Source organism: Acinetobacter sp. YH12105 (assembly GCF_013419095.1).
Lineage (GTDB): Bacteria > Pseudomonadota > Gammaproteobacteria > Pseudomonadales > Moraxellaceae > Acinetobacter > Acinetobacter pseudolwoffii.
In genome coordinates this window covers 114,802-230,144 of record NZ_VPAU01000001.1, presented here as the reverse complement: position 1 = coordinate 230,144, position 115,343 = coordinate 114,802, and the positions used below count along the sequence as shown (strand labels likewise).

Genomic DNA, 115,343 nt, shown 5'->3' with positions numbered 1-115,343 from the left:
CATCCTTCTGCATGCAGGTATTAAATTTCTCCACATATTCAGGAGATTTATATTTCATTTTCTCCAATACAAATTCTTGAGCAATTTCTTTAAATGTATTTTTGACCGCAAGCTGTTTTTCAAACTTATCTTTTTTCTTTTCCTCAGATGGGTTTAATCCACTGGCAAGTTTGGCTCTAGCGTCATCTTTTAGTTTTCGAGCCTGGACCAATGAAACAGCAGGGTATTCACCGAAACTTACGGTGCCTTCTTTTCCGTGGAGCGTGAACTTGAATCGCCAAATCTTTTTACTTGTTGGACGCACTTCAATATAAAGGCGTTCAGCATCTAAGATGCGGTATGATTTTTCTTTCGGCTTTAGTGTTCTTACTTTGGCATCGGTGAGCATGACGGGTAACATCAGTAAAAAATAGCGTTACCCGTGAAGATACCCGTTTTTATTCAAGATTAGAATAGATTGAAAAAGATTAAAACAGATTAAAGTTATTGTTATATGTAGGATTGGTGCGGTTCTAGCAGACTAATATAGATTAATACGGACTTTGCTATTCAGAATTGTTTAAAATGACGATTTTCATAGGAAATAACTTCTATAATTACATAAACTTAAAAAATGTAGAGGCTTATTTTAAAGGGAAATTTGGTTATTTCCCGTATAAATCTCAAAAACAACGAATCTGGATTAGAATATTATGCGTTAAGAACAGTTGAAAGTATTGCCTAATTGGCAATTATTTTTAGGTTTGTCAGTAGCATTCGGAAAAATATGAAGAATAGAATATCAAAAGATCGTAGTACCTGCGGATGGTGCCAAATTACCGTTAATGCAGACCTGTCACTCAACCTAGCAAATAATCCAATTGTCCCATGTATCAAAGGGAATGAAATTGGTGCTGATATTACACCAACAATACAGGCTGTGGTAGATGTTACAGTTTAAAAGTATAGAGTAGTAAGCCCTCAAATGCTTGGATCAGATAGATATCGAATCTGTCAGAAGTAAAAAAGGTTATTAAGTTAATCAAAGAGAAAAAATGGACATGACTAGAATCACCTTGAACTAAATTGTGCGTTAAACATGAACTACTAGAAAGAAGTCCTGACCTGATCATAAAGAAGATTTTAGCTATAAAAATAGCCAAAGAGCGAACATTCACGCAGTCTTGCGCTGGAGGTCAAGCGCAAGACTGCGAGCTTTTTTTGAATTTGATCATCCTACTATTGCAGATATACTTAACTCATTAAAGCCTGATTCTCCTAATTAAAACCTATATTAATCGCAGGTTTCTCAGGGGGATTAAATTTTCTTAAATTCTGATTGATAAACGCCCAAAAGTTAAAATGAGTATCAAGCTGCAACTTTGCGTAAAGATTGTAGTGAGCCAGAACAGGATTTGTTCTGAGTTGAATCACTTAGCCAACCTATTATTACATTGACGCATTTGGATACAGCTCGATGATTGGCATATTTTCCAAAAACGTTAGAGTGATCAATGGAACTTCCAGTGATAGAGACGTTTCTCCGAAGGAGTACATAATATGGCTAAATCTAAAGCGAAACATAAGCAGGTCCAACAAAAGGACAAGCAGGACAGCGCTCAGAATGAAGAGCAACAACAGCAACAGCAACAACCAGCCAAACCCTCCCGTGCAAAAAAACGTAAGTAATTCCTAGCTACCTTCCATAACAACGCCCTTAAATAAGGGCGTTGTTATATCATTGATTTTATAAAAATATCATTCAAAAAATTACAAGATTACGACTTTAAATTGTGCTGTTCTGCTTAAGATAAAAACCATCTTTCTAAAATAAATGCGAATAATATTGGTGAAATTTTTTCGGATTTTAAGCTTAATTTTATCTGTATGCTTTGTCTTGACCGCCTGTCAGCCACCACCTTCAGGTGAAGCAGCAGGATGGAAAAGTCCTTATCTTTATTGGCAACTGAAAAAGACTCAATTAGAAGCACCGTTACAGATTCCGGTCGAAGGTATTACAGTCCGTCAAATTAATGATACGTGGGGAGCCGCGCGCAGTGCAGGCCGTAAACATGAAGGGACAGATATTTTTGCTCGACGTGGCACACCTGTCTTAAGTGCCACCCAAGGGATTGTACGTAAAATTGGCACCAATAATCTGGGTGGGAAAGTTATCTGGGTGACAGGGCCTGATATGAGTCAGCATTACTATGCGCATCTGAATGATTATGCTGAGCATATTCAGGAAGGCGACTGGGTGGAAGCGGGCGAAGTGATTGCCTATGTCGGCAATACTGGAAATGCCAAAAATACTCCGCCACATCTACATTACGGGATTTATCTGAGCGGGCAAGGGGCGACCAATCCATATCCTTATTTCGTGCCTTCTCCTTGAGCAGAAACTGGATGGGGTTGTGTTTCAGGAGTGAATCTGGCAGGACGGGTACACCAGAATAATTGCAATGTTCCTAATAAAAGAACAAATGCAGCTAATATGAACTGTTGATGATAGCTCAAACCAAAATATTGCAGCGCACTAAAACTGAGTCCGCCAATCAGCTGAACAGAGGCGAAACACAAGGTGGCAATGCTCCAGAGTTTTTTATACGCCAGCCCATACAGTTGCAAAATGGTATAAGAGGTCAGGAAGACCACAGCAGGGTTTAGCATGCCGGTCAAAAAGGAAGAGCTCAACGTGAGCAATGCTTGGCCCTCTAGAGTCGCAATAAAAATAGCCACAATATAAAGACTATAAAGAATTTTTAGGGCAGCAAAATTACCGAATTTTCTGGCCAGTGCATAAGCACTGAAGGCACCTAAAGCACTACCAAATCCATAAAGAATCCAGTTGAAGTTAATCCAGAACAAGCTCAATTCCAACTGCTGGCTTAAATAATCAATCCAGAAGAGCGAATGCGGTATATAGGCAAAGGCGCTACACGCGTAGACAGCCAGTAAGCTATAAAAGACGCTACTCAAAGATATCTTGGAGGTAGTCGAAGGTGCTTGTACGGACAAATAAGGCTTAAATTTTTGGATAAGTCCACTTAAACATAGACAAATGAGCAGGGCAAAGCCACATAAGATCAGCCAGGCAGTCTGTATGGAAATCTGATCCAGATAAGGCAGAAACAGGGTTGCAATTAATACACCTAATCCGATTCCGCTAAAACCGATAAAGTTGATTTTAAGACGATCCTGAAGCTCACAGCACTGCGCGACTACACTCGGCGATAAGATCATCATCAGCCCGCCGCTGATTCCTGAAATCACGCGCCAGACGATATACCAAACTTCAGAGAAACCAGAAAATGCACAGCACATCAGACTGAACATACCGGCAAAAGCTGAAATTTGAATATACCTGCTCATACTGCGGTCTTGAGGCAGACGCATGGCGGTATAGGCACCGATTAAATAGCCCAGTAAATTGGCACTGCCCAAAAGCCCGGCAAAATCTGTACTCCAGCCAAAGGCTTCTCGTGTACCCGGTAACAGCGCAGTATAAGAGAAACGAAGAATGCCAATCCCCAAGCACATACTAAGGCAGAGAAACAGGCTGAGTTTAATTGTGTGTGAGGACATCCGTGTACTCATAAAGTTTTATATTTGGTTAAAAAATAACATGAATCTTCGTGATTAAGGAGAAATCACTTGATAAGAAACCGTTGAGTGCAGGAATTTGTGCTTCAGGAAGTCTTTGTACTTTTTAAAATGTTATAAGTCGAAACTTTGAATATGGAGAGAAATAAAAAACCGCATTCAGAAATGCGGTTTTTTATGTTGTCTATTTCAGGAATTAACGCATCTTGGCCAGGAAACGGCCAACACGGGTAAGGGCTTCACGCAGTTCATTTTCAGCCGGCAGGAACACCACACGAAAATGATCCGGTGTCGGCCAGTTAAAGCCTGTACCTTGAACCAGAAGTACTTTCTCGGCACGTAACAAGTCCAGCATCAGCTTTTCATCGTCCTGAATTGGATAAACGTTCGGATCCAGTTTCGGGAAGCAATACATCGCACCCTCAGGCTTGACACAGGACACCCCAGGAATCTCGTTTAGCATTTCCCAAGCGATATTACGCTGTTCATACAAACGGCCACCCGGACGAATCAGGTCATTAATGGACTGATAGCCGCCCAGCGCAGTCTGAATTGCATATTGCGCCTGATGGTTGGCACACAGGCGCATAGATGCCAGCATGTCCAGACCTTCGATATAGTCTGCTGCACGTGTTTTATTGCCGGTAATGGCCATCCAGCCAGAACGGAAGCCAGCAATACGATAAGCCTTTGATAAACCGTTAAATGATACACAAATCTGATCACCTGCCAAGGCAGCTACAGCGACATGCTCGATACCGTCATAGATGATTTTGTCATAGATTTCGTCAGCAAATAAAATCAGGTCATACTTCTTGGCCAAGTCCACGATCTGTTGCAAGACATGACGCGGATAAACCGAACCGGTCGGGTTGTTTGGATTAATAATCACAATACCACGGGTATTTGGCGTGATTTTACTTTCCATATCGACAATGTCGGGATACCAGTGATTTTCTTCATCACATTTATAATGAATCGCCGTACCGCCAGACAGATTGACTGCCGCAGTCCAAAGCGGATAATCCGGCATTGGAATCAGCATTTCATCGCCATCATCCAATAGGCCCTGCATGGCCATGACAATCAGTTCAGACACACCATTACCGATATAAACGTCATTGACGTGCATATCCAGAATGCCTTTTTGCTGATAATACTGACAGATCGCCTTACGCGCCGGGAAAATCCCTTTGGAATCCGTGTAGCCAATCGCATTCGGCAGGTTTAAAGCCACATCGTTGATAATTTCTTGTGGTGCTTCAAACCCAAATGGGGCAGGGTTGCCAATATTTAATTTGATAATTTTGTGACCGGCTTCTTCCATCTCGATGGCCGCTCGTAACACAGGTCCGCGAATGTCGTAGCACACATGCTCGAGCTTAGATGATTTCTTGATCTCGCGAGGGGTTTGGAAAGTGTTCGGCATTTTGATGTTCTCGGAAGGAGTGGAGGTCACTTTTGCATAACGATATAAATAACTTTTAAATGTCTCAGTTGTGACTAGATCGAGATCATGTTCATCTCGAAGTAGTGCAACAATTTTTTCATGCGTAAATCCAAGCTGCTGATATTGTTTGATCACAGGCAGCAGATTTTTAAAAATTACGCTCTTTTTTTGCGACATTTTTTAATCCTGAGCAAATTTAGAGCTAAGAATACCATTAAATTTGCTCACTAAAAAACATTTAATGTAAGAATTGCTTACTTTTATTTTTATATTTGCTTTCTTTTTGCTTTTTTAGGCATTATATGTCTTTTGTAAAATGTTGAATAAAGACTAGAATTTTTAAAATGAATCACGTAAATATAGGATTATCCTATTTTAAATAGCAAGATAAAAAGGTATGTGATCATGGGAAAACTCAATAAATCAGACCGGGAATGGCAAAGAGAGTTATCACCTGAGGAGTTTCGCATTACGCGCGAGAAGGGAACCGAGCCGGCATTTACTGGAAAATACTGGAATACCAAGCAAGATGGCACCTATGTATGCCGTTGCTGCGGCACGCCACTGTTCTCGTCTGAGACCAAGTATGACAGCGGCTGTGGCTGGCCAAGTTTCTACCGTCCCGTCAGCAGTTCGGTGGTAGAAGAATTACCTGATACTTCACACGGAATGGTCAGAACTGAGATTGTTTGTCATCATTGTGACGCACATTTAGGGCATGTTTTCCCGGATGGTCCAGAGCCGACGGGCTTACGTTATTGTGTCAACTCGGCTTCTTTGGACTTAGAAACACAAGAAAAAAATGATGAGGAAACCTATCCATGACCAGCATTTATCAGTTTGAAGCTGAATTGTTAGATGGCAAAAGCAAGCCACTTGCAGATTACGAAGGCAAGGTACTTTTGATCGTCAATACAGCGAGTAAGTGTGGTTTTACCCCACAGTTTTCAGGATTAGAAAAACTTTACGAAAAATATAAAGATCAAGGTCTGGAAATTTTGGGATTTCCATGCAATCAGTTTGGTGGTCAAGATCCGGGTTCCAATGAACAGATTGGTGAATTTTGCCAGAAGAATTACGGGGTATCTTTCCCGATGTTTTCCAAGGTGGATGTCAAAGGCCCTGAAGCGCACGCCATTTTTCGCTATTTAACCAATAATTCCAAAGGTATTTTAGGCAATGGAATTAAATGGAATTTTACCAAATTCCTGATCGGCCGTGATGGCAAGGTATTGAACCGTTTTGCTCCGACCACCAAGCCTGAAGAGCTTGAAGATGAAATTGCAAAAGTGTTGTAAGACTCTGTGTTATTTTCTCAGTATGAGATAAAAATAGAACTCATCTGATTTCAAGTAAAAAACCCACTTTAAACCAGTGGGTTTTTTAGTTTTGATTAAAACTTAGAGGATGGCTTTCAGGCGTTGAATGACTTCTTCACATTGCGCCAGATCGGCCACAAGTGCTAGACGTACATGATTTTCACCCGGATTACCCTGTTCAGTATCGCGGGATAAATAACGACCCGGAAGTACTTTAATATGTGCTTCTTCCATCAGGCGTTTAGCAAAGGCTTCATCATTGTCGACTTTGAGCCAGTAGTAGAAACCGGCATCCGGTTTTTTCAGTGGCAGCAGGTGACCGAGTTCTTGCTGGAACAAATCAAATTTGGCGCGGTATTGCACCCGGTTGTCTTCCACATGGGCTTCATCGTTCCAGGCAGCAATAGAAGCCAGTTGGTGCTGTACCGGCATCGCTGCACCGTGATAAGTACGATACTGCAAATACGGTTTTAGTAAAGTTGCGTCACCGGCGACAAAACCTGAACGCATGCCCGGCAGGTTGGAACGTTTAGACAGCGAGTGGAATACCACACAGTTTTTATAGTCATCACGACCGATTTCAGCACAGACTTCCAGTAAACCCGCGGGTGCCTGATCAAACCACAATTCCGAATAGCATTCATCTGAAGCAATGACAAAGTTGTATTGATCTGACAGCGCAATCAGCTTTTTAAACTGTTCTTTAGACAGCACCGCACCCGTTGGATTGCCCGGCGTGCAGACAAATAATAATGCGGTTTTTTCCCAGACTTCTGCCGGAACGGCATCAAAGTCACCGAGGTAATTATTTTCCTCAGTACAGTTGATGAAATAAGGTTTGGCACCTGCGAGCAGCGTCGCACCTTCATAAATCTGGTAGAACGGGTTCGGCATCACCACATAAGGTGCCTCTTCTCGGTTCACCAAGGCTTGTACAAAAGAGAAAATTGCTTCACGTGTACCGGAAACGGGCAGGATATTGCTGTCTGCACTGATGCTATTCAGCTTAAAACGGCGGCTTAACCAGTTGGCAATACTTTCACGTAGTTCGGGCAGACCTTTACTGTTGGGATAAGTCGATAAATGTTTGAAGTTATCAATAATCGCCTGTTTCACAAACTCCGGTGCAGGATGCTTTGGTTCGCCAATCGACAGGGGAATTAATGGCATATTTGCAGGCTGGATATCCGCAAAAAGCCGATTTAACTTTTCAAAGGGATAAGGGTGCAATAAAGACAAGCTAGAGTTCATGAAATATGTTACCGAGCAGAGTGTTAGTGTTGACCGCTGACCTGATGCGAAGCCTCATCCAGGGCAGCTTTAAGTGCAGCTGCAAATTCTTGAGACTCAGTCGGGCTCATCGGGATGCCATTTTTTTTGGTGACAAAGAAAATATCTTCAGCACGTTCGCCAAGTGTGGCAATTTTGGCAGAGTGGATGTCCAGGCCTTGCATCATAAATAAACCACCGATTTTGGCAAGTAAACCAGGGTGATCAAGGGTCGCAATTTCGACCATATTCTGATTCAAGGCAGGATTGACACTAATCTCGACTGTATTTTCAATATCGAAATGACGTAGTTGACGTGGAATCCGGCGCTGCATCAAGCCCGGATATTCATCAGAATGACTCAAGGCATCTTTAAGGGCTTCAATCACTGTGGCTTCGCGTTCAGGATCAGTCAATAAAGTACCAAAACGGTCCAATACCACGTAGGTATCCAGACTGAAAGCTTTAGTGGCAGTAATAATTCTTGCGTCTTGTACATCCAGATTCATGCGATCCAGAATAGCCACCGTAGTGGCAAAAAGGTTGGGTTGATCCTGCGTATAAATAAAGATCTGTACCGCATCCTGCGCATATTTACGGTGCGCCCGCATCAGCACCAGTGGAGCAGGATTGTCGCCGTGCTGTAAGATGGCACGGGTATGCCAGGCAATTTCATCTGCTGTTTCTTTTAGGAAATAGTCATCACCCAGTTCCTGCCAGACTTTTTCTACTTCATCCAGTGAAAAGTCCTGAACCAGAAGTTCGCTGGCCGCAAATTTGGTATCTTCAATCAGCATTTGATAATCAACCGGACGACCCAGACCGGAACGGATTACATCGCGCGCCTGAGTATAGAGCTGGCGCATCAGGGAAGCGCGCCAGGTATTCCACAGCTTCGGATTGGTGGCGTTAATATCGGCTACCGTCAGGGTGTATAAATAATCCAGATGCTCCATGTCGCCCATTTTTTCTGCGAATTCTTTGACCACATCCGGATCGGAAATATCTTTTTTCTGGGCGGTGACAGACATTACCAGATGATTCTGGATCAGCCAGGCCACCAGGTTGCTTTCACGTTCGGTAAAACCGTGACTACGGCAGAATTTAATCGCATCGCTGGCACCAAGTTCACTATGATCACCGCCACGACCTTTGGCAATATCATGAAAAAGAGCTGCCAGATATACAATGTCACGACGGGTCAGGCGCTGGAACACTGAACTGACCACAGGAAATTCCTTGGCAAATTCAGGTGCTTTAAAGCGATTTAAATTGCGTAGCAACAATAAGGTATGTGCATCGACCGTATAGATATGGAACAGGTCATATTGCATTAGGCCCAGAATTTGCCCAAAGGCCGGGATGTAATTACCCAGTACGCCATAACGCTTCATCGTCACCAGGGTGTCGTAGAGTCGATGCGGTGAGCGGATAATCGCCATAAACAGCGCCTGATGCACCGGATTATCACGAAAATCCTGATCAATGCGTTTTCCTGCCAAGGTCAGCAGGCGTAAGGTACGCGCACGAATGCCCTGAATTTCAGGACGATTGGCCAACAGGTAGAAAATTTCCAGAATCGCGCTTGGATTTTCCGAGAAAATCTTGTGATGCTGAACTGCTAACTTGCCATCGACCAGTTTGAAATTTTCATTAATTTCCTCAATCTGGCGTTCATATTGCGGTAAACGTGGGGTAATCACAGATTCATTGAAGTAGGCCAACAGCATTTCATTGAGTGTAGAGACTTGCTGTGCGCTGCGATAATAGCGCTTCATGAACTGTTCGATCGGATAGTTCGGATGATGCGCCTCATCACGCACATAGCCGAATTTAGCCGCAATATCACGCTGATAATCGAACAATAAGCGGTTTTCGTCACGCTTGGTCAGGCGGTGCAGGTGATGGCGAATCTCCCAGAGAAAACTTTCAGCTTCTTCGAGCACACCCAGTTCAAATTCTGAAATAAAACCCAGATGTACCAGATCATAAATCCGGTTGACGCGGAAATGTCGTTTGGCAATCCAGCCGATCTGGTTGATGTCGCGGATACCGCCCGGTGCATTTTTAATATCCGGTTCCAGATTGCTTTCGGTATTGTTGTGCTGAGCATAGCGTTTATGCTGCTCATCCATTTTGGCATCAAAGAAGGTTTTATCGGTCCAGGTGCGTGACACGATGCGCCGTGGCCATTTGCACAGGTTCTCATTGCCAATAATCAGGCGTGCTTCGATTAGCGTAGTGGCAACGGTGAGATCACTACTGGCCTGACTGACACAATCATTGATGGTACGCACGCTGATCCCCGGTTTGAAATTACCGACATCCCAGAGTAATGAAATGAAGGTAGAAATCAGCTGTTCCTGCTCTGGACTAATCTCGTCTTCTGACAGGATCATGAGGTCGACATCAGAATAAGGCAGCATTTCACGGCGACCATAACCTCCGACAGCAAACAGGGCTAAATCGGTTTGATCCAGTTCGGCATATTTCCAGAGAAATTGCAGTGCTTCATCAATCAGATTGGAACGTGCCAGAATAATATCCCGAATCGACTGTCCATTTTCAAAACTCTCCTGTAGCTGATTTTCGACATCACTACGCCATTGATTGATGGCTTTAATGTCATGGTTACTTTTAATGTAATTCAGCAGAGGTAAGGTATTGATCATGAACAGTGGTCCGTTGGTATTTCAGCTTAGTTTTGATTAATGCTAACTTGATTTGCGACCTGAAGTGCCAGTTCGCGTGCCTGTTCAATGCTTTCAGCACGTGCAGTCGCAACGCCCATGCGACGCCGTTCGAAGCCTTCAGGTTTGCCAAACAGGCGCAAATCAGTATTGCCGTCTGCTAAAGCAAGATTCAGGCCAGAAAATGAAAGATTACGATCATCTACCCCGGCATAAATCACCGCGCTGGCAGCCACACTATGCCGTGTGGTATTGACCGGCAGGCCTAAAATCGCACGTGCATGCAATTCAAATTCGCTTTGGAATTGAGAGGCAAGTGTTACCAGTCCGGTATCGTGTGGACGAGGAGAAACCTCACTAAACCATACTTGGTCGCCTTTGATAAAGAGTTCTACACCAAAGATTCCGCAACCCCCCAGTGCTGTGGTGACTTTGTGGGCAATGCGTTTAGATTCCTCTAGCGCTGCCGGAGTCATCGGCTGAGGTTGCCAGCTTTCGACATAATCGCCCGAGTCCTGACGATGTCCGATCGGATCGCAATAAGAGGCTTCGATCTCGCCGGTTGCCGGATTTTTTGCACGAACAGTCAATAAGGTAATTTCAAAATCAAAGTCAATTTGCGATTCGACAATCACCGTACCCTGATTGACGCGTCCACCAGTTTGCGCATATTCCCAAGCCGCGTCTACCTCTGCAAAGCTTTTTACCCGAGACTGGCCTTTGCCAGAAGAGGACATGACCGGCTTGACAAAGTTTGGATAGCCGACATCATCACAGGCAGCACGGAAGGACTCTAAACTGTCAGCAAATCGGTACGCTGAAGTTGGCAGCCCCAGTTCTTCTGCGGCCAGACGGCGAATGCCTTCGCGGTTCATGGTCAGATTGACCGCTTTAGCCGAAGGAATGACGGTCGCAATATTTTGTTCTTCAACGTCAACCAGTACTTGTGTGGCAATGGCTTCAATTTCAGGAACGATTAAATGTGGCTGGATTTGATGGATCAATTGTTTTAATTCTTCAGCATCGGCCATATTCAAGGTATAGGAATAATGCGCGACTTGCATGGCAGGTGCATGCTTATAACGGTCAGCAGCATGAACTTCGACCCCAAGACGTTGTAGTGAAATCACCACTTCCTTGCCCAGTTCACCAGAACCCAATAATAGAACTTTATAGGCAGAAGCTTGCAGGGGAGTACCAATAGTCACGCTCATGTGTGTCATCCATGCTTGATTTTATGGACTTTTAGCATAGCAGAACTGAGCCGGCAGTTAAGCCAAGATTCATACAAAATTGTGATATTGTCCAACAGTTTTATTTATAAAGTTTTTCTGGAGGTAAGTAAGGCGTAATTGTCATGTCACTGATCTGTCAGACTGATTTGAAGACGGTATATCCTGTTTTGGCAATAGCTTTTTTCTATCTACAACTGGTCGAGTATTAAAAAAGTATAAAAGAATACGGAAATGATTTTATTTGAGCTTTTTCTTTCAGGAAAAATAATAGGGATCAGCTAATTATTTTTATATAATAAAGACCTATACTATTCCATAAGCATAAGTCTTTATCTTGATTGATCAGTCAGTTCAAGCTTAAAACGTCATCGGCACATAAGTATAAACCAGACCATAGGTCAGTGCTGCGGTCAGGGTCGCCATCACGATGCGTTTGAATTTAAAGTAAAGCGCAGTGAGTACGATAAATCCGACCAGCATCGCAATACTTTTATTCGGTGTTGCTAATAATGGCGGTAAGGTAGCAACTACCAGCATGGAGCTGATTGCCGCAATGCCGATTGAACCCAAGGCAATTTTTAGCCACAATGCTCCGCGTTTTTGTGAGCCTTGCTGAAATTTCTGAATCACAAAAAAAGGCCCGAAGCGTGAGACGAAATTGGCGATCCCGACGACAATGCCGACCAGAATAATCTCTAGATTCATGCTTGATCTCCTGCATGTTCAGGATCTGGCTGTTTTAAGATATAGTGCTTGAACAGGCCGGCAAAAATACCGGAACTGATACCAATGAAAATCGCGGCAGACAGATCAATAAAGTAACAGGCCACAGCAGAAACCAGAATGGTGACAGCCACAACAAAAGTATGTTTCTTCTCAAAAGCAGCCAATAGGAAACTCAGGAACAGCGCAGGTAACAGGAAGTCTAGAGCCGCTTGCAAGAATTGCGGCAGATTGCTGACCTGATCGGCAAATAAACCACCGAGAAAAGATCCCAATGCCCAGGACATCCAGCTAAACAGGCTTAAACCCAGCATCCAGGATTCAGACCATTCCTGACGCCGTTGCGAGAGCTTGATCATGCCGGAAGCAAAAACCTCATCGGTCAGACCCCAAGACCAGATCGCGGTTTTCTTTAAATTCAGCCGGTCTTGAATCAGGTTTTGCAGCGCAGGGCCATAGAGCAAATGCCGAATGTCTAGGGCAATCACCGTTAATGCCGTCATCCAGATAGATGTGCCACTGCCTAAAAGTGCGACCACAAGGAACTGGCTGGCACCTGCATACATCGAGCAGGAAAGAAACAGCGCTTCCCAAGCCGTAAAGCCAAACTGAGTGGCTGAAACGCCAAAAGCAAACGACACTGGTAAATAAGTGAAGATGATCGCTTGGCTATCTTTTGCACCTTGCCAGAAGCCAGCAGGTTGCGTAGCGAGTTGATTCTGTTCAGACACGACACACCTTGAAGGAGAGTTGAACGATGGGTCAAATGAAGATTGTGTATTCTACGTGAATTTAATAGCATAGTGCCGAAATGTTTAAATTGGCGAGCCTGATATGTGGATGTTCAAGACACGTACGATGCTGACAGCTGCTTTAATGAGCACTGCATTGTTGTTACAAGCGTGTGGGAATGACAGTCAATCGACTGATAAGCCAGAAATTAAACCGGCACCTAAACTGACTAATGATGCGACCACCTATGCCAATGCGGCATGGCAACTGATCAATAAAGTCGATCCACTGGTTTATCATAAAGAAGTGGATCAGCTGGAAACCCAGGTGCGTCAACCGGCACGTAAGCTGAGCACAGACTGGCGTATTAATGTCAAAATGACCGATTCGGTGACTGAAGGTAAATATGCTCTGTGTCGTAAAGCCTTAACCAGTCTGGAAATCTGGGCGCGTACCGTGATCGACAATGGCAGCAGTCTGGAACAAAAGCAGGCGGATTATGAGCGGGATAAACTGCAATGTCAGAATGCGATTGATAATCCTGAATTGGGAAATACTGATCCCAAACAAAAAGGCACCGCGATTGCCAATATGTAATAAACCTTTAGCCATTTAGTTATAAGCATAAAAGCCAGTCATTCAGACTGGCTTTTTTAGGATGAGACAACAGCAAGACTCTAAAAAGAGGGTATCCACACATGTTCTAATAAAATCACAAATACACCACAGATCAGGAGTGTGCTGCCAATTATGCGCTTAATCAGAATAGGTGTAGACATGGTCGATCTCCTTAAATATTTAAAGCTAAAGCGTGTTCAATGCTTCCAGATAACGACGATTTACTTCTTGCCAGTTCACGACATTGAAAAAAGCCGAGATATATTCCGGACGACGGTTTTGATAGTGCAAATAATAGGCATGTTCCCAGACATCCAGATCTAAAATGGGAATATTGCCATGCATCAGTGGAGAGTCCTGATTGACGCTGCTTTCTACAATAAGTGTTTGATCTGGCGCAACACTCAGCCAGGCCCAACCGCTACCAAAACGGCTCAGTGCTGCCTGGGTAAAGGTGTCTTTAAATGCCTCGAATCCGCCTAATTCATGTTCAATGGCCTTTGCAATTTCAGCTTCTGGATGGCCGCCACCGTCTGGACTCATGACTGTCCAGAACAGGGAGTGATTGGCATGTCCACCGGCATTATTGATCACGTTCTGTTTTAATTGCTGCGGTACTTCATTGAATTTGCTAATTAAGGCTTCGACCGATAAATCTTCCCATTCGGTTCCTGTAATCCCTGCATTGATATTATTAATATAGGTTTGATGATGCTTGCTATGATGAATTTCCATGGTCTTGCTATCGATATGAGGCTCTAGGGCATCATAGGGATATGGCAGTACAGGCAGGGTATAGCTCATGGTCAGGATTCCTTTGCTAGAATGAAGTCATGTTATTTTTCATTAGATTTAACATACGCCTGAATTTAATATTTTTATATGAGAATAATTATCATTATTGTTAATATGTGTGAATTATGCGTTGCCTGTAAGTTTTCTACGCTCGGTCATCTTATTTCCTAGGCCATAAAAAAGCCCCAGATGGAGCTTTTTCATACAGTAAATACTTAGACGTTAAAACGGAAATGTAAAACGTCGCCATCCTGAACGATGTAGGTTTTACCTTCTAGACGCCATTTACCGGCTTCTTTTGCACCCGCTTCGCCGTTGTACTGCACGAAATCATCATAAGCAATACATTCTGCACGGATAAAGCCTTTTTCAAAGTCGGTATGAATTACACCAGCGGCTTGCGGTGCAGTTGCACCAATTTTCACAGTCCAGGCACGAACCTCTTGTACACCTGCGGTGAAGTAAGTTTGTAAGCCAAGTAGTGAATAACCTGCACGAATCACCACGTTTAAACCAGGTTCTTCCATGCCCATCGCTTCCAGGAATTCAGCACGGTCTTCATCTTCAAGCAATGAAATTTCCGCTTCAATCTGGTTGCAAAGAGGTACGACAATTGCATTTTCTTCAGCAGCCAATTTTCTCACTGCATCCAAATGCGGGTTATTTTCAAAACCGTCTTCAGCAACGTTGGCAATATACATGGTTGGTTTAAGCGTCATTAAGCCAAAGCCACGTACCAGTTTACGTTCGTCATCATCCAGATCCGCTGCGCGAGCCGGTTTGCCTTCATCGAGTAAAGGCTGGATTTTTTCTAATACTGCTTTAGTAGCAATTGCTTCTTTGTCACCACCTTTGGCAGATTTAGTCAAACGGGTAATCGCTTTCGCCACCGCGTCGAGATCTGCAAGCGCGAGTTCTGTATTAATCGTGGCGATATCATCCAGTGGATCAATACGACCATTCACATGAATGACGTTTTCATCTTCAAAACAACGTACCACGTGAGCGATTGCATCAGTTTCGCGGATGTTGGCCAGGAACTGGTTACCTAAGCCTTCACCTTTAGAAGCACCAGCGACCAGACCTGCGATGTCCACAAATTCCATAGACGTTGGAATCACGCGCTGCGGTTTTACAATTGCTGTCAATTTGTCTAAACGTGGGTCAGGAACAGGCACGATGCCGGTATTTGGTTCAATGGTACAGAACGGGAAGTTTTCTGCAGCAATAGCAGCTTTGGTTAAAGCATTGAAAAGTGTAGATTTGCCAACGTTCGGCAAGCCGACAATACCGCAATTAAAACCCATGAAATAACTCACAAAAGCGTTATATAAAAATTGCCCCCGATTTTACATGAAAGCACGGCTAAAGTCAGGTCATGCACTTGTGGTTTATTGCAATCAAATGCTTCTTATAACTTAAAAGCTCCGCTGAGCTTTCCCGGATTTATTATGAGTCCGCCGAATATAGAGGAATAATCAGCCAGTATTGTACTTTTGGATAAAAATCACATTGTTTTTCTAAAATTGAGTGACTAAAGTATCTGAATAAAACAGCGGCCTATACGCCCTGATCCAATAACGATAAACATGGAGCATGCATGCGAACTTTATACCAGTTTCCTTTATCTCACTTTTGCGAAAAAGCACGTTGGATGCTGGACCATAAAGAGCTGTACTATGTTGCTCACAACCTGATTCCCGGCGTACATCGGGCTTTTGCCCGACTGAAAACAGGACAGAATCGTCTGCCTATTTTGCGCGATCAGGACAAATGGATTGCAGATTCAACCCAGATTGCGCTTTATCTGGATGATACTTATCCAGAACATCGTTTATTGTATGCTGAAGGACATTTTCGAAATAAAGCCTTAGAAATTAATGAAATTACTCTGGAGCTGGGTCGTCATGTCCGCCGCTGGATGCTCTCTCAAGCGCTGACTTCCGATCATGAATCTCTCGATATTTTAATTGGTGAGCAGGGCTATTTGCGCCAGTTTGAAAAATTTTCTAAACCTTTATTAAAAGCGATGGTCGCCAAGGGTTATGCATTGAATGAGGAAACCGTGGCGGAATCCAAACAGCATATTGATGTCACTGTACAGCAACTCAATCAGATGCTGGTTAGTCAAGGTGGATATTATTTTGTCGGAAATCGTTTAGGTCTGGCGGATATTGCTGTCTGTTCTATGCTTGCTCCATTATTGGCGATTCCGGGGACGCCGTGGGAAAAAGAAAATTTTGAAACCTTGTCCGAAGAATATCGTGATTATCAGCAGCATTTAAATGCGTTGCCTCTGGGTGAATATATTTGTCGTATTTATCGGACTGAGCGTAATGCACGGGTAGACTGGCGTGGTGTATAAGCTTCAAGGCAAATCCTAAAATTAAAAACGCGCATTAAGCGCGTTTTTAATGAGATGATGACTAACCCCAAGGATTAGTCTGGTCGATATCAATATTTTTAGTAAAATTATTGAGAAGTGAACCAAAATCAAAGCTGGATGAACCACCACCACTGCCAATATTCTGAATCGTATCTTGAGTGTCAGGCAGAATAGCAGACAAGTCAATATTGGAATCTGTGGCACCCACATCTTGGACCAGATCACCTAGATCAGGTAATTCAATCGAAGAGCTATTATCAATCAATTGCCCAATGCCTCCGGCAATGCTACCTAGATCAAACCCGTTTGAAGCAGAGGAAATTTCTTCGATCAGAGTACCCAGATCGAGATCACTATCTAGATTGAGATTACCCAATAATCCTCCTAAATCTATGCCATTTGAGCCATTCGCGATCAGGCCGCTGAGTAAATCGGTAAAGCCATCGAGATCAAAATCCCCCGCTGCATTCTCACCGACAAAACCGCTAATTAAATCTGTGATAGCACCGATATCAAAATCATTGCCTGTATTGCCGCCGATTAAACCGCCGATCAGATCTGCAATCGCGCCGATGTCGATATCACCCAGTGCACCAGACCCACCAATCAGACCACCAACCAGCTGAACGATTTGTGCAATATCAATCTCGCCATTACCACTGATCAGGTTGATGACCAGATCTGCAATCGCAGCAATGTCGATGTTGCTTGAACCACCGATGAGACCACTCACCAGTTGGACAATTTGAGCAATATCAATCTCGCCATTACCGCCGATGAGGTTGCTGACCAGATTTGCAATCGCAGCAATGTCGATATTACCTAAACCACCAGAACCGCCGATCAGGCCGCTGACCAGTTGGGCAATTTGCGCAATATCAATCTCGCCATTACCACCGATGAGCTTGCTGACCAGATCTGCAATTGCAGCAATGTCGATATTACCTAAACCACCAGAACCGCCGATCAGGCCGCTGACCAGCTGAACGATTTGTGTAATATTAATCTCGCCATTACCGCCGATGAGACCACCGACGAGTTTGGAAATAGCACCAATATCCAGATTGCTGCTATTGTTCGCCATTAGGCCATTCAACAAATTGGTGATCTGGCCAATATTAAAACTGCCCCCATTGGATTGGGTTAAGCTGCTGATCAGACTCTGAATATCTAACTTCGAAGCATTTGAACCAGACAACTGAGTTAATAAATTGCTCAGATTTGCGCTGTTCAGACTATGTCCAGAGAGAAGGCTGTTTAATAATGAGCTCACGGAAGGTTGTGAATTAGAGCTGTTTAGACTGCCAATGAGATTGCTAAGCGTACCTGAGGCTGTTCCAGCGAATAAGCCACCTAACAGGCTTTTAGTTTGTGTTTCAGCCGTTAAGACAGGACTCACCTTGGTTTTAATCAAACTTAAAATTTTAGAAGCCATGAGCATTCCTTATTTAATATTTTTGAAAAATGCTATTTTTATTTTTATTTTTAGTGCGGCTTTGTTTTAATCTATTTCTATACACTTGTAAAAGATAAGTGGCTGAACTGTGCGGGTACTTGAAGGTCTGGCTTGTATTTTGCTGGACTAATTAAACTTAAATTATTAAAAAGTAAATAATTAATAGAAATTACCATTGGTCATTTTTTAGAATTATATGATTAACGGTTATCTGGTTCAGGATTGAAAGTTACTTTATAAAATGGCAGAAGATTTGGAAAATATTTTCAGAATATGAAAACTTTGTGAAAAATAAATAAATATTGTATAACAGGGAGAGCGCAATATTTTGCTATTTTTATTGATTATTAAGAAAGAGTATAAAAATGGAACTGGATCGTTTCGATAAACATATTCTAGAAATATTGACCCATGAGGATGTCAATCTGAATGAACTGTCAGAGCGGGTAAATTTATCTGTGAGTTCAGTCCATCGCCGGATCAAACACTTGATCGATCACAATATTATCAGTGGCTTAAAGCGTGAAATTAATTATCAGAAATTAGGTTTCACGCTGCATGTACTGTTACAGGTGTCGCTAAGTAAACATGATAGTGATACTTTTGCTAAATTTCTGGAAGAACTGGAAAGTATTCCCGAAGTGATTAATGCCTTTTTGGTCACCGGCCAGTCTGCGGATTTTATTGTCGAAGTAGTGGCGCGAGATATGGAAAATTATAGTGAAATTTTACTCAAGCGTATCGGGAAAATTGAGCATGTGGTTGCACTGCATTCGAGCTTTGTCATTAAAGAATATAATGTCTTTAACTGTAGCGGATTACTCAATAAAGTTTGATCCTAGGCGAGAGTAGTAGACAACTATAAAAAACGCACCCAAGGGTGCGTTTTTAGTTTTGATCAAGCTTAAGCATCTAATTGCGCCATCACTTCATCAGTAAACTCTACGTTGGTATATACGTTTTGAACATCATCTAAATCTTCAAACATATCGATCATTTTCAAAATCATTTTGGCTTGATCAACATCTGTAATTTCAGCTTTGGTTGAAGGGCTCATCACCACTTCAGCATTGTCAGACTTCAGACCTGCTGCAGTGAGCGCATCCTGTACATCACCAAAGCTTTCAGGCGTGGTAATTACCAGAATTTCATCTTCAGCAATTTCAATATCTTCCGCGCCTGCTTCCAAAGCTACTTCCATGATTTGATCTTCTAAAGAAACATCTTCAAAAGTGATCTCGCCACGTTTGGTAAACAGATAAGCCACTGAACCGGCAGTACCTAAGTTACCATTGGTTTTTGAGAAGCAATGGCGAACATCAGGAACAGTACGATTCAGGTTGTCTGTCATGGTCTCTACCAGAACAGCAACACCACCTACACCATAACCTTCATAGGTCACTTCTTTCAGGTCGTCGTTATCTTCGCCACCCGCACCACGTTGAATGGCACGGTTGATCACATCACGTGTCATATTTACAGATAATGCTTTTTCAACCACCGCACGCAGACGAGGGTTGCTACCTGCATCTGGACCACCGAGTTTTGCCGCAGTGGTTAATTCACGAATATATTTGGTAAAAAGCTTACCACGACTCGCATCTTGTTTTGCTTTACGATGCTTAATATTGGCCCACTTGGAATGACCCGCCATGCGAACTTTGCTCCTTGTAGATTGGCTGTATGCCTATCAGAATGCCGAAATTCTACCATAAGCTTTTTTTTAAAAAAAAGTGTCTGGATTTGAGATTTCAGGATAAAACAAAAAAATTGTATTAAATTGATAGAAAAGGGGAATGCTATAGTGCAGTTTTTGATTTTATTTTTCAAATTTATACAAATGCTTTAGGAGGACATGAACAGCAAAGGATCTGTTCATGTCGAGCACTGTTACTGAGCTTATTCCGGAATGACAATATCCAGATCCACTTTATCTTTATAGAGCTGTTTGATTAAGGCCAGATCTTGAGCCAGATCTGTTGGATAAATCTTGCCTAAAATGCCACCTTGTTTGGTTCTGGAATTGGCATATAGCAATACAATCGGCACATTGGCAGCTTTGGCAATATGCCAGAAGCCGGTACGGATCGGTTTACGTGCTTCACCTTGCTTGGCACGTGTCGCTTCTGGTGCAATCACCAGATTAAACTTTTCATTATTCTGAAAATGCTCCACCATCTGGGTCACGATATCTTTATTGGCCTTGCGGTCAACAGGAATACCGCCGACAGCTTTTAATAGCGGTTTGAAAGGTCCTTTAAATAGTTCTTTTTTGATCAAGGTATGAACTTTAAGATCATAAATCTGGAAGAGGGCAATCGACAGCACCGCATCCATCATTGAAGTATGTTCAAAGCCAATAATGACCTGTTTGTCTTCGAGTACATCTGGTTCGACATGATATTGCCAACCCGCAAGTTTAAATGCAGATTCGCCAATGAATTTATTTAGCATAAGCACAGATTAAGTAAAAGCCATATGTGGAGAATTGCATAATTTCTTCTTGTTCGGCCATTCAGTCAATAGGCTGGCAAATAAAACGTGTAAATAATGTAGAAATCTATAATTTCTTGATCTTTTTAAACTGAAATATTAAGAGCTAAAATGTATAAATAAAAAATTTTGATATTAAAAAAGTATTATTAGATATAAAAAAAGTCTTAAAATGGTGAAAAAATGACTATCCAGAGCAAGATTTAGTTATTAGACTTTTGTCGAAGAAGAGAAGGGGTATTAATCCTTTCTATTTTGTTGTTCTTTCTACTCTGAGATTGAAAACTATGACATACATTACAGCCTTTGTAGTCTCTTTATTGATTTTAGTGCTTATAATTGTATGGTCTTTCATCGAAATTAAGCAGGATTTGCGTAAAGAAAAGGAAATGAAGTCTCAATTCTAGTTTTTCTTTATTGTGCAGCTCATATCCTTTTCCATCATTTTTAATGTTTTATCAAATATTTTTTGATACTTTATAAATATACTGAGACGTCAAATCTATCAAATGTATGTCTTATTCTATGAGGTTGACGTCAATATTTCAGGCTAGGCTGCCTTAAATTGATCTGTATATACCCATTTTTCTGCATGTCTTTAGACTGAAGTATTAAAGAACTAGAATTTCTTTCGAATCAAGTCATGATGATTGCTGCCTAAGTGTTCAAGTGGTTATAAAAGTACTTGTCTTTCAAAAAAATCTTAGCTAGTATTCATGACGCTTGAACTTATTGATAAATAAAGTTTTCAGCATGTAGGGCCTATAGCTCAGTTGGTTAGAGCAGCGGACTCATAATCCGTTGGTCGACAGTTCAAGTCTGTCTGGGCCCACCAAATTTTATATTTATATAGCTTTATATAAGATCTAAACCCTTAACTCTAAAAGAGTTAAGGGTTTTTGTATGTCTTAAGAATACTCAGGTAGACTCGTAGAAAAACACCCTATTCGTATCCTTGTTTGTATCATAAATTTAAAATATAACTCAGGATACAGGAGCCTAGTTTAATCTAGGAAAATCATAATTTTATTGCTAAATCTAAATTGCTCACAGATACCCAATTTGCAGTGTTAAAACCTAAAGAATTAGAGTATAGGGTTTCGGATATTATGGGTTTGTATTTAAAAGTCGTTGTAACAGGTAAAAATCATGGCAGTTGCGGTTTAAGAATACACTTGGTAAATGGACATAGCTTGGGACTTATCCAGTAATCTCAGTCAGAGAAGCATGTTCAATGGCCATTAAGTATTAAAATGGTGAACTCATTTTAAAAACTAAAAATGAGAAGTTATTGGAAGCTCAACAAAAAGAGAACCTATTGTTTGGTAATTTACTGATTAAATGGATGAAGACAAAGCAAGCTGTATGAACTGATAAAACTTATAAGAAAGAGTATCAGTCGATAGAAAAGCATATATTGCCAGTATTTTGTTATCGTCTATTCAAAGACATACCTGCTTCGGAGTGGAAAGGATTTTTCCAATAAAAACAATTAAATGAGCAGATATTCAATCGATTTGAAAAACTAATTTCGTATTGTCGTAATGCTTATGATTTTACCATTGACGATAATTTAACTATTACACTTAAATAAAAATTAGGCAATATTTGCATCAACTTATAAAAAAGAGGTCTGGCTTCAATAGATGAGTTTTATGAGCCATTCTTGAGGATTTTTTATCTAGAAGAATTTTACCTCAGGAAAAAAGTTTATATTTATGAATGGACTGTGATGCACTTCAAAAAATATCAGGAAATAAGATGAAAAGTAGATGAAATGCATTTTACAACTGAGAAAATTATGCTAATAAATAAGAGATGATTTTTTAGTCAGAAATCATGATGTTTCAGGAAGGAATATCTTAAGAAGCGTATTAAAAAAATGATTAAACAGGAGTTTCAAGATGCTTCAGCTATTAAGAAAATTATTTTGCTTGCATATCTATGAGTACGAGCAAATGCAGGAAATCGGGGAACACAGGGAGTGTCGTAAGTGTGGGATCAATAAGGACTGATGTTTTACAAAAAAAAGTGAGCGAGGGCTCACTTTTTTTATGCTTATACTTGGCTAATTTCCGTTAAAATTAGAGTGAAATTCCAAGCTGATGATCGGGCATATGAGCAAAAATTTTCATGCAGATACCTATATCGTAGACAGCAATCTGGCAGATACGCTGCATTGGCTTAGTCTGCATCAAGACAGTTATGAGTCTTTTAGCTATGATGCAATCACTCAGGAGTTGGTGGTGCATCATGCCAATGGAATGGATCAAATCAGAGTTGGAGATTATCTGAATGCCCGCTATGGCATACTGATTACTGCACATAACTTTTCAGCGACTTAATTCACTCCTATATTGCTTAGCCTGCCATCGCATCGGTCGCCAATGCACGTACACTTGGTTTAGGCTGCTCTGCAACCAGACCTAATTTCTCAAATAGCTTTTGGTCACGACCTTGGGCAGTATTTGGGGTGGTCAAAAGTTTTTCACCCGAGAAAATGGAATTGGCACCGGCCATAAATGCCAGAGCCTGATCTGAATCGGTTAACGATTCACGGCCCGCAGAGAGGCGGATGTAGCTTTTTGGCATCAAGAGGCGCGCCACTGCAATGGTACGAATCCATTCAATAACATCCAGTTTTTCTACATCTGCCATTGGTGTGCCTTCAATTGGAACCAGCATATTGATCGGGACAGATTCAGGGTGAATGACCAGCGTGGCAAGTTCATATAATAAACCAATCCGGTCATTACGGCTTTCGCCCAGTCCGACAATACCGCCACTACATACTTTTAAACCGGCTTGACGCACATAATCCAAAGTATCGAGACGGTCATCAAAGCTTCGGGTACTGATAATATGTGAATAATATTCACGAGAAGTATCCAGATTGTGGTTGTAGTAATCCAGACCGGCATCTTTCAAACGTTCTGCTTGGGATGCATTCAACATGCCCAGTGTCATACAGGTTTCCAGACCGAGTGCTTTAACTTCCTGCACCATTTCCAGAACATAAGGCATATCGCGCTCATGCGGGTTACGCCATGCAGCGCCCATACAGAAACGAGAGCTTCCAGAAGCCAGTGCCTGTTTAGCCTCCTGAATGACTTTATCGACCGCGATACGTTTTTCAGCTTCTAGCTTGGAATCATAATGCGCAGATTGTGAACAGTATTTGCAGTCTTCAGGGCATTTGCCTGTTTTGATCGAGAGGAGGGTGCTGACCTGAACTGTATTGGCAGTGAAGTGCTCACGATGAACCTGTTGCGCCTGAAACAATAAATCCATTAAAGGCTGCTGATACAGTGCCTGTATTTCTTCACGTGACCAATCATTGCGTACTGCATTACTCGTGTTCATATATCTGTCCTTGTTTGTGCTTATTTATCATTCACCTCATCTTAATAAAAATGTGTGTCTGCCTCACTAGCAAAATATGACCTTCTATAACAAACAAAGCCCACACGGGGTGGACTTTGTCATTATATTCAATCCTGAAATTTTTTATTCACGATGACCCCCATGAATATTTTGATTTTGCAGATCGTCACGATGCTGCTTGTTCAACACTCGTTCATCCTGCTCATGCTGATTGTTCTTAGGAGAATCGATTGGCCCATGTTGGGGCTGCTGCTGTTGTTGCTTCTGATGTTTAAGCTGATCTAGCTGTTCGTGCTGTTGCTGTTTTTTATCTTGCTCTTGCATCTTCAATCCCTCTCGTCATTTTTTCATCTCTTTCTTTATGACATAAAGTGATCAAATATTGTGTAAGCCTTATAAGAGATCGAGTGAGCCGAAGTAATAAATTGAAAATTTATGCTGTTTTGGTCAACTGTTCCTGAATCGCCCAATCAATATGCACCTGCACAATCTCGTCATGTAACGCCCGTTGATGTTGTAAAGCGTGAACAATCTTTTCATCAAAAGGTGCATTGCCCAGACCAATGGCGATATTGCGCATGAAGCTTTGATAACCTGTACGGCGCATTGGACTGCCTTCGGTCGCACTTAAGAAGGTGGTTTCATCCCATTGCCATAAATCTAGCAAGCTGACCTGATCCAGACCATGTCGTGGATGAAAATCTTCTACCGGGGTGATTTGGGCAAAACTGTTCCAAGGACAAATTAGCTGGCAATCGTCACAACCAAAAACCCGGTTACCAATTCCGCGGCGCAAATCTTCTGGAATAATGCCTTTATACTCGATGGTTAAGTAAGCAATACATCGCCGTGCATCCAGCATATAGGGCTCGACAATGGCCTGAGTTGGACAGATGTCGATACAGGCCGTACAGGAACCACAATGTTTACTGGCAGGCGCATCAAAAGGGAGGTCCAGAGAAGTAAATAGCTCTCCAAGCACAAAGAAAGAACCAGACTTTTTATGAATCAGCAGGGTATGTTTACCTGTCCAGCCCATGCCAGCACTTTCAGCCAGTGATTTTTCAAAAATGGGTGCAGAATCGGCAAAAGGGCGTGATTCAAAATCGCCAACTTTTTCTCGGATTTTTGTCGCCAAGGTTTTTAGCCGACCGCGCATGATCTTGTGATAATCCCGGCCACGGGCATAACGCGCAATAATCGCGGAATTGGGTGCATACGGAACGTAACGTGGCTTTGGAGTCTCGACCAGATAATCCATACGCACGCAGATAATGCTGCGCGTGCCGGGGACAAGTAAGGCAGGATTGGCACGTTTTTCCAGATTATCTTCCAGAAATTTCATGTCGCCATGATAGCCACGATCCAGATATTCCTGTAAGCGCGCTAATTCTGCTTGAGCATCTGGTTTGGCAATGACACAATCAGAAAACCCCAATTCTAGCGCCTGCGCTTTAATCCAGGCTTTTAGCTCGGCTGGATCTTGTTGATAGACTTGAATTTGTGCGTAAGAATCGGGAGTTGTCATAAACCAAAGACAGGGAATAAAAAATGCAGCAACAAGTTTACCATAGCCCTGTTTATCATAGCCAAAGTATTCAAGCATGGGAGCAGCGTTGGTTTCAGCAGCAAAATAGTTCCTATGGTTTGATGCAGCAGGTGGCTTGGTCAGTCACACAGCGTCTGAGTGTGCTATTTAAAGAAAAAAATATACAGAAAATAGCGGTGTGTTGTGGTCAGGGCAATAATGCTGGCGATGGTTATCTGATTGCAAAATATTTAAAACAGGCCGGTTTCGATGTAGATATTTATGCGGCTGAAAAAGGTCAATCAGTGGACTTGGCCAAAGCTTGGCAAGAAGCGCTGGATGCTGGATTGAAAGTAGGGCCGCATTTTCAGTTTAAGCATGAATATGACGCTTATATCGATGCCTTATTTGGCATTGGTTTAAATCGTGAGCTGGATGCGAACTGGCAATCCATCATCCAATTGATCAATGACCAGAAAGGTCTCAAAATCGCGGTTGATATACCGAGTGGACTGCATGCCAATACCGGTCAGCCTTTGCCTATTGCGGTTAAAGCGGATTTTACGTATACGGTTTTGGGCTTAAAGGCAGGACTGTTTACCGGACAAGCTAAGGAATATGCCGCTAAGGTTGAACTGATTTCTGCCATTCCAGTTGATGCCGAACTGCAACCAGTTGCCAAACTTTCCTCACAGCAGATTAAATTACCGAAACGTGAAGCCTTTGGTCATAAAGGCAGTTATGGTCATGTGCTGGTGGTGGGGGGGCATGCTGAAATGGGCGGAGCAGTGATTATGGCAGCAGAAGCGGCATTTGCTGCCGGAGCAGGTAAGGTCACCATTGTCTGTGATGCGAAACACCATACCGCCATTTTGTCTCGTGCGCCGAATATTATGCTGCGTGATATTAATGCTCTCAACATAGAGCAGCGCACAGCCTTAATTCAGCAGGTCGATGCAGTCTGTTTTGGTATGGGCATGGGACGTGATCAATGGGCAAAAGAGCAATATCAGGCATGGTTTGATTTAATTCGAAATTCAGACTTAGACATTGTTTTAGATGCAGATGCATTGTGGTTTTTAGCCAAACAGCCGCAACAATTAAATTCTAAAACTTACAGTACACCGCATCCGGGTGAAGCGGCAACTTTACTTGATTGTAAAACCTTGGACATTGAAACAGATCGGATTCAAGCGATTCATGCCTTAAGGCAGAAGTATGGTGGGCAATGGGTGCTGAAAGGCTCAGGTAGCCTGATTCTGGAACAACAGCTGTATATTTGCACTGCTGGGAATGCGGGCATGGGAACAGGTGGTATGGGCGATGTGCTGGCCGGGATGATTGCCAGTCTAAAGGCACAATTTGCTCAATCCATTCATTTGCATGAAATTGTGACGCTGCATGCACTGGCAGGGGATGAACTGGCCAAAAACGGCGAACGTGGTTTGCAGGCGCAGGACATGAAACATGCAATTTATCAGGTGGTTAATCGTCAAGGCGGCTAATCTGTCTGCAATCAAGCTGAAAATTTCAGGCCAAGTGCGAGGTGTGGGGTAGCGCTACTGGTTTGCTGAGCAGGCTGTGGCACTCGATTTAAAAGGCTAGGTGAAAAATTTAAGTAGTGGTGAAGTGGAGGCTTGTTATTGTTGGCGCAGATTCACCGCTTCAGGAAATGATTGCACGAAGTTGACAAAGAGCCTGCTTGTGCAATCGGACAAGCAATTATTCCAGAGCATCTGCAACCCGACTTAGGTATTCAAGGCTTTAAAATACGGCGCTAAACATTAACGACGACGGCTGCTGACCCGACTGCGGCCACGTGCCATGCCGCCCAAAGCATTGAGTACCGCCATTTTACTCATACTACCTGAGGCATGTGCATGACAAATGGCAGCCGCCAGTGCATCGGCGGCATCCTGTTGCGGTTTGATGCTGAGTTTTAAAATATTCATCACCATCATCTGTACCTGCTCTTTATCAGCAGCGCCATAACCCACTACAGACTGCTTGATCTGGCGCGCCGTATATTCAGCAACTTTTAAATCCAGATTGACCAGCGCGGCAACAGCAGCACCACGGGCCTGACCCAGTTTCAAGGCAGAATCCGGATTTTGTGCCATAAAGACCTGTTCTACTGCGGCTTCTGTTGGGCCATAAAATTTTACAATCCGCTCTACACCGGCAAAAATTCGTTTTAAACGTTCAGGCATTTCCGTGGTTTCGGTGCGGATCGTACCGGCATCGACAAAAGTCAGTTTGGAGCCGTCTTTTTCGATAATTCCGTAACCGGTTAAACGAGAACCGGGGTCAATCCCAATAATTAATGACATGCCTGCACTTTAAAAATAGAATAATGCCCATATTGTTACATAAGCGTATCAAAAAAGCTTGATCCTGATGAAGCAGTTGATTACATCATCCTATTATTTATTTTACTGAGATTAGATTAATTTTCATGAAATTATTTCTTATTATCCTTGCAGGCTTAATCCTAGAAGTATTTGTCTGGATTGGCGTGGGTGACCTCGTCGGGAGCATGTGGTACGTATTTTTCTGGTTTGTGGCTGCATTTTTTATTGGTATGAACCTGATCCGTAAATATTCGGCCGGTGTGATGCCACAGATGCAGCAAATGCAAATGGGGCAGATGAATGCAGATCCTGCATTAACAGGAAATTTACCTAAAATTTTAGCAGGCTTCTTCCTGCTTCTTCCTGGCTTAATTAGCGATGTACTGGCGGTATTAATGCTGATTCCAGCCGTGCAGCAGGTATTTAAAGCTGCCATGATGAAGGCGATGATGAAACGTCAGCAGGCCATGATGGAAAAAATGATGGGTGGCATGATGGGCGATATGGGGGGGGCGCAAGGCCAGAACCCCTTTGCCGAGATGATGCGTCAAATGCAGGATATGCAAAACCAGCAAGCAGGTCGTGGTGATTCAACCATCATTGATGGTGAAGCGCGTGAAGTGAAGCCTGAAGCGAAAAAAATTGAAATGAAAGATATCAATCCAAAATAAGATATTCATCTGCAAAGTTCAAAAGGTTATATTTAAGCCGAATCTGATGATTCGGTTTTTTATTAGAATATTCTCATTAGTTTGAACAAACGTTATAATCATTTTTTATAATTTAACGCTATTTTAATGTCTCTGCTTTTTACCATCTGCCTTCTACATTTTGTTGCTCAACTAAGTCCTGGCCCTGATATTCTACTGATCGCCAAAAGTGCTGCATCTACCACACGCCAAAATGCCCTGAAAATTATTGCAGGTATTTCGGCCGGTATTATCGTGTGGGTGGTACTGACACTGGCCGGATTTACCGTTTTAATCGAGCAGTTTCCATGGGTCCAGCAGGTCTTGATGCTGCTCGGTGGAATATTTCTGGCAAAAATGGGCTGGACAATGCTCAAGGGTGGTGTGCGCAGTTTTAGGAATAAACATCAGCCCGAAGATGATTCCAATGAACTGGCACAACCCGAAAATTACTTTATGTTGGGTCTATGGACCAACCTCTCTAATCCTAAAACGCTGATCTATTTTAGCAGCGTATTTTCACTGGCACTGAGTTCATCAGCCTCGGAATATCTGAAAGCACAACTCGCGGTGATTATTCCCTTGCAGACTTTTATAACTTTCGCTTTACTCATGTTGCTGATTTCACAGCCGAAAATTAAAGCTCTGTATCAGCGTTCAGGGAGTTATATTGATATCGTTTCAGGCGGGCTATTTTTACTCTTTGCGTTATGGTTATGGTATGACGCGCTTATTTTGATGAATTAACTGGATGATCATCCAAAGTGGATTCGGTGGGTTTAAGTGAAGAAGACACTAAATTTTCTTGTGTTTTAATCGCTGTTTGATAGCGGTTGGGTCTTAAGCTGGTTTCGGTATTTTCAGAACCCTGATAGCTAAGGCTACGGTTGGCACGCTCGCGTAATCCACCTTTTTTAATTAACTGAACCATTGCATATCTCCCATTCCAAGAATTGCTATTGTAAATCAAATCTGGCAGCTATGAAGCTGTTTTTCTGCATAGCGATATTGGTATTAAAGCACCATAAAAAAAGACCTGTTTTTCGGAACAGGTCTCTCAATCAGAGCTAAATAAAATTAACGAAGGCCTTTATTTTCTTCTTGTAAAACATCGAGTATAGAGTGTTGTACGGGAACTTCTTGTTGTTGTGATTGCACATAGACGTGCACCACTTTAAATACGATCGCTGTAGCAAGACAGGCCACCAGACACAAAATCCAGAAGCCAAAAGGACTGCGAATATGATGCGAACCGCAATCTGGACATGATTTTTCTGTAGATTCCACTACTTTTTCGCAGCAGGCACATTGATATTGGTAGTGCATTGTTCTTCTCCCAGGATGTTATCCTTTTTTATTCTTCGATCATGAAAGATGATTTATCACCCTATCATAGGAGAGCTTTCACAGGCTTGCAATACGAGATTATCGACAGTTACAGACCATCTATACAGAATCAAAATTAATGACATGCTTATGGCAAGATTAGCAAGAAGATGAATGGACGCAGTGCTTATAAAATATACTGAATCTAAACCGGTAGTTATTGAAAAATAAAGCCCGCTTCAAGCGGGCTTTATTAGGGTTTTGTTAAGGATTACTGACCTGAACGGATGATATAATCAAATGCAGACAGTGATGCTTTCGCACCTTCACCGGTCGCAATGATGATCTGCTTGTACGGCACGGTGGTACAGTCACCGGCAGCAAATACACCTTTCACATTGGTTTCGTTACGCTCATTAATCAGGATCTCGCCACGATTTGACAATTCAACCGCTGTTGCTTTTAAGAAATCGGTATTCGGCAACAAACCAATCTGTACGAAGATACCAGCCAATTCAACAGTGTGCTCTTCATCTGTTACACGGTCTTTGTATTTCAGTGCAGTCACTTGTGAACCGTCACCCACCACTTCAGTCGACAAAGCATTTTTAATCACCGTGGTGTTTGGCAAGCTTGTTAATTTGTCTTGCAATACCTGATCCGCACGCAGTTTGCTATCAAACTCAACCAAAGTCACATGCTCTACAATCCCTGCAAGGTCAATCGCAGCTTCTACACCAGAGTTACCCCCACCGATTACCGCAACACGTTTGCCTTTGAACAATGGACCATCACAGTGTGGGCAGTAGGCCACACCACGGGTTTTGTATTCCTGCTCACCCGGAACGTTCATTTCTCTCCAGCGTGCACCTGTAGACAGGATGACTGTTTTCGATTCCAGTTTGGCACCATTCTCTAAAGTGACTTCAACCAAGCCATCTGCAGTCTCAGAAGCACCTTTAATGTCAGATACACGTTGCAGGTTCATGATGTCGACACCGTATTCACGTACGTGTGCTTCCATTTCAGCAGCAAACTTAGGTCCTTGGGTTTTTTGAATCGAGGTATAGTTTTCGATGTCCATGGTGTCCATGACCTGACCACCCATGCGTTCAGCCACGATTCCAGTTTTAATGCCTTTACGTGCAGCATAGATCGCAGAGGTATTCCCTGCAGGGCCACCACCAATCACCAGTACATCAAAAGCGTCTTTAGCATTGAGCTTTTCAGCCTCTTTTGCTGCAGAGTTGGTGTCCAGTTTTGCCACGATTTCTTCCAAAGTCATACGACCTTGACCGATATGCTGGTTGTCCTGGAACACCATTGGAACTGCCATGATTTTGCGTTCTTCCACTTCATCCTGGAAGAATGCCCCATCAATCATGGTGGCTGTTGTACCCGGGTTGTAAATTGCAATCAGGTTTAAGGCTTGAACCACATCCGGACAGTTATGGCAGCTGAGTGATACAAATACATCAAAATCAGATTTGATTCCTAAGCCTTTAATCGACTCTAAAACTTCAGCAGATACTTTCGGTGCATAACCAGAGCTTTGCAGTAAAGCCAGAATCAGTGAGGTGAATTCATGCCCCATTGGCAGACCTGCGAAGTAGACCCGTGGCTCTTCACCTGCTTTGGCAATACCAAAGCTTGGAGCACGTTGGTTTGTACCATCAAAGCGTGCAGTGACTAAATCAGATAATGCAGCCACTTCCTCAACCAGTTCTTTGATTTTTGCAGATTTGTCGGAATCATTTAAAGTCGCAACCAGTTCAATCGGGCTTTCCAGACGTTCGAGTAGTGTTTTTAATTGGGCTGAAGTATTTTGGTCTAACATTGCTAAGCTCCAAAGGAATAAATATTTATTTGATAAAGCGATATTAGTGCATAAATCAAAATAGGTAAAACAGTTTGTTTTTATAGTATCGATCGGAATTACTGATTTATTGAAAAATGTATCATTAATTTCAGATTTTTATATGGCGTTAGAATAAGAATTTTCAAGTAATTTAACTTGATATTTGCTTAATTCAGTTAGTATTAGGCATCTATAACAGGAGGGCTGAATCATGGAATTACAGCGCGGAATTTATCAGCATTATAAAGGGCAGCTTTATCAGGTATTACATGTCGCCACGCACAGTGAAACTGAAGAAAAGCTGGTGGTTTATCAATGTCTCTATGGGGATTATTCGATTTGGGTGCGCCCTTTAACAATGTTCACTGAAACCATTACCACCAACGATGATCGTGAAGTGGAACGCTTTAAATTAATTCAGGCGCTTTAAGCTAAAAGGCTCAGGGAGGGGCTATGCTAAATCCAGATGAATTTGAAAAATTCATGCATAAATTATATGAAAAATTTCATATGCATGATCTCAAGCAGACAGATCGACTGCAACGATATCGCAATATAGAACCAGAATCAGGTCGATTTTTATCCATGTTGATTCGTGCCCAGCAAGCCAAAGATATTTTGGAAATCGGTACATCCACAGGCTATTCGACTTTATGGCTAGCTGAAGCTGCTCAGCATACCCAAGCAGTGATAACCACACTGGAAATAGATAAAGCACGTGTCACTCAAGCGAAACACTATGCAAATACATTGGGTTTTGAACATCTTATTGATTTTAAAGTGATGGATGCGCAGCAATATCTAGAAGCTTCACAGCAACAGTTTGATTTTATTTTACTGGATGCAGAGCGCGATGCCTATCTAGGCTATTGGAAGCATTTGGCTCGATTACTCAAGCCAAAAGATGGGATACTTCTGGTGGATAATGTCATTTCACATGCAGCAGAAGTGGAAGAGTTTATTCAGCTGATTCAGCAAGATCAGCGTTTTATCATCAGCACTGTACCGGTCGGTGCGGGTCTGCTGATGGTCGGATATCGTGAATCGCATGAGTTTTAATCCATGCAGACTTTATTGAAATGTAAATTATATTCAAGATATTTATATACGAAAGCAGCTTTATCTTCACGTCTGAGCAGGTTGTCATAAATAAATTCAGGTACAGGATGATAGAGCTCTGTATGGCCATTACTATAAACGATTTTCAGGTGGCGGCTTGAGGGATTATATTTCCATGAAATCACTGTAAGCAGTTTTTGCATATGCGTTCCTCCACTGAATATTTATTTTCTTATCATTTGAACTTATGCCATGCCGTGCTGTAGATGTATAGCTATATTGTAAGAATGGGCAGAGGATTGTAAGAAAATAGCTGCAGCGAGAAATTAAAACTTATTTAGCGCAGTTTGATAGATCGCAAAGAAATAGACGATTCAAGCAATTTCGGGATAAATACACACACTCAATCTGCGTGTAAACACTACTTCTAAAATAAATCAAATCAAAAGTTATAAAAAACCACGCTAAAGAGCGTGGTTTTTTTGAGTCAGTTTAATCTAATTAAAATTAGATTTTACCCACTAGGTCGATTGAAGGAGCAAGAGTTGCATCGCCTTCTTTCCATTTAGCTGGGCAAACTTCGCCTGGGTGAGCATGTACATACTGAGCTGCTTTAACTTTACGAAGAAGTTCTTGAGCATCACGACCGATACCACCGGCGTTGATTTCAACGATTTGGATTTTACCTTCTGGATCGATGACGAAAGTACCACGATCAGCAAGGCCGTCAGCTTCGATTAATACGTCAAAGTTTTTAGCAAGCGTCCAGTTTGCATCACCAACCATTACATACTGGATTTTTTTGATTTCTTCTGAAGAATCGTGCCAAGCTTTGTGTGTGAAATGTGTGTCAGTAGAAACTGAGTAGATTTCAACGCCTAATTTTTGGAATTCAGCGTAGTTGTCAGCAAGGTCACCCAGTTCAGTTGGGCAAACGAAAGTGAAGTCAGCTGGGTAGAAGAATACTACAGACCATTTGCCTTTAAGGTCAGCTTCAGTTACTTCAATAAATTGGCCATTTTGGAATGCAGTTGCTTTAAATGGTTTAACTTCAGTATTAATTAAGCTCATCATTGTCTCCATGATTGAGGTTTGTTTTGAATTTCAATTAGCTTATAGAAATTTACTTTATTGGTGAAATGGTATTTTTACATTACAAAAATCGGAAAAACCGAATCATATAAAAATTCTCCATTTTCACAAAATAGCTTTGTTCATTGAGCAGCATCAAGATGATGGCTTCATGACAAAATTATCTCTTTTTCCTCGTGCTAACAAACATGATGCTGAAACTGAAAAATTCAAGGGCAGATCAGGAAAAAAATCCTATTTCCCTCAAAATACTCTCGATATCAATTTGAAAATTAGGCTTATGCTTAAACTTAATCATGTGGACAGGTGATAGTAGCGGGATAATTTGCTCGATTTGCTACGCCGAATTAAGGGAAATGAGACGAGTAAAGCCAATTTGTCCGGCACTTAACAGAACTACGACTATCTGAAAGCCAATGAACCAAGTAAAATAAACTTTTCCGGTTTTTTGATGTGGGTGTTTTCTCTGTGCAGAGTCATTTAAATGTAGATCAATGGATAATGGCGCGTGACCGTCACCGTTTAAATCGACTGAAGAAGGGGAAAGATGCCAATGCCAAGCAGTATCAGGAACTATTTGAAAAATCCAATCTGAAAGTGCGGCAGCGGCTGGAACGTCTTCCAGACATCAAGCTGAATCAAGATTTGCCCGTTACCCAATACGCTGACAAGCTGATAGCCGCGATTCAAAAGCATCAGGTCATTATTGTGGCTGGCGAAACCGGTTCTGGTAAAACCACACAATTACCGCAAATTGCCATGCTGGCTGGACGCGGCCTGACTGGTCTGATTGGACATACCCAGCCACGCCGACTGGCGGCTCGAAGCGTATCACAGCGTATTGCTGAAGAAGTTGGCGAAAAACTCGGGGAATCAATTTCCTTTAAAGTGCGTTTTACTGAACAGGGTTCCCAAGATTCAATTGTACGCTTGATGACCGACGGTATTCTGCTTGCCGAACTGACGCATGACCGCTACCTAAGCAAATATGACACCATTATTATTGATGAAGCACATGAACGTTCGCTGAATATCGACTTCATTATGGGCTATCTGAAGCAGTTACTGCCGCGTCGTCCAGATCTGAAAGTCATCATTACGTCTGCTACACTGGATGTAAACCGTTTTAGTAATTACTTTAATGGTGCACCCATTTTTGAAGTAGAGGGCCGTAGCTTTCCGGTTGAACTGCGTTATCGCCCGATCTCGGAAATGAGCATTGGCGGCAGCGATGATGATGAATTTGATGACTTTGAAGAAAACTTGCCACGTGCAGTGGTTAAAGCAGTTGAAGAATGCTTTCAGGATGCCCAGGAAAAAGGCCATCCCGAACATGCCGATATCCTGATTTTTGCCAGTACAGAACAGGAAATTCGCGAGCTACAGGAAACCCTGATTAAACACGGGCCACGGCATACTGAAGTCTTAACCTTATTTGCCCGTTTAGCCTTGGCAGAGCAGCAAAAAATCTTTAATCCTTCCGGTGGTGGGCGACGTATTATTATTGCCACCAACGTCGCGGAAACAGCGTTGACTGTGCCGAATATTCGTTATGTAATTGATAGTGGTTTTGCGCGTATTTCACGTTATAACTATCGTTCACGGGTGCAGCGCCTGCCGATTGAAGCCGTTTCTCAGGCTGCAGCCAATCAGCGTAAAGGCCGTTGTGGTCGTATTGCGCCCGGTGTCTGTATCCGCCTGTATTCGGAAGATGACTTTCTGAGCCGTCCGGAATTTACTGAACCTGAAATCAAGCGTACCAATCTGGCATCGGTGATTTTGCAGATGCAGAGTCTGGGTTTAGGCTCGCTGGAGGACTTCGATTTTATCGAACCACCGGATCACCGTCTGGTGAATGATGGCCGTAAGTTGCTGATTGAGTTGGGGGCAATGAGTGAGAAAAAATCAAATCGCCCTAAGTCCCCCTTTGATAACGGGGGGCTTGAGAAAGCAGCTCTTGCGACAGAAAAACCCTCCTTTAACAACGGAGGACTTCAAAGCAGTGGATTAACCAAAATCGGTCAGCAAATGGCAAAAATGCCGATTGACCCACGTCTGGCCCGTATGATTTTGGGTGGCGCACATTTTGGGGTTTTAAACGAAGTCTTGATTATTGTTGCGGCGCTCGCGGTGCAAGATCCGCGTGAACGTCCTGCAGACAAACAAATGCAGGCCGACCAGAAACATGCCTTGTTCCGTGAAGCTGATTCTGACTTTTTGTTCTATATAAAACTCTGGGAAACATTGCACGGCAATCGCGAAAGTATGAGTGAGAATAAACGCCGTACATTTGCGCGGAATCATTTCTTGAGCTGGCTGCGTTTACGTGAATGGAAAAAAACCCATGAACAACTGGTGGATTTGGCTCAAGGTCTAAAACTGTCATTTAATGACAAAGCTGCCAGTTATGAAAATCTGCATCGTGCATTACTCACCGGCTTATTGTCGTTTATTGCCAACAAGACCGATGAACGTAATGTGTTTATGGCGGTACGTCAGCAGAAAGCCCGGATTTTCCCGGCATCGACTTTGCATAAGAGCAATACGCCGTGGGTCATGGCTTTTGAGATGGTGGAAACCTCGCAAGTGTATTTACGCACTCTGGCCAAGATTGAACCGGAATGGATACTGCTAGCCGCCCGCGATCTGCTCAAGCATCATTATTTTGAACCGCACTGGTCGAAAAAAGCCGGTGTGGTGAACGCTTATGACCAGATTTCATTATTTGGTCTGATCATTGAGCCAAAACGAGCAATCAATTATGAAAAAGTCGATCAGGCTGCGGCGCATGAAATTTTCTTACGCGATGCTTTAACTACGGGTCATCTCGGTATTAGTCCGCCATTTTTAAAGCATAACTTGCTTAAACTGGAAGAAGTCGAACGGGTTGAGGATAAATTGCGTCGTCGTGATCTGGTGGTAGACGAAGAAACCATTTACCAGTTCTATGCATCTAAAGTGCCAGCTGAAGTGGCCAGCCGCCGTACTTTTGAAGATTGGCGGGCTACGGTTGAGCCTCAGCAGCCACGTTATTTATTTGTTGATGATGATGCATTATGGCTGAATGACCGTCCAACCACACAGCAATTTCCTGACTATTTACGTAATGGTGAACTTCGTCTGGCAGCGACCTATCGCTTTGACCCGAGTCATGATGAAGATGGCGCGACAGTTAAAATTCCACTGCAAGCCTTGGCTCAGGTAGATGAATCAATCTGGTCCTGGGGAATTCCAGGCTGGCGTCTGGACCTGATTGAAGCATTGCTAAAAGGCTTGCCGAAGGACAAGCGCCGTAATCTGGTGCCAATTCCAGATACTGCACGAAAACTCATGGCAAAAGTCGATGTACAGGATCTGCAGAAACATATCTTTGGTTTCCTGGCGTTCCAGTTACGTGGCGATCAAATCACTGAGAAAGATTTCAGCTTTGACCGGGTCGAACAGTATCTGTTACCGTTTATTAAAGTCACTGATGAAAAAGGTCGTGTCATTGAACAGGGTCGTGATTTGTCAGAGCTGAAAGCACGTTGCCGGGCTGAAACCCATAGTCCGGTCAAGCAGCTGAAAGGTGAATTTAAAACCTTCCCGGAAAGTTTTGTGTTTGAAGCCTCACAAAAAGTCACGGGTGTCGTGGTCAAGCAGTATCAGGCGCTGGTGCCGACCAAAGCCTTTGCTGCACTGGAGCAAAAAGATGAGTCGGGCGTGGTGATTCAGACCTTTAACGATCAGGCGGAAGCGATCAAAAAACATCGTGAAGGGGTGATCCGACTGGTGCATATGCAACTGGGAGACCTGATTCGCCAGTTAAAAAAACAGATCTCCAAACCTTTGGCACTGGCTTATTCGCCACTCGGTGACAAGGCCCAACTAGAACAAATGTTAGTTTATGCCACACTGCAAGTGTCCATGAATGAGCTACCTGTCAATGCGCAAGAGTTCCAAAAACTGGTTGAAGATGTAAAAAAATCTTTCTTAAGTCATGGGCAAGTTACCCTGAAAGAGATTACAGATATTTATATCCAGTGGCAGGAAATCCGCCGGAAATTATTGGTTTTAGACCATTCTGTGTTTGAGAAAAATATCAATGATATTGAAGATCAACTTGATTTAATGAGTCTTTCTGACTTTGTATATCGTAAACCATCCGATGTATGGATCGAATTTCCACGTTATTTGAAAGCCTTGATCTTGCGTTTAGACCGCTTGCCCAATAATCTACAAAGGGACAATTCCGCCATTGACCAAATTGATCAATGGATGGAAAAATTGTTCAAGTTTAAAGATGACCCTCGTCTGAAAGAATTGTACTTCATGGTCGAGGAGTTAAGAATCTCATTGTTTTCACAACCGATGAAAACAAAAGCACCCGTGTCTCCAACTCGCTTGCAAAAAGTATGGGATCGTCTTGGAATCAGTTAAGATATAGGTAATTCAGAGAAGGAGTTTTACATGGGCATCCGCATTACGGGTACTGGCTTGTTCCATCCGGAAAATGTCATCACCAATGAAGAATTAGTTGAAAGTTTAAATGCTTATGTGGAACTGTTTAATCACGAAAATGCGGACAAAATCGCTGCAGGCGAAATTGAAGCGCGTCGTGGTTCTAGTGCAGAATTTATTGAAAAGGCATCTGGTGTCCAACGCCGTTATGTTGCGGAAAAAAGCGGTATTCTAGATCCGAAACGTTTACGTCCGAATTTACCTGAACGTGCAGATGATGAAATTTCACTGCAAGCAGAATGGGGTGTAATCGCAGCCAAGCAGGCGATGGAAAATGCAGGCGTAACTGCTGAAGATATTGATATCGTGATTTTGTCATGCTCGAATTTGCAACGTGCTTATCCTGCCGTTGCCATCGAGATTCAAACCGCTTTAGGAATTAAAGGCTATGCCTATGACATGAATGTGGCCTGCTCGGCAGCAACATTTGGTCTGAAACAGGCCTATGATGCGATTAAGGCTGGTGCGCGTCGTGTGTTATTGGTTAATGTGGAAATTACCTCTGCACATACCGATTTTCGTTCACGTGACTGTCACTTTATTTTTGGTGATGTGGCAACCGCTTCAATTATTGAAAACACTGAAAGCAAAACCGGTTTTGAAATTCTGGATTCCGAGTTGTTCACCCAGTTTTCGAATAACATCCGCAATAACTTTGGTTTCTTGAATACCTCTGAAAATGCCGACATTGATGACAAGCGTTTCCGTCAGGATGGCCGTAAGGTCTTTAAAGAAGTCTGCCCACTGGTTGCGAAAATGATTACAGCGCAACTGGAGAAGAATCAGATTGCACCGACTGGCGTGAAACGCTTCTGGCTCCATCAAGCCAATGCCAGTATGAATGAACTGATCCTGAAACTGGTGGTTGGCAAAGAAAATGCCAAACCTGGTCTGGTGCCGATGATTCTGAACGAGTTTGCCAATACTTCTTCTGCAGGCGTGATCATTGCATTACACCGCACTGCCCATGAAGTGGAAGATGGTGAATACGGCGTACTTTGTTCATTCGGTGCTGGTTATTCAGTGGGTTCGATTCTGGTTCAAAAACGTGTGGCATGATCCGCAATAAATAGAGAGTAGACAGATTGCAGGCCAAGCATGACGGGCAGTGGATCAGGCGTTTAAGTGCCTTCTCCAAGTTATATTTTACCCCGACATTTTTAGGGGCTGAGTATATGGATGCCAGTCGACCTGCAATGTATGTCGGTAATCATTCCATGTATGGCATCTTTGATGCGCCGATGCTGATTGATTACCTCTACAACGAACATAAGGTGGCTGTGGTCAGTATTGCAGATCATAGCCATTTTTATGTGCCGCTGTGGCGTGAAGCCGTGAAAAAGTTTGGTGCCATTGATGGAACACAAGCCTATGTGCGTGCTGCAATGCAGCAAGGCTATTCCATTCTGGTCTTTCCGGGTGGCGGTCGTGAAGTGCTCAAACGTCAGGGTGAGCAGTATCAGCTGATCTGGAAGCAGCGTTACGGCTTTTTAAAGCTGGCGCAAGAATTCAACTATGATCTTGTCCCTTTTGCCGCTCTCGGTGCGGATGAGGTCTATGAGATTGGCTTTAATGCCAATAAGATTATCCAGCATAAGTATTTTCAAACACTACTTAAAATACCACAACTCAATAAATTACTACGTCAGGGCGATGTGATTCCTTCTCTGCCCAAACACCTGTTGCCAAAACGCTTGCCCTTTTATTTTCAGTTTATGCCACGACTATCGATTGCTCAGGTGCAGACGCAAGAAGAGCTGGTTGAGTTTCGGCATAGCTTGCAACAGCATATTTATACGGGGTTGGCAGCGCTCACTGTGCAGCGTCAGCAAGACCAGCAGGCAACCGAATCCTCGTTGTAAATCCAAGTTGTGACATATTGAGATGCGCTATATTTAGAAGTCATCCTGCAGTGCTGTTTTATTGTGCGAGTACTGCCATAATGTATGGTCAAATAGTCACTGATCGATGATCGAGGGCTCAACATGATTCAATATAAAAATAAAATAAATAGGTGCGTATATGGAACAGGGTGGTTGGGTAGCGCCGTTAAAATTGCTGGCACAACAATGTTTGCGGATTTCTCCGGAGTTGAACCAGCTTTATCTGGATCAGATGGCGATGATTGGTCATCTGACTGCACAAAATCTATTAAAAATTCAGCAGGGTCAATACCGGATTGAATTGCTGGACGGGTTGTTCTATATCCAGTTTTATACTGCATATGCACTGGACTCCGGAACTGCACCCGTTTTGGTTGAGAGTCATTTTTATTTTCAGCAATACAAAGCAGAAGCGCTAGAAGAATTTTTTTTACAGGATATCTATTTCCTGACTGGGGACTTGAAACCGCAGCATTCGCTGTATTTACGTGACAAAGCCAAGCAATTACGCAAACTGATTCTGAACCAGGTCTATGAAGCGGTAAATGGCCCAGCACGGGTATTGGCATTCCTGCGACAGATGTCGGTGGTTCAGGCTGAGATTATTGATCATCATTTAATAGAGGCCGGGTTGTATACAACACCAGTCATGCAAAACGTTGTTCTGGACGAACAGGATATTCCCCCGCAAATTCTTGAAAGCTTGCAACAGGCTTTTTCTTTGGCATTTCTACAGCAGGATGAGTTCCTGTCCATCCAGTCCTTAATGGACACTCTGGATGAATTCTGTTTTAGTGCCGCACAGTTTTTGCATCCGGCGACGTTTCGGATTATGTCCTTGTCTTTTGAAGAGCGTTTTAATTTACATGAACTGAATGATCACAGCGATGATATTCGGCTGTTGTATCGACATGCCGAGGAGCAGAGCCACCTGCTCGGTTTTGTCCGTTTGATGAACCGTGAGGTCTGGCATCGCGATGACTTATTAGCCAAACGAAATTTTCTGGAAAATCATCCCTATTTATGGCAAAAAAAGGTGGCCCGATTACCACTATTTGACTGTCATCGTGCAGTGAACTGGATTTTCAGGCAACCAGCCGAAGTACTGGACTGGATCAGTAGCAATATTCAGCACAGCAGCGTGCGGGTGGCAGTGACGGCCTTAAGTTTTGTAGACAGCCATCATATTCATCCGCAGATTATTCTGGCGACCTTACAATATTTTCAATATGTCTCAGCGCGACTGTTTATTCATAGCATGCATGAATATGCAATCCAGCATGACTGGTTTCAACATCAGCATAATCAGGCGGTGGTCTTAAAAGGCACACGCCAATCGATGGATGATCAGCGGATTGCCATCACTCCCTCGATTCTGTATCTGGACGAATGGATAGAACTGCTGCGTAACGTGGTCAAAATGGATGATCAGATCACCAAGAAAGTCTATTTGCAACTGAGCCGGGTGATGCAGGCATATATGCAGCATCTATATAAAATTACCACACATCTTCCAGAAGAAGTCTTGACCTATATTCAGCCTCAAAGCCAGCAGAATCGGGATTTCTATCATGTGTTGCAGCGCTATCGGATTCCTTTTGTCGAATTTAGACAGCTGTTTTATTTACACAGTGGACATGTGCGTGAGTCTGTATTTGACAGTTATGTGCGTGACTATCTGGTGGAATATTTTTCCAGTCATAACGAGATTCCGAAAAACCTCAGCTGGAGTGGATTATTCGCTCAGGCCGTGATCTGGCATGATCAGATTCAGAAGCAGGAAATGATGGCCAAGCTGAAAAAAGAGTTTGCGCTCGTAACTTGGTCACCTTTGACGCAGGCCTCATTTTTATTATATTTCAACTGGCGTTTTGAGGAGCTTAAAAATCTGGATCGTATTCTGGAAGAATCCAAGGTTTTCAGGAACTGTCTGGCTGCCAGTTATGCCCAGCAGATTATTGAAGGGCAATATGTGGCCTTTCGCATGTCGCATCCGGATGTGCGTTTACCTTTAATTCTGGGCTGTCGAATCGTCAATGGGCAAGTGATCTTCGATCAGTTGGAATATCCGAACAATCAAAAGGCAGAAGCTGAATATAGCAATATCGCGATGCATTTTATCAACTGGCTCAACTTGCAGGCTTAAGTGCAAGATTAAGTGGTTTTCCGCCATGACGCTTAACTTTTCTGCCAAAAATCGTTAGGCTATAGCCGTTCTTTCACGGTATTGCTCTTATGAAACAGGAAACTGCCCTTAAGTTACTCAAAGCAGGAGAAAATGTCTTTTTAACCGGTTCTGCGGGTGCAGGAAAAACCTATACGCTGAATCAATATATTAATTATTTAAAAGCGCGTAAAGTCGCCGTCGCGATTACGGCATCGACCGGTATTGCAGCCACGCATATGAATGGTATGACCATTCACACCTGGGCCGGCATTGGGATTAAAGACTTTTTGTCCGAAGATGACTTAAAGCGCATGAAAGAGCGTAAATACTTAAAAGAACATCTGGAAAATGCCCAAGTTCTGATTATTGATGAAATTTCCATGCTGCATGCCAAGCAGCTGAATCTGGTCAATCAGGTGCTGAAATATTTTAAGGACAGTGATGAAGCCTTTGGCGGTATTCAGGTAATTGTGGCCGGGGATTTTTTCCAGTTGCCGCCAGTCGGTAAGAATGACGAGCGTAATCGCGATAAATTCTGCTTTATGTCGGAAGCCTGGGTAGAAGCCAAGTTTCGGGTCTGTTATCTGACCGAGCAGCATCGTCAGGGCAATGATTATCTGAATGACATCCTGAATGCGATCCGTGCGCAGGCGATTAGCCATGAACATCGCACGGCTTTACAGGCAACCCGACATCAAGAAATCGGCGATACCTATACGCGTCTGTATACCCATAATATGGATGTGGATAGTCTTAACTTTAAACATCTGAATGAAATTGACAATGATCCGCGCCAGTTTGATGCCCAGTGTGATGGCAATGAAAAGCTGATTGAAACTTTAAAATCTTCAGTACGTGCACCAGAAGCCTTAACCTTGAAAAAGCATGCCAAAGTCATGTTTGTAAAAAATAACTTTGATATGGGCTATATCAACGGCAGTCTGGGTGAAGTGATCAGTTTTGAAGAAGACGATGAATATGGTGTGCTGCCCAAAGTAAAACTGACCGATGGCACGACCTTGGTGGTGGAGCCGGAAACCTGGTCGGTAGACAATGAAGCTGGTAAGACTATTGCCAGTTTCCAGCAAATTCCTTTACGCTTGGCCTGGGCGATTACCATTCATAAATCTCAAGGGATGACCTTGGAAGCAGCAGAAATTGATCTGAGTCATACTTTCGAGAAAGGTCAAGGTTATGTGGCGCTGTCACGGTTGAAAAGCTTAAATGGCTTACGTTTAAAAGGCTTTAATGAGCAGGCTTTGGAACTTGACAGTTTAGCGATTAAAGCTGATCGTCGTTTTCAGGAACTTTCTGATGAAGCCGAAGCGAATTTTGAAAATGTCGATTTGACTGCGCAGCATAAAGCCTTTATTCGTCACTGCGGTGGCACATTGAATGAAGCAGAAATCCAGCGCAATGAAAAGAAAATTTCCAAGAGTGGCACGAAGCAGAGTTATGCCACTGCCACACTGGATGAAACCCGAGCACTGTTTGAAGAAGGCTATGAAGTTGCGGATATCGCGACTGAACGTGGTCTGACGCCAGCGACAATCATTAATCATCTAGGCCGTTTACACAAAGAGCAGGGACTGGATATTTCGGTGGCTCATCCGGGTGAGGAAGTGGTGGAGCAGGTGCGTAAAATTTATAAACGCTTAACCAAACGTCAAAGTGCTGAGCATTTTAATGATGATGGCTCGATTAAGTTGCGCCCGATTGTAGAACTCACCACGCCTAAAATGGCCTATGACCAAGTCCGTCTGGCACTGTTATTTGTAGAGTAATCCCCGAAATGATCCTTCAGAACTTTTAAGATGCATAGTTTATTCGTATACGGCACGCTTCGTCCGCAGCAACCCAATGCCCATGTCATGGAGCGGATTGGGGGAAGCTGGAAAGCCGCTTATATCCGTGGGCATTTGCAACAGCGTGGCTGGGGGGCTGAATTTGGTAGCCCGGGCATTCAGCTCAGTGATTCGGGCGAGACTGTTCAGGGTTATGTATTTATATCTGAGCATCTTCCCCAATATTGGGAAGAGCTGGATGCGTTTGAAGGTGATGAATATCAACGGATTCCGGTTAAAGTATATTTGGAAAACGGCGAGATGATAGAAAGTTTGGTTTATGCCTTAAAAGATTAGGCTCGGATTTGTCATGCAGTAAATTTTTAAATTTTTATCAGGTCACAGCTTGTTAAAGATCATTCTATTTTTTTGTATCGCTTTTATTTTAGCTTGGAAAGCTTACAACCAAGATGAATCTTCCGTTGATCTGATGACATATCCTGAGCAAGCTTGAAACACTGCTTTAAAGCTTGGTGCAAGGTAATCAATAGATGACCTGCATATTATAGGTCATGTGATGTGTTTTTGTTATAGGTCATGTGATGTGTTTTTGAGAAATCTTTGCATACTGGTGATGCGTGCTGATGATTTGAATCTATTGTGTACCAATCAATAAAGATAAAATCCCGGCTGCAATCAGCGGCCCAACAGGTACGCCGCGTAACACCGCCACACCTGCTACAGTACCAATCAATAAGCCCGCGACAATATCCGGTTGATTCGACATCAGTTTCACACCGCGGCCACCGAGCCAAGCCACAAAAACACCAATGGCAATGGCCAGTAAAGATTTCCAGCTGAGAAATGACTCGAGAATACTTTCTCCGGCAATTTTGCCACTCGCAATCGGTGCCAATACCCCGATGGTTAAAATAATAATTCCAATATTCAAACCATGTTGTTGTACATAAGGCAACAGGTCGTGTAGCGGGGTAATTTTAAGAACAATCAGTACCGCTGCAGCGATGGTGACAGCACTATTGTGACTGAATATACCACAGGCCAGTAATACCAAAAGAACCATCAAATTTAAATCGAGTTGTGACATGGGCGGGAGAGGAAACATGGAAAATGCCACCATTGTAGAGCGTTTCAGCTGGTGATACGAAGAAAATAAGCGAAGCAATCAATTTAGGTGTGTTTCAGGATAAAATGCACAACTCTTCACGCGATACAGGTTTAAGCAGATGCTATTGGAAAAAATGTTGCAGTCACAAGGTTTCGGTTCCCGCAAGCATTGTCAGCAATTGATTAAAAATGGTGCTGTTTCTATCCAGAATGAAGTGATTGATCATCCTAAACATAAACTGGATTTGAATGATTTAGACTTCGAGGTCTATGGCAAGGCCCATCGCTATCGAGAGAAAGTCTATATCGCTTTAAACAAACCGCAGGACTATGAGTGTTCGCATCAGGCCACGCATCATTTTAGTGTGTTTGATCTGTTTGATGAGATGCTGCTGAATCGTGGCATTCAATGCGTGGGTCGTCTGGATCAGGACACCACCGGACTGTTATTGCTGACTGATGATGGCCAGTTTCTGCAAGCATTAACACATCCGAAAAAACATGTGGCCAAAGTTTATCAAATGCAAACGGCAGATCCAGTCACTGATGCTCAGCTACAGCAACTGGAACAAGGCGTTGAGCTACGCAATGAAAAAGGTATTTTTGCAGCCACTGAAGTGATACGTCTGTCTGAAAGCTGTCTGCAAATGAGCATTCATCAAGGGGTATATCATCAGGTGAAACGCATGCTGGCAGCCGTCGGAAATAAAGTCGAGCAATTGCATCGTGCTCAAATTGGTGCTTTGGCTCTGCCTGAGCTGGCTGAAGGAGAATGGATCTATTTAAATGCAGAACAGGTGGCTTTGGCAAAATTCCGTTCAGAAGAATAATTGAGTTATTCTTCTCAAGTTTATTTGAACGATCAGATTTTATCTCAGGAAACAATGATAGGTCTGAAACTCATTATCCTTAATAAATCCCATAGATTCATACAATTCATGCGATTGGTAATTGTTCTTTTGGGTTTCCAGGGTAATTCTTAAGGCCTGTTCATGTTTGGCAAATAAAATTGCGGTATCAATCAGTTGTCTGGCTGCACCCTGACGCCGAAATATCGGGGTGATATAGACATCATCCAGAATATAATAGGTCGAGCAGGCCACCGAAGAAAAACCCAGATACAGGATAATAAAGCCGGTAAAAGTATCATCTTTGGTATTAATGAAAATGACGGTCTGTCCATCTTCAAAACGTTGTTTTAAAAATTGGTAGGAGAGTTCGGGGTTAGAGGAGGTGCCATAAAATTGTCGATATTCATCGAATAATATCGCAAGCTGATTCAGGTCTGCTGATTGAGCGCGTCGTACGAGCATTGCATCCTCCATGCTAATTTTTTATTCATTATCAGCATCAAGCATAGCGAAGTTTGTCAGTGGCCGGCTTTAGAAATTGTTCGGAAATGCAACAATGTTAAATTTTGTCGCTTTCACCTAAAATGGCATTCAGTTCTTCAAATAAATCCAGATGATCATCATCGAGCTGGATTTCCTGATCATCCAGAGAATTGAGTGTTGAATTTGGCAAGCTGCTTTGCCCATTCTGGATCTCATTTTGCTTCAGTTTGCGCAGTCGGATCAGTTGTTCCAGATTAATATTCTGGTTTTCAATCGAGAAGGGGATCGATTTGGTAATCACCACCTGTTTGAAAAAAAGACGCACGGCCTGAGCTGGCGTAATCCCCAATTGCTTAAATACCGCAAAGGCTTGTTTCTTCTCTTGCGAGTCCAAGCGAATTTGATAAACTTCAGTTTTTCTCATAATATTTTTAAAGCTTTAAATTACTTAACTTTTCGCCTTTATTCTAATCAATTACGTTTGAAATTCAATCTTAAAGCGACCGATTTTAGAAAATAATCTGTAATGACAAGCGATTTACAGTGTCAATTCAAGTCTGGAGCTGAAATTCATGCTTTTCTGCGTGATCGGATCGATGAATTGAATATGTTGGGCCAATAAGCTTAAAGGGGCAGAAAAATCATCTTCGGCTTTGTGCGCTATCAGTGGATAAAACGGATCATTCTGAATTGGAATACCGAGATGATTCAAGTGCACGCGTAATTGGTGCTGTTTGCCAGTGTGTGGTTTCAGTTCATATTTGGCCCATTCTTTATTATGTTCTAACAGCTGGATTGCCGTTTCGCTATTGGCTTCGCCGTTGACCACCTGCATGGTATAGAAGGGCTGACCTTTTTCCATTCTTAATCGTGTGATCAATGGAAATTCTAAATCAGCCTTGTATGCTGCAATCGCATGGTAGGTCTTCTGCACTTGCCGTGTGGCAAACATCTGTTGATACAGGCCACGAGATTCTACATATTTTGAAATGAGAACCACGCCGGCCGTTTCACGGTCTAGCCGGTGAATCGGTGTTAAATGTTCATTGCCTGTTTGTTTTTTGAGACGAACCAGCAAGGTTTCCTGTACATACTGACCGGTCGGACTCATGGTCAAAAAGTGCGGTTTATCGATCACCATGAAATGCTCATTTTCAAATAAAATCTGATGTTGAAAAGGAACATGCACTTCATGTGCCAAAAATCGATAATAAAAACAATGACTATTGGCCTGAAATGGACTTTCTGTGCTTAATTGATGGCCCTGCGCATCATAGACCAGACCTTTGGCGAAACGGGCTTGCCATTCATCTGCTGCGATATGCGCAAATTGCGTGCATAAATAAGCAAAAACTGTCGGGGGTGCATCTAGACTATCCTGCAAGAACACTTTACTGGCACTGACCCCATTTAACATGGGCGGATTAAACTCAACAGTCGGATGCATGGCAGGCAGATCAACCTCTCAGAAACAGAAATGGTGAAAAAATACAGTTTCTCACACAGGTGAATAGGCTTTTAAAGCGTGGCGATGCTATCATATTTATTCTTTTGCATCATGTCGTGAGTAATATGCCTTATTCATTTAATGTCACTTTAAATCATGAAGACGATACCCAGAAACTGGCCAAGGTTCTGGCCGAAAATTTCCCTGCGGGAGTCGTATATCTGATCGGTGATTTGGGGGCAGGAAAAACGACCTTAACGCGCTATTATTTGCAACAGCTGGGTCATCAAGGTTCGGTGAAAAGTCCGACTTATACGCTGGTCGAACCGTATCAGATCAATGGGCAGGATATTTTTCACTTTGACCTGTACCGTCTGAATGACCCCTATGAACTCGAATTGATGGGAATCCGGGATTATCTGGAAACTCCGAATGCGCTATTTTTATTTGAATGGCCCTCCAAAGGTGGCGATGAAATTCCGCAAGCTGACCTGATTATTGAAATTTTAAAATCTGAAGATGAACTGACCCGTACTGCAAGCCTGATTTCCTCTAATCTTGCTTTGCGAGAGGCTTTGGAGCGTCAATTTTCACATGTCGAATGATTTAAGCCTACGCCGTATCCGTGCCCTTGATCCTGCGCTGGCCAACCAGATTGCTGCAGGTGAGGTGATTGAACGTCCGGCATCCGTGGTCAAGGAATTACTGGAAAACTCGATTGATGCGGGTGCGACCGAGCTGATCATCCGGGTGGAACAGGGTGGCAGTACCTTAATTGAAATTATGGATAACGGCCGTGGTATTCATGCTGAAGATCTGGCATTGGCCGTCATGCGTCATGCCACCAGCAAAATCCAGAGTGCCGATGAGCTGTATGCGATCAGCAGTTTAGGCTTTCGTGGAGAAGCGCTGGCATCGATTGCAGCAGTCTCACGCCTGACCATGATCAGCAGTCAAAATGAGGATGGCATTGGTTATCAGGTAGAAGTAAACGGTACGGCTTTTGATCATCAGCAGATTCAAGCGGTCGCGGCTTCGAAAGGGACGCATATCCGGGTTCAGGATTTATTTTTTAATGTGCCTGCGCGGCGTAAATTCTTAAAGAAACCGGGCACTGAATTTGGCCACATTGAAGAAATTGTACGCCGTATGGCACTGACGCATTTTGATATCCGGTTTGTGCTGGAACATAATGAAAGCATCAAGCTGAATTTACCCGTGGCGGACAGCGGTGCTTTACGTTTCCAGCGGGTACAGCAGTTATTGGGTCGTCAGTTCACTGAAAATGCTTATTGGATCGATGCTGACAGTATAAACATGCGTTTATCAGGCTGGCTTGGTCATCCCTCAGATGCGCGTGCACAGGCCGACTTGCAATATGTCTATGTCAATGGCCGGATTGTCAAAGACAAAACCATTTCTCATGCCTTGCGGATGGCTTATGATGGCATTTTGCATGGCCATCAACATGCGGCTTATTTGCTGTTTTTAGAAGTTGATCCTGAAAATGTTGATGTCAATGTCCATCCCACTAAGCATGAAATTCGCTTTCTGAATCAGCGTGAAGTACATGAGTTTGTGCGGCATTATGCCAAAGACACTCTGGCACAATTCCAGACGGCAACTGCGGATTTAGCAACTGCGATGAAAGTTGATGATGAATCTGTTGCACTTGTACCGCAACCGCGTTATCAGGAACAGTTTAGCCTGCACCAGACTGCGCATGCGCAGCAACAATTATCCTCTAACCTACCTGTAGCTGCTAAAGGTGAAAATGAGGCATCGGATGTCCTGACCGACTTTGAATCTTCGCGGCCGCAAACGGTACATTATGCGCGAGACTATAATGCGTCTTATGCAGGCTCGCAGCAGCTGAATAATGCCCTGCAAAGCTATCTGGCACCGCTGCGTGATCAAGCGTCTGCCTATGAGCCACAAGTTGCAGAGCAAGCCTTGCAAAGTCATATACAGGCCAAAGTCGATGAACATCCACTCGGGATTGCGATTGCCCAGTTACATGGGATTTATATTCTGGCACAAAATACCGAAGGGCTGATCATTGTGGATATGCATGCAGCCCATGAACGCATCGTCTTGCAGCAAATGAAATCGGCTTGGGATAAACCTGAATTCTGGACATCACAGCAATTGCTGATTCCCAAAGTGGTCAACATCACTCGAATGCAGGCGATGCGGGTCGAAGAACTCAAAGAGCAGTTAATGCGTTTGGGGCTTGAAATTGACCAGTATGGTGATGAACAGGTGATTGTGCGTGGCGTACCTGCCATTTTGCACAAAGCAGATTTTGATGCACTGATTCCCGAGCTGTTAAATGATCTGGATCCGAATGATCAGGTACAGGGTCTATTGCAGAAACGTGACCAGATTCTGGCAGGTATGGCCTGTCATGGTGCAGTACGTGCGCATCGCATTTTAAGCCTGTCTGAAATGAATGCTTTATTGCGTCAGATGGAACACACTGAATTTGCCAGTCAATGTAATCATGGCCGTCCGACTTGGCGCGCTTTTCCATTGAATCAACTAGACAAACTTTTTGCTCGAGGAGAGTAGTTTTACATGTCCAATCAATTGCCGGTCATCAATTTAATGGGGCCAACTGCAAGTGGTAAAACCGCTTTGGCATGTGAACTGTATGAGCAGGGAAAATTCGAGCTGATTTCGGTCGATTCTGCGCTGGTTTATCGGGAAATGGATATTGGAACAGCCAAGCCTTCTAAAGAGGAACTGGCGCGCTATCCGCACCATCTGATCGATATTATCAGTCCACTCGAAGTCTATTCTGCGGCAAACTTTGTTGAAGATGCTTGCCGGTTAATTGATGATATTCATGCACGTGGTAAAACACCGATATTGGTGGGCGGAACCATGCTGTATTTTAAAGCCTTACTTGAGGGGTTGTCAGATAATCTGCCCAGTGCCGACTATACGATTCGTGCTGAAATTGAAGCCAAAGGCGAGCGAGAAGGTTGGGAGACTGTTTATGCAGAATTAAGTGCCGTAGATCCCGTTGCTGCGGAGAAATTCAAGGTTAGTGACAAGCAGCGTATTATTCGTGCCTTAGAAGTGTTTAAACTGACCGGTGAGCCGATTACAAAACTACAGGCAGAGCAACCTAAAAATTTACCATATCGTTACAGTTTTTATAACTATGCACTTATGCCAGATCGGTTAGAATTACACGGGCGTATTGAACAACGTCTGCAAATGATGTGGAAAAACGGTTTTTTAAATGAAGTTGTTGGTTTAATTGAAAAATACGATTTTAATGAAAATCTACCTTCTATGCGTTCGGTAGGTTACCGTCAAGCTATAGAATTCTTAAAAAATGCTGACAAAACCAAGGAAAAGCAACAGGAAATGGAGGATAAAGCTTTATTTGCGACACGACAACTTGCAAAACGTCAATATACGTGGCTGAGGTCTTTGCAAGAAAAGCATAAATTTACAACATATTTTACGCTACAGCAGGCTCAACAAGACTTGCGAAACTGTCACGGATAAAGCAAAATTTAGGGACTATCTTTTTTATAATTTTTAATTGAAAAATAGAGATAGTTTTTGCGCTGATTTTTAATTTTTTTTTGGAGTTATAACATGTCTAAAGGTCAAACTTTACAAGATCCATTCTTGAATTCTCTCCGTAAGGAACGTATCCCAGTATCTATCTTCCTGGTAAACGGTATTAAATTACAAGGTCATATCGAGTCTTTCGACCAATACGTGGTTTTATTAAAAAATACAGTAAGCCAAATGGTTTATAAGCATGCAATTTCAACTGTAGTGCCTGCACGTAATCCTCGTCCTGCTGGTGCGCCTGCTGGTCCACAAGGTGCTGGCTTTGGCGGTCAAGGTGCTACTGGTGGTTTCGGTGGCGGTCAAGGCGCTGGCTTCGGTGGTCAAGGTGGCTTCGGTGGCGGTCAAGGTGCTGGTTTTGGTGGTCAAGGTGGCTTCGGTGGCGGTCAAGGCGCTGGCTTTGGTGGTCAAGGTGGTGGCTTTGGTGGTCAAGGCGGCTTCGGTGGCGGTCAAGGTGCTGGCTTCGGTGGTCAAGGTGGCTTTGGTGGTCAAGGCGCTGGCTTTGACAACGATACTAAATTTGAAGATACTCAAGACGACGAAAATAATCGTTAATCGAGTCTGAAAATTAAAAAAACCTCTCATCGAGAGGTTTTTTTATGCCTGTAAGTTTTGCATGGATAAAAATTAAAAAGCCAGCAATCTAGCGCTGGCTTTTTAAAATGGATCTGGGCTTAACGATTACGTTTAGGATCCAGTTGTGGATCTTTGATTTCTACATAGGCATTGCTACGTGTTTCACGTAACCAGCTGTCCAGCTCGGCATCAAACTGACGTTCACCAAGTAATTGACGGGCCATACGTTCTTGATATTCCTCTGTCATATCCTGTTGACGTGTTTCGCTGACTTGCAGGATATGCCAGCCAAACTGGGATTGAAACGGTTTACTGAACTGCCCCACTGGGGTGCTTTTCATTTGCTGTTCAAACTCAGGCACCATTACCCCAGGGCTTACCCAGCCAAGACTGCCACCATCACGTGCTGAACCGGTATCATTGGAGAAGGTTGAAGCTAAAACAGTAAAATCTTCGCCTTGTTGCAGGCGGCTATATAAACTGTCAATCATCTGTTTGGCATTTTCCGGACTGACTACTTCAGAGGGTTGAATCAGGATGTGGCGGGTCAAGTATTGAGGAACCAGGGCTTTTTGTTCGCCACCTTTACGTTCTAGTAGCTTGAGTACATGTACCCCATCAGCAACCGGAATGAGTTCAGAGGTTTGACCTGGCTGTAGGGTCGTGACACGTGCAGCCAGTTCTGCCGGAATTTCTGACAGGCTTCTCACGCCCATGTCAGCAGCTTCGACTTTAATGCCGCCAGTGCTGTATTTTTTGCTGATCGCCTGAATATCATTGCTGGTATTCAGCTCTTGCTTTACCTGTGTAGCAATCTGTTCCGCATTTTCGCCGCTTACACGTAAATGCAGCACATGTACCTGGCTGCCGAGTAAAGCCTGACCTTGCGGGGTATTTAGGAAGTTTTTAACATCCTGGTCTGTGATTTGAATCCGTGAAGTCACGACTTGTTGACGTAAACGATTCAGCGCTAAATCTTCCGCAATACGGTTGCGTAAAGAAGCATAGGTATTGGGCGCCATGGCATCCAGTTTTTGCTGGAAAGCTTCCAGACTGGTTGAGCCCGAATCACGGGCAACTTTCAGTACTGCGTCATTCAGGGATTTTTCATCGGGACGAATATTGTAGCGTTTAACTTGTTCAAGTTGTGCCTGACGAATAATGAGCTGCTCTAAGGCTTGTTGCTCAAGAAATTGTTGGGGTGGAACTGTCTGATTTTGCTTTTGCAGCTGATGAGAAATCTCGGCCACACCTTGAGCCAGATCACTACGCAGAATGATACTATTGTCGACCACAGCTACAACTTCATCTTTAGGTTGGGCAACAGCAAACGTCGTCATCGCTGAAGAAAGGCATAGCGCAAGTGCAGTCGCTTTAAAAATTTGTTTTAACTGTTTTGTCTTCATTAACGTTCTGTCCAATTTTGATTGATATTGTTAAAACCTAGAATGCGATTTTCTAGTAATGAGGTGAGTTTGCTGCTTAACCCACCTAAGCCTTTCAGGCTGACCTCGGCCATAATGGCGCGTTTGGCTTTGACGTTTGAATCATTAACGTCGTCTAAGTCATTGTAATATGAACGACCATATACAGAAACTCCCCAACAGCATGACTCATAGTTGACCCCAAGTAAATATTCTCGTGCGACACTATTGTCGAGGTCAAACTGCGCATGTCCTACCAGACGCCAGTTGTTGGCAAGCGGCTGAATAAAGGAGCCGACGATATGATCATAACGGTCTTGACGGTTCGGAATGTCTTTACGATAGAAATAGCCGACGTTGTATAGATTGCCCTGATCGCCAGTATAATAAACCTGCACATCACGCTGCGCATTTTGACCATTCGACATCCAGCTGGAGTTTAAATTGACATGGACATTATTCGATAGCTGACTGGTGAGCTGAATGACAGGCCCTGTATGGCTTTCACGGTCATATTTGTCTGCATCCTGTTCCAGTGTGACACGGCGATCTTCAAAGAAGAAACTTTGACCGACACTCGCACGTAGGCGTTCCAGACCTTCTTCATTAAACAGGCTATAACTCAGGCCTAAAGAGGCAAAGTTGTTGTCTTCCAGGCGGTCGTTGCCATAGAAGCGACGTGCACTGAAAAGCTGATCATAATTAATCGAAGCGACGACTGAGTCAAAGTTAGGTTGATTCTGCTGGTTTTCATAAGGTGAATAGGCATAGAACAGACGAGGCGTTAAGGTCTGTAAATAGGTGCCTTCTTTTTCGAAAATTAAGCCGGTGTCCAGCGTGAATTGTGGCACCACAATGGACTGGCTTTCACTAGAACCACCACGGTCTCGGGTTTTCTCATCATAGAAGGTATTGATGTTGCGTACAGATGCTTCCGGAATAAAAAACGACCACGGGTTATAGTGATTATAACGCACCGAAAAGTCGTTATAGATGCGGGTGCCACTTGGTTGATAAATCTTGTCATCATTTTGAGGGATATCAGCAAAATTTCTCAGGTCCTTCTGGAAATAAGCAGTATCGTTATTAAACTCAAGCTGTAATCCGAGTGGATTGCCAGTTTTATAATTGACTAAAAGCTGCGGCAAACGTGCATAAGGACGATCTTCATCCAGTACAGTGGGATCGAGTGTCTGGAAATCTTCGACTTTGAATTGTGCCTTTAAGCCGGGAATACCATTTTTATAATTGACTTCCCAGGCGCGGCGCAGGTTCAAGTCAGTTTTTGAGTTCGGGTTATTGTCCAGGTCGGCAAAGTAATCTTTGTCTGAGGCGTAATTATATTCCAGATTGGTCGAGAACTGATCGTTGATCTGCCAATTATGCAAGTAATGTAAGCTTTTACGATCCTCATTATCATAACTTTCATCCGAAGGTAGATAGCCACCCCAGATACGACCTTCACCATAATTTTCTGTCAGATAACGGAACTCGCCATCTAGCATGGCACCACGATCACCAATATAGCGCGGAGTGAGGGTAGCATCATACTGTGGGGCCAAATTCAGATAAACAGGAACACCGAGTTCAAGTCCGCCATCATTGGTAAAACCAAAAGTTGGCGTCAGAATGCCGGTAGTACGGCGGTCATCAATCGGGAAGTTGAAATAAGGGATTGCCAATACCGGAACGTCTTTGACATACAGTTTGGTATTGCGGGTTTCACCACGTCCGGTTTCCTGATTCAGCTTGATCTTTTCTGCCTGTATTTTCCAGGTCGGCTTTTGCTCAGGCGGGCAGGTAGAGTAAGTGGCATTTTCCAGTTCTATGGTATCAGTCGATGTTTTGGCAATCTTTTCTGCACGACCGTGGGCATGTTGCTGCTCTGCAATATAGAAACTGTTGTTTAAATCGCCCTGTTGGGTTTTTAAATTATAATTAATATCATCACTTTGTGAGATCAGACCGCCTTGTGCTAACTGTACCTGACCTGCTGCTTTGGCATAGGTCTGGGTCTGATCAATGGTCACTCGTTCGGCACGGATTTGACGACCTTGCTGATCAATAACCACATTGCCTTCCAGATAGGAGTCGCCTGCCGGATTGTAATGTCCATAATCGGCGGTAATGGTTGAGGTGGCTTGGTCTGGCGCAATAGTCGCTGCATCTGGGGCGATCGGGGTAACCCAGGCACCTTCACAATAAGCCGAACTTAAATACTGTCCCTGGCGTTGCTGCGCTTCAGCCGAGGATTTATCGACATAGTATTGTGAAAAGAAGGCTTCACCTGGATAGGTCTCATTAATGCGCTGTTTGAGTTGTTCTGCATTTACATCGGATGAGACAGTTGATGCAGCATAGCTTGAGGCTGAGCTGCCACATAAAAGGGTTAAGATCGCAGTCGCTAGAGGGTTGATTTTAAAGTGATGCTTCATTTGTCTCATTAACCAATCATGCTTTTATCGCAATTAATTATTGTCGCATCATAGAGAAAAAGTTGATAAGTAGCTACACTTAGCACTTTAAAAACTCAGCCTGTATTAGAATTAATTGCAAATGAATACACAACGCGAACAATTGATACAATCTTGGATTGCCTCTGTACTCGGTTCAGATCAATTTGAAACTCATTTTTTAGCAGGTGATGCCAGCTTCCGTCGTTATGCACGAATCAAACTGAATAATAAAACATTTATGCTGATGGATGCACCACCAGAAAAAGAAGATTGTGTGCCTTTTGTGACGATTGATGAATTTTTTGATGCGCATGGCGTGCGTGTTCCGCATATTGTCGCCAAAGATCTGGAAAATGGTTTTTTGCTGCTCGAAGATTTTGGCGATGTCCTGCTTTCCAATCTGCTGAATGAAGAGACGGTGGATGCTTATTATGAGCAAAGCTTTAAGCAGCTGATTCAACTGCAATCAATTGCTGGAGAAGGACATTTTCCGGAATACTCTTATGAAAAACTGATCTCGGAAATGCAGCTGCTGACTGACTGGATGTTGCCAGCCTTAAAGATCCAGCCGACTGAATCAGAAAGTGCCTTGATCAAACGTAGCTTTGCGATTCTGGCCAATGCAGCGCTGGCGCAGCCACAAGTGATTGTGCATCGTGATTTTCATAGCCGTAATCTGATGAAAATTGACAATGAAACCGAACTCGGTGTGATTGATTTTCAGGATGCGGTGATTGGTGCGGATACCTACGATCTGATCTCGATTACCCGTGATGCTTATGTGCAATGGAATGCTGATCGTGTCTATCGCTGGTTTGAAGCCTTTTATAATTTATTGCCAGCCTCAGCCAAAGAAGACCGTGATTTTGAGCAGTTCAAGAAAGATGCCGATATGATGGCGATTCAACGTCATATCAAAATTCTGGGTATTTTTGTGCGTCTGTTTGAACGTGATGGTAAGTCCGGTTATTTAAAAGATTTACCACGGGTGATGTGGTATTTATTAGAAGAATCTAAACCTTATCCAGAATTGCAGCCTTTTATGCAGTTTATGCATGAAAAAGTGATGCCGGCTTTTGAAGCAAAATATGGTTCATATGAGGTGGCTGCCTAAATGAAAGCGATGATTTTAGCCGCAGGCCTCGGTAATCGTATGCGGCCTTTAACGCTGCATACCCCAAAGCCTTTGCTTGAAGTTGGTGGCAAGCCGCTGATTGTCTGGCATATCGAGAAACTGGCTGCGATTGGCGTCACTGAAATCGTGATCAATACTGCATGGCTCGGTGAAAAACTGGCACAAGCCCTGGGTGATGGCTCACAGTTTGGTGTCAAGATTCTGTGGTCACATGAAGGTGAAGGTCTGGAAACGGCAGGCGGGATCATTCATGCTTTGCCGCTTTTGGGTAATCAGCCTTTTATCCTATTAAATGGTGATGTCTGGACCACAATGGATTTTGCACCTTTATTAGATGTTGATCTGAACGATAATTTGGCACATCTGGTGTTGGTCGAAAATCCGGAGCAACATCCAGAGGGTGATTTCACCCTTGCAGAAGGGAAGGCTTATACCTTCGATCAACAGGTCGAGGGTGAAAACCTGACTTTTAGCGGTGTATCCGTCATCAGTCCAAAAATGTTTGAAGGCTTAGAGGCTGGAAAGCGTCCTTTGGCACCTTTATTAAAGGCAGCGATGCTGAATCATCAAGTGGTTGCCTCTAAACTGGCAGGTATTTGGGTGGATGTCGGTACGCCTGAACGTTTAACGGCACTGGATTTGGCAATCCGTGAAGCTAAGTCTGTTTAAGTGAATATTCACTAAGCACTGCCTACTATGACAAGATATAGAAAACGGTATACTTCCACCTAACTTTTTCGAGCGTAGATTGTTTATGCACATGTTTTTTCAAGAACTAAAGCAGGGTAGCCAGGCTTTGGGTTTAGAGCTATCTGAAGAAGCTTTGAATTTATTACTCAAGTATCAGGACGCTTTGGTGCTGTGGAACAAAGCATATAATTTAACTGCGATCCGTGATCCGAAAGAAATGCTGGTCAAGCATCTGCTGGACAGTCTCAGCATTCTAAAAGATCTGCCAGCGGGCCGTCTGCTCGATATCGGTACGGGTGGCGGTATGCCGGGCATGATCATTGCTTTATGTCAGCCCGAGCGTGAATGTGTATTACTCGATTCAAACGGTAAAAAAATTCGTTTCCTGAAGCAGTTTATTGCCGATCTGAAACTTAAAAATGTCATTGCGGTGCAAACGCGTGTAGAAAATGAAGACAGCATTAACGAGCTGGGTCAATTTGATGTGATTACCAGTCGTGCGTTTGCATCTCTGACTGACTTTGTGGATGCCTCTAAACCGTATATGCATGAACAGACCATTATTGCCTCAATGAAAGGCTTAATTCCTGAAGATGAAGTCACTGCTTTAAAAAATGAATTTAGTTGTGAGATTATTGAACTTAAAGTTCCGCGCTTAGACGAACAGCGTCATTTACTGCTATTAAAACGTATTTAAGAATTTTAAAGGGATTGGGGGCAACATGGCACAAATTATTGCGATTGCAAACCAAAAAGGTGGTGTTGGTAAAACCACAACCGCAGTAAATTTGGCGGCATCTTTAGCTGTGTTAAAAAAGCGCGTTTTGCTGGTCGATATGGATTCGCAAGGCAATGCAACCATGGGGTCGGGCATTCAAAAGAATGACTTGCTCTATTCGGTCACCGATGTATTGCTGGGTGAAGTGCCGATTGAAACGGCGATCGCCAAGGCAGAGGTCGGTTATAAGGTTCTGGGTGCCAACCGTGATCTGGCTGGGGTTGAGCTGGCAATTGCAGATCAAGAAGGACGTGAATTCATCCTGCGTGATGCATTGCAAGAAGTCGAAAAGTCATTTGATTATATTATTGTTGATTGTGCGCCAAGTCTGAGCCTGATTACAGTGAATGCTTTGGCAGCGGTTGATGGTGTGCTGATTCCGATGCAGTGTGAATATTATGCACTGGAAGGTCTGGCTGATTTGACCCAGACCATCGATCGGATTCAGCAAGCATTGAATCCAGACCTGCAAATAGTCGGTGTATTACGTACCATGTATGATGCGCGTAATGCCTTGACCCGTGATGTCTCTGAAGAATTAGAACAATATTTCGGTAAAAAACTGTATGACACCGTGATTCCACGCAATATTCGTCTGGCTGAAGCACCAGCACACGGTTTGCCGGTGATTTATTTTGAGAAAAGCTCAAAGGGTGCAGTTGCTTACTTAAATCTGGCAGCTGAAGTATTAAAGAAAAGCAAAGTGAAAAAAGGAAGTAAAGCATGACCGTCAAGAAACGTGGACTCGCTAAAGGTCGTGGCTTGGATGCCTTGCTAGGCTCAATTCAAAAAGAAAAATTACAGATGGAAGCCCAAGGTCTTGATCATGGTCAGCTCAAACAGATTGATGTGAACCTGCTCAAGCGTGGTGAATACCAGCCGCGCCGTTATATCAACGAGCAAGACTTGCAAGAGCTGGCGGCATCGATTGAAAAACACGGCATTATGCAGCCGATTGTGATTCGTCCGGTCGATGACGAACGCTATCCTTATGAAATTATTGCCGGTGAACGTCGTTGGCGTGCAGCGCAGTTGGCAGGTTTAACTGAAATTCCTGCGATTGTGCGCGAACTTCAGGATCAGGTCGCGATTGCATTGGCTCTGATTGAAAACATCCAGCGTCAGGATCTGAATCCGATTGATCAGGCCATGGCTCTGCAACGTTTCCATGAAGAATTTGGTTTAAGCCATCAGGAAATTGCAGACACAGTCGGCAAGGCACGTACTACGGTCAGTAACTTACTTCGCCTGCTCAGTCTGGCTGAAGAAGTGAAAGACTTTATGCAGCAAGGCCTGCTGGATATGGGGCATGCGCGTGCGATTCTAACGCTGAAGGCAAAAGACCAGCTCAAAGTCGCTGATATCGTGATTGAAAAAAGCTTGTCTGTTCGTCAAACCGAGCAGTTAGTCCGTGATTTTAATGCACCTAAACAAGAAAAAGTAAAACAAGCGCTTGCACCGGATATTCAGCAATTGACCCAGCGCCTTTCAGAGCGTTTCAGTGCTGATGTGAAAATTGACTATAACAAACAAGGTAAAGGAAAATTAGTCATTAGTTATCATTCTTTAGAAGAGCTGGATGGCATTCTTTCTATTTTAGAAGATGAATAATTTATATATTTTTTTTATTGGGGAATAAATTAGATGTGGGAATTGGTTAAAGCGGGTGGCTGGCTCATGCTGCCACTGGTCTTGTGTTCTATCTTTATGTTGGCGATTTCGATCGAGCGCCTGATTCGCCTGAAGAGGAAAGCGGTACTTCCGTCTACACTTCTGATGAGTCCAGTGCAAAATGCATCACAAGTCATGCAAAAAATTCAACAAAGTACAGAATTGAAGCACAGTACTTTAGGCCGGGTATTTGCAGCAGGCTATGCCAGCAAGCCGCAGGGCGAACAGTATGCCCGTGCACAAATGGAAGTGATGGCATCGCAGGAAATTGGTTATCTGGAAAAGAATATTAACTTTCTGGGAACCTTAAGTGCTGTGGCGCCATTGCTGGGTTTGTTGGGGACTGTGCTTGGGATTATCGAATCTTTTCTGATGATCGATGTGGGGACTGGGAGTGATCCGGTATTGATGATGCCAGGTATTTCCAAAGCCTTGATTACCACAGCAGCCGGGATGCTGATTGCGATTCCGGCACTTTTTGCCCATCGTTACTTCCAGCGACTGGTTCAGGAATATGTGGCGGAGCTTGAACAGCAGGCGACCTTGTTTCATGCGGATCTTTTTTATCGCAATATTGCAGATATAGACCAAGATATGCAAAAAGCCAGCTAGGAGGCGGATGATGAAATTCAAACGCAACCAGGTTGAAGATGTGCATATTAATCTGACCCCTATGATTGATTGTCTGCTGTTTATTCTGGTCTTTTTACTGTTATCGACAACATTTAGCCAAATGAGCCGTATGAACTTGACCTTGCCAGATGCGCAGGGTGTTCCGCCTAAAAGTTATGATCAGAAAGTTGAAGTGATTGTGGATGCCAATGGTCATTATGCAGTCAATGGTCAATCCTTGGCCAGTAAAGAAGTCGCAGATTTAAATACTGCAATTAAACAGATTTCTAATGAACGCCGTGATTTAATGTTCGTCATTGCCGCTGACGCGAAAGCCAGCCATCAGGACGTGATTCGCGTTATGGATGTGGCCGGGCAGCTCGGCTTTGTCAATATTAATATCAGTACCAAAGTACCTACCCGAGGTTATTAGTGAAGCACGATTTTAAGGTCTATCTTCGCCTTTTAAGTTATTTAAAACCCTTTTGGGGCATCGGATTGCTTGTCCTGCTCGGTTTTTCTATTAATGCGGCTACAGAAGTTTCTGTGGCTAAATTACTGGAATATATTATTGAGGCCATTCAAGACAAAGACCAGAGTTTCACTTCGCTTTTCCCGTTTTTAGTGGTTGTCCTGATGTTCTTTCGTGGGCTGGGATTATTCATGGGGGGGTATTTTACTGCGGTGATTTCCCGTAATCTGGTGTTCAATATCCGTCAGGAAGTTTTTGCAAAACTGCTGCGTTTACCGTCTCAGTATTATCTGGACAATACCAGCGGGCATATTACTGCCAAGATCATGTATAACGTGGAACAACTGACCGCTGCCTCAACAGAAGCGTTAAGAACCCTGTTGCAACAAGGTTTGATTACGATTGCGCTATTAGGCTATCTGCTATATAGCAACTGGCGTCTGACCATGTGTATCCTGATTTTTGCACCCGTCATTGGCTTTGTGATCAGTAAGGCAGCTAGACGGATGCGTAAATTGTCACAGCAAGTGCAAGATACCATGGGGGATGTCAACCATGTGGTTCAGGAAACGGTCAATGCCAACCTGATCGTCAAGGGTTTTGGCGGCCAAAGTTACGAGCAGGAACGCTTTAAGCAGAACTCGCTGGAAAACTTGCGTCGTGGCTTGAAAATGGTCGCTGTGCAGCAGTTGAACAGTCCTGTGGTTCAGCTGATCATGTCTATTTCACTCAGTATTGTCATGTTTATTGCCTTGCGTCCACAGATCCTTGGCGATACCTCTGCCGGTGAATTTGTGGCTTATATTACGGCTGCGGGCATGTTGGCAAGACCAATCAAGGCTTTAACAGATATCAATGAAAAAATTCAACGGGGTATGGCCGCAGCGCATTCGGTATTTGAATTGCTGGACATGCCCGAAGAAAAAAATACCGGGACTTTAAGCGATAGCTTAAAAGGTAATATTCAGTTTAAAGATGTCAACCTGTTTTATGATGATGGTCATCATGCCATTCGTGATTTTAATTTAGAGGTAAAAGCTGGTGAAACGGTTGCTCTGGTTGGGCGTTCCGGTGCCGGTAAAAGCTCACTGGTGAATTTGCTGGTACGTTATCAGGATACAACGTCAGGTCAGCTTCTACTGGATCAGAAACCGATTGAAGACTTTGAGCTGACTGCCTTGCGTACCCAGATTGCGATGGTGAATCAGCAAGTGGTGCTGTTTAATCGGACTGTGCGGGAAAATATTGCCTATGGTCAGCTCGAAGGTGCGACTGATGAAGATATTATTGCAGCAGCAAAAGCCGCTTATGCACATGATTTTATTATGGCTCTGCCAAAAGGTTATGATACCCAACTGGGTGCTCAAGGTTTAAATCTGTCTGGTGGTCAGCGTCAGCGCATCGCGATTGCACGTGCGATTTTGAAAAATGCCTCTATTCTGATTCTGGATGAAGCAACCAGTGCCCTGGATAATGAATCCGAATACTTTATTCAGCGTGCCTTTGATCAGGCCATGCAAGATCGTACAACCATTGTGATTGCACACCGTTTATCGACGATTGAAAATGCGGATCGTATTGTGGTCATGGATCAGGGGTGTATTGTCGAGCAAGGGACTCATGCAGAACTGATTGCATTGCATGGGGCTTATTATCAGCTGCATCAACGTAATTTTGAGGAACAATAAGTTATGGCATTGGCGCAAATCATTCAGGATGCTTGGAATGCACAGGCAAAGTGGCTGGTGGTGCTGCGTCCTTTGTCATGCTTGTATCGTTTAGGTTTTGTCAGCAATCGCTGGCTGTACCAGAAAGGGATCAAGACAAGCTATAGTGCTCCGGTTCCGGTCATGGTGATTGGCAATATCACTGTCGGTGGTAGTGGTAAAACCCCTTTGCTGATTCATCTGGTTGATTATTTAACTCAACAAGGTGTAAAAGTTGGGGTGATTAGCCGTGGTTATGGCGGCAAAGGTCCATTTCCGGCTTATGTGGATTTTAATACCTTGCCTGAGGTCGTCGGTGATGAGCCTGCCTTGATTGTACAGGCGACGGGCGTGCCGATGGCCGTAGGGCCAAACCGGCAAAAAAGTATTGAACTGTTACTGCAAAGACATCAGTTGGATCTGATTATTTGTGATGATGGTTTGCAGCACTGGGCTTTAAATCGTCAGATTGAATGGATTGTACTGGACAATAATCGCGGTCTGGGCAACCAAAAACTGCTTCCGGAAGGCTATCTGCGTGAACCGGTGACACGCTTGGAAACAGGAACGGTAATTGAACATTCGGCAAGTCCAAGTTCTGAGCTGTATATGCATCTGGCTGCATCACAGCCTTATCTACTCAATCAAGACAACAATAAAATCTTCGATTCTCAGTCGGCTTTTTATGCAGTGGTGGGAATCGGTTTTCCGCAGCGCTTTTACCAGACCCTGAAAAATCTGGGCATAGAACAATTCCAGTGTCATGAATTTCCCGATCATCATGATTATGACATTGAAGATCTACAGTTTGATGATGCCAATCCGATCATTACCACGGAAAAAGACGCAGTCAAAATTATGGCATTACTGAAACAATATCCCGATTTTAAGCAGGATATCTGGGTGGTGCCAGTCGATGCAGTATTATCGCCAGCCTGCTATACGGTCTTGCAGCAACAGTTACAACAATACGGTATTCAAATTTCTTAAGGCTTATTCAGTATGAAACACATTGTTATTCCTGCACGTTTTGCCAGTTCACGTTTGCCGGGTAAACCCTTGCTGGACATTCATGGTCGTCCCATGATTCTGCGTGTGGTGGATCAAGCCAAAAAAGTACAAGGTTTTGATGATTTGTGTGTGGCGACCGATGATCAGCGTATTGCTGAGGTTTGTCGTGCCGAAGGTGTTGATGTGGTGATTACTTCGGTGGATCATCCTTCTGGGACAGACCGCCTCAGTGAAGTAGCGCGGATCAAAGGCTGGGACAGTCACGATATTATTGTCAATGTGCAGGGTGATGAGCCTTTATTGCCGGCACAACTGGTGAAACAGGTGGCACAACTTCTAGAAGATCAACCGGATTCTTCGATGTCGACGCTATGTGAGCCGATTCATCAACTAGACGAATTTAAGCGTGACAGCATTGTTAAAGTGGTGATGTCCAAACATAATCAAGCTTTGTATTTTAGCCGTGCCACCATTCCTTATGACCGTGATGGCGCGAAACTGGCTGAAGCAAAACTGCATAATCAGGCCTATCGTCATTTAGGTTTATATGCTTACCGTGTAAAACTGCTTCAAGAATATGTCACTTGGGAGATGGGGGTTCTGGAAAAACTGGAATCTCTAGAGCAATTGCGGGTACTGGAAAATGGTCACCGTATTGCGATTGCCGTGGCTGAAGCCAATTTGCCACCGGGTGTGGATACTCAAGAAGATCTGGATCGATTGAATCAAATGGATCTTTCTCATTTTGCTTAAGAAGAGTTGAATACATGCCTTTTGATGTCAATGCACAGATTTATCCATGGCAGCAACAGGTTTGGGAAACGCTGACCGGACGTTTTCCCAAGCTTGGGCATGGTTTATTGTTTTATGGCAAAAAAGGCTGTGGCAAGGAGGCATTTAGCCAGCAGTTTCTGGCTTGGGTCTTGTGTCTGAATCGGCAGTCTTCTGGTGCATGTGGCGAATGTGGCAGTTGCCAATGGTTCAAGGCTGATACGCATCCCAATTATGTGCATATCAGCACCGACGAAGACAATAAAAAACAGAATGCCAAAATCAAGATTGAAAAGATTCGTGATCTGTTGCCTTTTGTGCAGCAGACCGTCGATGGCTGGCGAGTGATTGTAATTGAACCTGCGGAAGCCTTAAATATCTCCTCTGCCAATGCATTATTGAAAACGCTAGAAGAACCCGGTGACAATACGGTCATTATTTTGCTGGCAGATCATTATTTAAAATTGCCTGCAACGATACGGAGTCGCTTGCAGCATTTTGCCTTAGACCGGATTTCTGCAGAACAATTTAGTGATTATGTTCAGGCACAGTTGCCGGATGCAGGTTCTAGCCAGCAACAGTTATTGATGAACCTGTCCAATCAGATGCCCTTACAAGCACTCGAGGTTGCACAAAGTGCCTGGCTGCCACTGCGTCAGGAATTCCTGCAAGACTGGCAAAAACTGGTGATGCAAAAAAATATGCCGCTTGCAATTGCGACCAAATGGAACAAAAGCCTGAGCTTTGGTGAATTTGCTCCCATGTTTGAATACTTGTTGTCCGATTTAATTTGTGTCAAGCTCAATCAAACGGTGAAAAACATTGATCTTGAGTTTAATGTGCTTGCCGAACAATATTCATTAGCAGCACTTTTTAAAATTTATGAAGATTTTCAGCAAGCCAAGCAATATCTCGAGCAGAATGTTCAAAGCAATCTGGTTATTGATGAATTGTTTATCAAGCTGATGAATCTTTAATTAAGGGGAAATCACATGCAACCACGTATGGGCGGTATTATTCAGGCCAATATTCCTGATATTGAAACACTGTTTGCCAGCTATATGCCTTATGTATGGGGTGGTGGACTGTTTATTCCGTCCAAGCAGCCGGTCAAGCTGGGTGAAGAAGTTTTTGTATTGACCACTTTGCCTGAACAGACCCAGAAAATTCCTTTAACCGGTAAAGTGATCTGGGTCTCGCAAAAGCAGAATGGCATCAAGCCACAAGGCTTTGGCATCCAGTTAAGCGGTGAAAAGGGTGTTTATTTCAAAAATGAAGCAGATCGTCTGGTTGCAGGTCTTAAATCTGAAGGGCGTAAAAGTTACACTATGTAGTTCATTTAGCTGTGGTAGGAACGCATTGTGTTTGTAGATACCCATTGTCATTTAACGATGCTGGATTTAACGCCGTATAACGGTGATCTGGATCAGGCACTCGCACAGGCCCGTGAAGCGGGTGTATCCAGGTTCATGAGTATCTCGGTCGATCTGGATGATCATATCGCGCTGGCGAAAATTGCCGCGCGTCACCCGGATGTCGGTTATACCGTTGGGGTACATCCTTGCGAAGATGCTGCGACCATGGCGCGTGCCACGACCGAATATCTGGTCGAGCTGGCACAGCCTGAAAAAGTCTGGGCACTCGGTGAAACCGGTCTGGATTATTATCACAGTACAGATTTTGTCGAAGAACAAAAAGCCTGCTTTGCCCGTCATATCCATGCTTCGCAAATGACCAAGAAACCGGTGGTGGTACATACCCGTGCTGCCAAGCATGATACCGTGGATATTATCCGTGCGGAAAAATCCACGCATGGCATCTTGCATTGCTTTACTGAAGATTGGGAAACTGCCAAAGCGGTTTTAGACTGCGGTTATTATGTCTCATTTTCCGGGATTATCTCGTTTAAAAATGCCCAGGATCTGCGCGATGTGGCCAAACAGGTTCCGCTGGATCGTGTACTGATTGAAACCGATAGTCCTTATCTTGCGCCGATGCCATATCGTGGTAAATCTAACGAACCTAAATACGTTCCTTATGTAGCCAAAGCGCTTTGTGATGTATATGATAAGTCGCTAGAAGAAATGGCTTCTATCACAAAGCAGAACTTTGAAAATCTTCTAAATTTAAAGTAAATAAAGTTATATAAAGTACAAGAGAGTTTATAGGGTGAAGATGGATCGTCAGGCTCAGTTTCGAGCAAGAGAAACCTTGATTTTTCAAGTCGCAGAGCAGCTCCTGCTGGAAAATGGTGAAGCAGGAATGACGCTAGATGCGCTTGCTGCTGAACTTGATCTGGCCAAAGGGACACTCTATAAACATTTTCAGAGTAAAGATGAACTGTATATGTTGCTGATTATCCGTAATGAGCGCATGTTGCTGGAAATGATTCAGGATAGTGATAAAGCTTTTCCTGAACATCTGGCCTTCTTTATGTTGCACCATTTACATCATCCGGAACGTACGGTGCTGTTCCATCAGATTGAAGAACGTCTGTCGACGACTGGCGTGGGAATTCAGCATCTATTCAGTGAACTGTATCAGGTACGCAAACAGCGTTTACGCCTGATCATCCGCATGACAGAAAGTTATCTGGTTTCAATTCATAGCCGCATGTCGGTGCGTGACTATCTGGCGTCGATCTGGTCACTGACCCATGGCGCCGCTGCAATTCTCAATTCCAGTTTTTATCAGCGTTATCTGGGTTCACGCGATACCTTGCGCGTGGCCTATATCGATCAAGCACTGGCTTTGCCAAAGCAGGTGCATTCTGCCGAGCAGTTTGCCTAAGGTTAGAGCTTAGTATGATCAGATCATCTCACAGCGCAGTTCGTGGCTTTACCCTCATCGAATTGATGGTGGTGATTGTGATTATGGGAATCATGGCCTCACTGGTATTGCTGAATACCAGTGGTGTCGATCAGCGTAAGGCCATGCAGGCACGCGAGATTTTGTTATTAGACTTGCAGCGGGTCATGCGTGAGGCGAATGACCAGTCCAGAATACTGGCGCTTGATATGCAACCCGCGACCGATGTCTCGCCATTTCGTTATGGAATTGTAGAATATCGTTCAGCAGCGCAGACTGAACAGAACCTGCAAAATGAAAAATGGCAGAGTTATACAGAATTTAAATTACGTAAGCTGCCGGATCATGTGTCTTTTCGGATTCAGGGGCTAGAACAACAGCGTTATGCCCGTGCGCAAAATCGTGATCTGACGCAGGCGAATTCTCCTCAATTGATCTGGCTGGGGAATGGTGAGGTCAAGCCGGTACGGATTCAGTTCTTTTTAGAAGATCGCGAAGTCGGCTCTGCGATTGAGGTGGATCATCTGGGCAAAATCAATGAAATCTAGATCTTTCAAGCAAAATGTGTGCTCTAGGGTGATCAAATCATTTAAATCGAGTGCTGATCGATTGCATTGTGGGCACTTCGAGCAGAGCTCTTGGTCTTGCGCAGCGGTGAAACAGCATTTCACTCATCGCAGCTCAGGCTTTACCTTGCTGGAAGTTATGGTTGCACTGGCAATTTTCGCCACCGCAGCCATGACGCTGACCAAAGTTGCAATGCAATATACCCAGTCAACCTCGAATGCCATTCTGCGCACCAAAGCACAGTTTGTTACCCTGAACGAAGTGGCTCAAATGGAAATCAATCAGCAATGGATGGATGGTACGGCCTCCAAACAGCTGACCCAGCAAGGCGAAACCTGGCAAATTGACAAGCGCAGTGAACCGACGATCAGTCCCAATGTGCAGCGTATTGAACTACAGGTCAGTCTGGTGAATCCGGATACCGGCCAGGTTACATCCGGGATCAGCAGCTTAATGTTCTTTAATCATCGCATGAACAATACGCCATGAAGCCTAAAGGATTTACCCTGGTCGAATTATTGGTTGCCATTGCAATCTTTGCAGTGCTGTCTGCTTTGGGCTGGAAAGTTTTTGATTATATTGTCAAAACCAAAGATCAAAATGCAGTACATGAACAGCGTCTAGGTCAGCTACAGGAAACCTATCAGCAAATTTTACGGGATACCGTACAGGCAGTCCCTTTAACGGCCAATATCAATAGTGATATTCAACCGGCTCTGGTTTTGCAAAATGGCCGTTTTAATTTTAGTAAAACTGGCGTGACTGATCCTCTGGAGGAGGGTATTTCGCCAGATGAACGCATTGAATATCAGTATCGGGCCGATGAACAAAAACTGTATCGACTGAAATATCGCAACCTGAATCAGACCGGTCGTGATCAACCTGAATCCAGTATTTTATTATCGGACGTTGAGCAATTTCAGGTTGTGGTGCTGAATCCAAATGAACTCACACAGTGGCCTGATTCTTCTATGGATTTAAATCAGCTAGAGCAGAAACAGCGCTTGCCCAAAGGCATTAAAATCAATTTAACCGTGAATGGCGTCAGCTATGAGTGGCTGTTTAGTTTATTAAATACGGACTTTTTGCTTGATAATCAGAATACAGGTCAACCCGGCTAAGAATCATAAAAAATGAAAATGAATAAACAGAGGCTGAAGCAGCAGCAGGGCATTGCACTGATTACCATTCTGGTGATGGTGGCATTGGCGACTATTCTGGCAGCCACGATTGCCCAGCGTCAGGCTGCAACTGCTGAAAGTACCGCCTATCTGATGCGGCAAAATCAGTCGCTGATGTATGCCAAAAGTGCCGAAGCCTTTTTTTCTGAATTACTGGTGGATGATGCTGAAAATGCCGCAGAGGTTGATCATCTACAGGAAACCTGGGCGCAGCCGATGCCGGCTTTTCCGGTCGATGACGGCTATGTTTCCGGAATCATCCAGGATGAATCGGGCAAGTTTAATTTAAATAGCCTGATCACTGCTGAAGATAGCGTCAATGAAAATGCCAAAGCATGGTTCGAGCTGATTTTAAAACGTGCAGGTTTGCCAGCGCAGCTCAGTGAAGCCGTAATTGACTGGCAGGATGAAAACGAGCTGGTGAGTGGAGGTATGGGTGCCGAATCTAATTATTATCAAGGCTTACCGAATGCCGCTTTACCGCCGAATGCAAAATTTCATAGCGTAGAGGAATTAAAGCTGGTACGTGGTTTTGAAGAAAATAAGTACAAACGGATAGCACCTTATCTGAGTGCTGCACCGATGCAGGAAAGTCCGGTCAATATTAATACAGCATCTGCTTTTCTTTTAGCCAGTATGGATGAAAAACTGGATGTGAATGCAGTACAACAATTGCTGGATCAGCGACAGGCCAATTTGGAACACTTTTCTAATGTGTCTGAGTTATGGTCACTCGAACCGTTTGCGCAAGTCGATGCTGCTAAGCGTAATCTGTTTAATAGCCTGCTCGGAGTGCAATCCAATTATTTTAAAGCTCAGATCGAAGTGGTCTTGAGTGAACGCAAGCGCCAGTTCAGTAGTGATCTGGTTCGTCAGGACAAACAGGTATATGTGGCTTATCGCAGTATGGCACCCTTTTAGTCAGGGCTTATTCAGTTATACTGTCAGTCTAAATCTGAACAGCAGCTTGATCCCTTTTCCCTATCAGGCTGAACAGCAAAATTAATCCTCAAAGCTGTAGTTTTGCTTTATAATCAAAATCAATTCACCTATTTTTTGACGACATTACGGCATATGTTAATTCGTAAGTTATTTAAGTTTGAGAATGCTCATATTGTGCGTAACTGCACGTCAGATCGCTGTAAGCGTTCGATCCATGGCCATAGTTATAAAGTCGAGCTACTGTTAAAAGCCTCGAAATTAGATCATGGGCAAATGGTCTATGACTTTGGTCTGCTTAAAGGTGTGATTAAGGATTTCTTTGATTCTTTCGATCATGCGATCTGTTTCTGGCAAAATGACGACCCGGAATATATTCAGGCTTGCAAAACTTTCAGTGCGCGATGGGTGTCGTTACCGGTATCACCATCGGCAGAGCAGTTTTCACGTATCTTTTTCTTTCTGGCGCAACAAGTGCTGGCATCGACCGTGACTCAAAATGGCGAAGGTGATGTCGAAGTCTATTCTGTGATTATGCATGAAACCGATACCGGTTATGCACAAAGCTTTTTAGAAGATATTCAAAATGAACAGATGGGCATTCTGAGTCTGGATCAAATTGAGTTCTCTGAACAGGTGCAAGCTGAATGGACCGATCCGGACATGTTGAACAAGCTGAAACAGGGCACAGCATTTCATAACCCGACTGTAGATTTACAGGTACAGATTTAAAGTCTGCGTGACTTTAAATCCATTGACATAGATTTAGGATTGAAGAATGTCTTTAAATGAACAGCAACTGGCCAAACTGAATAAGGTTCAGTTGGATGAAAGCTGGAAATATGGATTGAGTGAGTTTTTACTCAGTCCGAAAATGGACGAATTAAAAGCTTTTCTGATTGAAGAAAAAAAAGCAGATAAAACAATTTATCCTCCCAATCATCTGATTTTTAATGCCTTGAATACCACGCCGCTCGATCGGGTTAAAGTGGTCATTTTAGGGCAAGATCCTTATCATGGCCCGAATCAGGCGCATGGATTAAGCTTTTCGGTGCAAAAAGGGGTTGCATTGCCGCCATCTTTGCGTAATATTTTTCACGAGTTACATGCGGATGTCGGGGTTGAACGACCAAAGCATGGTGACTTGACGCATTGGGCAGAGCAGGGTGTGCTTCTGTTAAATGCAGTACTGACTGTAGAGGCAGGTCAGCCGACTTCGCATCAAAAGCGCGGTTGGGAAGAATTCACCGATCACGTCATTGATGTTTTAAATGAGCAGCGTGAACATATTGTCTTTATTCTTTGGGGCGCATACGCACAGCGTAAAGGACAGCGCATCAATCAGGACAAGCATCTCGTGTTAAAGGCCGCACATCCATCGCCTTTGGCCGCAAACCGTGGTGGTTTTTTTGGTTGTAAAGTATTTTCAAAATCGAATAACTATCTCAAACAACATGGCATTGAGCCTATAGATTGGCAGCTGGACGCATGACATATTCTCCCCTTACTAAAACTTATCATCCGGATTTGATCGTTGAAGAAGCGCATAATGGCTGGCGTATCGTTCGTTTAAATCGTCCAAAGTCTTTGCATGCTCTGGATGAATCGATTGCTTCTGCACTTTTGGAAGTATTTCAGGATTTTCATACGGATGACAGCGTAAAAGCGATCTGGTTAGATTCAACCACACCGAAAGCATTCTGTGCCGGCGGCGATGTGCGTAAATTACGTCAACTGGTCATTAACGATGAAGTGGCGGCTGCCAATAAGTTTTTTGAACAGGAATATGCGCTGGATCTGTTATTGCATAATTATGCCAAACCGGTTTTGGTCTGGGGTGAAGGTTATGTGATGGGTGGGGGCCTTGGTCTGTTTATGGCGGCACCTTTCCGTTTAGTGACGCCGTATTCGCGTTTGGCGATGCCTGAAATCAATATCGGTTTATATCCCGATGTGGGTGCAACCCGTTTCCTGGCCGATCGGGGCGCGATTGGTTTATTTACCGGCTTGACCGGTTCAATCATGACCGCTGCAGGCGCTTATGGGATTGGCTGGGCAACACATATTTGTGATGCACAGCGTGATTCAGTTTTAGATAAAGTGATTAATATCGACTGGGATCATTATCCTGCAGGTGACTTCCGTGCCATTGATGACACTTTAAATAGTATGCATCGTCCGGTAGGGCCAGGACCACTGCAAAACTCTCTGGATGTGATTCATAGTGTTTGTCGTGGTGTCAACTTCGAGCATGATTATGAATCGATTATCGGTCTCAGTGATGCGCGCAGTGACTGGTTGCGTCAAGCCAGTGAAAATCTGCAAAAAGGTTCACCAACTACAGCTGCATTGACCTGGTTGCTCTGGCAATGGGGTAAACAGGTACATTCCTGGAATGAAATTTTTGAACTGGAAACCCAGATTTCTGACTGGAAAATCCGTCATCATGATTTCGTTGAGGGGGTACGCGCGCGTCTGGTGGATAAAGACCTTTCTCCTGCATGGAAAAAGGGTGCAGATATGAGCTTAAAAGGTATTTTGTCTGCAAACCCTCCGGTGACCAATATTGAAAGCTGGGATGCCTTGCTAAAACAGTATGGTGTGATTTAAGTCTTACATGTCCGAAACACAACTGAGCGATGAATACTGGATGCAGCTTGCCTATGCGCAGGCTGCACTTGCTGCCGCACAGGGCGAAATTCCGGTGGGTGCGATTATTGTTAGTCAGCATCAGATCATTGGTCAGGGCTTTAATGCGCCGATTTCCTTAAATGATCCGACCGCGCATGCCGAGATTGTGGCGCTGCGTGATGCCTGTCAAAATATCCAGAATTATCGACTACCTGACGATGCAGTGCTGTATGTAACCCTTGAGCCGTGCACCATGTGTGTCGGTGCTTTGGTGCATTCACGGGTTTCACGGGTAGTATTTGGCGCATTTGAAGCGAAAGCGGGTTCACTGATCAGTGCACGTCAATTATTTGAAACGGGCTATTATAATCATGTATTTTCCTTTGAAGCAGGCTGCATGCAGCAGCAATGCTCCGAACAGCTTAGTGCATTTTTCAAGTTGCGTCGTGAGCAGAAGCGGCAACTCAGGTTACAAGAAAAATTATTAAATACGCAGAAATAAATCTACTTTATCGCTAAAATTCCTTAGTTTCAAATCTATAATTTCAGGAAAAATAATGCATAGCATTCAAGTAAAAAAAGAATTTCCGGCATCGATTGATGAAGTCTTTGATTTAATGTCTAAGCATGCCACCTATAATATTGCCTTTGCGCCGATGCAGGTTGAACGAATCAAGGATTCTGCAGATGCGGAACATCCGGATGGACTAGGTTCGGTGCGTGCTATGGGGGTGGGGCCGCTCAAGCCGCTGAAAGAGCAGATTACATTGTTTGAGCCGAATGCTCGTATTGAATATCAGATTATTAAAAATCCATTGATCAAGCATCATCTGGGGATTATCGAATTTGAAGCGCTGGCCGATGATAAAACCCTGGTCACCTATACGATTGAATTACAGGCGCGTGCGCCTTTTGTGAGTAAATTAATTCTTGCACAGTTACAGGCAGCGATTAAACTAGGCCTGACGAAACTCGCAAAATCTGTTTAAACAACAACGGGAAAGCAATGACAGTTCAAATTATTACCATTGATGGTCCAAGTGGGTCTGGCAAAGGCACGTTGGCAGCAAAACTGGCTGCACATTATCAGTTTCACTTATTGGATTCTGGCGCGCTCTACCGGCTTTTGGGTTTGTCATTGCATCACCATGATTTACTGGATTTAATGGATATTAAGTTGCCAGAATGCGTACAAATCGCAACAAATCTGGATATCCAGTTTGTCAGTAGCGAAACCGGGGTGCAGGTGTACTTGGATGGCGAAGATGTTTCCCAGACCATTCGAACTGAACGCGTCGGAGAATTTGCTTCAAAAGTTGCTGCAATTCCTGAGCTTAGAATGGCAATGGTTTCACGTCAACATGCTTTTGCACAGGCACCTGGTCTGGTGGCAGATGGCCGCGATATGGCCACAAGTATCTTCCCGCAAGCTCAGGCTAAAATATATTTGACTGCATCGGCTGAATCGCGCGCGCAAAGACGTGTAAAGCAGTTGCAGGGTATGGGGCTGGATGTTAAAATAAACGATATTTTAGCTAATATCATCGCGCGTGATAAACGAGATATGGAACGCACTGTCGCTCCACTCAAGCCTGCCGACGATGCTTACATTATCGATAGTTCAAATTTGAACATTGATGAGGTATTCCAGTTGATGACCACTTATGTGGACCAGCAGTTAGCCAATTAACCTGATTTTATCAGCAAACGCATAGCTTGATCAGTTTTATATGGACTATGTAGATGCTTAATTAAACCGGCCTTGTCTGATCCAAGACCGCTGACTTTATCGGAAATATCATGACCGAATCTTTTGCAGCCCTCTTTGAAGCAAGTGAATTAAACCTCAACGTTGAAAAGGGTGCAGTTATCCAGGGCGTTGTAGTAAGCATTGACTCTGATTGGGTAACTGTTGACACTGGCCTTAAATCTGAAGGCGTTGTTGACCGTGCTGAGTTCTTAAATGAACAGCGCGAACTTGAAGTTCAAGTTGGCGACACTGTAGACGTAGTTGTTGAAGCGCTTGACAACGGTATGGGTCAAACTGTTCTTTCTCGCGAAAAAGCTAAACGCGCTGAGACTTGGACTAAACTTGAAAAAATCTTTGAAGACGGCGAAATCGTTACTGGTGTTATCTCTGGTAAAGTTAAAGGCGGTTTCACTGTTGACATCGGTCCAGTACGTGCGTTCCTTCCAGGTTCTTTAGTTGATACTCGTCCTATTCGTGATACGACTCACCTAGAAGGCAAAGAGTTAGAATTTAAAGTAATCAAACTTGACGCTAAACGTAACAACGTTGTTGTTTCACGTCGTGCTGTTATGGAAGCTGAATCTTCAGCTGACCGTGAAGCTCTTCTTGCTCAGCTTGAAGAAGGTCAAACTGTTACTGGTACAATCAAAAACCTTACTGACTACGGCGCATTCGTTGACCTTGGTGGTATTGACGGTCTTCTTCACATCACTGATATGGCTTGGAAGCGCATCAAGCATCCTTCAGAAGTTGTTGAAGTGGGTCAAGAAGTTACTGTTAAAGTACTTAAGTTCGACCGCGAGCGTAACCGTGTTTCTCTAGGTCTTAAACAACTTGGCGAAGATCCATGGTTAGCGATCATGAACCGTTACCCTAAAGGTTCAATCGTTAAAGCGCGCGTAACTAACCTGACTGACTACGGTTGTTTCGCTGAAATCGCTGAAGGCGTTGAAGGTTTAGTACACGTTTCAGAAATGGATCACACGAACAAAAACATCCACCCATCTAAAGTTGTTCAGATCGGTGATGAAGTTGATGTTATGGTTCTTGAAGTTGATGAAGAGCGTCGTCGTATTTCTCTTGGTATCAAACAAACTCGTGCTAACCCATGGGAAGAGTTTGCTAAAGACCACGACAAAGGCGAAAAAGTTTCTGGTACGATCAAATCTATCACTGATTTTGGTATCTTCATCGGTTTACCAGGCGGTATCGACGGTCTAGTTCACTTGTCTGATATTTCTTGGAACGAACAAGGCGAAGAAGCGATTCGTCGTTACAAGAAAGGCGACACTGTTGAAGCGGTTATCCTTTCTGTAGACGCTGAAGGCAACCGTATCAGCCTTGGCATCAAGCAAATGAACAACGATCCGTTCAATGACTTCCTTGCTGCTAACGAACGCGGTGCGTTGGTTAAAGGTACTGTAACTGCAGTTGATGCGAAAGGCGCGACTGTTAAGTTAGCTGACGAAGTTGAAGCGACTCTGAAAGCATCTGAAATCAACCGCGATCGCGTTGAAGATGCAACTAAGTTCCTTGAAGTTGGTCAAGAAGTAGAAGCGAAGATCATCAACGTTGATCGTAAATCTCGCGCAATCAACTTGTCTATCAAAGCGAAAGACGAAGCTGAAGAGAAAGAAGCAGTTGCTAACTTGAAAACAGCGCCAGCTGCTGGTCAAGACAATGGTCCTAAGACGATTGGTGACCTGATCAAAGCTCAAATGGGCAACTAAGTAGACGTTTGAATTGTATTGTTAATGTAAGTTAACTAATACTTTTTATACAAATACTGTAAACGGTAGCGTAGTATTTAATTATTGCGCTACCGTTTTGTATTTAAACAGGTTATTATCGGGAAATAGATCCCAAGTAGCTTGATAATTAAAGAGGTCGCAGATGACTACTGAAGCACTTAATAAGTCTGACTTAATAGAGCGCATTGCATTAAAAAATCCGCATTTGGCCGAGCCTTTAGTGGAAGAAGCGGTTAAAATTATGATTGATCAAATGATAGAAGCTTTATCATCTGACAATCGTATCGAGATTCGCGGATTTGGTAGTTTTGCATTGCATCATCGTGAGCCACGCGTGGGTCGTAACCCTAAAACTGGTAAATCTGTAGAAGTGGCTGCAAAAGCAGTTCCGCACTTTAAGCCAGGTAAGGCCCTTCGTGATGCTGTAAACGAATCTGCAAATAAATAATTGTAAATATTTACGGGGTGTTCATGCGTTACGTTCTGGTCGTTCTTTTATTGGTGCTGTTTGGCTATTCATTGGCTTTGGTTTTGCAAAATGGTACCGAATTGTCCGTGGACTTGTTATTTACTCAAGTTCCTGCAATGCGTCTAGGATTATTGCTGCTCCTTACCCTATCTCTAGGCGTCGTGTTAGGCCTGTTATTGGGCGTTCAAATCTTCCGGGTTTTCCAGACCAATTGGGAAATCAAGCGATTACGTAAAGACATTGAACATCTGCGTAAGGAACAGTTGAATACAGCTAAGTTAATGGCCGCTGAAGCAGCAGCCCATACCCGGCATGAAAAAACTGTATTAGATATTACCAATGAAAATCAAAGCCCATTATAATGGGCTTATTTTTTGCCTATTTGAAGGGATAATCTCTTGAGTATCATTGTTGCACTAGATGCCAAAAGCCAATTTGATGCCTTAGCCATTGCAGAACAGCTAGATCCTGCCTTGTGTCGACTAAAAGTGGGCAAAGAGTTATTTACCCATGAAGGTCCAATCATTGTCAGAGCACTTCAAGACAAAGGTTTTGATGTATTTCTGGATCTGAAATTTCATGATATTCCAAATACGACTGCACAGGCAGTCTGCGCGGCAGCTGATTTGGGTGTATGGATGGTGAATGTACATGCATCTGGTGGCCGAAAAATGATGGAAACCTGTGTAGAGCGTTTACAAGCAGGCAACTATAAAACTCAACTCATTGCTGTGACAGTGCTGACTTCAATGGGTCGTGAAGACCTCAAAGATATTGGTCTGGATATTGAGCCAAATGAGCATGTCAAGCGTCTGGCTCAACTGACCAAAAACAGTGGCCTGGACGGGGTGGTGTGTTCAGCTCAAGAAGCAAAAATGTTACGTGAAACATTAGGCCAAGACTTTGCTTTGGTAACACCCGGTATTCGTCCTGAAGGTTCAAATGCCGATGATCAGAAGCGTATTGTGACACCGAAACAGGCGATGCTGAATGGTTCGACTCATCTGGTGATTGGCCGTCCTATTACCCAGTCTAAGAATATGCGTCAGACTTTAAAAGATATTTTGGCAACGCTTTAATATGATTTGAATGACAAAAAGCCTTTCAGTCGAAAGGCTTTTTTATATATTGAAAAAAATGGTTATAAAATAAAAAGGAAAAATGATGACTTCATCTGAACCACAATTAGAAAAAGAACAGAATGACGTGATTCAAAATGTTCAACAGGCGGAACAGCTTAAGCAACAAGAACAGCAACAACAGCAGGCAAGCTCAGCAGATTGGACAGCAGGGATCGATGTGGTCAGTTTGGCATCTGATGCCATCAGCCTTGCTTCGGATGTTATTGAAACAGTAGGCGATGCCTTAAGTGATATTGATTTAAGTTTTTAGTCAGCCCTTCTTGCTTGTGCTTCGTTTTAAAATCCTGCTTTAGAACTTAGTCAGGAAGGAGAGTTCCTCTTTAGAAAAGAGAGATTTAGGGAGATTGAGAAAGCAATAAAGCAATTAAATCGCTGCCAGTACACTCACCATGACTGGTGCTAACAGTGACAAAATAAATCCACTGACCATAGCATGCGGAATAAAATCGTGACCGCAAGCCTGCTTAACCATCGGTAAAGTCACATCCATTGCAGTTGCACCTGCTGCGGAAATGGCAGATCTCGGGTATCTCCAGCCCATACAATACATCAGTAAGATGGCAAAAATTTCTCTAAACAGGTCATTCATTAGTGCAATGCTGCCGAGTTCTGCATTTCGAAGCTCGGTCACGACAACGCCTGACATTGAGTAAAATCCATAGCCTTGTGACAGCATGATCAAATCTTTCAGGCCAATCTGTGTGTTCCAGAATGAATACAGCATAACTGCGAATAATGAACCGAAGATACAACCGATCGGAACCAGAAGAATTTTGATATTTAACCAAGAACGATCCAGTGGCGAATAAGCCAGATCTAAACCAATGAAAAACATAAATATCAGTAACAAATGCCAGGTGCTAATGTGCAAGGATAAATCAAACAGACTCAAGCCAGCATGTAAAAAGTATCCGCCTGCGAGTGCCAAAAAAGCATAACTCATATTCAGTAAGGATTTAATTACCAGATCAAGGGATATTCTGCCTGAACTGGGAAGAAAACCAGCCCACTTGAACAGCAAATAGCAAATAGCAAAAGCACCGAGTGATGTCAGAAAGGCAATGCTGATGGATGTACTCAGAATCTGTAGGGGATGCTGTAATTCATCCACAAGCTGTGAGAATTCAAAGGCAATCGCAATCAGTAACACATAGCTGAAATAAGGTAAGAGCTTGAAACAGATTTTAATCAGCGATACTGGAATCCGTTTCGCCAAAGCAAAACCGAGTGCCAAACAGAGAAGAAGCTGAAAGATGAGCCAAAGCGATTGCATAAGTTTAATAGATTGAAAAAATTATCTTTAAATTATGCCATCGCTTGATGCTAGATGGTGAAAAGCTTTTAGCTAACTTTATTGAATAATCGATAATCTGCGGTATTGGGTTTCTTGGTTTTCAGCCAGTATTTCCAGGTATAAGTCGGCCATAAGGCAAAATTCTTGCCACCTTCCTGCTGATACCAACTGATACAGCCAGATTGCCATACGGTCTGTTCAAACATATGTTGCACCTGCTGATTAAATGTATCTTGCGCCTGCTCTTTGACCATAATGGCATCGCTATATGATTGATCGACCCGCTGCATGAGCTGCAAGATATAGTCAACTTGTGCCTCAATCATAAAAATCACAGAGTTGTGTGCCAATAGGGTATTTGGGCCCAGTAATTGAAACAGGTTTGGGAAACCTTTCATGCAAATTCCATAATAACTTTCAGCCCCCTGTTTCCAGACCTCATTGAGCTGTAGATTATCCAGCCCAGTACATTGAAAATTCTTCATATAGATGCGTGGATCGGTAATGAACCCGGTGCCATAAATCAGACAGTCAATTGGCCGCTCCTGACCATCTTGGGTAATGATGCTATTTTCAGTGAGTTCCTGAATCTTTTCAGTCACCAGTTCTACATTCCTGCGGTTAAAAGTCGGGAAATAGCTATTGGAAACCAGAATACGTTTACAACCCATGATGTAATCCGGAGTGAGTTTTTGAGCTAACTCAGGATCTTTAATCTGGTATTTGATGAACAGTTCTGCCAGTTTCTGGGTGTATTTCATGATTCCGGGTTTAACGATGGGGATGACCCGCGATTCATTTGACCAATATAAGCGGGCACGGTGCAGTTTTCGGAACCAGTCATATTTTTCAAATAGTGTCTTTTCGAGAGGGTGATAGACACGTTCATCGCGAGGAATGATCCAGGCTGCAGTACGTTGCATGACATAGAGTTGTTTGCATTGTGGGGCAATTTCCGGAACATATTGAATGGCGCTGCCACCTGTGCCAATCGATGCGACATTTTTGCCATTTAAATCATAAGTATGATCCCATTGTGCAGAATGAAAGACTTTCCCTTGAAACTTCTCAATACCGGGGATAGGTGGAATCTGGGGAATGTGCAAAGGCCCTGAAGCAAATATGACAAATTGGGCTTCCAGGATACTTTGATCTTGTAACTGCAATTGCCACAGACAGCGCTCTGCCTGGTAATGCGCTGAAAGGACTTCAGTATTTAAGCGGCAGAAAGCACGTAGCTTATAATCGTTTACCAGATCCTGAATATAGGAAAATATCTCGGGTGCTTCGGCATAGCGTTTTGACCAGTTGCTTTTCGGCGCAAATGACAGGGAATATAAATGTGACTGCACATCACAGGCTGCGCCAGGGTACTGGTTGTCTCGCCAGGTTCCACCAAATTCATTGCCTTTTTCCAGCAGAATAAAATCATGGATGCCTTGCTGCTGTAAACGTATTGCCATGGCAATACCGCCGAAACCGGCGCCAATAATGGCAACTTTGGTATGAGCGTGGGAGCGTGTGACAGTGGCATGATCTAGCATTCGTACATTCCTTGTTTATTTTAATGTTGGATATTTATCGTAATTTGCTCCTAAACGATTAGACATAAAATTGATCTAAACGGCAATAGCCGACACATTATTTTTATAGTACAACTAGTGCAAGCACATTGTATTTGTATGGTTATGAAACGTTCTGTTCTCAGTCTGATGTATTTGATTCAAGGGATGCGTAAGGCTGGCATGCAGGTCGATCAGAAACTGCAAAACATTGGGTTGCGTGTAGATGCCTTTGATCCAAGCTCGGTGATCCATCCGAGTCTGGAACATGATGTGCTCAAGGTGGTGGGGCAGGAAATTCAGCCTGAACAGGGATTATTGATTGGCCAGCATTATGCTTTGGCAGGTTATGGCCCCTTACTCATGTTGCTGGTGACCAGTCCTACGGTACGTGATGCACTGAATCAGGTGATCCGTTTTCAGCAGTTGACGCATTTGACCGGTCAGTTGGCCTTGCAGCAAAGCGAGCATCATAGCGCGCTGTGTTATCGAGCAAAGCAGCAGGATGATCATTTGGGAATGTTGCTGGCACAGGCGGAGATTTCCGGAACGTTTAAGTTTATCCGGGAAATTTACAAATTGATGGGCTTATCCAAACCGGATCTGCGGATCGAGTTGCCATTTGCCCATCCAGAAGATCTGAATACCTTAAAGGTCTACCATGATTATTATGGAACACAGGTACAGTTTGATGCATCTCGGGCAGCATTCTGGTTTGATGAAGCAGTGCTGGATATTAAAATTCCCTCTGCGGATGCGGTCACTTTTGCTGTCTATGAAGCCAAATGTCTGGCTGAAATGGAACGTTTGCAACAGGATGAGCAGACGCCGATTGTGGTGCAGCGTGTTCAGGATTATCTGGAAATACAAAGTGGTTTGATGCCGAGCATGGCCGAAACTGCGCAGGCGCTAAATATTCCGGAGCGAACCTTGCGGCATCAGTTACAGCAGTGCGATACCAGTTATAAACAGATTCGCGAAGACATTATTAAAGATAAGGCTTTGCGATTGATTGAATATAAACAGTATTCAATTGAAATGATTGCAGAGTTGTTGGGCTATTCCGAGCCGGCTGCTTTTAACCATGCCTTTAAACGCTGGTTTGGGCAAAGCCCTCGGCAATATGTGAAATAGCCTAAGCTTGTTTATGCCAAAGTGTTATAGTGTGTTGATTAAACTCCGCTATAATTAAATTGATCCCAAATAGTACGAAACTCTATGTCCGATTTTAATTCACAGCACAGCACCGCCTTTAGTCCGATTTCTCCTGCAGAACGTTATGCACAAGCAATATCTTCGGGACAGTTTATGCCTGATGATGCACAGGCAATGGCAGTACATGAACTGAATCGTGTCTGGCTGGAATTGATTCAGCGTTTTAAGGCCTCGAAAAAAGCCTTTCGCCGTTTTCGCCGTCAGACTTCTCCCAATGGCGTGTATATGTGGGGTGGTGTGGGTCGTGGCAAAACCTGGTTAATGGATCAGTTTTATGATTCGATTCCATTTCGCCGTAAAACCCGGATGCATTTTCACCACTTTATGCAGCATGTGCATCGTGAATTAAATAAGCTCTCTGGGCAGCGTAATCCGCTGGATCTGGTCGCGGATCAGATTTATAAAGACGCGGTGATTATCTGTTTCGATGAGTTCTTTGTATCCAATGTCACCGATGCCATGATTCTGAGTGATCTGTTCCAGAAACTATTTGAACGCGGGATTACTTTGGTTGCAACTTCGAACATTGCCCCAGATGGTTTGTATAAAAACGGGATTCATCGTGACCGTTTCCTGCCGACGATTGAACTGGTCAAGAAAAACTGTGTGGTGTTAAACGTCGATGCCGGCGTCGATTACCGTTTACGCGTATTAAAACAGGCGCAGTTATTCAAATTCCCATTAACCCATGATCATAAAAACTGGATTGCGCAACGTTTCAGTGCTTTGACTCAGACGCAAACCTGCTCTGAAGAGCCGATTATCATCAATAACCGTATTGTGGAAACTGTGTCACATACCGAAGATGTATTGTGGTGCGAGTTTTCTGAGCTGTGTCTAAAACCACGTAGCCCGGCTGACTTTATTGAAATTGCCAATATTTATAATACGGTTTTAGTCAGTAATGTGCCGCACCTGACCGATTTCCTCAATGATGGGACGCGCCGTTTTATTTATCTGGTCGATGAGTTCTATGACCGTGGTGTCAAACTGTTATTGACCTCGGAAGATAATATTATTGATATTTACCAAGGTGAAAAACTAGTCTTCGAAATTGAACGGACGCGTTCACGTTTACTGGAAATGCAGTCGGATGAATATCTGAATTCTGAACATCGTCAGATTCAGAAAACTACTTCAAGTGAGTAGGAAGCAGAATAAAAGCGCTGGTCATTGACTGGCGCTTTTTTATAAAAATAAGCAGGTAAATGATCGACAACTAGGGCCAAACATGGCTTAATCTTGATCTAAATATGATCGTGTATAACTAGAATGCATAATTTTTACTCGAAAATCTGAACTTAAGTCTAATTTCTACATTTCGAAAACTTTATACACTGTCATTAGGGTATTTAGCAGAATGATATCTCAATGCGGCTGAGCGACGTCTGATATGTTTATGAGGGTACTCATATTATGAAAAATGCTCAGTATTTAGCAATTTGATAATACTATTCAGCTAGATTTTAATCGGTATACTAGAATCTCTTGTATAAAAAGTAGCAATATCAGGAAAGACAATGACTGCACGTATTCAAAAAGGCAAGTTAGCGATTGCTAAAGAACTTTACGATTTTATCGAAAATGAAGCACTACCAGGTTCTGGTTTGGATAGTGAAACTTACTGGAAAAACTTTGAACAAGTCGTTGTTGATCTTAGCCCTAAAAATAAAGCACTTTTGGCTAAGCGTAATGACATTCAAGCGAAAATCGATGAATGGCACCGCAATAACACATTTGAATTACAAGCTTACAAAGCTTTCTTGACTGAAATTGGCTACTTGTTACCAGAAGTAGAAGATTTTCAAATCAGCACTGAAAATGTAGACGAAGAAATTGCCGTATTGGCCGGCCCACAGCTGGTGGTACCGGTACGTAATGCACGTTACTGCCTCAACGCAGCCAACGCACGTTGGGGTTCTCTCTACGATGCACTTTATGGTTTCGACGTGATCTCTGAAGAAGATGGCGCGGAAAAAGGTAAAGGCTATAACCCGAAACGTGGTGAGAAAGTTGTCGCATTTGCGAAAAACTTCCTTGACGAAACTTTCCCATTGGCACAAGGTTCACACGCAGACGCAACTCAATATGCAGTTGATGGCAACGCACTGGTTGTAACATTAAAAGATGGTTCTACAACGACTGTTGCGGATAGCGCTAAATTTGTTGGCTTCAATGGCGAAGCGTCAGCACCGACTGAAATCGTATTTAAAAATAACGGTCTGCACGTTATTGTGCAAATTGATGCAACGAGCCCGATTGGCCAGACTGATGCCGCTGGCGTAAAAGACGTAGTTCTTGAAGCTGCAGTTACCACCATTCAGGATTTGGAAGACTCGATTGCAGCGGTTGATGCTGAAGAAAAAGTGGAAGGCTATCGTAACTGGTTAGGTCTGATGAAAGGCACTTTAGAAGAGTCCATTCAGAAAAATGGTAAAACAGTTACCCGTACACTGAATGCAGACCGTACTTTCAAAAATGTGGAAGGTGGTGAAACCAAGGTTCATGGTCGTTCATTGATGTTGCTGCGTAATGTCGGTCATTTGATGACAAACCCTGCCATTTTGGTCGATGGTGCAGAGATTTTTGAGGGCATCATGGATGCCTTGATTACACCATTGTTGTCTTTTGCCGACATCAAAGGTGAAAATACCATCAAGAACTCGCGTCAAGGTTCAATGTATATCGTTAAACCAAAAATGCATGGTCCTGAAGAAGTGGCATTTGCCGTTGAATTGTTTGAACGTGCGGAACAGGTACTGGGTTTGCCTGCAAAAACTTTAAAAATCGGGATTATGGATGAAGAGCGCCGTACTTCTGTAAACCTGAAGAACTGTATTGCACAAGCCAAAGACCGTACTATTTTCATCAATACAGGCTTCATGGACCGTACCGGTGACGAAATCCATACCTTTATGGAAGCAGGCCCATTCGTACGTAAAGGCGAAGTCAAAGGTCAGATCTGGTTCCCGGCTTATGAAAACCGTAACGTGATGATCGGTCTGCAAGCAGGTTTACGTGGCAAAGCGCAAATCGGTAAAGGCATGTGGCCAAAACCAGATATGTTGCTCGACATGTATAAAACCAAAACTGAACATCCGGAAGCAGGTGCGAGCTGTGCATGGGTGCCATCACCAACAGGTGCGGTAATTCACGCGATTCACTATCATCAGATTAATGTTGCGGATCGTCAGCAAGAGTTATTGGCAACTGAAGCCTTGTCACTAGATGACTTGTTAACGCCACCATTAGCAACAGACACTAACTGGTCTGAAGAAGAGAAAACCAAAGAACTTGAAAATAACTGTCAGGGGATCTTGGGTTATGTGGTTCGCTGGGTAGACTTAGGTGTAGGTTGTTCTAAAGTACTCGATATCAACGATGTCGGGTTAATGGAAGACCGTGCGACTCTACGTATTTCTTCACAGCACGTGGCGAACTGGTTGCGTCATGGTGTGGTAAGCCGTGAGCAAGTAGAAGAAGTGATGCAGCGTATGGCGAAAATTGTAGATCAGCAAAATGCCAATGATCCGTTGTATACGCCAATGTCTGCAGACTTTGCCAACAATATTGCATTCCAGGCAGCGTCTGACCTGATCTTTAAAGGTGGTGAACAGCCATCAGGTTATACCGAGCCACTTTTACATGCAGCACGTTTAAAGTTAAAAGGTTATACAGGTGACTAATCCCGTCTAACTTAAAAAAGCCTCTTCGGAGGCTTTTTTATTGTCTAATGGTAAGCGGCTGTCTTTCTGACTAGAAATTTTTCAGTTGAACTCTTAAAGTGGAGCAAAGCTTGCGAGGAACAATAAAATGATGACGGTATATCAGGACTTAGACCAGCAGTTTATTCATGGTCAGTGGCAACATGGAACTTCAACCAAAATCATAAAAAATATCAATCCTTTTACCCAAACCGAAATTATGAGTCTTGCAGCTGCCAGCTCTGTCGATGTAGACAGTGCGTATACGGCAGCAGAACAGGCTTTTCAACAGGGTGTTTTGAATTCCATTGAAGTCCGTAAAACAGTATTGCAAAATTTAATTAATATTATTCAGCAGCGCCGTGCAGAAATCATTGACTGGCTGATTATTGAATCAGGCAGTACGCGCATTAAAGCCGGCCTTGAGGTAGATGCTGCCTTGGGGATTATTCACGAAAGTCTGGCATTTCCAGATCAGCTGAAAACTGAACAGCTCGAAAGCAAAGATCCAGTACGGAAAAGTTTGGTCTTGCGTAAACCTTTAGGCGTGATTGCAGTCATCAGCCCATGGAACTTTCCATTTCATCTGTCCTTGCGTTCAGTGGCGACAGCGATTGCCTGTGGCAATACGGTTGTCTTGAAACCAGCCAGTGATACGCCGGTGACTGGCGGTACATTAATCGGGAAATTATTTGAAGAAGCCGGTTTGCCTCCGGGTGCATTGAATATTATTGCCGGTGCTGGCAGTGAAATCGGGGATTATTTTGTCGAGCATTCAGTGCCAAAAATGATTTCATTTACCGGCTCGACTGAAGTGGGGAAAAGTGTCGGCAGTAAAGCTCTGGCCAGTTCCAGAATCAAACGTTTGGCACTGGAACTGGGCGGCAATGCACCCTTGGTGATTCTGGATGATGCCGACCTTGATCTGGCGGTTGAACTGACCTTGATGGGGCGTTTTATGCATCAGGGACAAATTTGCATGAGTACCAATCGGGTCATTGTCGATGCATCTATTCATGATGCTTATGTGGATAAGCTTCTGGATCGGGTCAAAATGATTCCAGTGGGCGATCCGAATCTGGAAGATACCATCATCGGGCCGATCATTAATCGGAGTCAGGTCAAAAAGCATCAACAGATCATTCAGACAGGCAGCGAGCAGGGCGCACAGCTGGTATATGAGGGCGGAATTGAAGGAAATCTGGTCTATCCGCATATTTTCATTAACGTCGCAGCCGATTCTGATTTAGCACAACAAGAAAGCTTCGGTCCGATTTTACCGATCTTAAAAGCACGTGATGAGGCCCATGCTTTAAATCTGGCCAATGCAACAGAGTTCGGTTTGTCCAGTGCAGTCTGTACATCAAATATCGAACGCGGCAGCGCTTTTGCGGCACAACTGGATATTGGCATGACCCATATTAACGGGATCAGTGTTGCAGATCAGTCGAATGCACCCTTTGGCGGCGAGAAAAACTCAGGACTCGGACGTTTTAATGGTCGCTGGATTTTTGAGGAGTTTACCCGGACACACTGGTTGACCATACCGAATTCATGATACTCAAATCTATATCAATATTACAGGTTTGGCTCAAACATCAGGTTATAATCGAGTGGTCGAATGATTTACATTAATCCGCCATGTGTGCCAACTTTAAACCTTTAAGCTTAGAACAATTGCATAATCTGGGGTTGCCCGAAATTCCCTTTGAATATCCGGAAGAGGTCTATCCCAATTATGCTACACCGCTGTTATTTCATTCAGCTCAAGGACTGGAATGGCGGTCGGTAAATTTTGGCCTGATTCCAAAATGGGCAGAAGATAAAAGTATAGCTACCAAGACCTATAACGCCAGAAATGAAACTTTATTGCAAAAGCCAACCTTTGCTGAAGCCACTGCCAAATGTCATTTTGGGGTCATTCCTGTTGCCGAGTTTTATGAGTCCAAATATTTTGACAATAAACCACAGCGTTGGGGTATAAGACGTCAAGATGGTCAGGCGACTTTTATTGCGGCAGTATATGAGATTACACGAGTACAAGGGGAAATTGTACGATCTGCCAGCATGATTACGATGGATGCCATTGACCATCCGATGATGAAAGAATTTCATGAGCCTGGAAATATCAAACGTTCGGTGATCGTAATTCCGCATGAGCGACTACAAGAATGGCTGACACTGAGTCATCCGGATATTCGGAGTTTTGTACACGGCTTTCCGGAAGAAGAGTTTGAATGTTCACATGTTCCCAAAGAAAAAATCAAAAAAGCCAGCCCACAACTGAACTTTTTTGATTCTTAGAAAGCTCCGGTGAATTATTTATTATTGAAAGTATGCCAATTCGCCAGCGTCTATTTAAAAATAAAAAGTAGGGCTTTTAACGAGCCAGGTTTTTAAAAATATGACGTAAACTTTCCATGGTTTTTTCAATTTGCAAAGGCGTCAAGCCTTCAAATGACTGCTCTAGTACTATATTGGTCAGATCATTGATCTTATGTGTCATTTGCATGCCTTTTTCGGTCAAAAATACCCGGGTAATTCGTGCATCATCTTCACATGAATAAGTCTCAACCAGACCCTCATCTTTTAAGCGATAAACAATTTTAGTGGTGGTCGACATTTTAGATACGACCATCTCTGATAAGTCGGATACACTCGCATGCGGTTTGGATTTTAAGGCAAGAAGGATACGGCGGCGCGAATTGTCGACACCATATTTTTTAAGTGCGTGATCGACATTAAGTACATATTGAGCATGAACCTGAGTAACCCAATAATAGGGAAAGTTTTCTAAATTAAATTCTTCCGTACACGGTAAAAATTTTGCATATTTCTTAGTCATGAAATGTTCCTTGTATTTATTTTTCTAGGGCCCGTCCATTTTATGAAAAAGTTTATGCATGTTTCAACCTTTATTTTAAAAATGTTAAAGAGATTGCACTTTTTAGTTTTTCTTAATAGCCCCAGAAGTCGAGCAGTTCTGCATATGCGCTGATTCAGGACAGAGAATGGCCATTTTAAATCGGATGAAAGGCAATAATATTTTGTGTAAAATTAATACTTAATTGTATATTTCTGAGGCGGAATCATTTTCCGCAATGGTTTGTCATTCGACAGCATGATTCGCTTATCGGCCAAAATGCAATCACTCTGATTTTAATCAACCAGACAATTTTGCTGATGGATCTATGCAGTTATGCGGAGGAATTTCCCCATTAAAAAATTCAAGCCCTATTTTAACTGATTGCTTTTTTAATCGGTATATATTTGATGGCTGAATTTTTAGTTCACTTTAAAAGTGGTTGAGCTAATGAATGGTAATTACTGCATATTTTTAATTAAAGTAAAATAATTTGTGAAGAAAAAATTAAGTTTAATGCGTTTTATACACACTGATTAATGAAAAAAGTCTAAGGAAAATCATAATCATGTAATTTTTTTATAAATTAATACATTACAAAATACTCAGTTTATGCATAATGGAATGGTCTTAAGTTACATAGGTTAAATTTAATGGATCCCTCGCCGTGCGTTGATCTTCCATCTCTATTTCTAGCTTACTCGAACGGGGTAGTTCTCTAATGGAATTTTTATTAGATCCCGGAATTTGGGTAGGTTTAATTACTCTTATTATTCTTGAAATCGTTTTAGGTATTGATAACCTAGTCTTTATTGCCATTCTGGCTGAAAAACTTCCTCCTGAACAACGTGATAAAGCTCGTGTCATCGGTCTTTCACTCGCATTATTGATGCGTCTGGGCCTGTTGTTTGCCATTGCTTGGCTGGTCACTTTGACTCAGCCGCTGATCACCCTGTTTGACTGGACCTTCTCTGGTCGGGACTTGATCTTGTTATTTGGTGGCTTGTTCTTGGTGTATAAAGCCGTCACAGAGTTACATGAAAAGATAGAAGGTAAGCCTGAAGTCAAATTGACCACTAAGGTGGTTTATGCAAGTTTCACTGCTGTTGTTGCCCAAATTGTGGTTTTAGATGCTGTATTTTCTTTAGATTCAGTGATTACTGCAATTGGTATGGTCGACAATATTTACGTCATGATGGCTGCAATGATTGTTGCGATGGGTGTAATGCTACTGGCATCGAAACCATTGACCAATTTTGTAAACCGTCATCCAACTGTGGTGATTCTGTGTCTAAGCTTCCTGCTTTTGATTGGTATCAGTCTGATTGCAGAAGGTTTTGGTTTCCATATTCCAAAAGGCTATATCTATTCAGGTATTGGTGTCGCGATCTTGATCGAAGCGTTCAACCAGTTCGGCCAGCGTAATGCAGCAAAGCATGAATCTAAGATTCCTTTGCGTCATCGTACGGCTGATTCTATTTTGAAGTTAATGGGCGGCAAGCTGGAAACCACTGATACTGACAAAAATGAAGCTCAAGAAGCCTTTGCAGATGAAGAACGTTACATGATTGGCGGGGTATTGACCCTTGCAGAGCGTTCAGTCGCTTCGATCATGACACCGCGCAGTCAGATTTCATGGGTCGATCTAGAGGATAGCCCGGAACAGATCCGTGAAAGAATTCTATCTGTTCCCCACAGCCTGTTTCCGGTATGTCGTGGCAGCCTGGATAAGGTGATTAGCATCGTACGTGCCAAGGAATTACTGGATGTGCTGGAAGAACCGGAAGAGTTAAAAGCCCTGATCAAACGCCATCGTCCAATTTATATCTTTGAAAAGATGAAAGTTATTGATGCGATCAATACTTTGCGTACCTCTAAAGGCTCTTTGGTCTTGGTGAGCGACGAGTTTGGTAATGTACAGGGTTTGATCTCACCACTAGATGTATTTGAAGCCATTGCCGGTGAGTTCCCGGATGCAGACGAACAACTTGATTTGGTCAGAATTGACGATTCCCACTGGATCGCTTCAGGTATGCTGGATCTGTATCAGCTTGAGCTTGAACTCGGCATGATTGATCTGATTGATGAAGATGCTGGTTATATCAGTGTTGCGGGTCTGATTCTGGATAAAACCAACAGTGTGGTCGAAGTCGGTACTGAATTGGATTATCAAGGTGTACAGTTCAAAGTCACTGAAATTGAAAGCAATCGTATCAAATCAGTCAGTATTCATTACGCGGCTTAAACACTTGCTTTGTTCAAATCTTGAAGGTCAGTTGCTCTAGTGGCAGCTGACTTTTTTTAATGCATCTTTTCTCAATTGTCCTTATTAAAACAAAGTGAGGTCATTGTTCAGACAGATTTTTTATCATTCGATGCAGACTATCACTCAAGTTGGATATTGAGCTGAATGGCTTGATATTGCACTAGAGTTTTAAGTCTAAAAGCCAGATTCGTAATGCAGCATAAGCAGAATCACATACTGGATATTGATCAAGAGAGCCTGTTAATTAAAGCTTAAAAGTAACATTCAAATCCTGCTGAATAATTAAATTATAATTCACATGATTTCAGCTGGGATCATGTGAAAACAGATCAAACAAAAGTTTGATTCCTTTGGTGGAAATCGGTAGTTAAGTTACATTAAGTTATATGAAGCCTACTCAGTTAACCACCGATCATGCTCAAAATAGTTTCAGCGTAGGATTCAGAAGCAACCTATCTCTTCAGAAATTAGTAGAAGATGTGAGCGATGTACAGCTAAAAGTGGGGTGTCAGGTCTATGCAAACCTGCAAACACCCCTTAAAGCTGCTAGCAAACTAAACTGCTCCCGGCAAAATTTGAAAGTTGGCGTATTGTCGAATGCTTTCAGTATTAAGTTGATGGACTTCATCCAGAAAAGCCACATTAAAACGGCCAAGCTGTGGCGCACGTTCAAAAGCCCGTTGACCTGCAATTGCAAAATGCACATGTGCAGCGAGTGCCGCGATTGCGGGAGAACTTACAGCACTATAGGCTGCAATCAGTGCACCAAGTGCACAACCGGTGGCCGTGACTCGCGGTTGTAAATATGATCCGCCTGATACTTGTATTACCGGATAATCTCTGGAAATGATGTAATCAGATTCACCGGAAATCGCGACACAGTCACAATGCGCCAATAAGCTTTGTGCCTGTAAATAAACATCGGCACTATTGATGGTACTGTCCACACCTTTGGATTCGATCCGCTTGCCGGCCAAAGCACCAATTTCAGAGGCATTGCCCCGTAAAATTGTCGGATGGGAATTGAGTAACTGATCTACCGTATTCGAGCGCCAATGCAGTACCGTTCCATAACCAACCGGATCCAGTACCCATGGTTTTTTCAGACGATGTGCCGTTTCCGCAGCAATGTGCATGGCCTGTACTTGTTCGGTGGTCGGTGTACCCAGATTGAGATTGATCGCAGCTGCAATTTTGGCAAAGCTTTCGGCCTCAAAAGGATTATCGATCATGGCGGGGGAAGCATTGGCAGCCAACACCACATTGGCCACATAATTACTGGCCACGGCATTGGTCATGATATGCACCAATGGCTGATGTTGCTGTAACTTTAACCATGCCTCGCAGATTTGATCCAGAAGCGTGTGCTGTAGTGCTTGCGTAGAAGTATTCATAATGATCATCTGTCAAAAAGTAATCTAAGTCGTATCTTCGCTCAGCGGGTAAAATAATGGTCCTGATGCTTACAGCTACGGCAGAACAGGCTGACATAGTCACTGGCATCATAATCCACCGAAAGCTCCTGTGAACCGCAGTGCATACAACGTTTCTGCGAATAAAATTTCAGGCGCGGTTCAATTTTATGCCATGAGCGCCAGACCGGCTGAAAGAAAATATTCTCATCATAACCCAGGAATCGATAAAACAGGATTTCACTCATCTTGCTGAAGGCCAGTTGTGGCGGGCGTGGCAGGGTAGAGGTTTCCCATTTTTCCGTGACAGAACGTTCCCGATACTGTTGTAAGGTTTTTTTCAGCAGATTGGTATTAATAAAATTTTCATTGCGTGGCTTAAGCGCTTTTTGCTTATATAGATATTCCAGTGCGGTCTGTACCAGATAATAAATCTGCCCCACTGCCAAGACATCTAAAAGGCGATAGCAAAAGGTCTGAAAGCTCTGATTTCCGGCAATCTGCACATTCCAGCTACGACAGTAAAATTGCGCAAACTGAATGATCTCCTCATATAGCAGACAATACAGGGCATCTTTGACTTCATCTGCACTTTTAAAGGGCACACCTTGACTCAGGTTCTGATAAAACCAGTTGCGTAGTTGCTGGGTAATGCTGAACAGGCTCGGTTCAGAATAGCCATCCAGACGTACATTAATATAATAGTGCTGATTTTCCTGTTGCACATCTTTGGGAATTAAAATCTGTTCTCTGAGCATATTTTTGACCAGACCATGTTGAAACAGATAGTTCGGACTGATGGAAAAATAGCGAATTTGATGCCAGTCGATATATTCGCGGTGCTGGCTATATTCCTGTACTTGTTCATCTAAAATCGAAAGTAGAAACAGTTTATTGATAAAACTGAGCTGATTGAGCTCAGGAACCGGCCGGTCCTGTTTTTTATGATAGAGACGATTTTCCTGTAAACGGACTTCCTTGAGCATGCGTTTACGTTGGGCCAGACACTGTGCGCAATAACAATTATTTTTTTGATCCGGATGAAGCTGATGCTGGCAATGGCTGCATTCATGGTAACTCATCTCCTGATCATACTGTTCCGCCTCAATCCAATACATCGATGCCTTACATAGCGGGCAGTGGGTGCTTTCATCAAGCTGTTTTTGCAGAACACTGAATACCATGGGCGCGAGCAACTTTAGAATGGACGGGCATTTGATTATACACCGCTGATGCGAGGCAAATGTAGTTGACTGATGCTATTTTACGTCAGCAAAAAATATACGCGCACATGAAAAGAGCTACCGAAGTAGCTCTGATCTTAAAAACATGAAATGACGGGTTTTAGACTGGGCATGGTAAGGTTTCGTCTTGTTGTCCGCGATGTTTGGCGTGAATTAAGGCTTGAACTTTTTTAGATGGAACTTTCTTGGTACCGAGGGCATCGTAGCTGTTGAGAATGGCAGTCACTTCATGTGCCTGAAGAGGAATACCTTCACAGCTCATCAAGAGTGCAATGACTTTATGGTCAATATTGGCCTGATCCAGTGTTTGCAGGGTTTTGATATTTTCCATTCGTACAATATGTTTTTTTAAGTACATGGCTCACCTCATGGTTATCATTATTCTTTAATTTTAAGGGCGGGGAAATACAGCTTAACTCTAGCAAGAAGTGTGCTTATTTTTTAATCTGTATTTGTGAAGTGTAATTTGGATATCAATATATATCTTTAAATCAAAGATTTATAATAATGTAAGAAATTATGATTCTGGCTGTTTATTTGGCATAGATATTTCTTAAGCTTAATCGAATGCTGCACAATTAGGCAAAATGCATTGAAAGTGGTGCGTACAATGCCCATATTAGAGCGAACAATACAAATGCACAGACAGCGTTTAAAACTTGGCGTATGATTTTGACATGAACAATGTCGAATAAGATAAAGATTAGGACAGGACATGAATATTGCGGCAAACCCGGTGATCGAAGCGGATCAAACCATTTATTTAAAAGACTACCAAAAACCCTCCTTTATCGTCGATTCTATCGAGCTGAATATTCAGGTCTATGCGGATCATACGCTGGTCAGCAGCAAACTGCAGATGCAGCGTCAAACTGCCGGTGATCTGGTCTTGCTCGGACGAGATCTGGAACTGCAATCGATTCAGTTAAATGGTCAAATACTCAATGCCAGTGACTACAGTCTGGATGCTGAGCAACTGCTGATTGCCAATGCACCTGATCAGGTATTGCTTGAAATCGTGGTGAAAATTCATCCGGAAAGCAATACTATGCTGGAAGGTCTGTATCAGGCCAGTTCAGATCTGTTTGTAACCCAAAATGAGCCAGAAGGTTTCCGTAAAATTACCTTCTATCCAGACCGTCCGGATGTGTTGTCGGTCTTTACCACACGTGTCGAAGCAGACAAGAAATATCCTGTTTTACTCGCCAATGGTAACCTGCTGGAAACCGGGGAAGTTGATGCCAACCGTCATTACGCCATCTGGCAGGACCCGACCAAAAAGCCAAGTTATCTCTTTGCCTGTGTCATTGGTGATCTGGCGGTGATGAAAGATTCCTATGTTACGTCAGAAGGCCGCAATGTGGCACTGGAAATCTATGCAGAAGAAAAAGATATTCCAAAATGCAAGATTGCCATGGAAGCGCTAAAACATTCCATGCGTTGGGATGAAGAGCATTATGGCCTGCCATATGACCTCGACAATTACATGATCGTGGCGACCAGTGCATTTAATATGGGTGCCATGGAAAACAAAGGGCTGAATATCTTCAATACCTCATGTGTGCTCGCCGATGAAGAATTTACCACTGATGCTGCGATCATGCGGGTACAGTCGGTGATTGCCCATGAATATTTTCATAACTGGACTGGTAACCGGATTACCTGCCGTGACTGGTTCCAGCTCTGCTTGAAAGAAGGCTTGACCGTGTTCCGTGACCAGTCTTTCTCGGAAGATTTACAGTCGGCTGCGGTACAGCGTATTGATGATGTGGCGGTTCTGAAGGCACATCAGTTCCCGGAAGATTCTGGCCCGCTATCCCATCCACCACGCCCGGATCATTTTGTCGAAATTAACAACTTCTATACCGCAACCGTGTATGAAAAAGGGGCGGAAATTAACCGCATGATGGCGACCTTGCTGGGCAAGGACAAATTCCGCCAAGGTACCGATGAGTATTTCCGCCGTCATGATGGTCAGGCGGTAACGGTGGAAGACTGGGTGGCCGCGCTCACCGCAGGTTCAGGGGTGGATCTATCCAACTTCCTGACCTGGTATAACCAGCCGGGTACACCGAAACTTGAAGTAAAAGCCGAATATGATATTGAAATGCAAACTTATCGTCTTAGCTTGAAGCAAAGCCTGAAAACCCATGCCAAATATCCGAATCTGAAAGCGGTACCTATTCCAGTGGCTTTGGCGCTGTTTGATGCCGAAACCGGTGAGCAGTTAAAGTTGAACTCTGAAGCACTCTTTGAAAATGGCGTGAAAGATGGGGTGTATCTGTTTGATCAGGAACAAGCCACGATTGAATTTAGCGGCATAAGCAGCAAACCGGTGGTGTCCTTGTTGCGTAATTTTTCTGCGCCAGTCAATCTGGACTTTGACTATTCAGAACAAGAATTGGCCTTCCTGCTGCAATATGAGACCAATGGTTTTAACCAGTGGCAAGCCACTCAAACGTTATTAGAGCGTATCTTGCTAGATGATCAGCCTGCGGATATTTATATCGCGGCGATGTTGAATACCTTGCCGGGTGTGATTGAAAAAGATCCGCTGTTGGCATCACGTCTGTTTGATGTACCGTCTGAAGGTTATTTGGGCAGCCGTATTGATCAGGACTATAATCCGGTTCTGATTCAGGAAAAGCGTGAGGCTTTGCTGCATACACTGGCCCGTGCCTTTGGTGAAACAGCCAAAGAGACGTATCTTGATCTGGATCCTGATCTGCAATCTGAATTCTCGCAAGCGATGGGTGTACGTGCTTTAAGAAACATCATGCTGACGATGATCGCCCGTCAGGGAGATGCATCTGCCTTTGATTTGGCCTATGAACAGTACCATACAGGTAATATGTCTGAACGTTTGGGCGCCCTGAAAGTTCTGGTCTGGAACGATGCACCACAAGCAAAAGAAGCTTTGGCAGACTTTTATCGCCGCTTTGAAGACGAAGCCCTGTCTTTAGATCAGTGGTTTATGGTGCAGGCAGCGCATCCAAAAGCAACCGATGCAACCATTGCCTATCTGACCCAGCATCCTGATTATGATCTGGCTGTACCAAACCGAATCCGTGCTGTGAGCGGTGGTCTGAACGCCAACCCGGTGAATGCCTGGAGCTTTGGTGTGCAGCATTTTATTGGTCTGGCGAAATATCTAGATCAGAAAAACCCAATTGTGGGCTCACGTCTGCTGCAAGTATTGTCACGCTGGTACACCCTTGCTGAGCCGCAACGCAGTGAAGTCAAGGCGCAACTTGAAGTATTGAAGCCACTGGTCAAATCTAAAAATGTGTCTGAGACATTAAATAGTATGCTAAGCATATAAAATTCAGTTTGTATAAAAAAACCGGATCATCAAGATCCGGTTTTTTTTATCTGTTTTGATCTTAAATGGCCGGTTTAGATACATTTGAAATACGCTGATGCACTATGTGGCAACCAAAGCGTGTACAGTATTGCTATACGGACAAGAGTACTGATTTATTAAGCTGTAAGCAGGGTAAAAGGATCTTAGAGATCCACTTACTGGAGGTCATTTAAGATATGTTAGTGAAAATTGAAGATGGTTTTTATTTAAATAGCCAGCATATTATTGCCGTACATGTCAGCAAGAATCCTGAAAATGGCTTACTTGAAATCTCGATTCAATATACACCTCATTCTGTTCAGCAGGTCGGGGAATACAAGAAAGTATTTCAAAGCCAGCTTGATGCAGAAATCTTCTTGAGTGAGCTGAATCAAAAGCTTCGCTAAAAGCCTGCTCAGCTCAGGCTTTCATCAATACCTGTTATTGTCTGACCACCAGTACTGGAATATCAGAAAGTGCCAGCACATTTTGCGCCACACTGCCCAGCATGAGTTTTTGCAAACCTTTACGGCCATGTGAACCCATAATAATGACATCAGTCGGTGATTCATTTGCAGCCTGTAAGATTCCTTCTGAAGGTGCCATACCATGCAGGATTTTTGTCGTGACCTGTATGCCTTCACGAACAAAGCTCTGTTTCAGGTCATTTAAGCGATCAAGCGCATTTTGTTCTGCATGCATAAAGTAATCTGTGACTGCTGGAGCAACTTTATAAAAATCTACGCCCTTAAAAGGGTCAACCGCAATGACACTGAGTAAGGTGACATGGCTATGAAATACTTTGGCCAGTTCGAGGGCATGTTCTGCGGCAGCATAGGAAATCGAGGACTCATCGAGTGCTACGAGAAGATGATCATAATTATTCATGGTGCTTCCTGATATTTATTATTGCAGTAAGGAGAATAGGGGTTAGGTGGGTGAATCTCCATAACGTACGGTTTGGTTTGAAATCAAATATAGAAAACTGAGTAATGCGCACCTTGAAGATGCGCAAAGCTTTGATTATTTTTTCACGATCAGAACCGGAATTTCACTGGCACCTAAAACATCCTGTGCAAAGCTGCCCAGAATCATTTTCTGGAAGCCTTTACGGCCATGAGAACCCATAACAATCAGATCTGCTTTTACTTCATCAGCAGTTTTGGCAATGTGTTCGGCATTGACCAGACCTGTGACGATCCGTGACTGAGCTTCAATACCTTCAGTCGCTGCAATCGCAGTGGCTTCTTTCAGGGCATTTTTGGCATTGGCATGCGCCTGTACAAAATATTCCTTCATGATAGATGAGCTGTAATAGAAATCAGCTTCAGTAAAAGGATCTTCTGCAATCAGGCTGATCAGGGAAAGCTGGCCACCAAATGCTTTGGCAATTTTTGCAGCATGTCGTACTGCGGAAAAAGAAATTTCTGAGCCGTCTACCGGAACTAAAATATGCTGATAGGCCATGATTTTTTTACTCCAAATGTTTATTGTTCGCTTCTGATTCATTGATAGCACAGTGACTCTACAGGTGCAATTGCAAAACCTAAAAAAATGAAAAAACTCATTAAATTACAACTATTATTCACATAAAACTGTAAAGAAATGGGCAAATAAATCCGAGCAAAAAACTGGGGATTTTCACCTCTGCTGCCAGAACGAACTGGATTAAGTTTTTGGTTTTTGAGCATTTCAGTTAAACTGCCTGCGCTTGATTTTTATCAATATAGGGAAATTGAAATTGTGAGATATATCGCGGTAAATCTTGTGCTGGTCAGCTCGATGATGTTAGCGGGCTGTCAGAATACCGTACAAAATAGCAGGCTAATTGCCAGTGCCTTCAATATGACTACGGGCCTACAACAAAAAGTGATGGATCGTTATGCCCCTAAAACTGTTCGGGTACAAAACAATATTGTGTACCAGCCGCTACAAGATTTAAGCTTCGATCTGTATCAACCGCAAAATATTCAGAATCTAGGCCCGAGACCGACCATTGTCTGGATTCATGGCGGTGGCTGGATTTCAGGTTCCAAGGCACATGCCCGCGGCTATTTTAAGCTATTGGCGGCGCAAGGCTATAACGTGATTTCTGTACAATATCAGTTTGCGCCGCAGGTGACTTATCCGAGTCAACTTCAGCAAATTAATCAGGCATTGGCATTTATCAACACGCATGCCGAGAACTATCACATTGATGCAGCACAACTGTATTTAGCCGGAGATTCTGCCGGTGCCAATCTGGCCAGTCATTATGCCGCGTTGTTGACCAATCCAGAGTTTTCACAACAATCCAATTTCAGTCCAAATATTCAGCCAATGCAGCTCAAAGGCTTGATTTTGCATTGTGGTATTTACGATCTACAGGCCTTTGTGCAAAAAGCACCGGATGAAATCAAAATGGTCGAATGGGGCGTTTATAATCTGGTACAGGCTTATACGGGCGACCAGAAAGATGATGTCGAATTTTTAAAGCAGATTTCCCCGATCCAGCATATTTCAAATGCTTATCCGCCGGTGTTCATCAGTGGCGGTAATAAAGATTTTTTGACCGATACTCAATCCTTACCTTTTGTAGAGACACTCAAGGCCCGGAATATTGCAGTGACCGAGGTATTTTATCCGGAATCTAAGGCCTGGCTGATTCATGAATACCAGTTTTTTATGGGCAAAAAAGAGAGTCAGCAAACCTTTATTCGCACCCTTGATTTTCTGCACCAGCATTCATTGTAAAATAAGCATTATTTAAAGTTTAATTTTCTATTTTAATTGGCTTGTTATTCAAAGCATGAATACTGAAATTTTGGAGATGGAAAAATGAATCCTGTATCGTGGGCCTACCTGTTACTGGCACTGGCGATTGTCGCCGAAGTCACAGGCTCTACATTTTTAGTAAAATCTGAAGGCTTTAGCAAATTATGGCCGTCTTTGGCAGTCGTGGTTTTATTCTGTATTGCATTTTATTTATTGTCCCAAGTGATTAAAGTCATTCCATTGGGAATCGCTTATGCCATCTGGGCCGGTGTGGGAATTGTTCTGACTGCAATTGTGGGCTATGTACTTTTCAAGCAGACGCTCGATGTGCCTGCACTTATTGGCATTGCACTGATTATTTCCGGTGTACTCGTCATCAACCTTTTTTCCCAGACCGCAGGACATTCATAAAAGGCAGACATGATCGCTGCCCTTATTTGTCATTTTATTCTAATGATCAGTCATCAATTTTAAGTGACTTGAGGCTTGAGCTTAAATAGAAAATAAACCATTAATCCCAGTAGTAAGCCCCAAAAGGCTGAACCAATCCCGAAAAACTGAATATTGGATGCACTGAATAAAAAGGTCATCAGAGCCGCTTCACGTTCATGGCTTTGCTGAAAAGCCAGCGCGATGTTATGCCCAATGGTGCCGAATAAGGCAATTCCGGCCAGAATGGTAATCAGGATTGCTGGAAATGCCATCAGGACACTGGTCAAGGTCGCTGCAAATAGTCCCATCAAAATATAAAACAGCCCACAACTCATGCCTGCAATATAGCGTTTCTGTGGGTCGGGATGAGCTTGAGTATCCAGACTCACTGCCGCACTGATCGCAGCAAGATTGACACTAAAGCAGCCAAAAGGTGCCAGTATCGCCTGACTTATACCGGTCCAGCCTAAAATACCGTTTACCTTGGGTGGATAGCCATAGCTTTTAATTACTGCCAGTCCGGGTAGATATTGCGAAGCCAGATTGATCACCAACAGTGGTAAAGCCAGCCCTAGAACAGCTTGTAGACTAAATTCAGGTTGGATCCAGACCGGCTGGGCCATACTCCAGTTTAAACTCGGGATTGTAAAATCGATAAAGAAAGGGCAGAGCGCAATTGCGGTAAATACGGTAATCACGATGCTATAGCGTGTGCTGATTTTTTTTGAGATCAGATAAATGGCCAGGACACTGAGTACAAATTTCCAGGACTGTTGCAGGCTACCAAATACTGAAATACCAAATTTTAGCAATACTCCAGCCAGCATGGCACTGGTTAAACTTTGTGGAATAAAATGAAAAATACGCTCAAAAATTCCTAAGAATCCCAGCGCAGCAGTCAACAGTCCACAAATCAGAAACGCACCAATCGCTTCACCGAGGCTGTAATGACCCGCAGACGCAATGATCAAAGCTAGTCCCGCCGTTGACCAGGCAGTAGAAACAGGATACTGATATTTCCAGGACAGCCACACACCAGAGATACCTATGCCGATTCCCAGTGCCCATAACCAGGAACTGATTTGTGCCGCATTGGCGCCTAAGCTTTGTGCAGCTTCAATCACCAGTACAGCAGAAACACTAATGCCAATCAGGCAGGTAATCAGGCCGGCAATGACCGCAGTAAGAGACAGATCTTGTAATAGTTTTGGCATCGTCCATGACACAATTTTAAAAAGCGTTTAAATCATACGCTTTTCACGTATTTAGACAATATCTGTTTCAAGCTTTTATAAGGTAGAGCTGGCTAGCTTCATCCCAAAACCACAGAATAAAATGCCGACTATGGCCACACAACTGGCTGTCAGTTTGTAATGCTGGTTGAAATAGGAGGCCAGTTTTACCCCTGAGAAAATCAGAATGGACAGATAGGTCATGCTAATCAATTGCAAGATCAAAGCCAATAGAATGAAAGTCAATGCCGGATAAGGATAGCGAGGATCAACAAATTGCACAAAAAATGACAGATAAAACAGAATCGCTTTTGGATTTAAAATACTGATGGTCAATGCAGTACGAAATGGCTGAATAGACGAAGCTTTAGCATCAGCCGCATTCATCTGCGGAATCGTCACTTTTTCTGTTGGACGAATGGTTTTATAGGCGGCAATTAATAACTTCATCCCCAGATAACTCAGGTAGATGGCGCCGATAATCTTCAAAGTAATAAACAGGATTGGAAAAGCATGCAATAAAGATGCAGCCCCCAAAGCAGTACATAAAATCAGAATCATGTCACCGGTATACACTCCCAGAGCACCTAAATAACCTGTCTTGATACCAAAACGTGAGGCAATGGACATGACATAAAGGGAATTGGGGCCGGGCAAGAGCACAATTAAGGTGGTACCAATGATAAAGGTACTGAGATCTGTAATACCAAACACGAAGAATTCGCACAAGAAAAAGCCGATGCGGCATTATAGCAACATCGGCTGGTAAAATTTCTAAGATTTTAGCTTAGCTTTCAACGGGATTGAGAAAGGTTTGACCTAATAGCGCAGCCAGTTGCTCACGCGCTTTGATGAAACCCTGAATACCGCCTTGTAACAGTTCACTGGCCATTTGATCCTGCTTCAGCTGTTCCAGAAATGCTGCCTGACTGATCGGACTCAGTTCACCCTGCACAGTAATAGCTGTCGCTGAAAGTTGCGGCTGAACTTTACGTTGATCATGGTTCAGTTCTGCCAGTAGATTTGGTGCAACGGTAAGAAGGTCACAACCGCTCAAGCCCAAGACCTGATCGATACTGCGGAAGCTGGCGCCCATAATTTCGGTTTGAATGCCATGGGCTTTATAAAACTCATAAATACTTTTAACCGATAACACGCCAGGATCTTTTTCGATTGGATAAGCATCCACACCTTCAGCCTTCTTGTACCAGTCCAAAATCCGGCCAACAAAAGGTGAAATTAAAGTAACTTTGGCATCAGCGCAGGCATGGGCCTGATGCTGGCCAAATAACAGGGTCAGGTTGGTATGAATGCCTTCTTCTTCTAAGGTTCTTGCGGCCTGAATGCCTTCCCAGGTTGATGCAATCTTGATCAGGATGCGATCGGAGTCAATCCCATACTGCGCATATAGTGCCAGTAACTCTTTGGCTTTTGCGATGGTGGCAGCAGTATCAAAAGACAGGGACGCATCGACTTCAGTCGAAACACGCCCTTCAATTAATTTCAAGATTTCAACGCCGAATTTGACGGTCAAAATATCAATGGTACGTTCAATTAGGGCATCATCCGCATAGCCTTCCTGCTGCGCCTGCTGATAGGCCGCTTCAATCAGGGCCTTGTTCTCAACTTGACTGGCCGCTGCTGTAATCAGTGATGGATTGGTGGTTGCATCCAGAGGACGAAATTTTTCAATTGCGCTCAAGTCACTGCTATCCGCCACAATTGTGGTCAAGTTTTTTAATTGGTCTAATGCGGTTAATGTCATTACGATCTAGTTCTATGGTTATTGCTTATGCATACTTTTATATCATAAACCCTGTATTTACCAAGTAGACTGAAGTGGTGTTTCTGTGATTATTTGCTACTTTTACGCTGATTTCGCAGATGATTAATCAAAAAATGAGCAGCTGTGCCCAAGTTGCTTTCCCGACTCCAGACCAGATCGATAAAATATTCAAACTTTGGGGTGAAATCGAGCAGATTCAGCACTTGCAGATTTTGCTGTAAATTCGGCTGTTTTTTTAGCATTTCCTGCGGGAGAACACCCCAACCCAAACCCTGTTGAATCATGCTACAGGCAGAATGATGATTGTCAGTGCGCCAGTAATGACGGGAATATAATAATTCAGGTTTAATATTACGGTCACGGCTCGCCACCACAATTTGACGGCTATTTAGAATTTGTTCAAAGCTGACCTGATCGTATTGACTCAGTACATGCTGCTTGGCTGCGACAGGAATCAAGACTTCACGCTTTAATTCCACAAACTGTTCACGTGCATCGAGTTGTTCCCGCTCAAACATTAATGCCAGTTGTGCGCTACCATCCAAGAGCATCTGTTGCGCATCTTCCTGAGGTGCACCAAAGACATTAATCTGAAGCTCGGGAAATTGCTGTTCCACCAGAACGACATAATCAGTCCAGCGCGTATGCAGTAATTCAGAAACGATGACGATATTCAGTTCAGACTCCAGGCCTGAACTTAGGGCAAGCGCATGCTGTTTCCACTGATTCATTTCGATTAACAGCTGTTCTGTTCTTTCATACAGTGTCTGTGCCTGCTCCGTTGGCACAGGTTCACGCCCAATACGCTGGAACAGTTGCAGATTCAGATCAATTTCTAAATTCGCAATTGACATGCTAATGGCAGAGGGAACTTTTCCCAATTTTCGTGCAGCTGCAGAGAATGAACCGGTTTCCATCACAGTTTTAAATACAGTGAGTTGTTCCTGATTAATATTCATGTAATCTTATCTATCAATTTTATTGAAATATTCTAACTCGATTAATCAGTTTAAAGAACATAATATGCGCGATTATTGATAAAAAACCGAGTAATGAAAATGTTGATTTCCAAAAGACGACTTGTGCATGCGCTTAGCTATGAAGTCATCCTGTTGGTGATCATTGCGATAGCTTTGAGTCTTATTTTTAATATGCCGCTAGAAGTCACAGGTGTACTGGGAATTGTGATGGCCGTGACCTCTGTCATCTGGAATATGCTGTTTAATCATTATTTCGAAAAATTTGAAGCGAAACGTCAACTGAAACGAACGATTCGAGTGCGTATTTTACATGCGATTGGCTTTGAAGGTGGTTTAATGCTCGCCACCATTCCAATGGTGGCCTATGCGATGAACATGGGGCTATGGCAGGCGATTGTGCTCGATTTTAGCCTGACCCTGTGTATTCTGGTATATACCTTCATTTTTCAGTGGTGTTATGATTCGATAGAAGAAATGCTTGGATATCAGCCTGAGCATCGAAAAATATAATAAGAAAAGCATAGAAAAAAATAAAGCACAGCTAATGTTACTTGTGCTTTATGTGGGGAATCTAGTAAACAGCAGTATTTCTTTGACACATAGCACACTTATTCGACTTTGTATTCATCTTAAACCCCTTTATAAGAGCAGAAGTTTTTATGCATTTGCATCTAAGGGGAATTATGAAGTTAAAATATAGCTTGTTGAGTTTAAGCATTGCCTTACTCATGACTGCTTGTGGCGGTGGCGGTGATGAGAATGACAGCCATGCATCTAAGCCTGGGTCAGGTACGGTTGGCTCTAATCCATCAACAGGAAATAATGCTCAATTTACCAAAATTTCAGAATTTAAAGTCTTGGATGTGGGTTCGGAACTTACTGCTCAAGATTTCGGTTTAAGTACATGGAATCCTACAGCCCTGGTACGAACTGGTGATGTATTGTATATCGCCAATAGCCAATCAGAATCAAAAATTTTACGTTATGATTTAAAACAAAAACGTGCGCTGAGTGCAATTGACCCATTAAAAATTGAAGGCTTAGCAAAAAAATGGGACAGTCTTGCAGATATCGAAATCCATGCAGAACGCTTATATGTGGCCAGTTATGGTTCTAACCGTGTCGATATTCTAGATATTTCACAGCCTCAACCGAGCTTTGTGATGGCGCTAGGAACTGGCGTTTGGTGGGGCGATACAGTGAACCATGCTTTAGTTCACAGTAATGCTGTTACCGCAGATGACCGCTATATCTATGTCCCCGATATCGAAGGTCGTATTAATGTCTGGCGTCAAAGCGATGCTATTGCACAAAACCATTTAAAAGCGAAAAAGTTTGCTCGGCTCAGTCTTCCTGATTGTGGTCGTAACTGTAATGCACGTATGGAAGTCATGCGAGATCATCTGTATACCAGCCTTCCAAACGGTAAAACTTATGTGCATGACATTAACCAAATTCGTGAAAATGACACTCACATTGCACCTATTTTGACAGAGTCAAATCTTGCGACCCTTTTACACCGTCATGATGACGGTACTGTGTATACCGCAAGGAATGATGGTTCGATAGCAACATATCCTACTCAGGAATTTGGCTTAAAATCAATTCTGCCAAAGCACAATATCGACCAATTCAAAAAATATATCCTGAAAGGGCAAGCTGAAAGCAGTCATATCGAAAGAGCAGGTGATGTTGCGGTGTATGGCCAACAGTTGATTCATTTGTCTAATCAAAGGGTTAAGCTCTTGCCAATGGTCACATTACAGCAAAATAAGACCAAACAGCTGAGTTCTGCATTATTGTTGACTGAATTTAAAGCACAAAATCAAACACGTGTATTGCAAGATGGTGAATCTTGGGAGACGCTGACCAATAGTGCTGAACGTCATGTGTATATGAATCGGATTTTATCGGCAGAGCTGAGTAGCAACGCTTTAACGCTTAAAAGTTATAGCGCTGTTCCTGTTCGAAATTTACAAATTCGCGCCAAAATCCGTCATTCAGATGATTGGGTTATACTTGCAGATTTAGATGAGCTTACGCCATTTTCCACTGCAAAATTTAATATTAAATTGAATGATCAATCCCGCTTCCCGCTTGCAGATGGCAGTGGTTCAATTCAGTTGGCAGGTTTAAGTCAGACCACGCTGATACCAAGTGATATTTTCGATTTACATGTGACTTCTGAAACAGACGAGCATGTGAAAAAGCTCAATAAAATTCAGGCAAAATGGAAAATCTATTTTGGTAAATATGACGAACCAGGCAAATGGTGTCGAGTAACGCCTGTCTATGCGCGTGAATGGGTCATCATGATGACGAACTTAGCATACATGCTCAGTACCCCTGAATTTGAAAACCTCTGGTTTAATCATAAAGCAGTGATGGGCCATGATTTCTTTGGTAATGCAGGTCAAGTCGATGGGCCAAACGGTATTTATATGCCTGAAGACTATGTTCGTATCTACAAAGAGATTTTAAATCGTAACGAGATTAATCTTGGTATTACCAATATGGGTGGTGGTCTTGGTGGCGGTACCGTGCTGGGTGTCGATACTTGGCTATTCTATGGTCACTATCGTTTATCAGGTTTTCGTATTATTGCGCATGAATTCGGACATCATTGGGGGGGACATAATAGCGCATGGGCGATGTCATCACATGGCTTCGAGCCGATGGTGGATTGGTTGAACTTCTACTTCCAGCGCCGTCCTGGTTCACTGCCTTATATGGATCCAAATGTTAACGCATTCCACCTCACTCCCGATGCAGCGCTGTGCCAGGGGGTTAATCAAAACATTGTGAGGGGTGTAGCATCAACAGCACCTTGGAATAAAGTTGACGAATACTTTAAAAATAATCCAATGCCAATACAGTAGGTAAAAGGTATAAAAAAGCTCCTCAATCGAGGAGCTTTTTTGAATCAAGGTAGCAGCTTATTTTTCAATAATCGCTGTAACACCCTGACCACCGGCAGCACAGATCGATACCAGTACACGACCTGAACCTTTTTGAGCAATCAGTTTGGCTGCCGTCGCAATAATACGACCACCAGTTGCTGCAAAGGGATGACCGGCTGCAAGTGATGAGCCTTTCACGTTCAGTTTTGCACGGTCAATTGAACCGAGTGGCGCATCCAGACCTAAACGCTCTTTACAGAATGCTGGATCTTCCCATGCCTTTAAAGTAGACAGCACTTGAGAAGCAAATGCTTCATGAATTTCATAATAGTCGAAGTCCTGAAGTTTTAGGCCCGCACGTTCCAGCATGCGAGGAACAGCATAAGCAGGTGCCATCAATAAACCTTCTTTCTTCTCGACGAAATCAACTGCTGCAGTTTCCTGAAAAGTCAGATAAGCCAAAACTTCATGACCATTGGCTTTTGCCCATTCTTCAGACGCTAGCAGAACGCAAGAAGCACCATCTGTCAGTGGGGTAGAGTTACCCGCAGTCATGGTACGCGCATCGCCCTTACCAAACGCAGGTTTAAGCTTCGCCAGTTTCTCGACTGAAGAATCAGCACGCAGGTTATTGTCACGCTCTAAACCCAGGAATGGCGTGATCAGATCATCAAAGAAACCTTCTTCATAAGCTGCTGCCATTTTCTGGTGTGAAGATGCAGCAAGTTCATCTTGCGCTTCACGGGAAATACCCCATTCTAGTGTGGTAATCGCCTGATGATCACCCATAGACAAGCCAGTACGTGGCTCACCATTTTTAGGTGCGTCCATCAATTCTTTGATATTAATTTTGGTCAAGGCTTTTAAACGGTCTTTGGCAGTTTTGGCAATGTTCAATTCAAGCAGCGCTTTACGTAAACCGTCACCAAATGCAATGGGCGCATCAGAGGTGGTATCTACACCACCGGCAATTCCTACTTCAATTTGGCCCAGTGCAATTTTGTTTGCCACTAAAAATGCAGCTTGTAAACCCGTACCACACGCCTGCTGGATATCATAAGCTGGGGTTTCTGGTGCCAGTGCCGTATCCAGAACACATTCACGAGTCAGGTTAAAGTCACGGCTATGCTTCAGGACAGCACCTGCAACCACTTCACCGACACGTTGACCTTGCAGATTAAAGCGCTCTACCAGACCATTTAATGCTGCGGTCAGCATGTCCGAGTTAGAGGCAGTAAAATAGGCACCATTCGAACGTGCAAATGGAATACGGTTGCCACCAAGAATAGCAACGCGGCGAACTGTGTTTTGGCTCATATTATTATCCTGTTGAACAGAAGGCTGTGTTTTTGAAACTGAATCTGTTTGAGTTGATGTCGTCTGACTGCTACTGCTCGCTGTACGACGGGTACGCGGAGTTTTAGCCGGACTTTTTGCTGCAGCAGCGGCTGTATCCGTGTTTTTAGTGCTACGCTTAGCACGCGTTGATGATTTTGACACAGCTGGAGATGCGGAATTCTCGACTGCTGGATTTTCTTGAGTTGTTTTGCTCATAAGGCTTTTCCAAGCAAATTGATCGTCTTCTTGTGGCTTACATTAGCATAGATGAGTATATGCTGTATTGACTACAATGACATTGCAGACTGCGCTCAGGTCAAGTCATCTGCCAGATATCTCAAGTATGATTGGGTAGAATCTGGTAGATCTATTGCAATATAAGTATCTGGCATTATATTGAAGTTAAAGGATAACTTTAGATCGATCAAAAATTAATTTGTATGAGAGATAATAAACATGACTGATCAGTACCAAACTTTCGCAAAATCTCCTATTGGTAAATTTGTCATTAAAAATCTGGGCCTGCCATCCCCAATTTCCCTAGACCGTTTCGAGTCTGCAACGCCAGTGGTAAAAGGCGCTGTGTTATTCGGTGCTGCACCTGCGAGTGTATTGACCGGTTCTATTGCTCAGGTGCTGGCAAATATTCATGCCAATAGCTATGCAGGCAATAATGCGGAACTGCAACAGGCAGCGGCGAAATCGGGTCTGAACCTGAATGCATTTAATACTGGCGATAAAGAATCCAAGTTTAAAGTGGTTATTTTTGATGCTTCTGGTATTGAAAATTCAGAGCAGTTGAAATCACTTTATGAATTCTTTAATCCGATTGCGCGTCAGATTCAAAGTTCTGGTCGTGTGGTCGTGATCGGCACAACACCTGAATCTGCAAAATCTGTGAGTCAGGCCATTGCACAACGTGCGCTCGAAGGTTTTGTCAAATCTGTGGGCAAAGAATTTAAAAAGGGTATTGCAGCCAACCTGATTTATGTCGATGCAGGTGCCGAAGCCAATCTTGAGTCTGTGCTACGTTTTGCAATTTCTCCACGCTCTGCCTATGTGTCTGGTCAGGTTATTCGTGTATCGGCAGCAGCACAAGTAGACTTGGACTGGAGTAAGCCACTGGCAGGAAAAACGGCAGTAGTAACTGGAGCAAGCCGTGGTATTGGTGAGGCGATTGCTCATGTGCTGGCACGTGATGGCGCACATGTGATTTGTCTGGATGTCCCACAACAGCAGGCGGATCTGGATCGTGTCGCTGGTGAAATTGGCGGCTCTACACTAGCGATTGACATTACTGCAGCCGATGCGGGTGAGAAAATCAAACAGGCGGCAGCGGCGCAGGGTGGTCTGGATATTATCGTGCATAATGCCGGGATTACCCGCGACAAGACTTTGGCCAATATGAAGCCTGAGCTTTGGGATCTGGTCATTAACATCAACCTGTCAGCAATTGAACGCGTCAATGATTACTTGCTCTGCAACGATGGTCTAAATGCAAATGGCCGTATTATCTGTGTATCTTCTATTTCAGGTATTGCAGGTAATCTGGGTCAAACCAACTATGCAGCCTCTAAAGCAGGTGTGATTGGTGTGGTGAAATTCACAGCACCGACATTAAAAAATGGTATAACCATTAATGCTGTGGCACCGGGTTTTATTGAAACGCAAATGACAGCAGCAATTCCATTTGCCATCCGTGAAGCTGGACGCCGTATGAATTCCATGAGTCAGGGTGGTCATCCTGTTGATGTGGCAGAAGCGATTGCGATGTTTGCATCGACTGCCTCTTCAGGTTTGAATGGCAATGTGGTGCGTGTGTGTGGTCAGAGCCTGTTAGGGGCTTAATTTAGAATCCCCCTAAATCCCTCTTTGCAAAAGAGGGGACTACTCCTCCCTTTGTTAAAGGGAGGTTGGGAGGGATTTATTTAAAAAGATATTCTTCCTTCTTTTAAAAAGAAGGACGTCATAAAGATAAATATTCCAAAGGTTCAGTATGAATACTCGCCATTTTAGTCAACTTCCAAAACCTTATTTAGCCTATCCAAAAGTGATTCAGGGCTTGATTTTAAAAAAGCCAAAAGCTGAAAAAGTTCTACCGCAAGTTGAATATGTGGTGGATTCATTCAAGGTCGATCAAAAGCATCTGAAAGCCTATAATGAAGTTTGTGGTTTTAAAAATAATGGCTATATTCCAGCCATTTATCTAACAGTTCTTTCACAAAGCCTGCAAATGCATATGATGACGGCTGAAGCTTTTCCTTTTCCGGTTCTCGGTCTGGTGCATATCCGCAATCAGGTCAAACAGTATCGTAAAATCGGAGTCAATGAATCTCTCACATTGTCTTGCAAGTTTGGTGAATTGCAGCCGCATGATAAAGGTGTACAGTTTGATTTCATCACCACAGTAAAAGTCGGTGATGAAGTGGTGGTGGAAGCCTTGACCACTTATCTGTCCCGTCAAAAGAGTAAAGGCAAAGCTGCAGCCAAAATCGTCGAAAACAAGACACCCGATTATGAGCTGAATGCTGAATGGGAAATTCTAGAAAATACGGGTCGCCGTTATGCCATGACATCCGGCGACTTTAACCTGATTCATATTCATGCCCTAATGGCTAAGGCATTCGGATTTAAACAGGCGATTGCGCATGGTATGTGGACCAAGGCTAAAGCTTTGTCCAGCCTGGCATTGCCCGATGCCTATGAAGCAGATGTCTGGTTTAAACTGCCCTTATATCTGCCTTCCAAAGTGCAATTCTTAACCGCGAAAGCAGCTAATGATACGGAAATCCTGATTCGTAATAGCAAAAATCAGAAGCCGCATGTCACAGGAACTGTGACCGCAATTTAAAGTACGATAAAAGCCTGAACCTGATTTAGGCTTTTTTGTTTTTAAGAAATCAATATTCTATGGATAGAATGATGCAGCCACTCAAAGATTATTTATTTGCGGATACAGCCCATTACCAAGGAACGGTAAATGAAAATTTCCGTGACCTTGCCCGTCAGTTTAGTCGCCTACAGCATGCTCGCACAGAGCAGGGTGGTGCGGCACTTGTTGTCTATTTTCAGGGACAAAAAGTCGTCGATATTTATACCGGGAAAAAATCGGAATCTGAGGCTTGGCAAACCGATACCATGTCGCTGTGTTATTCGACGGGCAAAGGTGTGCTGGCGACACTGGCACATATTCTGGCCAGTCAGGGCCTGGTTGATTATGACCAGCCTGTTGCAGAATATTGGCCTGAATTTGCGCAAAACGGTAAAGAAAATATTACTCTGGCGCATATGCTGAGTCATCAAAGCGGATTGTTTGATATCCGTAATATCATTGCCGACGCCACTGAAATGGCCGACTGGCCGCAGATGCTAGACCGAATTGCCGCGGCTGAACCACGTTTTCAAGTTGCAACAGATGCGGCCTATCAACCGCTGACCTTTGGCTGGCAGGTCGGTGGTGCATTAGAAAAAGCGACAGCTAAAACTTTAACTGAACTGATGCAGGCATATCTGGTTCAGCCTTTGATGTTGAATGGTGCTTATTTCAGTGTGCCGACCAATGAATTAGCTCGGGTAGCACTGCCGATTTTTAAAGCTAAAGCAGCCAAGTCTCAATCGCAGCCTGCGAAAAAAACAGGATCAAGAAAACCGAATCTGATGGAGCGGGCTTTGATTTGGAGTGGACAAGATCCGCAGGATTTTCAGGATGCGATGATTCCCAAAGGAATGAGGAATTTCAGTTTCTTTAGTGAGCAAGGCCTGCAAGCAATCATTCCATCCGCCAATGGAGTATTTACCGCAGAGAGTCTGGCAAAAATTTATGCCATGCTGGCCAACCGCGGCGAATGGCAAGGACAGCAATTGATCTCGCCTGAAGTTTTTCAGCGTCTCAGTCAGATTCAATGCAAAAAACGCGATCGAGTCATGCCTTTGCCGATGCACTGGCGATTGGGTTATCATCGGGTGCTTACTTTAGGTAAAGCTTCGCAAGGTTTTGGTCATATGGGCTTTAATGGTTCGGGAGCCTGGTGTGACCCTGAGCGCAATTTAAGTTTTGCCTATACCCATAATTTCCCGACAGGTTCATTGACCGGAGATTATCGTCTGTGGGGTTTGACACAGGAAACCTTACGCTGTGCTGATGCCGTCCTGACTGGACGTAAAGGTTGGCGCTAAATATCCCTGATTGGGGAGTTTAGTAAAGTCCTTAAAATATGTTATTTTGGCGTGACTCCCAGTCTGTGGTATGAAGTGATGAAAAAAGTGCTGATGATTCCTCTGGTCGCAAGCAGTGCCTTGTTTGGCTGCCAGGATCAAAACCAATCGACGGCAAATACTGCTATTGAGGCTAAAGCTCAGATTCCTGCCTGGGTCGGGAATTATCAGGGCACCACACCCTGTATGGGATGTTTTTCAAGTTGTGACGATTGTCCGGGTATGGCTGTTGCTTTGAGCTTGCATGATGATCGGACTTTTACGTTATCACGTGAAAGCTTGAGTGGGCATAACCCGATTGAAACCATTACTGGGCCGATTCGTTTTCAGGATGATACGCAACAAAAGATTGAACTGCTGAATGTCGATACCCGCAATCTGGTTTATGTGGATCTGAAAAAGCAGGTTCTGGAAATTCGTGAAGATCAAACAGGCAAACGCTACCAGATGCAAAGTGACTTTATCCTGTTTGAATCGGTCTGATTTTAAGAAAATATATGTTTTATATCCCTTTTTCAATGATTTTGATCAAGGGATTTTTATTGTTTATAAACCGGCATTCATTTCACTATTTACTAAAAAAACAGTATGCTTAGACCTGTAAAAAGGAGCATACATGTATCAAGTACTTGCGCGAAAATACCGTCCTCGTAATTTTAATGAATTGGTGGGGCAAAACCATGTTTCACGTGCTTTAACCAGCGCGCTCGAACGTGGCCGTTTGCACCATGCCTATTTGTTTACAGGAACGCGTGGTGTCGGAAAAACCACGATTGCACGTATTTTGGCGAAGTGCTTGAACTGTGAGACCGGTATCACCTCGACACCGTGTGAAGTCTGTGCGACTTGTAGCGCCGTCAACGAAGGACGCTTTATCGATTTGATCGAAATCGATGCGGCCTCACGCACCAAGGTTGAAGATACTCGCGAGCTGCTCGACAATGTGCCTTATGCACCGACTCAAGGTCGTTTTAAAGTTTACCTGATTGATGAAGTGCACATGCTGTCCACGCATTCTTTCAATGCTTTATTAAAGACTCTGGAAGAGCCACCTGCGCACGTCAAGTTCCTGTTTGCTACGACCGACCCACAAAAGCTGCCAATTACCGTAATTTCACGCTGTTTGCAGTTTACTTTGCGCCCATTGGCTGTTGATGAAATTACCGAGCATCTGGCCCAGATTTTAGGCCAAGAAAGTATTCAGTCGGATCAGGATGCCATCTGGCAAATTGCCGAATCTGCTCAAGGTTCTTTGCGTGATGCCTTGTCTCTGACCGATCAGGCGATTGCCTATGGTCAGGGTGCGATTCAGCATCAGGATGTCAAAGACATGCTGGGCTTGATTGACCGGACCATTATTTATGATCTGATTCTGGCGATTCACCAGAACCAGAAAGCACAGGTCAGTCAGTTGTTGCTGCAATTCCGTCAGCAGGCTTTGGATGTGTCACTGGTTTTAGATCAGTTAATTTCGACTTTGCATGAACTGGCTTTATTACAATATCTGCCTGATTTAAGTCTGAAATATAGTGCTGAAATCAATCAAAAGATCATGCAATTATCCGGTCTGATTTCGGCTCAGGATTTACAACTGTATTATCAAGTTGCTTGTAAGGGACGCGCTGATTTACAGTTGGCTGTGACTCAGGAACAAGGTTTTGAGATGACGGTGCTACGCTTATTGGCATTCCGACCCTTACAGCCAAGCGAGGTTCCAGTCGTTCATGAAGCCGCAACTCAACCAATAGCAGCTTCTCCTACACGTCTACAACAGCCCGTTCAGACACAATTGCAGTCTGAAACAGTCACAGCAAAAACATTTGAAGCGGAACCAGTGTTTGATGATTTCTCTCTGGACGATGAGACGGATGAGGAAGCTTATACGCCATCAATGCCTGAACCATCTTCAGATGATTTTCTCCATGAAGAAAAGTCCACTAATGATCATGCACCTGAGCCTGTTCAACAGGGAGTAATTCAGACAGCGATTGAGGAAGTACAGTCTAGTGATCAGATCGTTTTTGATCCAAATGACGACAAAGGCCTGTTTGGTTTTGATGAAATCGAGAGTAGCGTAGAAGCACCGGCGACAAGCAGCAGCTCGGATGATTTCCTGCTTGAAGAGTTTATTCCTGTAGATGCTGTTACTCATGTCGAAGCAGCACAAGAAATATCTGCTGATGAGGAATTTAGTCTTGCCTCACCGGAATTGGAACTTTCACAGGAAACGATTGCTCAGCCTGTGATTGAAGAAGTCGCTCCGATTCAGACTGCACTACCGGATGACATTTCCCAAGATTTAAATACGCAGAATCTGATGCCACAGGATATTTTAAAAATCCCTGAGCAAATGTTAGAGGGTGAGTGGAGCGTCGAAAAATGGGAATACTG

General features: G+C 43.4%; 111 protein-coding genes, 1 tRNA gene and 1 pseudogene (2 of these 113 only partly in view). 72 read left to right on the top strand and 41 right to left on the bottom strand.

The genetic code is table 11. From position 1 onward, the window contains the following. Positions 1-388 carry the 5' portion of an integrase arm-type DNA-binding domain-containing protein gene (locus FTU44_RS01125; RefSeq protein ID WP_180049129.1) on the bottom strand. Its footprint begins 830 nt before the window's first position, so 388 of the gene's 1,218 nt are visible here — the first part of the coding sequence; its start codon is at positions 386-388; its stop codon lies off the left edge, out of view. Between the two features lie 385 nt (positions 389-773). Here FTU44_RS01125 and FTU44_RS15120 point away from each other — a divergent pair. From FTU44_RS15120 to FTU44_RS01115, 3 genes and pseudogenes are all read left to right on the top strand, one after another. Continuing rightward, positions 774-937 (top strand): annotated as a pseudogene (locus FTU44_RS15120) (NADP-dependent isocitrate dehydrogenase); the annotation flags it as partial. A gap of 602 nt (positions 938-1,539) precedes the next feature. Beyond that, positions 1,540-1,668: a hypothetical protein gene (locus tag FTU44_RS15115; RefSeq protein ID WP_005170281.1), complete on the top strand. Its 129-nt coding sequence runs from the start codon at positions 1,540-1,542 to the stop codon at positions 1,666-1,668. Positions 1,669-1,813: 145 nt separating this feature from the next. Then, positions 1,814-2,374 (top strand): M23 family metallopeptidase, encoded by a 561-nt coding sequence (locus tag FTU44_RS01115; RefSeq protein ID WP_074383288.1) that lies wholly within the window; start codon positions 1,814-1,816, stop codon positions 2,372-2,374. Here FTU44_RS01115 and FTU44_RS01110 read toward each other — a convergent pair. Beyond that, a complete protein-coding gene (locus FTU44_RS01110) occupies positions 2,353-3,564 on the bottom strand; it encodes a YbfB/YjiJ family MFS transporter (protein ID WP_100534787.1) in 1,212 nt (403 codons plus the stop codon). The two genes, FTU44_RS01115 and FTU44_RS01110, sit on opposite strands and share 22 nt — an antisense overlap. Before the next feature lie 214 nt (positions 3,565-3,778). Continuing rightward, positions 3,779-5,209, bottom strand: coding sequence for a pyridoxal phosphate-dependent aminotransferase (locus FTU44_RS01105; protein WP_100328998.1), 1,431 nt, complete (start codon positions 5,207-5,209; stop codon positions 3,779-3,781). A 228-nt stretch (positions 5,210-5,437) separates the two neighbouring features. On the opposite strand from FTU44_RS01105, the gene msrB reads away from it, so the two are divergent. Both msrB and FTU44_RS01095 read left to right on the top strand, forming a co-directional pair. Next, a complete protein-coding gene (gene msrB, locus FTU44_RS01100) occupies positions 5,438-5,857 on the top strand; it encodes a peptide-methionine (R)-S-oxide reductase MsrB (RefSeq protein ID WP_004645533.1) in 420 nt (139 codons plus the stop codon). Next, positions 5,854-6,330 (top strand): glutathione peroxidase, encoded by a 477-nt coding sequence (locus FTU44_RS01095; protein WP_100328997.1) that lies wholly within the window; start codon positions 5,854-5,856, stop codon positions 6,328-6,330. The genes msrB and FTU44_RS01095 overlap by 4 nt, the downstream gene beginning before the upstream one ends. Positions 6,331-6,432: 102 nt before the next feature. Here the strand turns inward: FTU44_RS01095 and dapC are convergent, their stop codons facing one another. From dapC to FTU44_RS01070, 5 genes are all read right to left on the bottom strand, one after another. Further along, the gene (gene dapC / locus FTU44_RS01090) at positions 6,433-7,602 is read right to left on the bottom strand and encodes a succinyldiaminopimelate transaminase (protein ID WP_074383284.1); all 1,170 of its coding nucleotides are present in this window, start codon (positions 7,600-7,602) and stop codon (positions 6,433-6,435) included. Between the two features lie 23 nt (positions 7,603-7,625). Then, on the bottom strand, positions 7,626-10,292 hold the full coding sequence (gene glnD, locus FTU44_RS01085) for a [protein-PII] uridylyltransferase (protein WP_180049127.1): 2,667 nt from the start codon (positions 10,290-10,292) through the stop codon (positions 7,626-7,628). A gap of 26 nt (positions 10,293-10,318) precedes the next feature. Continuing rightward, the gene (purT, locus tag FTU44_RS01080; RefSeq protein ID WP_180049125.1) at positions 10,319-11,533 is read right to left on the bottom strand and encodes a formate-dependent phosphoribosylglycinamide formyltransferase; all 1,215 of its coding nucleotides are present in this window, start codon (positions 11,531-11,533) and stop codon (positions 10,319-10,321) included. Positions 11,534-11,902: 369 nt separating this feature from the next. Continuing rightward, on the bottom strand, positions 11,903-12,250 hold the full coding sequence (ygaH, locus tag FTU44_RS01075) for an L-valine transporter subunit YgaH (RefSeq protein WP_100328993.1): 348 nt from the start codon (positions 12,248-12,250) through the stop codon (positions 11,903-11,905). Then, positions 12,247-12,999 carry an AzlC family ABC transporter permease gene (locus FTU44_RS01070; protein ID WP_159138591.1) on the bottom strand — a complete coding sequence of 251 codons (753 nt, stop codon included), beginning with the start codon at positions 12,997-12,999 and terminating at the stop codon, positions 12,247-12,249. Before FTU44_RS01070 ends, ygaH begins: the two co-directional genes overlap by 4 nt. Positions 13,000-13,102: 103 nt before the next feature. On the opposite strand from FTU44_RS01070, the gene FTU44_RS01065 reads away from it, so the two are divergent. Beyond that, positions 13,103-13,597: a hypothetical protein gene (locus FTU44_RS01065; protein ID WP_180049123.1), complete on the top strand. Its 495-nt coding sequence runs from the start codon at positions 13,103-13,105 to the stop codon at positions 13,595-13,597. 207 nt (positions 13,598-13,804) lie between these two features. On the opposite strand, the gene FTU44_RS01060 is transcribed toward FTU44_RS01065, so the two are convergent. Both FTU44_RS01060 and ychF read right to left on the bottom strand, forming a co-directional pair. Further along, complete coding sequence (locus tag FTU44_RS01060; protein ID WP_180049121.1) at positions 13,805-14,422, bottom strand: superoxide dismutase; 618 nt, start codon at positions 14,420-14,422, stop codon at positions 13,805-13,807. A 206-nt stretch (positions 14,423-14,628) separates the two neighbouring features. Beyond that, positions 14,629-15,720 (bottom strand): redox-regulated ATPase YchF, encoded by a 1,092-nt coding sequence (gene ychF, locus FTU44_RS01055; RefSeq protein ID WP_005170292.1) that lies wholly within the window; start codon positions 15,718-15,720, stop codon positions 14,629-14,631. 293 nt (positions 15,721-16,013) lie between these two features. On the opposite strand from ychF, the gene FTU44_RS01050 reads away from it, so the two are divergent. After that, entirely contained in the window at positions 16,014-16,778 is a 765-nt protein-coding gene (locus FTU44_RS01050) for a glutathione S-transferase family protein (RefSeq protein WP_005097394.1), read from the top strand. A gap of 61 nt (positions 16,779-16,839) precedes the next feature. On the opposite strand, the gene FTU44_RS01045 is transcribed toward FTU44_RS01050, so the two are convergent. Then, positions 16,840-18,234, bottom strand: a complete 1,395-nt coding sequence (locus FTU44_RS01045) for a hypothetical protein (RefSeq protein ID WP_180049119.1) — start codon at positions 18,232-18,234, stop codon at positions 16,840-16,842. A gap of 386 nt (positions 18,235-18,620) precedes the next feature. Here FTU44_RS01045 and FTU44_RS01040 point away from each other — a divergent pair, with 386 nt between their 5' ends. Continuing rightward, complete coding sequence (locus FTU44_RS01040) at positions 18,621-19,091, top strand: Lrp/AsnC family transcriptional regulator (protein ID WP_005097392.1); 471 nt, start codon at positions 18,621-18,623, stop codon at positions 19,089-19,091. A 68-nt stretch (positions 19,092-19,159) separates the two neighbouring features. On the opposite strand, the gene FTU44_RS01035 is transcribed toward FTU44_RS01040, so the two are convergent. Both FTU44_RS01035 and FTU44_RS01030 read right to left on the bottom strand, forming a co-directional pair. Beyond that, the gene (locus FTU44_RS01035; RefSeq protein WP_005097391.1) at positions 19,160-19,909 is read right to left on the bottom strand and encodes a YebC/PmpR family DNA-binding transcriptional regulator; all 750 of its coding nucleotides are present in this window, start codon (positions 19,907-19,909) and stop codon (positions 19,160-19,162) included. Positions 19,910-20,154: 245 nt separating this feature from the next. Then, the gene (locus tag FTU44_RS01030; RefSeq protein WP_005097390.1) at positions 20,155-20,709 is read right to left on the bottom strand and encodes a 1-acyl-sn-glycerol-3-phosphate acyltransferase; all 555 of its coding nucleotides are present in this window, start codon (positions 20,707-20,709) and stop codon (positions 20,155-20,157) included. Positions 20,710-21,506: 797 nt separating this feature from the next. On the opposite strand from FTU44_RS01030, the gene FTU44_RS01025 reads away from it, so the two are divergent. Both FTU44_RS01025 and FTU44_RS01020 read left to right on the top strand, forming a co-directional pair. Continuing rightward, a tRNA-Ile gene (locus FTU44_RS01025) sits at positions 21,507-21,583 on the top strand. Positions 21,584-22,865: 1,282 nt separating this feature from the next. After that, positions 22,866-23,093, top strand: coding sequence for a hypothetical protein (locus FTU44_RS01020; RefSeq protein ID WP_074383544.1), 228 nt, complete (start codon positions 22,866-22,868; stop codon positions 23,091-23,093). A 16-nt stretch (positions 23,094-23,109) separates the two neighbouring features. On the opposite strand, the gene bioB is transcribed toward FTU44_RS01020, so the two are convergent. The 3 genes from bioB to queG form a co-directional block, all read right to left on the bottom strand. Then, a complete protein-coding gene (gene bioB, locus FTU44_RS01015) occupies positions 23,110-24,111 on the bottom strand; it encodes a biotin synthase BioB (RefSeq protein ID WP_100329905.1) in 1,002 nt (333 codons plus the stop codon). A gap of 144 nt (positions 24,112-24,255) precedes the next feature. Beyond that, the gene (locus FTU44_RS01010; RefSeq protein WP_180049117.1) at positions 24,256-24,456 is read right to left on the bottom strand and encodes a hypothetical protein; all 201 of its coding nucleotides are present in this window, start codon (positions 24,454-24,456) and stop codon (positions 24,256-24,258) included. Between the two features lie 109 nt (positions 24,457-24,565). Beyond that, positions 24,566-25,660 (bottom strand): tRNA epoxyqueuosine(34) reductase QueG, encoded by a 1,095-nt coding sequence (gene queG / locus FTU44_RS01005; protein ID WP_180049115.1) that lies wholly within the window; start codon positions 25,658-25,660, stop codon positions 24,566-24,568. Positions 25,661-25,683: 23 nt separating this feature from the next. On the opposite strand from queG, the gene FTU44_RS01000 reads away from it, so the two are divergent. Continuing rightward, on the top strand, positions 25,684-27,165 hold the full coding sequence (locus FTU44_RS01000; RefSeq protein WP_180001285.1) for an NAD(P)H-hydrate dehydratase: 1,482 nt from the start codon (positions 25,684-25,686) through the stop codon (positions 27,163-27,165). Between the two features lie 279 nt (positions 27,166-27,444). Here FTU44_RS01000 and ruvC read toward each other — a convergent pair whose 3' ends face one another. After that, a complete protein-coding gene (gene ruvC, locus FTU44_RS00995) occupies positions 27,445-27,990 on the bottom strand; it encodes a crossover junction endodeoxyribonuclease RuvC (RefSeq protein WP_004278925.1) in 546 nt (181 codons plus the stop codon). 125 nt (positions 27,991-28,115) lie between these two features. Between ruvC and FTU44_RS00990 the strand changes: the two genes are divergently transcribed. Continuing rightward, positions 28,116-28,682: an FxsA family protein gene (locus FTU44_RS00990; protein WP_005170309.1), complete on the top strand. Its 567-nt coding sequence runs from the start codon at positions 28,116-28,118 to the stop codon at positions 28,680-28,682. A 126-nt stretch (positions 28,683-28,808) separates the two neighbouring features. Next, entirely contained in the window at positions 28,809-29,447 is a 639-nt protein-coding gene (locus tag FTU44_RS00985; protein WP_159138587.1) for a LysE family transporter, read from the top strand. Here the strand turns inward: FTU44_RS00985 and FTU44_RS00980 are convergent. The 3 genes from FTU44_RS00980 to ahpF all read right to left on the bottom strand — a co-directional run bounded on the left by FTU44_RS00980 (position 29,431) and on the right by ahpF (position 31,863). Next, on the bottom strand, positions 29,431-29,631 hold the full coding sequence (locus FTU44_RS00980) for a hypothetical protein (protein ID WP_005170312.1): 201 nt from the start codon (positions 29,629-29,631) through the stop codon (positions 29,431-29,433). The genes FTU44_RS00985 and FTU44_RS00980 overlap by 17 nt on opposite strands. A gap of 146 nt (positions 29,632-29,777) precedes the next feature. Then, positions 29,778-30,026: a hypothetical protein gene (locus FTU44_RS00975; RefSeq protein WP_005097376.1), complete on the bottom strand. Its 249-nt coding sequence runs from the start codon at positions 30,024-30,026 to the stop codon at positions 29,778-29,780. A 271-nt stretch (positions 30,027-30,297) separates the two neighbouring features. After that, positions 30,298-31,863: an alkyl hydroperoxide reductase subunit F gene (gene ahpF / locus FTU44_RS00970; protein ID WP_180049113.1), complete on the bottom strand. Its 1,566-nt coding sequence runs from the start codon at positions 31,861-31,863 to the stop codon at positions 30,298-30,300. Between the two features lie 232 nt (positions 31,864-32,095). On the opposite strand from ahpF, the gene FTU44_RS00965 reads away from it, so the two are divergent. Beyond that, positions 32,096-32,314 (top strand): DUF1653 domain-containing protein, encoded by a 219-nt coding sequence (locus FTU44_RS00965; protein ID WP_005097373.1) that lies wholly within the window; start codon positions 32,096-32,098, stop codon positions 32,312-32,314. A gap of 23 nt (positions 32,315-32,337) precedes the next feature. Then, positions 32,338-32,943, top strand: coding sequence for an O-methyltransferase (locus FTU44_RS00960; RefSeq protein ID WP_159138343.1), 606 nt, complete (start codon positions 32,338-32,340; stop codon positions 32,941-32,943). Here FTU44_RS00960 and FTU44_RS00955 read toward each other — a convergent pair. Both FTU44_RS00955 and ahpC read right to left on the bottom strand, forming a co-directional pair. After that, positions 32,940-33,146 (bottom strand): KTSC domain-containing protein, encoded by a 207-nt coding sequence (locus FTU44_RS00955; RefSeq protein WP_159138342.1) that lies wholly within the window; start codon positions 33,144-33,146, stop codon positions 32,940-32,942. The genes FTU44_RS00960 and FTU44_RS00955 overlap by 4 nt on opposite strands. A 304-nt stretch (positions 33,147-33,450) precedes the next feature. Further along, positions 33,451-34,014, bottom strand: a complete 564-nt coding sequence (gene ahpC, locus FTU44_RS00950; protein ID WP_005097370.1) for an alkyl hydroperoxide reductase subunit C — start codon at positions 34,012-34,014, stop codon at positions 33,451-33,453. 489 nt (positions 34,015-34,503) lie between these two features. On the opposite strand from ahpC, the gene hrpA reads away from it, so the two are divergent. From hrpA to FTU44_RS00920, 6 genes are all read left to right on the top strand, one after another. After that, the gene (gene hrpA, locus FTU44_RS00945) at positions 34,504-38,454 is read left to right on the top strand and encodes an ATP-dependent RNA helicase HrpA (RefSeq protein WP_180049111.1); all 3,951 of its coding nucleotides are present in this window, start codon (positions 34,504-34,506) and stop codon (positions 38,452-38,454) included. A gap of 30 nt (positions 38,455-38,484) precedes the next feature. After that, complete coding sequence (locus tag FTU44_RS00940; protein ID WP_005170328.1) at positions 38,485-39,594, top strand: beta-ketoacyl-ACP synthase III; 1,110 nt, start codon at positions 38,485-38,487, stop codon at positions 39,592-39,594. Positions 39,595-39,620: 26 nt separating this feature from the next. Further along, positions 39,621-40,397, top strand: a complete 777-nt coding sequence (locus FTU44_RS00935) for a 1-acyl-sn-glycerol-3-phosphate acyltransferase (RefSeq protein ID WP_100355380.1) — start codon at positions 39,621-39,623, stop codon at positions 40,395-40,397. Between the two features lie 160 nt (positions 40,398-40,557). Then, the gene (locus FTU44_RS00930; protein ID WP_159138340.1) at positions 40,558-42,564 is read left to right on the top strand and encodes a hypothetical protein; all 2,007 of its coding nucleotides are present in this window, start codon (positions 40,558-40,560) and stop codon (positions 42,562-42,564) included. An 89-nt stretch (positions 42,565-42,653) separates the two neighbouring features. After that, positions 42,654-44,369: an AAA family ATPase gene (locus tag FTU44_RS00925; protein ID WP_005097360.1), complete on the top strand. Its 1,716-nt coding sequence runs from the start codon at positions 42,654-42,656 to the stop codon at positions 44,367-44,369. Positions 44,370-44,399: 30 nt separating this feature from the next. Further along, on the top strand, positions 44,400-44,726 hold the full coding sequence (locus tag FTU44_RS00920) for a gamma-glutamylcyclotransferase family protein (RefSeq protein ID WP_005097359.1): 327 nt from the start codon (positions 44,400-44,402) through the stop codon (positions 44,724-44,726). Between the two features lie 298 nt (positions 44,727-45,024). On the opposite strand, the gene FTU44_RS00915 is transcribed toward FTU44_RS00920, so the two are convergent. Next, positions 45,025-45,477, bottom strand: a complete 453-nt coding sequence (locus FTU44_RS00915; protein WP_180049299.1) for a DUF441 domain-containing protein — start codon at positions 45,475-45,477, stop codon at positions 45,025-45,027. 139 nt (positions 45,478-45,616) lie between these two features. Between FTU44_RS00915 and FTU44_RS00910 the strand changes: the two genes are divergently transcribed. Then, positions 45,617-46,327: a pseudouridine synthase gene (locus tag FTU44_RS00910; protein ID WP_180049109.1), complete on the top strand. Its 711-nt coding sequence runs from the start codon at positions 45,617-45,619 to the stop codon at positions 46,325-46,327. Positions 46,328-46,366: 39 nt separating this feature from the next. Here FTU44_RS00910 and FTU44_RS00905 read toward each other — a convergent pair whose 3' ends face one another. The 3 genes from FTU44_RS00905 to FTU44_RS00895 form a co-directional block, all read right to left on the bottom strand. Further along, positions 46,367-46,810 carry an N-acetyltransferase gene (locus tag FTU44_RS00905; protein ID WP_005097355.1) on the bottom strand — a complete coding sequence of 148 codons (444 nt, stop codon included), beginning with the start codon at positions 46,808-46,810 and terminating at the stop codon, positions 46,367-46,369. Between the two features lie 97 nt (positions 46,811-46,907). Next, positions 46,908-47,255 carry a type II toxin-antitoxin system RelB/DinJ family antitoxin gene (locus FTU44_RS00900; protein ID WP_005097354.1) on the bottom strand — a complete coding sequence of 116 codons (348 nt, stop codon included), beginning with the start codon at positions 47,253-47,255 and terminating at the stop codon, positions 46,908-46,910. Between the two features lie 114 nt (positions 47,256-47,369). Continuing rightward, entirely contained in the window at positions 47,370-48,278 is a 909-nt protein-coding gene (locus FTU44_RS00895) for a pseudouridine synthase (protein WP_180049107.1), read from the bottom strand. Positions 48,279-48,403: 125 nt separating this feature from the next. On the opposite strand from FTU44_RS00895, the gene tsaE reads away from it, so the two are divergent. The 4 genes from tsaE (at position 48,404) to hfq (ending at position 52,427) form a co-directional block, all read left to right on the top strand. Further along, positions 48,404-48,883, top strand: a complete 480-nt coding sequence (gene tsaE / locus FTU44_RS00890) for a tRNA (adenosine(37)-N6)-threonylcarbamoyltransferase complex ATPase subunit type 1 TsaE (protein WP_005097351.1) — start codon at positions 48,404-48,406, stop codon at positions 48,881-48,883. Continuing rightward, entirely contained in the window at positions 48,873-50,849 is a 1,977-nt protein-coding gene (gene mutL / locus FTU44_RS00885; protein ID WP_180049105.1) for a DNA mismatch repair endonuclease MutL, read from the top strand. Before tsaE ends, mutL begins: the two co-directional genes overlap by 11 nt. Before the next feature lie 6 nt (positions 50,850-50,855). Continuing rightward, positions 50,856-51,800 carry a tRNA (adenosine(37)-N6)-dimethylallyltransferase MiaA gene (gene miaA, locus FTU44_RS00880; RefSeq protein WP_180049103.1) on the top strand — a complete coding sequence of 315 codons (945 nt, stop codon included), beginning with the start codon at positions 50,856-50,858 and terminating at the stop codon, positions 51,798-51,800. 93 nt (positions 51,801-51,893) lie between these two features. Then, entirely contained in the window at positions 51,894-52,427 is a 534-nt protein-coding gene (gene hfq, locus FTU44_RS00875) for an RNA chaperone Hfq (protein WP_074383259.1), read from the top strand. 119 nt (positions 52,428-52,546) lie between these two features. Here hfq and FTU44_RS00870 read toward each other — a convergent pair whose 3' ends face one another. Further along, positions 52,547-53,854, bottom strand: coding sequence for a peptidylprolyl isomerase (locus FTU44_RS00870; protein ID WP_180001292.1), 1,308 nt, complete (start codon positions 53,852-53,854; stop codon positions 52,547-52,549). Beyond that, on the bottom strand, positions 53,854-56,307 hold the full coding sequence (locus FTU44_RS00865; RefSeq protein ID WP_180049298.1) for an LPS-assembly protein LptD: 2,454 nt from the start codon (positions 56,305-56,307) through the stop codon (positions 53,854-53,856). The genes FTU44_RS00870 and FTU44_RS00865 overlap by 1 nt, the downstream gene beginning before the upstream one ends. Positions 56,308-56,428: 121 nt before the next feature. Here FTU44_RS00865 and FTU44_RS00860 point away from each other — a divergent pair, with 121 nt between their 5' ends. The 29 genes from FTU44_RS00860 (at position 56,429) to FTU44_RS00720 (ending at position 78,662) form a co-directional block, all read left to right on the top strand. Continuing rightward, entirely contained in the window at positions 56,429-57,442 is a 1,014-nt protein-coding gene (locus tag FTU44_RS00860; protein ID WP_005170371.1) for an aminoglycoside phosphotransferase family protein, read from the top strand. Next, positions 57,443-58,132 carry an N-acetylmuramate alpha-1-phosphate uridylyltransferase MurU gene (murU, locus tag FTU44_RS00855; RefSeq protein ID WP_005170373.1) on the top strand — a complete coding sequence of 230 codons (690 nt, stop codon included), beginning with the start codon at positions 57,443-57,445 and terminating at the stop codon, positions 58,130-58,132. Positions 58,133-58,217: 85 nt separating this feature from the next. Further along, entirely contained in the window at positions 58,218-58,850 is a 633-nt protein-coding gene (gene rsmG, locus FTU44_RS00850) for a 16S rRNA (guanine(527)-N(7))-methyltransferase RsmG (RefSeq protein WP_005097338.1), read from the top strand. Positions 58,851-58,875: 25 nt separating this feature from the next. Further along, the gene (locus FTU44_RS00845; RefSeq protein WP_005170377.1) at positions 58,876-59,658 is read left to right on the top strand and encodes a ParA family protein; all 783 of its coding nucleotides are present in this window, start codon (positions 58,876-58,878) and stop codon (positions 59,656-59,658) included. After that, complete coding sequence (locus FTU44_RS00840) at positions 59,655-60,542, top strand: ParB/RepB/Spo0J family partition protein (RefSeq protein WP_005097335.1); 888 nt, start codon at positions 59,655-59,657, stop codon at positions 60,540-60,542. The genes FTU44_RS00845 and FTU44_RS00840 overlap by 4 nt, the downstream gene beginning before the upstream one ends. 33 nt (positions 60,543-60,575) lie before the next feature. After that, positions 60,576-61,214, top strand: a complete 639-nt coding sequence (locus FTU44_RS00835) for a MotA/TolQ/ExbB proton channel family protein (protein ID WP_005097334.1) — start codon at positions 60,576-60,578, stop codon at positions 61,212-61,214. A gap of 10 nt (positions 61,215-61,224) precedes the next feature. After that, positions 61,225-61,647, top strand: a complete 423-nt coding sequence (locus FTU44_RS00830) for a biopolymer transporter ExbD (protein WP_004278885.1) — start codon at positions 61,225-61,227, stop codon at positions 61,645-61,647. Further along, positions 61,647-63,374, top strand: coding sequence for a lipid A export permease/ATP-binding protein MsbA (msbA, locus tag FTU44_RS00825; RefSeq protein ID WP_005097331.1), 1,728 nt, complete (start codon positions 61,647-61,649; stop codon positions 63,372-63,374). Before FTU44_RS00830 ends, msbA begins: the two co-directional genes overlap by 1 nt. A 3-nt stretch (positions 63,375-63,377) precedes the next feature. After that, positions 63,378-64,382 (top strand): tetraacyldisaccharide 4'-kinase, encoded by a 1,005-nt coding sequence (gene lpxK / locus FTU44_RS00820; protein WP_180049101.1) that lies wholly within the window; start codon positions 63,378-63,380, stop codon positions 64,380-64,382. A gap of 12 nt (positions 64,383-64,394) precedes the next feature. After that, the gene (kdsB, locus tag FTU44_RS00815; protein WP_100355374.1) at positions 64,395-65,156 is read left to right on the top strand and encodes a 3-deoxy-manno-octulosonate cytidylyltransferase; all 762 of its coding nucleotides are present in this window, start codon (positions 64,395-64,397) and stop codon (positions 65,154-65,156) included. Positions 65,157-65,170: 14 nt separating this feature from the next. Next, on the top strand, positions 65,171-66,151 hold the full coding sequence (locus FTU44_RS00810; RefSeq protein WP_180049099.1) for a DNA polymerase III subunit delta' C-terminal domain-containing protein: 981 nt from the start codon (positions 65,171-65,173) through the stop codon (positions 66,149-66,151). A 15-nt stretch (positions 66,152-66,166) separates the two neighbouring features. Next, the gene (locus FTU44_RS00805; RefSeq protein WP_005170399.1) at positions 66,167-66,508 is read left to right on the top strand and encodes a PilZ domain-containing protein; all 342 of its coding nucleotides are present in this window, start codon (positions 66,167-66,169) and stop codon (positions 66,506-66,508) included. A 27-nt stretch (positions 66,509-66,535) separates the two neighbouring features. Continuing rightward, on the top strand, positions 66,536-67,309 hold the full coding sequence (locus tag FTU44_RS00800) for a TatD family hydrolase (RefSeq protein WP_074383252.1): 774 nt from the start codon (positions 66,536-66,538) through the stop codon (positions 67,307-67,309). A 40-nt stretch (positions 67,310-67,349) separates the two neighbouring features. Beyond that, complete coding sequence (locus FTU44_RS00795; protein ID WP_004645466.1) at positions 67,350-67,964, top strand: TetR/AcrR family transcriptional regulator; 615 nt, start codon at positions 67,350-67,352, stop codon at positions 67,962-67,964. Between the two features lie 14 nt (positions 67,965-67,978). Next, positions 67,979-68,530, top strand: a complete 552-nt coding sequence (locus FTU44_RS00790; RefSeq protein WP_100535278.1) for a type II secretion system protein — start codon at positions 67,979-67,981, stop codon at positions 68,528-68,530. 106 nt (positions 68,531-68,636) lie between these two features. Then, a complete protein-coding gene (gene gspI, locus FTU44_RS00785; RefSeq protein ID WP_373685998.1) occupies positions 68,637-69,038 on the top strand; it encodes a type II secretion system minor pseudopilin GspI in 402 nt (133 codons plus the stop codon). After that, positions 69,035-69,670, top strand: a complete 636-nt coding sequence (gene gspJ, locus FTU44_RS00780) for a type II secretion system minor pseudopilin GspJ (protein WP_005170411.1) — start codon at positions 69,035-69,037, stop codon at positions 69,668-69,670. Before gspI ends, gspJ begins: the two co-directional genes overlap by 4 nt. A 12-nt stretch (positions 69,671-69,682) precedes the next feature. Continuing rightward, a complete protein-coding gene (gene gspK / locus FTU44_RS00775) occupies positions 69,683-70,651 on the top strand; it encodes a type II secretion system minor pseudopilin GspK (RefSeq protein ID WP_081273088.1) in 969 nt (322 codons plus the stop codon). A gap of 153 nt (positions 70,652-70,804) precedes the next feature. After that, positions 70,805-71,401 carry a 6-carboxytetrahydropterin synthase gene (locus tag FTU44_RS00770; protein WP_005097321.1) on the top strand — a complete coding sequence of 199 codons (597 nt, stop codon included), beginning with the start codon at positions 70,805-70,807 and terminating at the stop codon, positions 71,399-71,401. 46 nt (positions 71,402-71,447) lie between these two features. After that, the gene (gene ung / locus FTU44_RS00765) at positions 71,448-72,161 is read left to right on the top strand and encodes a uracil-DNA glycosylase (protein ID WP_074383250.1); all 714 of its coding nucleotides are present in this window, start codon (positions 71,448-71,450) and stop codon (positions 72,159-72,161) included. Next, complete coding sequence (locus FTU44_RS00760; protein WP_180049097.1) at positions 72,158-73,279, top strand: enoyl-CoA hydratase/isomerase family protein; 1,122 nt, start codon at positions 72,158-72,160, stop codon at positions 73,277-73,279. Before ung ends, FTU44_RS00760 begins: the two co-directional genes overlap by 4 nt. A gap of 7 nt (positions 73,280-73,286) precedes the next feature. Continuing rightward, entirely contained in the window at positions 73,287-73,802 is a 516-nt protein-coding gene (gene tadA, locus FTU44_RS00755; protein ID WP_180049095.1) for a tRNA adenosine(34) deaminase TadA, read from the top strand. 55 nt (positions 73,803-73,857) lie between these two features. Beyond that, a complete protein-coding gene (locus tag FTU44_RS00750; RefSeq protein WP_005097315.1) occupies positions 73,858-74,289 on the top strand; it encodes an SRPBCC family protein in 432 nt (143 codons plus the stop codon). Positions 74,290-74,306: 17 nt separating this feature from the next. After that, a complete protein-coding gene (cmk, locus tag FTU44_RS00745) occupies positions 74,307-74,990 on the top strand; it encodes a (d)CMP kinase (protein WP_005170422.1) in 684 nt (227 codons plus the stop codon). Between the two features lie 110 nt (positions 74,991-75,100). After that, positions 75,101-76,780: a 30S ribosomal protein S1 gene (gene rpsA, locus FTU44_RS00740; protein ID WP_005097313.1), complete on the top strand. Its 1,680-nt coding sequence runs from the start codon at positions 75,101-75,103 to the stop codon at positions 76,778-76,780. 163 nt (positions 76,781-76,943) lie between these two features. After that, the gene (locus FTU44_RS00735; protein WP_005097312.1) at positions 76,944-77,249 is read left to right on the top strand and encodes an integration host factor subunit beta; all 306 of its coding nucleotides are present in this window, start codon (positions 76,944-76,946) and stop codon (positions 77,247-77,249) included. 23 nt (positions 77,250-77,272) lie between these two features. Next, positions 77,273-77,632, top strand: a complete 360-nt coding sequence (locus FTU44_RS00730; protein WP_074383247.1) for a lipopolysaccharide assembly protein LapA domain-containing protein — start codon at positions 77,273-77,275, stop codon at positions 77,630-77,632. A gap of 36 nt (positions 77,633-77,668) precedes the next feature. Beyond that, positions 77,669-78,349, top strand: coding sequence for an orotidine-5'-phosphate decarboxylase (pyrF, locus tag FTU44_RS00725; RefSeq protein WP_180049093.1), 681 nt, complete (start codon positions 77,669-77,671; stop codon positions 78,347-78,349). An 85-nt stretch (positions 78,350-78,434) separates the two neighbouring features. After that, positions 78,435-78,662, top strand: coding sequence for a hypothetical protein (locus FTU44_RS00720; protein WP_100329616.1), 228 nt, complete (start codon positions 78,435-78,437; stop codon positions 78,660-78,662). Positions 78,663-78,776: 114 nt separating this feature from the next. Here the strand turns inward: FTU44_RS00720 and FTU44_RS00715 are convergent, their stop codons facing one another. After that, the gene (locus tag FTU44_RS00715; RefSeq protein ID WP_180049091.1) at positions 78,777-79,685 is read right to left on the bottom strand and encodes a lysine exporter LysO family protein; all 909 of its coding nucleotides are present in this window, start codon (positions 79,683-79,685) and stop codon (positions 78,777-78,779) included. A gap of 68 nt (positions 79,686-79,753) precedes the next feature. Further along, complete coding sequence (locus FTU44_RS00710; protein ID WP_180049089.1) at positions 79,754-81,250, bottom strand: NAD(P)/FAD-dependent oxidoreductase; 1,497 nt, start codon at positions 81,248-81,250, stop codon at positions 79,754-79,756. 144 nt (positions 81,251-81,394) lie between these two features. On the opposite strand from FTU44_RS00710, the gene FTU44_RS00705 reads away from it, so the two are divergent. The 5 genes from FTU44_RS00705 (at position 81,395) to FTU44_RS00685 (ending at position 88,491) form a co-directional block, all read left to right on the top strand. After that, positions 81,395-82,402 carry an AraC family transcriptional regulator gene (locus tag FTU44_RS00705; RefSeq protein WP_180049087.1) on the top strand — a complete coding sequence of 336 codons (1,008 nt, stop codon included), beginning with the start codon at positions 81,395-81,397 and terminating at the stop codon, positions 82,400-82,402. 84 nt (positions 82,403-82,486) lie between these two features. Further along, positions 82,487-83,632 carry a cell division protein ZapE gene (gene zapE / locus FTU44_RS00700; RefSeq protein WP_180049085.1) on the top strand — a complete coding sequence of 382 codons (1,146 nt, stop codon included), beginning with the start codon at positions 82,487-82,489 and terminating at the stop codon, positions 83,630-83,632. Positions 83,633-84,003: 371 nt separating this feature from the next. Next, on the top strand, positions 84,004-86,169 hold the full coding sequence (locus FTU44_RS00695; RefSeq protein ID WP_159516017.1) for a malate synthase G: 2,166 nt from the start codon (positions 84,004-84,006) through the stop codon (positions 86,167-86,169). Positions 86,170-86,296: 127 nt separating this feature from the next. Further along, positions 86,297-87,745, top strand: a complete 1,449-nt coding sequence (locus FTU44_RS00690; RefSeq protein ID WP_180049083.1) for an aldehyde dehydrogenase family protein — start codon at positions 86,297-86,299, stop codon at positions 87,743-87,745. Positions 87,746-87,828: 83 nt separating this feature from the next. Continuing rightward, complete coding sequence (locus FTU44_RS00685; RefSeq protein WP_005097295.1) at positions 87,829-88,491, top strand: SOS response-associated peptidase family protein; 663 nt, start codon at positions 87,829-87,831, stop codon at positions 88,489-88,491. Positions 88,492-88,567: 76 nt separating this feature from the next. Here the strand turns inward: FTU44_RS00685 and FTU44_RS00680 are convergent, their stop codons facing one another. Further along, positions 88,568-89,032 carry a MarR family winged helix-turn-helix transcriptional regulator gene (locus FTU44_RS00680; RefSeq protein WP_005097294.1) on the bottom strand — a complete coding sequence of 155 codons (465 nt, stop codon included), beginning with the start codon at positions 89,030-89,032 and terminating at the stop codon, positions 88,568-88,570. Between the two features lie 739 nt (positions 89,033-89,771). On the opposite strand from FTU44_RS00680, the gene FTU44_RS00675 reads away from it, so the two are divergent. Next, positions 89,772-91,295, top strand: a complete 1,524-nt coding sequence (locus tag FTU44_RS00675) for a TerC family protein (protein WP_180049081.1) — start codon at positions 89,772-89,774, stop codon at positions 91,293-91,295. 575 nt (positions 91,296-91,870) lie between these two features. Here the strand turns inward: FTU44_RS00675 and thiM are convergent. The 3 genes from thiM to FTU44_RS00660 form a co-directional block, all read right to left on the bottom strand. Next, the gene (thiM, locus tag FTU44_RS00670; RefSeq protein ID WP_171063326.1) at positions 91,871-92,719 is read right to left on the bottom strand and encodes a hydroxyethylthiazole kinase; all 849 of its coding nucleotides are present in this window, start codon (positions 92,717-92,719) and stop codon (positions 91,871-91,873) included. A 32-nt stretch (positions 92,720-92,751) separates the two neighbouring features. Further along, positions 92,752-93,912 (bottom strand): hypothetical protein, encoded by a 1,161-nt coding sequence (locus FTU44_RS00665; RefSeq protein WP_005170446.1) that lies wholly within the window; start codon positions 93,910-93,912, stop codon positions 92,752-92,754. A 160-nt stretch (positions 93,913-94,072) separates the two neighbouring features. Beyond that, positions 94,073-94,330, bottom strand: a complete 258-nt coding sequence (locus FTU44_RS00660; RefSeq protein WP_005097289.1) for a hypothetical protein — start codon at positions 94,328-94,330, stop codon at positions 94,073-94,075. A gap of 357 nt (positions 94,331-94,687) precedes the next feature. Here FTU44_RS00660 and pepN point away from each other — a divergent pair, with 357 nt between their 5' ends. Together pepN and FTU44_RS00650 are read left to right on the top strand one after the other, a co-directional pair. Further along, a complete protein-coding gene (gene pepN, locus FTU44_RS00655; protein WP_180049079.1) occupies positions 94,688-97,294 on the top strand; it encodes an aminopeptidase N in 2,607 nt (868 codons plus the stop codon). Positions 97,295-97,512: 218 nt separating this feature from the next. Further along, positions 97,513-97,722: a hypothetical protein gene (locus FTU44_RS00650; protein ID WP_005097285.1), complete on the top strand. Its 210-nt coding sequence runs from the start codon at positions 97,513-97,515 to the stop codon at positions 97,720-97,722. Between the two features lie 34 nt (positions 97,723-97,756). Here FTU44_RS00650 and FTU44_RS00645 read toward each other — a convergent pair whose 3' ends face one another. Together FTU44_RS00645 and FTU44_RS00640 are read right to left on the bottom strand one after the other, a co-directional pair. Beyond that, a complete protein-coding gene (locus FTU44_RS00645; RefSeq protein WP_005097283.1) occupies positions 97,757-98,203 on the bottom strand; it encodes a universal stress protein in 447 nt (148 codons plus the stop codon). A 135-nt stretch (positions 98,204-98,338) separates the two neighbouring features. Further along, entirely contained in the window at positions 98,339-98,782 is a 444-nt protein-coding gene (locus FTU44_RS00640; protein WP_005170452.1) for a universal stress protein, read from the bottom strand. A gap of 315 nt (positions 98,783-99,097) precedes the next feature. Between FTU44_RS00640 and FTU44_RS00635 the strand changes: the two genes are divergently transcribed. Then, entirely contained in the window at positions 99,098-100,048 is a 951-nt protein-coding gene (locus FTU44_RS00635) for an alpha/beta hydrolase (RefSeq protein ID WP_218949424.1), read from the top strand. Between the two features lie 84 nt (positions 100,049-100,132). Next, positions 100,133-100,480, top strand: a complete 348-nt coding sequence (locus FTU44_RS00630; protein ID WP_005097280.1) for an SMR family transporter — start codon at positions 100,133-100,135, stop codon at positions 100,478-100,480. Positions 100,481-100,539: 59 nt separating this feature from the next. On the opposite strand, the gene FTU44_RS00625 is transcribed toward FTU44_RS00630, so the two are convergent. The 4 genes from FTU44_RS00625 to FTU44_RS00610 form a co-directional block, all read right to left on the bottom strand. After that, positions 100,540-101,715, bottom strand: a complete 1,176-nt coding sequence (locus FTU44_RS00625) for a benzoate/H(+) symporter BenE family transporter (RefSeq protein ID WP_074383234.1) — start codon at positions 101,713-101,715, stop codon at positions 100,540-100,542. Between the two features lie 75 nt (positions 101,716-101,790). Continuing rightward, a complete protein-coding gene (leuE, locus tag FTU44_RS00620) occupies positions 101,791-102,447 on the bottom strand; it encodes a leucine efflux protein LeuE (protein ID WP_005097277.1) in 657 nt (218 codons plus the stop codon). Positions 102,448-102,520: 73 nt separating this feature from the next. Continuing rightward, positions 102,521-103,498: a transaldolase gene (gene tal / locus FTU44_RS00615; protein ID WP_005170457.1), complete on the bottom strand. Its 978-nt coding sequence runs from the start codon at positions 103,496-103,498 to the stop codon at positions 102,521-102,523. Positions 103,499-103,587: 89 nt separating this feature from the next. Continuing rightward, the gene (locus FTU44_RS00610; RefSeq protein WP_005170459.1) at positions 103,588-104,478 is read right to left on the bottom strand and encodes a LysR family transcriptional regulator; all 891 of its coding nucleotides are present in this window, start codon (positions 104,476-104,478) and stop codon (positions 103,588-103,590) included. 99 nt (positions 104,479-104,577) lie between these two features. On the opposite strand from FTU44_RS00610, the gene aceI reads away from it, so the two are divergent. Next, positions 104,578-105,009 (top strand): chlorhexidine efflux PACE transporter AceI, encoded by a 432-nt coding sequence (gene aceI / locus FTU44_RS00605; RefSeq protein ID WP_005097273.1) that lies wholly within the window; start codon positions 104,578-104,580, stop codon positions 105,007-105,009. Positions 105,010-105,182: 173 nt separating this feature from the next. After that, a complete protein-coding gene (locus FTU44_RS00600) occupies positions 105,183-107,378 on the top strand; it encodes a beta-propeller fold lactonase family protein (RefSeq protein ID WP_180049077.1) in 2,196 nt (731 codons plus the stop codon). Between the two features lie 57 nt (positions 107,379-107,435). Here FTU44_RS00600 and FTU44_RS00595 read toward each other — a convergent pair whose 3' ends face one another. Then, complete coding sequence (locus tag FTU44_RS00595) at positions 107,436-108,953, bottom strand: acetyl-CoA C-acetyltransferase (protein WP_100355358.1); 1,518 nt, start codon at positions 108,951-108,953, stop codon at positions 107,436-107,438. A gap of 240 nt (positions 108,954-109,193) precedes the next feature. Here FTU44_RS00595 and FTU44_RS00590 point away from each other — a divergent pair, with 240 nt between their 5' ends. The 5 genes from FTU44_RS00590 to dnaX form a co-directional block, all read left to right on the top strand. After that, on the top strand, positions 109,194-110,585 hold the full coding sequence (locus FTU44_RS00590) for a 3-oxoacyl-ACP reductase (RefSeq protein ID WP_100329605.1): 1,392 nt from the start codon (positions 109,194-109,196) through the stop codon (positions 110,583-110,585). Between the two features lie 148 nt (positions 110,586-110,733). Further along, a complete protein-coding gene (locus FTU44_RS00585; RefSeq protein WP_100535292.1) occupies positions 110,734-111,588 on the top strand; it encodes a MaoC/PaaZ C-terminal domain-containing protein in 855 nt (284 codons plus the stop codon). A gap of 71 nt (positions 111,589-111,659) precedes the next feature. Further along, a complete protein-coding gene (locus tag FTU44_RS00580; RefSeq protein WP_005097266.1) occupies positions 111,660-112,913 on the top strand; it encodes a serine hydrolase in 1,254 nt (417 codons plus the stop codon). A 78-nt stretch (positions 112,914-112,991) separates the two neighbouring features. Next, the gene (locus FTU44_RS00575) at positions 112,992-113,435 is read left to right on the top strand and encodes a copper resistance protein NlpE N-terminal domain-containing protein (RefSeq protein ID WP_034608473.1); all 444 of its coding nucleotides are present in this window, start codon (positions 112,992-112,994) and stop codon (positions 113,433-113,435) included. Positions 113,436-113,568: 133 nt separating this feature from the next. Continuing rightward, positions 113,569-115,343, top strand: partial view of a DNA polymerase III subunit gamma/tau gene (gene dnaX, locus FTU44_RS00570; RefSeq protein WP_100355356.1) — the 5' portion only. Its footprint extends 343 nt past the window's final position; the window shows 1,775 of its 2,118 coding nt (coding positions 1-1,775); its start codon is at positions 113,569-113,571; its stop codon lies off the right edge, out of view.

Excerpts from the sequence above, each read along its gene's own strand:
- FTU44_RS00930 (WP_159138340.1), top strand. The coding sequence starts at position 40,558 with ATGGAACAGGGTGGTTGGGTAGCGCCGTTAAAATTGCTGGCACAACAA.
- FTU44_RS01020 (WP_074383544.1), top strand. The coding sequence starts at position 22,866 with ATGAGCAAAAATTTTCATGCAGATACCTATATCGTAGACAGCAATCTG.
- FTU44_RS00665 (WP_005170446.1), bottom strand. The coding sequence starts at position 93,912 with ATGGTATTCAGTGTTCTGCAAAAACAGCTTGATGAAAGCACCCACTGC.
- rsmG (WP_005097338.1), top strand. The coding sequence starts at position 58,218 with ATGCACATGTTTTTTCAAGAACTAAAGCAGGGTAGCCAGGCTTTGGGT.
- FTU44_RS00585 (WP_100535292.1), top strand. The coding sequence starts at position 110,734 with ATGAATACTCGCCATTTTAGTCAACTTCCAAAACCTTATTTAGCCTAT.
- glnD (WP_180049127.1), bottom strand. The coding sequence starts at position 10,292 with ATGATCAATACCTTACCTCTGCTGAATTACATTAAAAGTAACCATGAC.
- FTU44_RS01115 (WP_074383288.1), top strand. The coding sequence starts at position 1,814 with ATGCGAATAATATTGGTGAAATTTTTTCGGATTTTAAGCTTAATTTTA.
- FTU44_RS00965 (WP_005097373.1), top strand. The coding sequence starts at position 32,096 with ATGGAATTACAGCGCGGAATTTATCAGCATTATAAAGGGCAGCTTTAT.
- FTU44_RS00675 (WP_180049081.1), top strand. The coding sequence starts at position 89,772 with ATGGAATTTTTATTAGATCCCGGAATTTGGGTAGGTTTAATTACTCTT.
- ahpF (WP_180049113.1), bottom strand. The coding sequence starts at position 31,863 with ATGTTAGACCAAAATACTTCAGCCCAATTAAAAACACTACTCGAACGT.
- FTU44_RS00640 (WP_005170452.1), bottom strand. The coding sequence starts at position 98,782 with ATGGCCTATCAGCATATTTTAGTTCCGGTAGACGGCTCAGAAATTTCT.
- miaA (WP_180049103.1), top strand. The coding sequence starts at position 50,856 with ATGTCCAATCAATTGCCGGTCATCAATTTAATGGGGCCAACTGCAAGT.
- FTU44_RS00840 (WP_005097335.1), top strand. The coding sequence starts at position 59,655 with ATGACCGTCAAGAAACGTGGACTCGCTAAAGGTCGTGGCTTGGATGCC.
- ychF (WP_005170292.1), bottom strand. The coding sequence starts at position 15,720 with ATGGGTTTTAATTGCGGTATTGTCGGCTTGCCGAACGTTGGCAAATCT.
- FTU44_RS01045 (WP_180049119.1), bottom strand. The coding sequence starts at position 18,234 with ATGGCTTCTAAAATTTTAAGTTTGATTAAAACCAAGGTGAGTCCTGTC.
- FTU44_RS00990 (WP_005170309.1), top strand. The coding sequence starts at position 28,116 with ATGAAATTATTTCTTATTATCCTTGCAGGCTTAATCCTAGAAGTATTT.
- ung (WP_074383250.1), top strand. The coding sequence starts at position 71,448 with ATGTCTTTAAATGAACAGCAACTGGCCAAACTGAATAAGGTTCAGTTG.
- FTU44_RS00895 (WP_180049107.1), bottom strand. The coding sequence starts at position 48,278 with ATGCATCCGACTGTTGAGTTTAATCCGCCCATGTTAAATGGGGTCAGT.
- FTU44_RS00600 (WP_180049077.1), top strand. The coding sequence starts at position 105,183 with ATGAAGTTAAAATATAGCTTGTTGAGTTTAAGCATTGCCTTACTCATG.
- FTU44_RS01110 (WP_100534787.1), bottom strand. The coding sequence starts at position 3,564 with ATGTCCTCACACACAATTAAACTCAGCCTGTTTCTCTGCCTTAGTATG.
- pepN (WP_180049079.1), top strand. The coding sequence starts at position 94,688 with ATGAATATTGCGGCAAACCCGGTGATCGAAGCGGATCAAACCATTTAT.
- FTU44_RS00955 (WP_159138342.1), bottom strand. The coding sequence starts at position 33,146 with ATGCAAAAACTGCTTACAGTGATTTCATGGAAATATAATCCCTCAAGC.
- FTU44_RS00845 (WP_005170377.1), top strand. The coding sequence starts at position 58,876 with ATGGCACAAATTATTGCGATTGCAAACCAAAAAGGTGGTGTTGGTAAA.
- thiM (WP_171063326.1), bottom strand. The coding sequence starts at position 92,719 with ATGATCATTATGAATACTTCTACGCAAGCACTACAGCACACGCTTCTG.
- FTU44_RS00975 (WP_005097376.1), bottom strand. The coding sequence starts at position 30,026 with ATGCACTACCAATATCAATGTGCCTGCTGCGAAAAAGTAGTGGAATCT.
- FTU44_RS00680 (WP_005097294.1), bottom strand. The coding sequence starts at position 89,032 with ATGACTAAGAAATATGCAAAATTTTTACCGTGTACGGAAGAATTTAAT.
- FTU44_RS00900 (WP_005097354.1), bottom strand. The coding sequence starts at position 47,255 with ATGAGAAAAACTGAAGTTTATCAAATTCGCTTGGACTCGCAAGAGAAG.
- FTU44_RS00695 (WP_159516017.1), top strand. The coding sequence starts at position 84,004 with ATGACTGCACGTATTCAAAAAGGCAAGTTAGCGATTGCTAAAGAACTT.
- zapE (WP_180049085.1), top strand. The coding sequence starts at position 82,487 with ATGTCCGATTTTAATTCACAGCACAGCACCGCCTTTAGTCCGATTTCT.
- FTU44_RS00920 (WP_005097359.1), top strand. The coding sequence starts at position 44,400 with ATGCATAGTTTATTCGTATACGGCACGCTTCGTCCGCAGCAACCCAAT.
- FTU44_RS00715 (WP_180049091.1), bottom strand. The coding sequence starts at position 79,685 with ATGCAATCGCTTTGGCTCATCTTTCAGCTTCTTCTCTGTTTGGCACTC.
- FTU44_RS00860 (WP_005170371.1), top strand. The coding sequence starts at position 56,429 with ATGAATACACAACGCGAACAATTGATACAATCTTGGATTGCCTCTGTA.
- FTU44_RS00625 (WP_074383234.1), bottom strand. The coding sequence starts at position 101,715 with ATGCCAAAACTATTACAAGATCTGTCTCTTACTGCGGTCATTGCCGGC.
- FTU44_RS00590 (WP_100329605.1), top strand. The coding sequence starts at position 109,194 with ATGACTGATCAGTACCAAACTTTCGCAAAATCTCCTATTGGTAAATTT.
- tal (WP_005170457.1), bottom strand. The coding sequence starts at position 103,498 with ATGACATTAACCGCATTAGACCAATTAAAAAACTTGACCACAATTGTG.
- murU (WP_005170373.1), top strand. The coding sequence starts at position 57,443 with ATGAAAGCGATGATTTTAGCCGCAGGCCTCGGTAATCGTATGCGGCCT.
- FTU44_RS00720 (WP_100329616.1), top strand. The coding sequence starts at position 78,435 with ATGACTTCATCTGAACCACAATTAGAAAAAGAACAGAATGACGTGATT.
- FTU44_RS00940 (WP_005170328.1), top strand. The coding sequence starts at position 38,485 with ATGGGCATCCGCATTACGGGTACTGGCTTGTTCCATCCGGAAAATGTC.
- FTU44_RS00795 (WP_004645466.1), top strand. The coding sequence starts at position 67,350 with ATGGATCGTCAGGCTCAGTTTCGAGCAAGAGAAACCTTGATTTTTCAA.
- FTU44_RS15115 (WP_005170281.1), top strand. The coding sequence starts at position 1,540 with ATGGCTAAATCTAAAGCGAAACATAAGCAGGTCCAACAAAAGGACAAG.
- gspJ (WP_005170411.1), top strand. The coding sequence starts at position 69,035 with ATGAAGCCTAAAGGATTTACCCTGGTCGAATTATTGGTTGCCATTGCA.
- FTU44_RS00830 (WP_004278885.1), top strand. The coding sequence starts at position 61,225 with ATGAAATTCAAACGCAACCAGGTTGAAGATGTGCATATTAATCTGACC.
- ygaH (WP_100328993.1), bottom strand. The coding sequence starts at position 12,250 with ATGAATCTAGAGATTATTCTGGTCGGCATTGTCGTCGGGATCGCCAAT.
- FTU44_RS00835 (WP_005097334.1), top strand. The coding sequence starts at position 60,576 with ATGTGGGAATTGGTTAAAGCGGGTGGCTGGCTCATGCTGCCACTGGTC.
- FTU44_RS00730 (WP_074383247.1), top strand. The coding sequence starts at position 77,273 with ATGCGTTACGTTCTGGTCGTTCTTTTATTGGTGCTGTTTGGCTATTCA.
- FTU44_RS00630 (WP_005097280.1), top strand. The coding sequence starts at position 100,133 with ATGAATCCTGTATCGTGGGCCTACCTGTTACTGGCACTGGCGATTGTC.
- cmk (WP_005170422.1), top strand. The coding sequence starts at position 74,307 with ATGACAGTTCAAATTATTACCATTGATGGTCCAAGTGGGTCTGGCAAA.
- FTU44_RS00960 (WP_159138343.1), top strand. The coding sequence starts at position 32,338 with ATGCTAAATCCAGATGAATTTGAAAAATTCATGCATAAATTATATGAA.
- FTU44_RS01065 (WP_180049123.1), top strand. The coding sequence starts at position 13,103 with ATGTGGATGTTCAAGACACGTACGATGCTGACAGCTGCTTTAATGAGC.
- FTU44_RS01060 (WP_180049121.1), bottom strand. The coding sequence starts at position 14,422 with ATGAGCTATACCCTGCCTGTACTGCCATATCCCTATGATGCCCTAGAG.
- purT (WP_180049125.1), bottom strand. The coding sequence starts at position 11,533 with ATGACACACATGAGCGTGACTATTGGTACTCCCCTGCAAGCTTCTGCC.
- kdsB (WP_100355374.1), top strand. The coding sequence starts at position 64,395 with ATGAAACACATTGTTATTCCTGCACGTTTTGCCAGTTCACGTTTGCCG.
- FTU44_RS00905 (WP_005097355.1), bottom strand. The coding sequence starts at position 46,810 with ATGCTCGTACGACGCGCTCAATCAGCAGACCTGAATCAGCTTGCGATA.
- FTU44_RS00735 (WP_005097312.1), top strand. The coding sequence starts at position 76,944 with ATGACTACTGAAGCACTTAATAAGTCTGACTTAATAGAGCGCATTGCA.
- FTU44_RS00690 (WP_180049083.1), top strand. The coding sequence starts at position 86,297 with ATGATGACGGTATATCAGGACTTAGACCAGCAGTTTATTCATGGTCAG.
- FTU44_RS00915 (WP_180049299.1), bottom strand. The coding sequence starts at position 45,477 with ATGTCACAACTCGATTTAAATTTGATGGTTCTTTTGGTATTACTGGCC.
- FTU44_RS01030 (WP_005097390.1), bottom strand. The coding sequence starts at position 20,709 with ATGCTAAATAAATTCATTGGCGAATCTGCATTTAAACTTGCGGGTTGG.
- FTU44_RS00810 (WP_180049099.1), top strand. The coding sequence starts at position 65,171 with ATGCCTTTTGATGTCAATGCACAGATTTATCCATGGCAGCAACAGGTT.
- mutL (WP_180049105.1), top strand. The coding sequence starts at position 48,873 with ATGTCGAATGATTTAAGCCTACGCCGTATCCGTGCCCTTGATCCTGCG.
- tsaE (WP_005097351.1), top strand. The coding sequence starts at position 48,404 with ATGCCTTATTCATTTAATGTCACTTTAAATCATGAAGACGATACCCAG.
- FTU44_RS00635 (WP_218949424.1), top strand. The coding sequence starts at position 99,098 with ATGATGTTAGCGGGCTGTCAGAATACCGTACAAAATAGCAGGCTAATT.
- FTU44_RS01105 (WP_100328998.1), bottom strand. The coding sequence starts at position 5,209 with ATGTCGCAAAAAAAGAGCGTAATTTTTAAAAATCTGCTGCCTGTGATC.
- gspK (WP_081273088.1), top strand. The coding sequence starts at position 69,683 with ATGAAAATGAATAAACAGAGGCTGAAGCAGCAGCAGGGCATTGCACTG.
- tadA (WP_180049095.1), top strand. The coding sequence starts at position 73,287 with ATGTCCGAAACACAACTGAGCGATGAATACTGGATGCAGCTTGCCTAT.
- FTU44_RS00770 (WP_005097321.1), top strand. The coding sequence starts at position 70,805 with ATGTTAATTCGTAAGTTATTTAAGTTTGAGAATGCTCATATTGTGCGT.
- FTU44_RS00760 (WP_180049097.1), top strand. The coding sequence starts at position 72,158 with ATGACATATTCTCCCCTTACTAAAACTTATCATCCGGATTTGATCGTT.
- FTU44_RS00925 (WP_005097360.1), top strand. The coding sequence starts at position 42,654 with ATGAAACAGGAAACTGCCCTTAAGTTACTCAAAGCAGGAGAAAATGTC.
- FTU44_RS00790 (WP_100535278.1), top strand. The coding sequence starts at position 67,979 with ATGATCAGATCATCTCACAGCGCAGTTCGTGGCTTTACCCTCATCGAA.
- aceI (WP_005097273.1), top strand. The coding sequence starts at position 104,578 with ATGTTGATTTCCAAAAGACGACTTGTGCATGCGCTTAGCTATGAAGTC.
- FTU44_RS00645 (WP_005097283.1), bottom strand. The coding sequence starts at position 98,203 with ATGAATAATTATGATCATCTTCTCGTAGCACTCGATGAGTCCTCGATT.
- FTU44_RS00805 (WP_005170399.1), top strand. The coding sequence starts at position 66,167 with ATGCAACCACGTATGGGCGGTATTATTCAGGCCAATATTCCTGATATT.
- FTU44_RS00610 (WP_005170459.1), bottom strand. The coding sequence starts at position 104,478 with ATGAATATTAATCAGGAACAACTCACTGTATTTAAAACTGTGATGGAA.
- FTU44_RS01000 (WP_180001285.1), top strand. The coding sequence starts at position 25,684 with ATGCAGCAACAAGTTTACCATAGCCCTGTTTATCATAGCCAAAGTATT.
- rpsA (WP_005097313.1), top strand. The coding sequence starts at position 75,101 with ATGACCGAATCTTTTGCAGCCCTCTTTGAAGCAAGTGAATTAAACCTC.
- FTU44_RS00870 (WP_180001292.1), bottom strand. The coding sequence starts at position 53,854 with ATGAAGACAAAACAGTTAAAACAAATTTTTAAAGCGACTGCACTTGCG.
- FTU44_RS01095 (WP_100328997.1), top strand. The coding sequence starts at position 5,854 with ATGACCAGCATTTATCAGTTTGAAGCTGAATTGTTAGATGGCAAAAGC.
- lpxK (WP_180049101.1), top strand. The coding sequence starts at position 63,378 with ATGGCATTGGCGCAAATCATTCAGGATGCTTGGAATGCACAGGCAAAG.
- FTU44_RS00980 (WP_005170312.1), bottom strand. The coding sequence starts at position 29,631 with ATGGTTCAGTTAATTAAAAAAGGTGGATTACGCGAGCGTGCCAACCGT.
- dapC (WP_074383284.1), bottom strand. The coding sequence starts at position 7,602 with ATGAACTCTAGCTTGTCTTTATTGCACCCTTATCCCTTTGAAAAGTTA.
- FTU44_RS00575 (WP_034608473.1), top strand. The coding sequence starts at position 112,992 with ATGAAAAAAGTGCTGATGATTCCTCTGGTCGCAAGCAGTGCCTTGTTT.
- FTU44_RS00685 (WP_005097295.1), top strand. The coding sequence starts at position 87,829 with ATGTGTGCCAACTTTAAACCTTTAAGCTTAGAACAATTGCATAATCTG.
- FTU44_RS01035 (WP_005097391.1), bottom strand. The coding sequence starts at position 19,909 with ATGGCGGGTCATTCCAAGTGGGCCAATATTAAGCATCGTAAAGCAAAA.
- FTU44_RS00710 (WP_180049089.1), bottom strand. The coding sequence starts at position 81,250 with ATGCTAGATCATGCCACTGTCACACGCTCCCACGCTCATACCAAAGTT.
- FTU44_RS00910 (WP_180049109.1), top strand. The coding sequence starts at position 45,617 with ATGCTATTGGAAAAAATGTTGCAGTCACAAGGTTTCGGTTCCCGCAAG.
- FTU44_RS01050 (WP_005097394.1), top strand. The coding sequence starts at position 16,014 with ATGCGAACTTTATACCAGTTTCCTTTATCTCACTTTTGCGAAAAAGCA.
- bioB (WP_100329905.1), bottom strand. The coding sequence starts at position 24,111 with ATGAACACGAGTAATGCAGTACGCAATGATTGGTCACGTGAAGAAATA.
- FTU44_RS00660 (WP_005097289.1), bottom strand. The coding sequence starts at position 94,330 with ATGTACTTAAAAAAACATATTGTACGAATGGAAAATATCAAAACCCTG.
- FTU44_RS00650 (WP_005097285.1), top strand. The coding sequence starts at position 97,513 with ATGTTAGTGAAAATTGAAGATGGTTTTTATTTAAATAGCCAGCATATT.
- hfq (WP_074383259.1), top strand. The coding sequence starts at position 51,894 with ATGTCTAAAGGTCAAACTTTACAAGATCCATTCTTGAATTCTCTCCGT.
- ahpC (WP_005097370.1), bottom strand. The coding sequence starts at position 34,014 with ATGAGCTTAATTAATACTGAAGTTAAACCATTTAAAGCAACTGCATTC.
- queG (WP_180049115.1), bottom strand. The coding sequence starts at position 25,660 with ATGACAACTCCCGATTCTTACGCACAAATTCAAGTCTATCAACAAGAT.
- FTU44_RS00580 (WP_005097266.1), top strand. The coding sequence starts at position 111,660 with ATGCAGCCACTCAAAGATTATTTATTTGCGGATACAGCCCATTACCAA.
- FTU44_RS01040 (WP_005097392.1), top strand. The coding sequence starts at position 18,621 with ATGGAACTGGATCGTTTCGATAAACATATTCTAGAAATATTGACCCAT.
- ruvC (WP_004278925.1), bottom strand. The coding sequence starts at position 27,990 with ATGTCATTAATTATTGGGATTGACCCCGGTTCTCGTTTAACCGGTTAC.
- FTU44_RS00595 (WP_100355358.1), bottom strand. The coding sequence starts at position 108,953 with ATGAGCAAAACAACTCAAGAAAATCCAGCAGTCGAGAATTCCGCATCT.
- FTU44_RS00865 (WP_180049298.1), bottom strand. The coding sequence starts at position 56,307 with ATGAAGCATCACTTTAAAATCAACCCTCTAGCGACTGCGATCTTAACC.
- FTU44_RS00985 (WP_159138587.1), top strand. The coding sequence starts at position 28,809 with ATGTCTCTGCTTTTTACCATCTGCCTTCTACATTTTGTTGCTCAACTA.
- FTU44_RS00705 (WP_180049087.1), top strand. The coding sequence starts at position 81,395 with ATGAAACGTTCTGTTCTCAGTCTGATGTATTTGATTCAAGGGATGCGT.
- FTU44_RS00750 (WP_005097315.1), top strand. The coding sequence starts at position 73,858 with ATGCATAGCATTCAAGTAAAAAAAGAATTTCCGGCATCGATTGATGAA.
- FTU44_RS01010 (WP_180049117.1), bottom strand. The coding sequence starts at position 24,456 with ATGCAAGAGCAAGATAAAAAACAGCAACAGCACGAACAGCTAGATCAG.
- msrB (WP_004645533.1), top strand. The coding sequence starts at position 5,438 with ATGGGAAAACTCAATAAATCAGACCGGGAATGGCAAAGAGAGTTATCA.